The 115,111-nt window shown below is 59.8% G+C and carries 104 protein-coding genes and 1 tRNA gene (2 of these 105 only partly in view); 47 read left to right on the top strand and 58 right to left on the bottom strand.

The features are described 5' to 3' along the window. Together LRK71_RS05925 and pncA are read right to left on the bottom strand one after the other, a co-directional pair. Positions 1-928: the 5' end (the start) of a hybrid sensor histidine kinase/response regulator gene (locus LRK71_RS05925; protein WP_232401799.1), read on the bottom strand. It extends 1,349 nt beyond the left edge of the window; the window shows 928 of its 2,277 coding nt (coding positions 1-928); it begins with the start codon at positions 926-928; its stop codon lies beyond the left edge, outside the window. A gap of 90 nt (positions 929-1,018) precedes the next feature. Continuing rightward, a complete protein-coding gene (gene pncA / locus LRK71_RS05920) occupies positions 1,019-1,624 on the bottom strand; it encodes a bifunctional nicotinamidase/pyrazinamidase (RefSeq protein WP_232401797.1) in 606 nt (201 codons plus the stop codon). Between the two features lie 176 nt (positions 1,625-1,800). On the opposite strand from pncA, the gene trhO reads away from it, so the two are divergent. After that, positions 1,801-2,712 carry an oxygen-dependent tRNA uridine(34) hydroxylase TrhO gene (gene trhO / locus LRK71_RS05915; protein WP_232401795.1) on the top strand — a complete coding sequence of 304 codons (912 nt, stop codon included), beginning with the start codon at positions 1,801-1,803 and terminating at the stop codon, positions 2,710-2,712. Positions 2,713-2,793: 81 nt separating this feature from the next. Here the strand turns inward: trhO and LRK71_RS05910 are convergent, their stop codons facing one another. The 6 genes from LRK71_RS05910 to gcvT form a co-directional block, all read right to left on the bottom strand. Further along, positions 2,794-3,237, bottom strand: coding sequence for a MerR family transcriptional regulator (locus LRK71_RS05910; protein ID WP_232401793.1), 444 nt, complete (start codon positions 3,235-3,237; stop codon positions 2,794-2,796). A gap of 1 nt (position 3,238) precedes the next feature. Continuing rightward, a complete protein-coding gene (locus LRK71_RS05905) occupies positions 3,239-5,536 on the bottom strand; it encodes a heavy metal translocating P-type ATPase (RefSeq protein ID WP_408635976.1) in 2,298 nt (765 codons plus the stop codon). Between the two features lie 129 nt (positions 5,537-5,665). Next, a complete protein-coding gene (locus tag LRK71_RS05900; protein WP_232401791.1) occupies positions 5,666-6,652 on the bottom strand; it encodes a helix-turn-helix domain-containing protein in 987 nt (328 codons plus the stop codon). 111 nt (positions 6,653-6,763) lie between these two features. After that, positions 6,764-9,625: an aminomethyl-transferring glycine dehydrogenase gene (gene gcvP, locus LRK71_RS05895; RefSeq protein ID WP_232401789.1), complete on the bottom strand. Its 2,862-nt coding sequence runs from the start codon at positions 9,623-9,625 to the stop codon at positions 6,764-6,766. Between the two features lie 164 nt (positions 9,626-9,789). After that, positions 9,790-10,155, bottom strand: a complete 366-nt coding sequence (gcvH, locus tag LRK71_RS05890; RefSeq protein ID WP_232401787.1) for a glycine cleavage system protein GcvH — start codon at positions 10,153-10,155, stop codon at positions 9,790-9,792. A 35-nt stretch (positions 10,156-10,190) separates the two neighbouring features. Then, positions 10,191-11,288, bottom strand: a complete 1,098-nt coding sequence (gene gcvT / locus LRK71_RS05885) for a glycine cleavage system aminomethyltransferase GcvT (RefSeq protein ID WP_232401980.1) — start codon at positions 11,286-11,288, stop codon at positions 10,191-10,193. 283 nt (positions 11,289-11,571) lie between these two features. Here gcvT and LRK71_RS05880 point away from each other — a divergent pair, with 283 nt between their 5' ends. From LRK71_RS05880 to LRK71_RS05855, 6 genes are all read left to right on the top strand, one after another. Continuing rightward, positions 11,572-12,186, top strand: coding sequence for a helix-turn-helix domain-containing protein (locus tag LRK71_RS05880; RefSeq protein ID WP_232401785.1), 615 nt, complete (start codon positions 11,572-11,574; stop codon positions 12,184-12,186). A 69-nt stretch (positions 12,187-12,255) separates the two neighbouring features. Then, on the top strand, positions 12,256-12,954 hold the full coding sequence (locus tag LRK71_RS05875) for a fumarylacetoacetate hydrolase family protein (RefSeq protein ID WP_232401784.1): 699 nt from the start codon (positions 12,256-12,258) through the stop codon (positions 12,952-12,954). A gap of 587 nt (positions 12,955-13,541) precedes the next feature. Beyond that, the gene (locus LRK71_RS05870) at positions 13,542-14,588 is read left to right on the top strand and encodes a TRAP transporter substrate-binding protein (protein ID WP_232401782.1); all 1,047 of its coding nucleotides are present in this window, start codon (positions 13,542-13,544) and stop codon (positions 14,586-14,588) included. Positions 14,589-14,662: 74 nt separating this feature from the next. Continuing rightward, positions 14,663-15,244, top strand: a complete 582-nt coding sequence (locus LRK71_RS05865) for a TRAP transporter small permease (RefSeq protein ID WP_232401780.1) — start codon at positions 14,663-14,665, stop codon at positions 15,242-15,244. Then, positions 15,241-16,746, top strand: a complete 1,506-nt coding sequence (locus tag LRK71_RS05860; RefSeq protein WP_232401779.1) for a TRAP transporter large permease — start codon at positions 15,241-15,243, stop codon at positions 16,744-16,746. The genes LRK71_RS05865 and LRK71_RS05860 overlap by 4 nt, the downstream gene beginning before the upstream one ends. Positions 16,747-16,902: 156 nt before the next feature. Further along, positions 16,903-17,352 (top strand): acyl-CoA thioesterase, encoded by a 450-nt coding sequence (locus LRK71_RS05855; RefSeq protein ID WP_232401778.1) that lies wholly within the window; start codon positions 16,903-16,905, stop codon positions 17,350-17,352. Between the two features lie 14 nt (positions 17,353-17,366). Here LRK71_RS05855 and LRK71_RS05850 read toward each other — a convergent pair whose 3' ends face one another. After that, positions 17,367-18,581 (bottom strand): winged helix-turn-helix domain-containing protein, encoded by a 1,215-nt coding sequence (locus LRK71_RS05850; protein ID WP_232401777.1) that lies wholly within the window; start codon positions 18,579-18,581, stop codon positions 17,367-17,369. Continuing rightward, positions 18,581-19,606, bottom strand: coding sequence for a LacI family DNA-binding transcriptional regulator (locus LRK71_RS05845; RefSeq protein WP_278924091.1), 1,026 nt, complete (start codon positions 19,604-19,606; stop codon positions 18,581-18,583). The genes LRK71_RS05850 and LRK71_RS05845 overlap by 1 nt, the downstream gene beginning before the upstream one ends. A 178-nt stretch (positions 19,607-19,784) precedes the next feature. On the opposite strand from LRK71_RS05845, the gene LRK71_RS05840 reads away from it, so the two are divergent. Continuing rightward, a tRNA-Arg gene (locus LRK71_RS05840) sits at positions 19,785-19,861 on the top strand. Positions 19,862-19,908: 47 nt separating this feature from the next. Here LRK71_RS05840 and LRK71_RS05835 read toward each other — a convergent pair. From LRK71_RS05835 to LRK71_RS05820, 4 genes are all read right to left on the bottom strand, one after another. Further along, positions 19,909-20,340, bottom strand: coding sequence for a hypothetical protein (locus LRK71_RS05835; protein WP_232401775.1), 432 nt, complete (start codon positions 20,338-20,340; stop codon positions 19,909-19,911). A 162-nt stretch (positions 20,341-20,502) separates the two neighbouring features. Next, on the bottom strand, positions 20,503-21,918 hold the full coding sequence (locus LRK71_RS05830) for an FAD-binding oxidoreductase (RefSeq protein WP_232401774.1): 1,416 nt from the start codon (positions 21,916-21,918) through the stop codon (positions 20,503-20,505). Positions 21,919-22,042: 124 nt separating this feature from the next. After that, the gene (locus LRK71_RS05825; RefSeq protein ID WP_269751640.1) at positions 22,043-22,300 is read right to left on the bottom strand and encodes a DUF4242 domain-containing protein; all 258 of its coding nucleotides are present in this window, start codon (positions 22,298-22,300) and stop codon (positions 22,043-22,045) included. Between the two features lie 96 nt (positions 22,301-22,396). Next, the gene (locus LRK71_RS05820) at positions 22,397-25,996 is read right to left on the bottom strand and encodes an adenylate/guanylate cyclase domain-containing protein (RefSeq protein WP_232401772.1); all 3,600 of its coding nucleotides are present in this window, start codon (positions 25,994-25,996) and stop codon (positions 22,397-22,399) included. A 489-nt stretch (positions 25,997-26,485) separates the two neighbouring features. Here LRK71_RS05820 and LRK71_RS05815 point away from each other — a divergent pair, with 489 nt between their 5' ends. Continuing rightward, complete coding sequence (locus LRK71_RS05815; protein WP_232401771.1) at positions 26,486-27,217, top strand: class I SAM-dependent methyltransferase; 732 nt, start codon at positions 26,486-26,488, stop codon at positions 27,215-27,217. Positions 27,218-27,625: 408 nt separating this feature from the next. Next, positions 27,626-27,946, top strand: coding sequence for an SHOCT domain-containing protein (locus tag LRK71_RS05810; protein WP_232401769.1), 321 nt, complete (start codon positions 27,626-27,628; stop codon positions 27,944-27,946). 263 nt (positions 27,947-28,209) lie between these two features. Here LRK71_RS05810 and LRK71_RS05805 read toward each other — a convergent pair whose 3' ends face one another. The 3 genes from LRK71_RS05805 to ampC all read right to left on the bottom strand — a co-directional run bounded on the left by LRK71_RS05805 (position 28,210) and on the right by ampC (position 30,757). Next, positions 28,210-29,121, bottom strand: a complete 912-nt coding sequence (locus LRK71_RS05805; protein WP_232401767.1) for a LysR family transcriptional regulator — start codon at positions 29,119-29,121, stop codon at positions 28,210-28,212. A 93-nt stretch (positions 29,122-29,214) separates the two neighbouring features. Further along, positions 29,215-29,541 (bottom strand): hypothetical protein, encoded by a 327-nt coding sequence (locus LRK71_RS05800; protein WP_232401765.1) that lies wholly within the window; start codon positions 29,539-29,541, stop codon positions 29,215-29,217. A 61-nt stretch (positions 29,542-29,602) separates the two neighbouring features. Continuing rightward, the gene (gene ampC / locus LRK71_RS05795; RefSeq protein WP_232401763.1) at positions 29,603-30,757 is read right to left on the bottom strand and encodes a class C beta-lactamase; all 1,155 of its coding nucleotides are present in this window, start codon (positions 30,755-30,757) and stop codon (positions 29,603-29,605) included. A gap of 488 nt (positions 30,758-31,245) precedes the next feature. On the opposite strand from ampC, the gene LRK71_RS05790 reads away from it, so the two are divergent. The 10 genes from LRK71_RS05790 to cobA all read left to right on the top strand — a co-directional run bounded on the left by LRK71_RS05790 (position 31,246) and on the right by cobA (position 44,679). Beyond that, entirely contained in the window at positions 31,246-31,830 is a 585-nt protein-coding gene (locus tag LRK71_RS05790; RefSeq protein WP_232401761.1) for an ANTAR domain-containing response regulator, read from the top strand. Further along, positions 31,827-33,017, top strand: coding sequence for a CmpA/NrtA family ABC transporter substrate-binding protein (locus tag LRK71_RS05785; protein ID WP_232401759.1), 1,191 nt, complete (start codon positions 31,827-31,829; stop codon positions 33,015-33,017). The genes LRK71_RS05790 and LRK71_RS05785 overlap by 4 nt, the downstream gene beginning before the upstream one ends. Positions 33,018-33,234: 217 nt before the next feature. After that, the gene (locus LRK71_RS05780) at positions 33,235-34,602 is read left to right on the top strand and encodes a CmpA/NrtA family ABC transporter substrate-binding protein (RefSeq protein ID WP_232401758.1); all 1,368 of its coding nucleotides are present in this window, start codon (positions 33,235-33,237) and stop codon (positions 34,600-34,602) included. 92 nt (positions 34,603-34,694) lie between these two features. Next, on the top strand, positions 34,695-35,768 hold the full coding sequence (locus LRK71_RS05775) for an ABC transporter permease (protein WP_232401756.1): 1,074 nt from the start codon (positions 34,695-34,697) through the stop codon (positions 35,766-35,768). Between the two features lie 5 nt (positions 35,769-35,773). Further along, a complete protein-coding gene (locus LRK71_RS05770) occupies positions 35,774-37,450 on the top strand; it encodes an ABC transporter ATP-binding protein (protein WP_232401754.1) in 1,677 nt (558 codons plus the stop codon). Positions 37,451-37,453: 3 nt separating this feature from the next. Beyond that, on the top strand, positions 37,454-39,880 hold the full coding sequence (gene nirB, locus LRK71_RS05765; RefSeq protein WP_232401753.1) for a nitrite reductase large subunit NirB: 2,427 nt from the start codon (positions 37,454-37,456) through the stop codon (positions 39,878-39,880). After that, on the top strand, positions 39,877-40,212 hold the full coding sequence (gene nirD / locus LRK71_RS05760) for a nitrite reductase small subunit NirD (protein ID WP_232401751.1): 336 nt from the start codon (positions 39,877-39,879) through the stop codon (positions 40,210-40,212). The genes nirB and nirD overlap by 4 nt, the downstream gene beginning before the upstream one ends. Continuing rightward, positions 40,209-42,800, top strand: a complete 2,592-nt coding sequence (locus tag LRK71_RS05755; protein WP_232401750.1) for a nitrate reductase — start codon at positions 40,209-40,211, stop codon at positions 42,798-42,800. The genes nirD and LRK71_RS05755 overlap by 4 nt, the downstream gene beginning before the upstream one ends. Next, a complete protein-coding gene (locus LRK71_RS05750; protein ID WP_232401749.1) occupies positions 42,797-43,750 on the top strand; it encodes a glycosyl transferase family protein in 954 nt (317 codons plus the stop codon). Before LRK71_RS05755 ends, LRK71_RS05750 begins: the two co-directional genes overlap by 4 nt. Then, positions 43,747-44,679 carry a uroporphyrinogen-III C-methyltransferase gene (gene cobA, locus LRK71_RS05745; protein ID WP_232401748.1) on the top strand — a complete coding sequence of 311 codons (933 nt, stop codon included), beginning with the start codon at positions 43,747-43,749 and terminating at the stop codon, positions 44,677-44,679. The genes LRK71_RS05750 and cobA overlap by 4 nt, the downstream gene beginning before the upstream one ends. A gap of 71 nt (positions 44,680-44,750) precedes the next feature. Here the strand turns inward: cobA and LRK71_RS05740 are convergent, their stop codons facing one another. From LRK71_RS05740 to LRK71_RS05710, 7 genes are all read right to left on the bottom strand, one after another. After that, complete coding sequence (locus LRK71_RS05740; protein WP_232401747.1) at positions 44,751-47,201, bottom strand: GcvT family protein; 2,451 nt, start codon at positions 47,199-47,201, stop codon at positions 44,751-44,753. 99 nt (positions 47,202-47,300) lie between these two features. After that, a complete protein-coding gene (locus LRK71_RS05735; protein ID WP_232401746.1) occupies positions 47,301-48,293 on the bottom strand; it encodes a GlxA family transcriptional regulator in 993 nt (330 codons plus the stop codon). A gap of 26 nt (positions 48,294-48,319) precedes the next feature. Further along, entirely contained in the window at positions 48,320-49,213 is an 894-nt protein-coding gene (locus LRK71_RS05730) for a homocysteine S-methyltransferase family protein (RefSeq protein ID WP_232401745.1), read from the bottom strand. 152 nt (positions 49,214-49,365) lie between these two features. Further along, positions 49,366-51,834: a GcvT family protein gene (locus LRK71_RS05725; protein ID WP_232401744.1), complete on the bottom strand. Its 2,469-nt coding sequence runs from the start codon at positions 51,832-51,834 to the stop codon at positions 49,366-49,368. 16 nt (positions 51,835-51,850) lie between these two features. Continuing rightward, on the bottom strand, positions 51,851-52,222 hold the full coding sequence (locus LRK71_RS05720) for a GFA family protein (RefSeq protein WP_408635983.1): 372 nt from the start codon (positions 52,220-52,222) through the stop codon (positions 51,851-51,853). Positions 52,223-52,230: 8 nt separating this feature from the next. Then, positions 52,231-52,860 (bottom strand): LysE family translocator, encoded by a 630-nt coding sequence (locus LRK71_RS05715; protein ID WP_232401742.1) that lies wholly within the window; start codon positions 52,858-52,860, stop codon positions 52,231-52,233. A gap of 15 nt (positions 52,861-52,875) precedes the next feature. Then, on the bottom strand, positions 52,876-53,445 hold the full coding sequence (locus tag LRK71_RS05710; protein ID WP_232401741.1) for a helix-turn-helix domain-containing protein: 570 nt from the start codon (positions 53,443-53,445) through the stop codon (positions 52,876-52,878). A 184-nt stretch (positions 53,446-53,629) separates the two neighbouring features. Here LRK71_RS05710 and LRK71_RS05705 point away from each other — a divergent pair, with 184 nt between their 5' ends. Next, entirely contained in the window at positions 53,630-53,914 is a 285-nt protein-coding gene (locus LRK71_RS05705; RefSeq protein WP_232401740.1) for a DUF1294 domain-containing protein, read from the top strand. Between the two features lie 139 nt (positions 53,915-54,053). Here LRK71_RS05705 and LRK71_RS05700 read toward each other — a convergent pair whose 3' ends face one another. Next, on the bottom strand, positions 54,054-54,518 hold the full coding sequence (locus tag LRK71_RS05700) for a GAF domain-containing protein (protein WP_232401739.1): 465 nt from the start codon (positions 54,516-54,518) through the stop codon (positions 54,054-54,056). A gap of 94 nt (positions 54,519-54,612) precedes the next feature. Then, the gene (locus LRK71_RS05695) at positions 54,613-55,785 is read right to left on the bottom strand and encodes a thiolase family protein (RefSeq protein ID WP_232401738.1); all 1,173 of its coding nucleotides are present in this window, start codon (positions 55,783-55,785) and stop codon (positions 54,613-54,615) included. A gap of 98 nt (positions 55,786-55,883) precedes the next feature. Between LRK71_RS05695 and LRK71_RS05690 the strand changes: the two genes are divergently transcribed. From LRK71_RS05690 to LRK71_RS05680, 3 genes are all read left to right on the top strand, one after another. After that, entirely contained in the window at positions 55,884-56,222 is a 339-nt protein-coding gene (locus LRK71_RS05690) for an STAS domain-containing protein (RefSeq protein ID WP_232401737.1), read from the top strand. Positions 56,223-56,265: 43 nt separating this feature from the next. After that, positions 56,266-56,697: an ATP-binding protein gene (locus LRK71_RS05685; protein WP_232401736.1), complete on the top strand. Its 432-nt coding sequence runs from the start codon at positions 56,266-56,268 to the stop codon at positions 56,695-56,697. A gap of 326 nt (positions 56,698-57,023) precedes the next feature. Next, positions 57,024-58,601, top strand: coding sequence for a gamma-glutamyltransferase family protein (locus LRK71_RS05680; protein ID WP_232401733.1), 1,578 nt, complete (start codon positions 57,024-57,026; stop codon positions 58,599-58,601). A 160-nt stretch (positions 58,602-58,761) separates the two neighbouring features. Here LRK71_RS05680 and hspQ read toward each other — a convergent pair whose 3' ends face one another. Continuing rightward, positions 58,762-59,088, bottom strand: a complete 327-nt coding sequence (gene hspQ / locus LRK71_RS05675; protein WP_232401731.1) for a heat shock protein HspQ — start codon at positions 59,086-59,088, stop codon at positions 58,762-58,764. An 85-nt stretch (positions 59,089-59,173) separates the two neighbouring features. Here hspQ and LRK71_RS05670 point away from each other — a divergent pair, with 85 nt between their 5' ends. The 3 genes from LRK71_RS05670 to LRK71_RS05660 all read left to right on the top strand — a co-directional run bounded on the left by LRK71_RS05670 (position 59,174) and on the right by LRK71_RS05660 (position 61,596). Further along, positions 59,174-60,061, top strand: a complete 888-nt coding sequence (locus LRK71_RS05670) for an AEC family transporter (RefSeq protein ID WP_232401729.1) — start codon at positions 59,174-59,176, stop codon at positions 60,059-60,061. A 61-nt stretch (positions 60,062-60,122) separates the two neighbouring features. Beyond that, the gene (locus LRK71_RS05665; protein ID WP_232401727.1) at positions 60,123-60,710 is read left to right on the top strand and encodes a transglycosylase SLT domain-containing protein; all 588 of its coding nucleotides are present in this window, start codon (positions 60,123-60,125) and stop codon (positions 60,708-60,710) included. A gap of 103 nt (positions 60,711-60,813) precedes the next feature. Continuing rightward, entirely contained in the window at positions 60,814-61,596 is a 783-nt protein-coding gene (locus tag LRK71_RS05660; protein ID WP_232401726.1) for a formate/nitrite transporter family protein, read from the top strand. Positions 61,597-61,779: 183 nt separating this feature from the next. Here LRK71_RS05660 and LRK71_RS05655 read toward each other — a convergent pair whose 3' ends face one another. The 4 genes from LRK71_RS05655 to LRK71_RS05640 form a co-directional block, all read right to left on the bottom strand. Continuing rightward, the gene (locus tag LRK71_RS05655; RefSeq protein WP_232401724.1) at positions 61,780-63,162 is read right to left on the bottom strand and encodes a transposase; all 1,383 of its coding nucleotides are present in this window, start codon (positions 63,160-63,162) and stop codon (positions 61,780-61,782) included. Between the two features lie 285 nt (positions 63,163-63,447). Continuing rightward, complete coding sequence (locus LRK71_RS05650) at positions 63,448-63,804, bottom strand: zinc-binding dehydrogenase (protein ID WP_232401722.1); 357 nt, start codon at positions 63,802-63,804, stop codon at positions 63,448-63,450. Beyond that, positions 63,773-64,351, bottom strand: a complete 579-nt coding sequence (locus tag LRK71_RS05645) for an NADP-dependent oxidoreductase (protein WP_232401721.1) — start codon at positions 64,349-64,351, stop codon at positions 63,773-63,775. Before LRK71_RS05645 ends, LRK71_RS05650 begins: the two co-directional genes overlap by 32 nt. A 41-nt stretch (positions 64,352-64,392) precedes the next feature. Continuing rightward, positions 64,393-64,890 (bottom strand): lactoylglutathione lyase family protein, encoded by a 498-nt coding sequence (locus tag LRK71_RS05640; RefSeq protein WP_232401720.1) that lies wholly within the window; start codon positions 64,888-64,890, stop codon positions 64,393-64,395. 104 nt (positions 64,891-64,994) lie between these two features. On the opposite strand from LRK71_RS05640, the gene LRK71_RS05635 reads away from it, so the two are divergent. Then, positions 64,995-65,885: a LysR family transcriptional regulator gene (locus LRK71_RS05635; RefSeq protein WP_232401719.1), complete on the top strand. Its 891-nt coding sequence runs from the start codon at positions 64,995-64,997 to the stop codon at positions 65,883-65,885. 318 nt (positions 65,886-66,203) lie between these two features. On the opposite strand, the gene LRK71_RS05630 is transcribed toward LRK71_RS05635, so the two are convergent. Genes LRK71_RS05630 through LRK71_RS05610 form a run of 5 tightly spaced genes read right to left on the bottom strand, consistent with a single transcriptional unit; the run spans position 66,204 to position 70,163 of the window. Beyond that, positions 66,204-66,881 carry a type 1 glutamine amidotransferase domain-containing protein gene (locus LRK71_RS05630; RefSeq protein WP_232401718.1) on the bottom strand — a complete coding sequence of 226 codons (678 nt, stop codon included), beginning with the start codon at positions 66,879-66,881 and terminating at the stop codon, positions 66,204-66,206. Positions 66,882-66,891: 10 nt separating this feature from the next. Then, a complete protein-coding gene (locus tag LRK71_RS05625) occupies positions 66,892-67,926 on the bottom strand; it encodes an NADPH-dependent curcumin/dihydrocurcumin reductase (RefSeq protein WP_232401717.1) in 1,035 nt (344 codons plus the stop codon). A 12-nt stretch (positions 67,927-67,938) separates the two neighbouring features. Beyond that, on the bottom strand, positions 67,939-69,096 hold the full coding sequence (locus LRK71_RS05620) for an iron-containing alcohol dehydrogenase (protein ID WP_232401716.1): 1,158 nt from the start codon (positions 69,094-69,096) through the stop codon (positions 67,939-67,941). 4 nt (positions 69,097-69,100) lie between these two features. Next, on the bottom strand, positions 69,101-69,517 hold the full coding sequence (locus LRK71_RS05615; RefSeq protein ID WP_232401715.1) for an organic hydroperoxide resistance protein: 417 nt from the start codon (positions 69,515-69,517) through the stop codon (positions 69,101-69,103). A gap of 58 nt (positions 69,518-69,575) precedes the next feature. After that, positions 69,576-70,163: a TetR/AcrR family transcriptional regulator gene (locus LRK71_RS05610; RefSeq protein ID WP_232401714.1), complete on the bottom strand. Its 588-nt coding sequence runs from the start codon at positions 70,161-70,163 to the stop codon at positions 69,576-69,578. A gap of 251 nt (positions 70,164-70,414) precedes the next feature. Between LRK71_RS05610 and LRK71_RS05605 the strand changes: the two genes are divergently transcribed. Next, entirely contained in the window at positions 70,415-70,675 is a 261-nt protein-coding gene (locus tag LRK71_RS05605; RefSeq protein ID WP_232401712.1) for a hypothetical protein, read from the top strand. Between the two features lie 51 nt (positions 70,676-70,726). Here LRK71_RS05605 and LRK71_RS05600 read toward each other — a convergent pair whose 3' ends face one another. From LRK71_RS05600 to LRK71_RS05585, 4 genes are all read right to left on the bottom strand, one after another. Next, positions 70,727-71,326, bottom strand: coding sequence for a LolA family protein (locus tag LRK71_RS05600; protein WP_232401711.1), 600 nt, complete (start codon positions 71,324-71,326; stop codon positions 70,727-70,729). 102 nt (positions 71,327-71,428) lie between these two features. Then, positions 71,429-74,515, bottom strand: a complete 3,087-nt coding sequence (locus LRK71_RS05595; protein WP_232401708.1) for a DNA translocase FtsK — start codon at positions 74,513-74,515, stop codon at positions 71,429-71,431. 149 nt (positions 74,516-74,664) lie between these two features. Further along, the gene (locus LRK71_RS05590) at positions 74,665-75,849 is read right to left on the bottom strand and encodes an aminotransferase class I/II-fold pyridoxal phosphate-dependent enzyme (protein WP_232401707.1); all 1,185 of its coding nucleotides are present in this window, start codon (positions 75,847-75,849) and stop codon (positions 74,665-74,667) included. 186 nt (positions 75,850-76,035) lie between these two features. Beyond that, positions 76,036-77,373: an amidase gene (locus tag LRK71_RS05585; RefSeq protein ID WP_232401705.1), complete on the bottom strand. Its 1,338-nt coding sequence runs from the start codon at positions 77,371-77,373 to the stop codon at positions 76,036-76,038. Positions 77,374-77,547: 174 nt separating this feature from the next. On the opposite strand from LRK71_RS05585, the gene LRK71_RS05580 reads away from it, so the two are divergent. After that, entirely contained in the window at positions 77,548-78,774 is a 1,227-nt protein-coding gene (locus tag LRK71_RS05580) for a UbiH/UbiF/VisC/COQ6 family ubiquinone biosynthesis hydroxylase (RefSeq protein ID WP_232401703.1), read from the top strand. A 71-nt stretch (positions 78,775-78,845) separates the two neighbouring features. On the opposite strand, the gene LRK71_RS05575 is transcribed toward LRK71_RS05580, so the two are convergent. The 5 genes from LRK71_RS05575 to LRK71_RS05555 form a co-directional block, all read right to left on the bottom strand. Beyond that, entirely contained in the window at positions 78,846-79,034 is a 189-nt protein-coding gene (locus LRK71_RS05575) for a Trm112 family protein (protein WP_232401701.1), read from the bottom strand. Then, positions 79,031-79,726, bottom strand: coding sequence for an LON peptidase substrate-binding domain-containing protein (locus LRK71_RS05570; protein WP_232401699.1), 696 nt, complete (start codon positions 79,724-79,726; stop codon positions 79,031-79,033). The genes LRK71_RS05575 and LRK71_RS05570 overlap by 4 nt, the downstream gene beginning before the upstream one ends. Before the next feature lie 27 nt (positions 79,727-79,753). Next, positions 79,754-80,686, bottom strand: coding sequence for a tetratricopeptide repeat protein (locus LRK71_RS05565; RefSeq protein WP_232401697.1), 933 nt, complete (start codon positions 80,684-80,686; stop codon positions 79,754-79,756). A 261-nt stretch (positions 80,687-80,947) separates the two neighbouring features. Then, positions 80,948-81,736: an exodeoxyribonuclease III gene (locus tag LRK71_RS05560; RefSeq protein ID WP_232401695.1), complete on the bottom strand. Its 789-nt coding sequence runs from the start codon at positions 81,734-81,736 to the stop codon at positions 80,948-80,950. A 154-nt stretch (positions 81,737-81,890) separates the two neighbouring features. After that, positions 81,891-82,577, bottom strand: a complete 687-nt coding sequence (locus LRK71_RS05555; protein ID WP_232401693.1) for a response regulator transcription factor — start codon at positions 82,575-82,577, stop codon at positions 81,891-81,893. Between the two features lie 173 nt (positions 82,578-82,750). On the opposite strand from LRK71_RS05555, the gene ribA reads away from it, so the two are divergent. Further along, positions 82,751-83,839: a GTP cyclohydrolase II gene (ribA, locus tag LRK71_RS05550; protein ID WP_232401691.1), complete on the top strand. Its 1,089-nt coding sequence runs from the start codon at positions 82,751-82,753 to the stop codon at positions 83,837-83,839. Beyond that, on the top strand, positions 83,836-84,357 hold the full coding sequence (locus LRK71_RS05545) for a L,D-transpeptidase family protein (protein ID WP_232401690.1): 522 nt from the start codon (positions 83,836-83,838) through the stop codon (positions 84,355-84,357). Before ribA ends, LRK71_RS05545 begins: the two co-directional genes overlap by 4 nt. 123 nt (positions 84,358-84,480) lie before the next feature. On the opposite strand, the gene LRK71_RS05540 is transcribed toward LRK71_RS05545, so the two are convergent. Further along, positions 84,481-85,143, bottom strand: coding sequence for a YggS family pyridoxal phosphate-dependent enzyme (locus tag LRK71_RS05540; protein WP_232401688.1), 663 nt, complete (start codon positions 85,141-85,143; stop codon positions 84,481-84,483). A 122-nt stretch (positions 85,144-85,265) separates the two neighbouring features. Then, on the bottom strand, positions 85,266-86,384 hold the full coding sequence (locus LRK71_RS05535; RefSeq protein ID WP_232401686.1) for a porin: 1,119 nt from the start codon (positions 86,382-86,384) through the stop codon (positions 85,266-85,268). Positions 86,385-86,796: 412 nt separating this feature from the next. Between LRK71_RS05535 and LRK71_RS05530 the strand changes: the two genes are divergently transcribed. The 5 genes from LRK71_RS05530 to LRK71_RS05510 all read left to right on the top strand — a co-directional run bounded on the left by LRK71_RS05530 (position 86,797) and on the right by LRK71_RS05510 (position 92,229). Next, positions 86,797-87,276, top strand: coding sequence for a DUF3576 domain-containing protein (locus LRK71_RS05530; protein ID WP_232401684.1), 480 nt, complete (start codon positions 86,797-86,799; stop codon positions 87,274-87,276). Positions 87,277-87,371: 95 nt separating this feature from the next. Continuing rightward, entirely contained in the window at positions 87,372-89,939 is a 2,568-nt protein-coding gene (leuS, locus tag LRK71_RS05525) for a leucine--tRNA ligase (protein WP_232401682.1), read from the top strand. Next, entirely contained in the window at positions 89,926-90,477 is a 552-nt protein-coding gene (gene lptE / locus LRK71_RS05520; protein ID WP_232401680.1) for an LPS assembly lipoprotein LptE, read from the top strand. Before leuS ends, lptE begins: the two co-directional genes overlap by 14 nt. Positions 90,478-90,487: 10 nt before the next feature. Next, entirely contained in the window at positions 90,488-91,516 is a 1,029-nt protein-coding gene (holA, locus tag LRK71_RS05515; RefSeq protein ID WP_232401678.1) for a DNA polymerase III subunit delta, read from the top strand. 125 nt (positions 91,517-91,641) lie between these two features. Further along, a complete protein-coding gene (locus LRK71_RS05510) occupies positions 91,642-92,229 on the top strand; it encodes a glutathione S-transferase family protein (protein WP_232401677.1) in 588 nt (195 codons plus the stop codon). A 34-nt stretch (positions 92,230-92,263) separates the two neighbouring features. On the opposite strand, the gene LRK71_RS05505 is transcribed toward LRK71_RS05510, so the two are convergent. From LRK71_RS05505 to LRK71_RS05495, 3 genes are read right to left on the bottom strand one after another with little or no spacing between them, the layout of a single operon-like run. Continuing rightward, on the bottom strand, positions 92,264-93,466 hold the full coding sequence (locus LRK71_RS05505; RefSeq protein WP_232401676.1) for a TIGR03862 family flavoprotein: 1,203 nt from the start codon (positions 93,464-93,466) through the stop codon (positions 92,264-92,266). After that, positions 93,466-94,092 carry an enoyl-CoA hydratase/isomerase family protein gene (locus LRK71_RS05500; protein WP_232401675.1) on the bottom strand — a complete coding sequence of 209 codons (627 nt, stop codon included), beginning with the start codon at positions 94,090-94,092 and terminating at the stop codon, positions 93,466-93,468. Before LRK71_RS05500 ends, LRK71_RS05505 begins: the two co-directional genes overlap by 1 nt. Beyond that, positions 94,089-94,838 (bottom strand): SDR family oxidoreductase, encoded by a 750-nt coding sequence (locus tag LRK71_RS05495; protein ID WP_232401674.1) that lies wholly within the window; start codon positions 94,836-94,838, stop codon positions 94,089-94,091. The genes LRK71_RS05500 and LRK71_RS05495 overlap by 4 nt, the downstream gene beginning before the upstream one ends. 141 nt (positions 94,839-94,979) lie before the next feature. On the opposite strand from LRK71_RS05495, the gene LRK71_RS05490 reads away from it, so the two are divergent. From LRK71_RS05490 to lpxK, 5 genes are all read left to right on the top strand, one after another. Beyond that, a complete protein-coding gene (locus tag LRK71_RS05490) occupies positions 94,980-96,500 on the top strand; it encodes a DUF2125 domain-containing protein (RefSeq protein WP_232401673.1) in 1,521 nt (506 codons plus the stop codon). A gap of 124 nt (positions 96,501-96,624) precedes the next feature. Then, positions 96,625-97,971, top strand: coding sequence for a TldD/PmbA family protein (locus tag LRK71_RS05485; protein WP_232401672.1), 1,347 nt, complete (start codon positions 96,625-96,627; stop codon positions 97,969-97,971). Then, positions 97,958-98,764 carry an inositol monophosphatase family protein gene (locus tag LRK71_RS05480; protein ID WP_232401671.1) on the top strand — a complete coding sequence of 269 codons (807 nt, stop codon included), beginning with the start codon at positions 97,958-97,960 and terminating at the stop codon, positions 98,762-98,764. Before LRK71_RS05485 ends, LRK71_RS05480 begins: the two co-directional genes overlap by 14 nt. Before the next feature lie 25 nt (positions 98,765-98,789). Further along, on the top strand, positions 98,790-99,962 hold the full coding sequence (locus LRK71_RS05475; RefSeq protein ID WP_232401670.1) for a 3-deoxy-D-manno-octulosonic acid transferase: 1,173 nt from the start codon (positions 98,790-98,792) through the stop codon (positions 99,960-99,962). Further along, entirely contained in the window at positions 99,949-100,950 is a 1,002-nt protein-coding gene (lpxK, locus tag LRK71_RS05470; RefSeq protein WP_232401668.1) for a tetraacyldisaccharide 4'-kinase, read from the top strand. Before LRK71_RS05475 ends, lpxK begins: the two co-directional genes overlap by 14 nt. Positions 100,951-101,085: 135 nt before the next feature. Here lpxK and LRK71_RS05465 read toward each other — a convergent pair whose 3' ends face one another. Together LRK71_RS05465 and LRK71_RS05460 are read right to left on the bottom strand one after the other, a co-directional pair. After that, positions 101,086-101,757, bottom strand: coding sequence for a DsbA family protein (locus tag LRK71_RS05465; RefSeq protein WP_232401667.1), 672 nt, complete (start codon positions 101,755-101,757; stop codon positions 101,086-101,088). Next, entirely contained in the window at positions 101,754-102,281 is a 528-nt protein-coding gene (locus LRK71_RS05460; protein ID WP_232401666.1) for a DUF721 domain-containing protein, read from the bottom strand. Before LRK71_RS05460 ends, LRK71_RS05465 begins: the two co-directional genes overlap by 4 nt. Before the next feature lie 86 nt (positions 102,282-102,367). Here LRK71_RS05460 and mutY point away from each other — a divergent pair, with 86 nt between their 5' ends. Continuing rightward, complete coding sequence (mutY, locus tag LRK71_RS05455; protein ID WP_232401664.1) at positions 102,368-103,495, top strand: A/G-specific adenine glycosylase; 1,128 nt, start codon at positions 102,368-102,370, stop codon at positions 103,493-103,495. 115 nt (positions 103,496-103,610) lie between these two features. Continuing rightward, complete coding sequence (locus tag LRK71_RS05450; RefSeq protein ID WP_232401662.1) at positions 103,611-104,759, top strand: alkane 1-monooxygenase; 1,149 nt, start codon at positions 103,611-103,613, stop codon at positions 104,757-104,759. 337 nt (positions 104,760-105,096) lie between these two features. Here the strand turns inward: LRK71_RS05450 and LRK71_RS05445 are convergent, their stop codons facing one another. The 4 genes from LRK71_RS05445 to LRK71_RS05430 form a co-directional block, all read right to left on the bottom strand. After that, on the bottom strand, positions 105,097-106,485 hold the full coding sequence (locus LRK71_RS05445; RefSeq protein WP_232401660.1) for an adenylate/guanylate cyclase domain-containing protein: 1,389 nt from the start codon (positions 106,483-106,485) through the stop codon (positions 105,097-105,099). A 207-nt stretch (positions 106,486-106,692) separates the two neighbouring features. After that, positions 106,693-107,796 carry a site-specific DNA-methyltransferase gene (locus LRK71_RS05440; RefSeq protein WP_232401979.1) on the bottom strand — a complete coding sequence of 368 codons (1,104 nt, stop codon included), beginning with the start codon at positions 107,794-107,796 and terminating at the stop codon, positions 106,693-106,695. 112 nt (positions 107,797-107,908) lie between these two features. Beyond that, positions 107,909-108,526, bottom strand: a complete 618-nt coding sequence (rnhB, locus tag LRK71_RS05435) for a ribonuclease HII (protein WP_232401658.1) — start codon at positions 108,524-108,526, stop codon at positions 107,909-107,911. Between the two features lie 153 nt (positions 108,527-108,679). Further along, positions 108,680-109,156, bottom strand: a complete 477-nt coding sequence (locus LRK71_RS05430) for a hypothetical protein (protein WP_232401656.1) — start codon at positions 109,154-109,156, stop codon at positions 108,680-108,682. 187 nt (positions 109,157-109,343) lie between these two features. Between LRK71_RS05430 and LRK71_RS05425 the strand changes: the two genes are divergently transcribed. From LRK71_RS05425 to LRK71_RS05415, 3 genes are all read left to right on the top strand, one after another. Next, on the top strand, positions 109,344-109,637 hold the full coding sequence (locus LRK71_RS05425; RefSeq protein ID WP_232401653.1) for a hypothetical protein: 294 nt from the start codon (positions 109,344-109,346) through the stop codon (positions 109,635-109,637). Further along, positions 109,609-110,310: a winged helix-turn-helix domain-containing protein gene (locus tag LRK71_RS05420; RefSeq protein WP_232401651.1), complete on the top strand. Its 702-nt coding sequence runs from the start codon at positions 109,609-109,611 to the stop codon at positions 110,308-110,310. The genes LRK71_RS05425 and LRK71_RS05420 overlap by 29 nt, the downstream gene beginning before the upstream one ends. Positions 110,311-110,594: 284 nt before the next feature. Further along, a complete protein-coding gene (locus LRK71_RS05415) occupies positions 110,595-112,316 on the top strand; it encodes a DUF427 domain-containing protein (protein WP_232401649.1) in 1,722 nt (573 codons plus the stop codon). Positions 112,317-112,408: 92 nt separating this feature from the next. On the opposite strand, the gene LRK71_RS05410 is transcribed toward LRK71_RS05415, so the two are convergent. Together LRK71_RS05410 and LRK71_RS05405 are read right to left on the bottom strand one after the other, a co-directional pair. Continuing rightward, the gene (locus LRK71_RS05410) at positions 112,409-113,443 is read right to left on the bottom strand and encodes an ACP S-malonyltransferase (RefSeq protein WP_232401647.1); all 1,035 of its coding nucleotides are present in this window, start codon (positions 113,441-113,443) and stop codon (positions 112,409-112,411) included. After that, positions 113,440-115,111, bottom strand: partial view of a thiamine pyrophosphate-dependent enzyme gene (locus LRK71_RS05405; RefSeq protein ID WP_232401645.1) — the 3' portion only. Its footprint extends 518 nt past the window's final position; 1,672 of the gene's 2,190 nt are visible here — the last part of the coding sequence; the start codon falls outside the window, past its right edge; the stop codon is at positions 113,440-113,442. Before LRK71_RS05405 ends, LRK71_RS05410 begins: the two co-directional genes overlap by 4 nt.

Here is a 115,111-nt window from a genome sequence, read left to right as displayed (position 1 = left end):
GGCAGTCTTCGATCAACTGAATGGCGGCCGGATCGGTGTCAGGGTGGTTCAATAACGTCCCGAGGTTGCGGCCGACGGTTTCGCCAAAGCTATGGCCGGTAATACGGGTAAAGGCCTCATTCACCCATTGTGCCACGCCATTTCGATCCACAAGGATAACGCTGTCATTGGCATGACGGGCCACCAGGGCCAGTTTTTTGGCTTCGGCCTGCTGTTCAACCAGGCGTTCATAGGCCCCTTCCAGTTCCTGCTGTTGCAGCGCCTGGGTCAGCAGAATGCTCCGGCTTCGGGCAAAACTGCGGGTCACAAAAATCAAAAACCAGCCCAACCCAGCATAGAGAACCGCTAGGCCGGCTACCTGCAACTGTACCTGCTGGCGGCCGAAATCAACCATATCAACAACAAGCAGAACCACCGGCGTCAGCGAAAAGATAGTGAGCCGCGCAATCGCTGCCGGGCGGTGATAGGGAAACACCAATCCAACATTGATGGCGGTTCCCACCAACAGGCAGATGGTAAAAACAGAGGCAATCTCATCCGGATTGGCCTCTCTTCCCATCAGGGCGTTACCCCAAACGGGTGTTGTGGCGCAAAAGGCCAAGGCGCCCCCATGCAGCAGGGCCGTCCCGGTGGTGATCCGCCGCCAGACCAGCCCGGGCGCACCGGCGCTGACCCGTTTATAGGCCAGACCCAGGCACGCTCGTTCGATCGCTTCGGCCAGAAGGGCAATCGCCAGGGCGATCGCAGCAGCCTGCAGCGAGACACTGCCCCAGAGAATCAGGCCACCCAGGACATAAAAAGCGATACGCGACCAGAATATTCCGATTTGACCGCGGGCATACCGCAGGAATAGCCCATCAGGGCTATATCTCTTGTGGTGTAGGTCCAGTGGTCCTGTCACAGCCCCACCTTCCTGATCCCTAGTCATGCCAGCCTGCTGCCTCCGCGCAATGCCAAATTCATAGGCTTGTAATGTTTCAAATTCCCTAAAGCCCGCCTGCGTCGGCGCGTCGGGGCATCAGGCTGGGCCAGTCGGCAACTGCACCCCGGCCGCATGCATCTCTGCAAGAGCGCGATTCAGCGATCCGTCCAGATCAATGGCCCGGCAGGCTGCAAGCTCGACAGTGACATGAAACCCCAGTTTTGCAGCATCAAGCGCCGTGAAGGCGACACAGAAATCGGTCGCCAGGCCAACCAGCGTCAGCTCTTTGATGCCCCGCGTCCGCAAATAGCCCTCAAGCCCGGTTGGGGTCTGTTGGTCGTTTTCGAAAAAACCCGAATAGCTGTCAACGTTGCGGCGAAACCCCTTGCGCAGAATCAAATCTCCGCCAGTGTCCAGATCCGCATGAAAACTGGCGCCCCTGCTGCCCTGCACACAGTGATCCGGCCACAAGACCTGGGTGCCGTAATCCATTTCAACCAGATCGAACGGCACCCGCCCCGCATGTGAACTGGCAAAGGAGGAATGCCCCGCCGGGTGCCAATCCTGCGTCAGGATCACGGTTTCGAAATCTGCCATCATGGCATTAATCGGGGCCACCACCGCGTCGCCACCGGGCACGGCCAGCGCGCCACCGGGGCAAAAATCATTCTGTACATCAATGACGATCAGGGCCTGTGACATCTGTTTCACTCCTCACGTTAAAATCAGCTTTTACCCGGCTCCACCCCTTTTAGGAACTGTTTTGACGCCACACTGGACATCCCCCATCCGCCAGGCAGAGCGGGCATATTGCCGCAATATTCCCCTGCGGAATTGGTTTTCCTTGAAAAACCTGCCGCGTGGTTCTAAGGCGCGGTATGTATAGAATCACAGCGCTGTATCACTTCACCCGCTTCGCCGATCCTGCCGCCCTGAAACCGGCGCTGCTGGATCTTTGCCTGCAGAATCAGGTCACCGGTTCCTTACTGCTGGCGCAGGAAGGTATCAATGGCACCATCGCAGGCCCTGCCAGCGGGATAGAGGCGGTGCTGACCCACATCAAGGCGCTGCCCGGCTGCGCTGATCTGGAGTGGAAAGAAGCAACAAGCGATCACCCGCCCTTTGGCAAAATCAAGGTGCGTCTGAAAAACGAGATCGTCACCATGGGCCAGCCCGATGTCGATCCCAAGGCCAGCGTTGGCCACTATGTCGAACCAGAAGACTGGAACGATCTGATCCGGGCCGAGGATGTCGCGGTCATCGATACCCGCAACGACTATGAGGTCAAGATCGGCACCTTCGAGGGCGCCATTGACCCTGAAACCGCCAGTTTCCGTGAGTTCCCCGCCTGGTGGCAAGCCAATAAGGATCGCTTTCACAACAAGCGCGTGGCGATGTTCTGCACTGGCGGTATTCGCTGTGAAAAATCGACCAACTACCTGCTGAGTCAAGGGGTGGAGGACGTCTATCACCTTAAGGGTGGTATTCTGCGCTATCTGGAAGAGACCCCGCCCGAAGAGAGCAGCTGGCAGGGCGAATGCTTTGTCTTTGACAACCGGGTATCGGTTGGCCACGGGCTGGTCGAAGGCCCGCATGAGCTGTGCCACGGCTGTCGCCGCCCCATTGTGCCCGAAGACAAGGCCCACCCCAGCTTTGAGCTTGGTGTCTCTTGCCATCAGTGCATTGACGAGACCTCAGAGGCAGACAAGGCGCGCTTTCGTGAGCGGCAGAAACAGATGCACCTGGCCCGCGAACGCGGCGAAGCCCATCATGGCGGGCGCAGCGTCTAACGACAGCGACAAGACCCATCGCCCGCACAAGGCAACACTCTTGAATTTTCTTGAGTGTGCCACCCCCTGATGCTTCCTGCTCTAGCTGCCGATTGATCGGTCGCTGCCTGCCTCGTGATCGGTCAGGCATTCAGAATGGTTGCGCAGCACCTCCAGCACCCGGCATTGCGCCACAGAGTCCTGACCGCAGTCGCTGATCATCCGCTTCAGTTCAAGCTGCAGCGCCTGCAACCGCGCAATGCGGTCCTCCACCTGTTTCAGCTGCCGCTGCGCAATCGAATCCGCATCAGCGCAGGACTGGGCCGGATTATCGGCCAGATCCAGCAAATCGCGAATGGCCTCCAGCGAGAACCCCAATTGCCGCCCATGCCGGACAAAGGCCAGGCGATCCAGTTCTGCCTGGTCATAGCGCCGCTGCCCGCCCTCGCTGCGGGCGGGTTCAGGCATCAGGCCGATGGTCTCGTAGTAGCGGATCGTCTGCACCTTGGTGCCGGTGCGTTTGGCCAGTGCGCCAATAGTCAGCATATCAACTCTCCTTTGCGCGCAGCAGTCGCAGCGCATTGGCCACAACCAGAAGCGACACCCCGACATCCGCAGCAATCGCCCCCCACATGGAGGCCAGGCCAAAGACAGTTGCCAGGGCAAATAGCAATTTGGTCGCCAGCGAGACCGTGACGTTCTGCCGGATCACCGCCATGGTACGACGCGAGTGCTGCAGCAGCCAGGGCAGACGGCTGATGTCATCACTCATCAAGGCGATATCGGCGGTCTCGATGGCGGCATCAGATCCCACGGCCCCCATCGCCACGGCAAAATGCGCCCGCGCCATCGCCGGGGCGTCATTGACACCATCCCCCACCATGGCAACCATCTTGTACTCTTTGGTCAGGCGCTCGATCACCGCCAGTTTGTCGCCCGGCAGCAGCTCTGCGTGGATTTCGTCGATGCCGGTTTCAGCCGCGACGGCCCGGGCCGTGACCGCATTGTCACCGGTCAGCATCACCACCTTCTTGACGCCAAGCCGATGCAGCGCCGCCACCATCTCGCGGGCTTCGGGGCGCAGCCGGTCCCGCAGTGCGATCAGCCCCAACGGCCCGCTATCCGTACCCACAACAACCACGGTGGCACCTGCCGCCTCGATCTCGGCCATCTGCGCCGACGGCAGCGCTGCTTCGAAGCCTTTTTCGACCGCAAACCGCGGCGAGCCCAGCCAGAGCGAACGACCCTGAAACTGCCCCTCGACGCCGCGTCCCGGCACGGTCCGGGTGCCGCTGGCCGCCACAACGGCAGCGCCCTGCTGCTGCGCCTCGGCCAGAATTGCCTGCGCCAGAGGGTGCGAGGCCCGTGCCTCCAGTGCAGCGGCGGCCTGTAACAGATCCATCGCACCGCCATCCCCAAGAGGGTACAGGCCGCTCACTTCCGGGCGGCCCTCGGTCAGGGTACCGGTCTTGTCCAGGGCGATGGCGTCCAGTCGACCTGGTGCCTCTATATAGGCACCGCCCTTGATCAGAACCCCTGCCCGCGCCGAGGCAGCAAGGGCGGCAACAATCGACACCGGCGTAGAAATCACCAGCGCGCAGGGGCAGGCGATGACCAGCAGCACCAGCGCATTATAGACCCAGAATCCCCAATCGCCTCCCATCAGCACCGGCGGCAATACCGCCAGCGCCACGGCCAGCCCCATGACCACCGGGGTATAGATGCGGGCAAATTTGGTGACCCATTGTTCCACCGGGGCGCGCCGCGCGTGGGCCTCCCCCACCATGCGGGTGATCTTGGCCAGCACCGTGTCGCTTGCAGCCTTGCTGGCCGCCACCGTCAGGCTGCCCTCACCATTGATGGTGCCGGCATAGACCTCGTCCCCGGTCTCTTTGGGCACGGGTGCGCTCTCGCCGGTGATGGGGGCTTGATCGACCTCTCCGGCGCCGGCCACCACCTGTCCGTCCAGTGGGATCCGGTCACCGCCCCGCACGACAAAATACTGCCCGATCTGGACCTCGGCGGCGGGCATCTCTGTCTCACTTCCGTCAGCCGCGATCACCAGCGCCGTAGGGGGCGCCAGGTTGAGCAGGGTCGCCACCGCCGTGCGTGCCCGCCCGACGCTCCAGGATTCCAGCGTCAGCGACAGGGCAAAGAAAAAGGCGACTGTGGCAGCTTCGAAATATTCCCCAAGGGTCAGCGCGCCAGCCACCGCTACCACCATTAGCAGGTTCATATCGGGGGCAAGATTGCGCAGCGCATACCAAGCCTTGGGCAGCACCAGCCAGACCCCCAACAGGATCGCCACAAGAAACAGCGCCAGTTCCGGCAGTGGTACCGGCTGCGCGCCATGACTGGCAAAGAGCTGCCCCACCCCGCCTGCACCAGAGTGGCCAATATGCCAGGCCAGCCCCGCCGCCCAAAACCCGGCACTGGCGCCGGTGAACCGTTTTTGCCGGATCAGATGCGCCGCTTGGTCAGCCGTGGCACTGGCATCATCCCATGGCGTGGCCCGCATGCCCGTCTTTGCCACCAGGCGCAGCACTTCGGTGTCAGCAATCGGCTGGGCCGTGGCCAGCAGCGTCATCCGTCCGTTCAGCACATCAAAGCCGAGCTGCTCTGCCCCGCCCACCGCAGCCCCGAGTGCACGGTTCAAAATCGCCACTTCTTCGGCGCAATCGAGCCCATTCACCCGAAAACTGCGCCCTAACTTCATCTGGCCCGCATCTATCAGGGGCACCGCAGCCGCACTGCCACAGCAGCCTCCGGCTGCAGCAGCCTGATCGGAATCCTGAGCGGCAGGCGTGGTATCGGCAGCAAGGGGGGAACAGCAATTTTGGGACATGATCTGGCCTCGGAGTTTGTAAAGACCTCCCCTAGATAGACCCTTCAGCGACTAGAGGTTCAAGACCTATTTCAAAAAGCTTTGCCCCTGGCACTGCTCAGCCGCTTTCGCACCCGTTTCCGGCCGGTTTCAGGCCCGCAGCGCCGCCAGTGCGGCAGGGGGGCCGATCTCGCGATAGGCGCGGCGGCGCACCACCTGCGGGCTGACACCCAGCTGTTTGTGGAACCAGCGCGACAGGTTGGAGCGGGTGCCAAAGCCGGTTGCCGCAACAATTTCATAGAGATTGAGGTTGGTATGGGTCAGCAGCTGATGCGCCCGCTCGATCCGCAACAGGCGATAAGCGGTCTGTGGCCCGCCGCCGGTGCATTCGCGGAAGCGGCGCTGCAGTTTACGGGTCGATACCCCCTGTTCGCGCGCCAATTCACAGATCGACATGGGCTCTTCCATGTGCTGCTGCATCAGGGCCAGGCTTTGCTTGATCAGGCTATCGCCACCCGCCCGGTGCAAGATGTCCAGGGTGACCTTGCTTTGCAACCGGCTGTCACCTGCATCCAGCCCGACATATTCTCCCAGCGCATCGGCCATGAACGCGCCATAGCTGCGGCCGATCAGCTCTTGCAGCAAACGTAGCGCCGCCAGCGGGCTGACAGCGGAATGCACAGGATCGCCCAGGTGGTAGGACGCGCCAGTCTCGGCCGTTTGCAGGGCTTCCTCCTCGGCGGCGGCGGCAAAGTTCGAATGCACCGCCAGGGCCTGTTCGTCGAACAGGCCAGCCTCACGCAGCAGGAACACCGCACCGCCCACCAGAACCGGCTGGCCCGAGCGCTGCAACAGCACCTGCAGCGCGGCACGGTCCTGGCGGCTGACCCGCCAGCGGGCCCGGATATCGCCAAGAAAAATGCTCATGGCGCGCTGCAGGTTGCCTTGGCTAGGGTGTTGCACCTGCGACAGAGGCTGGATCGTCACCCGAAACTGCGCCTCTGGGATCACCTCATTTGCCGCCAGCAGCAGATCCGCCAGCACCTGCCCCGCGCCTGCGGGTGCCCCCTCTGGAAGCAGGATGGCCACCTGATCAGAGGGGGCGGCAGGATATGATAATGGGCTTTGGGCGGTCATTCTGGCCTCCTCCGATTGCTGGCGCGCCCTGCCAGTAGGGCGGCGCGCGATGTCAAAGGGGAGCGCCCGCCGCCCCAACATGGGCAGGGCGGCGGGCCTTGGTCGTCTTGGTTAGCTGGCGCCGTCTTCTGCGTAGTCCGACATCGGTGGGCAGGTGCAGACCAGGTTGCGGTCGCCATAGGCGTTGTCGACCCGGTTGACCGGTGACCAGTATTTATCCACCCCAAGCGAGCCGGGCGGGAAGCAGGCGGCTTCACGGCTATAGGGGCGATCCCAGTCGCCCACCAAATCGCGCACCGTGTGTGGGGCGTTTTTCAGCGGGTTGTTTTGAGGATCGATCTTGCCGTCGATGACATCCTGTGCCTCGCCCCGGATCGACAGCATGGCGTCGCAGAAGCGATCCAATTCGGCCTTGGGTTCAGACTCGGTTGGCTCCACCATCAAGGTGCCTGCCACCGGCCAGGACATGGTCGGCGCATGAAAACCCGAATCGACCAGACGCTTGGCCACGTCATCCACAGTGATGCCACCCTCGTCATTCAGCGACCGGGTATCAAGGATGCACTCATGCGCCACACGCCCGGTTGCCGAAGTATAAAGCACGCCGTAGGCATCCTTCAGGCGGGCCGCGATATAGTTGGCGTTAAGGATCGCAACCTTGGTCGCCTGGGTCAGCCCTGCGCCGCCCATCAACAGGATATAGGCCCAGGACACCGGCAAGATCGACGGAGAGCCAAAGGGCGCCGCCGAAACCGGCCCCACCGCAGTGCCATATTCCGGGTGGCCAGGCAGGTGTTCTGTCAGGTGTGATTTCACCCCGATGGGACCCATGCCGGGGCCGCCACCGCCATGCGGAATGCAGAAGGTCTTATGCAGGTTCAGGTGGCTGACATCGCCGCCAATATCACCCGGACGCGACAGGCCCACCATGGCGTTCATATTGGCGCCGTCGATATAGACCTGCCCGCCGTGATCGTGGGTGATCTGGCAGACCTCTTGCACGGTGGTCTCGAACACGCCGTGGGTGGACGGATAGGTGATCATGCAGGCGGCCAGGTTGGCACTGTGCTTGTCCGCCTTGGCGCGGAAATCCGCCACGTCGATATTGCCGTTCTCATCCGCGATGACCGGCACAACCTTGTAGCCAACCATCTGGGCAGTCGCCGGGTTGGTGCCATGGGCCGAGGTGGGGATCAGGCAGACATTGCGGTGCGCTTCGCCGCGTGCCGCATGAAAGTTACGAATGGTCAGAAGGCCGGCATATTCGCCCTGCGCCCCCGAATTGGGCTGCTGGGAAATCGCGTCATAACCGGTGATCTGGCACAATTTGTCATTCAAATCTTCGATCATCTGCTGATAGCCCTGCGCTTGATCCTGCGGGCAGAAGGGGTGCAGATTGCCAAATTCAGGCCAGGTGACCGGGATCATTTCAACCGTCGCATTCAGCTTCATGGTGCATGAACCCAGCGGGATCATGGACCGATCCAGCGCCAGATCGCGATCTGCAAGGCGACGCATGTAGCGGGTGATCTCTGCTTCAGCACGGTTCTTATGGAAGATCGGATGGGTCAGATATTCGCTTTCACGCAGGGCATAATCGGGCAGGCGATAGGCGCGGTTGGCCTGGCTGTCATCTTTCTTATCAATGCCGAAGGCACCCCAGACGGCCTCAATCGTTTCCTTGCGAGTCTGCTCATCCAGACTGACGCCAACCTTGGTGTCCCCCACCCTGCGCAGGTTGATGCCACGGGCCACCGCGGCCTCCATGACGGTTGTTTGCAGTGGGCCAACCTCAATCGTGATGGTATCAAAGAAGACCTCAGGTTCGACCTTGAAGCCGTGCTCTTCCAGCCCAGCCGCCAGACGCGAGGTCTTGCGGTGCACCGACTGGGCGATGGCCTTGATGCCGTCGGGACCGTGATAAACCGCATACATCGAGGCCATGACCGCCAAGAGCGCCTGCGCGGTGCAGACGTTGGAATTGGCTTTTTCGCGGCGAATGTGCTGTTCGCGGGTTTGCAGCGCCAGGCGATAGGCCTTGTTGCCATGGCTGTCGATCGACACACCAATGATACGACCGGGCATGGCGCGCTTCAGTTTGTCGGTGGTTGCCATATAGGCCGCATGCGGCCCGCCATAGCCCATGGGCACGCCAAAGCGCTGGGTCGAGCCGATGGCGATATCGGCCCCCATTTCACCCGGGCTTTTCAGCAGCGCCAGCGACAGGATGTCGGCGGCGACAACGGCAATGCCCTTGTGTTCATGCAGGGCCGCGATTTCATCGGTGAAATCACGCACATGGCCATAGGTGCCGGGATATTGGAAGATCGCGCCAAAGACGGCACCGGCATCCAGGTCATCCGGATCGGCAACCACCACGTCAATACCTAGTGGGGCGGCGCGTGTCTGGATCACGGCAATGGTCTGGGCGTGGCAGTTCTGGTCGACAAAAAAGGCGGCGTTATTGGCTTTGGAACGCGCACCACGGAAGGCCATGGCCATGGCCTCGGCGGCGGCGGTGGCCTCGTCCAGCAAGGAGGCATTGGCGATATCCATGCCGGTCAGGTCGCTGACCATGGTCTGGAAGTTCAGCAGCGCTTCAAGTCGCCCCTGCGAAATCTCGGGCTGGTAGGGCGTATAGGCGGTGTACCAGGCAGGGTTTTCCAGGATGTTGCGCAGAATCGGTGCAGGCGTGGTGGTGCCATAATAGCCCTGACCGATCAGCGAGGTCAGAACCTTGTTCTTGCTCGCCACCTCTTTCATGTGGAACAGCGCATCGCGTTCGGTCATCGCCGGGCCCCAGTCCAGCGGCTCTTGCTGGCGGATCGCTTCGGGCACAGTCGCGTTGATCAGCTCATCCAGGGTCTTGAAGCCAATCACCTTCAGCATCGCCGCCATCTCTGTGGGCGATGGGCCGATGTGGCGACGGTTGGCAAAGTCGTAGGCTTCGTAGTCGGTTAGTTTAAAGGCCATGGGTCTTGGTCCTTAGGTCAGAGCGTTTGAAAGAGGCCGGTGGGAAGCGGATTTCCACAAGGGCCGCAGAGAGGAGGAAGGCGCACAGACAGCTGGGCAGGGACGCGGCCTGGCGATGCCCCACGCCCCCGGCGACAACAGCCAGGGACGCAGCAGACAGTATCCTACCCGATAAAGGCTTTATAGCCGTCCAGATCCATCAGATCTTCCAGCTGGGCCGCATCGGTGAGCTTGATCTTGTAGATCCAGGCCTCACCTTCAGGGTTTTCGTTCAGGGCACCGGGGTTTTCTTCCAGCGCAGGGTTGGCCTCGATCACTTCGCCATCCAGCGGTGCGTAGATTTCCGAAGCGGCCTTGACCGATTCAATCACGCCGATCTCTTCCGCCTTGTCAAAGGTGTCGCCCACTTCTTTTTGCTCGCAAAAGACGATCTCGCCCAGCTGATCAGCCGCGTGCTGGGTGATACCAAGGGTGGCGGTCTCCCCTTCGACGGTGATCCATTCGTGCTCTTCGGAATAATAGGTGGTCATATGTGACGCTCCTCATAGTCTGTCGTGATCTGTATTCAGCGTTTGTAGTTCTGGGTGACAAAGGGCAGCGCGACGATTTCAGCCGGCTGGGCCTTGCCCCGGATAATCAGGTTCACCGCCTGGCCCGGCGCTGCCTGTTCTGTTGCGACATAGCCCATTGCAACCGGGCCACCAACCGTGGGGCCAAAGCCGCCCGATGTAATCATGCCGATCGTCTCGCCCTCTGGCGACTGCACCTCGACCCCTTGGCGGGCCGGGGCGCGCCCCGTGGGTTTGATGCCAACCAGCTTGCGGGCAGCGCCCTCGGCCAGTTCTTTTTGGATGCGCGCGGCGCCGGGAAAGCCCCCCTCTTCGCGGCGACGTTTCTGCATTGCCCAGGTCAGCGCGGCCTCAACCGGGGTGGTATCATTGTCGATGTCATTGCCATAGAGGCACAGGCCGGCCTCCAACCGCAGGCTGTCGCGCGCCCCCAGTCCAGCCGGTGCGCAATCCTCATGCGCCAGCAGGGCGCGGGTGATTTCGACGGCCTTGTCTTCTGGAATGGAGATCTCATAGCCGTCTTCGCCAGTATAACCGAGACGCGACAGGCGGCATTCCACCCCCATGATATCGGCGACAATGGTCTCCATGAATTTCATATCGCGCGCAGCGGGACAGAGATCACCAACAACGGCTTCGGCGGCAGGCCCCTGCACCGCCACCAGGGCGCGGTCAAAGATCTCTATCACCTCAACCCCATCAAGGTGTTTCGCCATATGCGGAATATCCTGGTGCCGCATCGAAGCATTGACCACCACAAAGAAATGATCCCCGGCGTTGGATACGATCAGGTCATCCATGATGCCGCCGGCGTCATTGGTAAAGAAGGTATAACGCGCCTTGCCTTCTTTCAGCGTGGTAAAGGCCGAGGGGGCAATGGTTTCCAGCTTGGCCGCGATATCGGCGCCCTTCAGAATAACCTGCCCCATGTGCGACACATCAAACAGTCCGGCCTTTTCGCGACACTGCTTGTGCTCTCCCATGATCCCCATGGGATACTGAACCGGCATTTCCCAACCGGCAAAATCAACCATCTTGCCGCCGAGCTCTACGTGCAGATCATACAGCGGGGTCCGTTTGGGTGCGTCAGTCATCATGTGAAGCCTTCTTGTCAAAGATCGGTTGCCAGGAACCATAACCATGCAATGCGCATCGCGAAGCAAAGGACCTCTGCGCGGCCCGCTTAGGGGCAGAATTGCATCCCCTCTCGGTCGCGCCGCAAGGCTCCGCGCTTCAAAAGGACAGGGCCTTCACGCACGCCACAATGTTCCTATAGGAAACTTTTCCCGATTTAACAACAAAAGATGTCGTATGGAAATTTTTGACGCCCAGAGACATCATCGCTAGAGTTTCCGGGCAACAGGAGAAAACACCCAGATGGAACCGGTTCAGTCAGAAGAAGCAGGGCTCGCGCCCGAGGCAAGCGAAGCCCCGGACGGGCAAGTTTTGGGTAAGATGATTCGCGACGCGCGCAAAGAAAAGGGCCTGACCCTGGAAGAAGCCGCCAAGGCTGCGGCCATTGGCCGGTCGACCCTATCAAAGATCGAGAACAACCAGACCCGCCCCAGCTTTGAAATCATCCGCCGCCTGATGCGAACGCTTGAGCTGGAAACGCCGCAGTTGTTTGTGCAATCCGCCCAAAGCTCCATCTCGGGGCGACGCGATTACACCCTGGCCGGGCGCGGCGAACACCAGGAAACCAAGACCTACGACCATGAACTGCTCTGCACCGAACTGACCAGCAAGCGGATGCTGCCCTATATCAGCACCATCAAGGCGCGCGACGTCACCGAATACGACAGCTGGGTGCGCCATCGTGGCGAGGAATTCATGTATGTGATCCGCGGCGATCTGGTGCTTTATACTGAACATTACCGCCCGCTGGCGATGAGCGCCGGTGATTCTGTCTATTATGACAGCGGCATGGGCCATGGCTGCGTGTCCACCAGCGATGAAGACGCCCAGGTGCTCTGGGTTTCTCTCGAAATCTAGCCCCCAAGGACTGCCCGCAAGGGCGCGACCTCTCCCAGATTCCAACCCTGCAATAGCCGGAGCTACACAATGACCAAGACCCTGTTTTCCCTGCCAGACCCGCTGGTCATTCCCGTCCGTGACGAAACGGCCGGCTACCCGGTTGGGCGGATTTTCTGCGTCGGGCGCAACTATGCCGCTCATGCCGCTGAAATGGGGGTAGAGGTCGACCGCGAGGCCCCCTTTTACTTTACCAAGTCCAGCGCCAATGCGGTGCTGAGCGGTGCCAGCAGCCCCTACCCGCCCGGCACCGACAACTTTCACTATGAAATGGAACTGGCCCTGGCGATCGGCGCGCCAGTGTTTCGCGCCACCCCGGCAGAGGCCCGCGCCGCCATCTATGGCTATGGATGTGCCCTGGATATGACCCGGCGCGACCTGCAGCTCCGCGAGCGCAAGAAACAGCGACCCTGGGATCTGGGCAAGGATCTGGAACGGGGCGCGGTCTTTGCGCCGTTGACCAAGGCGACCGACTGGTCACCACAGGGGGATAGCCGCATATGGCTTACTCTGGACGGGGAAACCAAACAGGATGCCACCCTGGCAGAGTTGATCTGGTCGGTGGAAGAAATCATCTGTCACCTGTCAGGCTTTTACCACCTGCGCCCTGGCGACCTGATCCTGACAGGCACCCCCGCTGGAGTTGGCCCTGCCCACGCGGGGCAGCAGATGCAGGGCGGCATCACCGGCCTAGAGCCTGTCAGCCTGTCCCTGACGGCAGCGCAATAAGAATGAGCGTCTCGCAGGGCACAAGGTGCGAAACAGACAAGATCATGTGCGCTCAATCCATTCGCATGGATCACTTTGCTTTGCATAGTGAGGGCGAGACAGCATAGGCTGCTCTGCGATACCCAATTTCGGATTATGGGGGGCGAGACGCAAAGAAACCCGGACCACCTGCGCCCTCGTGTCGCCCGGTAAAGTTTCTATGAGGGATTGAAACCTGCGCCGCGTAGTGCTGAAGTGTATCACACATCCGGAAGAAGGCAGGTTTTGGTAACATAATATTGCGAAGCCCCACCCCACCAGCTGAGCAGCACAGCACAGCCAAATCGGGCGAACCAAACCCGGTCATCACAATCTAGGCGGGTTGCCCCTAGCGGTCTGGTTCGGTGGCGGCTAATTTATGAGTGAAAAATGCATAATCCGGCATTGATAGTTACAAATGCACCCAATAGCAGGGTGCCCAGATCGTTCGTTTAATGAACTCGGCCCGGTGATTTGGGATCAAAATGAAAAGAAATGCGCCAGTTGTTGCAATATCGTTTTACCACCGCAACAACTGGCATTGAACGAAGGTCAAAGGGAGGAAACACATGACCACTCGCAGGAAGCTACTCGGAGCCGCAGGCGCAACCGCCATTGCAGCCCTATGCGCAACCCAGGCATTTGCCGACAACGTAACCCTGAAAATGCACCAGTTCCTACCAGCCCAGGCCAATGTGCCAAAGCTGATCTTGGATGTCTGGGCCGATAACGTCGAGGCCTCCTCTGGTGGCGAGATCACCATTGATCGCTATCCGTCAATGCAGCTGGGTGGCAAACCACCAGAGCTGATGGACCAGGCCATGGACGGCGTTGCAGATATCGTCTGGACGGTTGTGGGCTACACCCCTGGCCGCTTCCCTTCAACCGAAGTCTTTGAACTGCCCTTCATGATGACCAATGCCCGTGCCACCTCGCACGCCTATTGGGAAATGTTCGAAAAGCACATGAAAGACACCGAGTTCAAGGATGTGAAAATCCTGGGGACCTGGGTGCATGGCCCCGGCCTGATCCATACCGCAGATCCGGTGGAAACACCTGATGACCTACAGGGCATGAAGATCCGCGGCGGTGGCCGTTCGGTCAACTCTTTGCTGACACAGCTGGGCGCAACCCCGGTTGGCATGCCGGTTCCTGCGATCCCCGAAGGCCTGTCCAAAGGCGTGATCGACGGCACCACCATCCCATGGGAAGTCACCACCGCGCTAAAAGTGCCGGAACTGGTGGAAAACCACACCGAGTTCACTGGCAAGGCGCTCTATACATTGACCTTTGTTCTCGCGATGAACAAAGAGAAATACGAGAGCCTCTCGGATGCGCAGAAGCAGGCTATCGACGAAAACTCCGGTCTGGAATTTTCCGTCTTTGCTGGTGGCGTGCAGGAAGATTCCGACGCGCCAGCGCGTGAATTTGCCCTGGACAACGGCAACAATGTTATCACCCTGAATGCCGATCAGACCGCCGAATGGCGTGAACTGGCCCAGCCTGTCTATGACAAATGGCTGGCCGACATGGCGGAAAAAGGCATCGACGGTCAGGCCCTCTTGGAAGAGGCCAGCTACCTGATCGAAAAATACACGCCAGAATACGTGAAGTAAGATTGTAATACTGTCAAAGGGCCGCAGCAGCATATGGTGCCGCGGCCCTTTGCGCACAATAAAGGGTTTCAACCATGCACAAGCTCATGATGGGGCTGGCCAGATCCATGGCCATTTTAGGCGGTATGGTCCTCTCACTCCTGATCATTATGACCTGCCTGTCGATTGTTGGGCGCATGCTCAATACTCTGTTTCACGGCGACTTACTGCAGGCCATCGCGCCGGGCTTTTCCAAGTGGATGATCACCTGGGTTGGACCAATCAACGGGGATTTTGAACTGGTCGAGGCAGGTGTTGCCTTTGCCATCTTTGCCTTTCTCCCGCTTTGCCAGATCTCAGCCGGCCATGCCTCGGTCGATGTGGTCGCCAATTCTTTTCCGCGCGGCGTGAACCGGTTTTTGCGCATGGTAACCGAACTGCTGTTTGCCGCCGCCCTGGTGTTGATCGCCTGGCGTCTTGGCGCTGGCACGATCAGCAAGTTTGAGAATGGCGAGACCTCTTTCCTGCTGGAATTCCCGGTTTGGTGGGCCTTTGGCGCCAGCCTGTTTGCCGCCGTGATCTCCGCCATTGTGGGGGTCTATATGGGCGCTGTACGCAGTTATGAATTTTTTACCGGCCGCATCCAGATTTGGGACGGCGTGGAGGGTGAACAGTGACTACTCTTGAAATCGGCATTGCCTCCTTTCCCATCCTGATGGGACTGATCTTCATGCGGGTCCCGATTGGCCTGTCGATGTTCCTGGTTGGCCTGGGCGGGCTGATCCTGGTCACCGATGGCACGCAGGTGGCCTTTGGCCGTCTCAAAAGCGAGACCTACACCACCTTTTCCTCCTACTCGCTGACCATCGTGCCGATGTTTCTGCTGATGGGGCATTTCGCCACCTTGGGCGGCATGTCCTCGGCGCTGTTCAAAGCCGCCGAAGGCTTTCTAGGCCATAAAAAGGGCGGCGTTGCCATGGCCTCTATTGGTGCCTGCGCCGGCTTTGGCGCCATCTGTGGATCATCACTGGCCACAGCGGCCACAATGGGCCGGGTCGCCCTGCCCGAACTGAAGCAATACGGGTATGCCGGTGGCTTTTCCACCGCCACGCTGGCCGCAGGCGGCACCCTGGGCATCCTGATCCCGCCCTCGGTGGTGCTGGTGATCTATGCCATCCTGACGGAACAGAATATCGCCAAGCTGTTCCTCGCCGCCTTTATCCCCGGCCTGCTGGCGGCGATTGGCTATGTCATCGTGATCTCGATCTACGTGCGACTTTACCCCGAAGCCGCAGGCACCCGCCCGGCTGTGCCCTGGGCAGAACGCCTTGCCAATCTGGTCAAGGTCTGGCCGGTGCTGCTGGTGTTTGGCCTGGTTGTTGGCGGCATCTACGGCGGCTTGTTCACCCCCACAGAGGGGGCCGCGGTTGGTGCCTTTGGCACCGGGCTTATCGCTTGGATGAATGGCGGTCTGGACCGCGCCAATCTGATCGACAGCTTTATGGTAACGGCGCGCTCTACTGCGATGATCTTTTTCATCGTGCTGGGTGCGGGCTTTTACAATGGCTTCCTAGCCCTGACCAAGGTGCCGCAAGAGTTGGCCGATTTTGTTGTCAGCCAAGGGTTTAGCCCCTGGGTGGTGCTTGCTCTGATTCTGGCGTTTTATCTGGTCTTTGGTTGCCTGATGGACAGCCTCTCGATGATCCTGTTGACCATTCCAATCTTTTTCCCGGTGATTTCGGTGATGGATTTTGGCCTGTTGTCGCTGATTGACATGCAAGCAGACGCCGCGATGGAGGTGCTGCGCAACGGGGTGCCAGAAGGCATGGGAGCAGAGATGCTCGCCTCGATACAGGACGCCATTGCCACCGGAACCGAACTGACCCGCGAGCAGATGAAAGAACTGGGCATTCGCGTCACCGAGGGCCGCGTCAACCGGATCGAGGCCGAATATGTCGCCATCTGGTTTGGTATTCTGGTGCTCATCGTGGTCGAGGTCGGTCTGATTACACCACCGGTGGGGATGAACCTGTTCATCATCAATGCGATGGATCGCAAAACCCGCATGGTCGATACCTACAAGGCGGTGATGTTCTTTGTTGCCTCTGACATCATCCGGGTGATCATCCTGGTGGCCTTCCCGGTTATTACCCTGCTGCCGCTGCTGCTGTTTCTCTGACCCAGCCCGCGCAGCACAGACCACCAAAACCATTGGTCTGTCACAGAAATCCCCCTTCCAGCGCCGCTGGGAGGGTTTTTTTACACAAAGCCGTTTGTATGCCCCAGCGCCAATAGCTAGGGTGGCGCGGCAGGACAGATGACAAAGGACAGGCAGATGTCACACACGACAAACGATAGCAAAAACAGCCCCACCTTTGTGCATTCCATCCGCGTCGGTTGGGGCCACTGCGACCCGGCGCAGATCGCCTATACTGGGCACCTGCCCAGCTTTGCACTGGAAGCAATCGACGCCTGGTGGGAACATCAGCTAGACGGCGATGGCTGGTTCCAGATGGAACTGGATCGCGGCACCGGGACGCCCTTTGTCAGCATGAATTTGGAGTTCCGCTCCCCCGTGACCCCGCGGCATAGGCTGGAGTGTGAGGTCTGGCCTTCGGCGCTTGGCACCAAATCCGTGACCTTTCGGGTTGATGCGCGCCAGAATGGGGCCCTCTGTTTTGAGGGCCGCTTTATCTGCGTGTTCATTCAGCCCGATGTGTTCAAAGCCAAACCCGCCCCCGCCGATTATCGCGCGGTGATAGAGGCCAATCTGCGCCCCGAATAGCCCCCTCTGGGTGGTCAGACGGCGGCGCGCAGCCAATCATTGGCAAACACAACGCGGCCCACCCCGACAAAACGGGCAACCCGTGCCAGCTCTGCCTCCAGACGTTTGATACGGGGGGCGGTAAAGGTGACACCGCGCTCGGACCAGAGCGCCGTCACCGCCAGACAGTCGGCGCTGCGCTCGGCCTTCATGTCGATCCGCCCCACCAGTTTTTGCCCCTCAAGCAGGGGAAAGACATAATAGCCGTATTGCCGCTTGGGCGCGGGGGTAAAGACCTCGATGCGGTAGTGAAAGCCAAACAACCGTTCAGCCCGCTTGCGGTCGCGCAACATCGGATCAAAGGGACTGAGCAGCCGCAGCCGCCCCGGCGCAGGCCCCAGATCGGCTGCCTGCGACACCGTATCCGGACGAGCAAAGCTCTTGCGCAGGCTGCCATCGGCGGCCTCGATCTCGATCTCTTCGATTTCACCGCGCGCCTTGGCAGCCTGGCACCAGGCCCGTGCTTCGGCGGCGCTGGCGGTATCCCAAAAGGCGGCGAGCTCTCCCGACGTGGCAAAGCCAAGCCGATCCAGCGCGTTGTTGCACAGCCAATCCACAGTATCGGCGGGGTCCAGCGGATCGCTGGGCGCATGCAGGCCCGCGTCGATCACGCGTTCGGTCAGATCATAGCGTTTTTGAAACCCGGATCGGCCAACAACTGTCAGCGCGCCAGTCCGCCAGAGATACTCCAGCGCGGTTTTGGACGGGTGCCAGTCCCACCAACCGCCCGAGCCCTTTTTTTCATCCTTGCCCAGATCAGAAGAGCTGACCGGGCCGTGATCGCGAATATGGCTCAGCACGGTTTTAAACTGCTGCTCAAACCCGTCGCGCCGCCAGTTGCGCCAGCGTTTGCGCAGCAATTTCTCATCGCGCTGAAACCGAAGATGCCACTGCGGGTAAAACGCCATGGGGATCATCGCGGCATCATGGGTCCAGTGTTCAAACAGGGCGCCGCCATCATGATAAAGATCGCTCAGGTGCTGCGGGCGATAGCTGGCACGGCGCGAATACAGGATCACATCATGCGCCCGCGCCACGGTGTTGATGCTGTCAAGCTGGACAAAGCCCAGCCGGGTGAGCAGTTGCAACAGCTCTGCCCCCTTGGCACCACCACTTGGCGGCTCTAACAAGGCGTGGCGCTGCATGAACAGCCGCCGCGCCGCAGAATTGTCCAGTCGTGCCAGCGTCATCAGCGCCGTTTCAGGGTATCACCATAGGAAATGGTGGGGGTCAGCGTCACATGGCGCTCTGGCTCGGCCTCTGGGTCATCCAGCTGTGCCGCGATGATTTCAGCGGCCCTGCGACCAATGTCCAGACGGCAGGCATCCATGGTGGCCAATTGCCGGGGCAGCCCCTGCAGCAGCTCAACCCCGTTGAACCCGGCAAGACCAATCTGGCCAGGCACATCAATGCCCTGATCCATCAGATACAGCAGCCCCCCCGCCCCAATCATATCGTTGGAATAATACAGAAAATCCAGATCTGGCGAGCGCTCAAGCATCTCTTGCGTCATCTCGCGCCCCTTGGCCAGGGCCGAACCGCCTGAATAAAACGCCCGATCTTCGATCTCGACACCCTCTTTGGCCAGGGCCTCGGTGAAGCCTTCAAATCGTTTGCGGGCACGGTGATCCAACGGCATCTTAGTGCCCATAAAGCCGATATGGCGATAGCCGGCCTTCAGGATTGCCTTGGCCATCTCGCGGCCGGCGCGACGATGCGAGATCCCAACCATGGCATCCACCGGCTTACCATCAGTATCCATGATTTCCACCACCGGAATGCCGGAAGCATTCAGCATGGCGCGCGCCGCTTCGGTATGTTCAAGCCCGGCAATGATCACCCCCGAGGGCCGCCAGGACAGCATCTCATAGAGGACCTTTTCCTCTTTTTCCGGCTGATAATCCGTCACCCCGACCACCGGCTGCAGCACGGTATTTTCCAGCACCTGATTGATGCCAGTCAGCACCTCAGGGAACACCATATTGGACAGGGAGGGGATGATCACTGCCACCAGATTGACCCGTTTAGAGGCTAGCGCGCCTGCAATCTTGTTGGGCACGTAGCCCAGTTCCTTGGCGGCGGTCAGCACTTTGACGCGGGTTTTTTCCGACACATCGCCGCGGTTGCGCAACACCCGACTCACCGTCATTTCTGACACGCCTGTGGCCTCTGATACATCGCGAAGGGTAAGCGGGCGCTTGGGTTGCGTGGTCACGATTAAAGGCCTCATATCTTCTGTTGGTTTCAGGTTAGCCAGTGCGTGCCGTCAGTACAATGGGCGGCGCGCCAGGCAGCAGATTTAATATGCCGGTTGGAGGCGAATAAACTCTCCCCAACCGGCCAGTGCCGCATTGTGGTAACAGATATCATTTGCTATCGCCTTAATCAGGCCCGGCCCCGTGGCTCAACTGGATAGAGCAGCCCCCTCCTAAGGGGCAGGTTGTTGGTTCGAATCCAACCGGGGTCACCACAAAACCTTGAAAATCAAATAGGTTACGTTGAGAGTGAGAAGAGCGCTCAGTCTGACCAGCAGAACATGGCAGAAACAAATACCGCTGTGGCAGGCGTGTATTGCACAAATCCTGCACAGTCTGTTTGCAAGTGTTCGATTCGGGGAAATGGAAACACCGAGGCAGCGGCAACTGTACCCGGTGTAAATCTTGCTAAGAAACCTCTCGGCTCAACTTCCAGCTTTTCCAGAATGAAGTCTTTTGTTGAAGGTAGCACCTGTTTGGTCAGGTGAAAGTACGACGAATAGTCCAGAAGCCGCAGCACTTCATCAGACTCGACATAGTGAGCCGCAACACCTTTTTCCCAAATGTACGGTCTCATCTTTTCAATCAAAGCTTGATAGCGTTGCGGGTCGTCCAAAAGCTTTGGCGTCGCGCTACCAAGCCACACCCACTGCCACCACGCTTCAGTGCCAATGCTGTGGCGTCCTAATCTCATGTTTGCGATGTCATAGCGGAGTGAAGTGCCTCGCGAGTGCTTTTGTGAGCCAGAAAAGCCATGATCTGAAATTCATTGGCTCCCGCTTCAGCGTCGGCACGATCACCGACCGAGCCAGCATGATTGCCCGCAAGGGAACCTTGGGTGATCGGCAGAACCACCTTAGGCCGGTGCAATATTGTGGTTGATTCTGAACAGATTGCCCGGATCATAGTTACCTTTGATATGCGAAAGCTTCTGTGCATTTCCGCCATAGGCCCCACCCAACGGATCCGCTTCGTCTTCTGGCATGAAATTCACATAGGCACTGCCCGTCGCAAAGGGCTGCAGCTGTCCATGTAGATTGCGTGCCCAGGCGATACATTCGGCGTCCTTCTGTGGATCGTCCCAGCGGGTATGCACATTCATGATGAAATGCGCCGAACGTTGCGGATAAGCGGTTGCGTCCGGTGCAACGCGTGCCATCGCGCCGCCAACATGCGCGATGAAGACCTCGCAGGCTGGATCCGGAAGGCTGGAGATCCCCGCCAGCAACTTGCTCACCGCCTCGGTCGAAAGCGTATCAAAGTCATGACTTTTCCAATAGTTCCGTGCGCCCGGCGTCAGCAGCGGATCGAATGCGGCCTGCCAGTCGACAAAACTGTGCGGTGAGATGACATCTGCAATAGGGTCGCCAAGCCCGCGCAGTGCTGCCAATGCGGCTTCGCCTTCTTCCAGTGGGCCACAATAGCAAGCAGCAAAAATCAGCACCTCGCGCCCGTGCCACTCTTCCGGCAGGAACGGCAGCGGCGGCGCCTTTCGCATTACGCTCCAAACAGTCATCTCGTCCGGTGCAGCATCAGCGATGCTTACGAATTCAGACAGCAGTTCAGGCGCCGCCTCGATTGGATGGACCACAAGGCCGGACAGCACCTCGGGACCCAGATCGTGCAGCTGAAACAGAAACGAGGTCACAACGCCAAAATTTCCGCCGCCGCCGCGGATGGCCCAGAACAGATCCGGGTGGCTGTCGGGCGACGCGGTGACGATCGCGCCATCCGCTGTCACGACCTCGGCAGACAGCAGGTTGTCGATTGTCATGCCCAATTTCCGCGTGGTCCACCCAAAGCCCCCACCGAGGGTCAAACCCGCGGTGCCCGTGGTCGAGTTGATGCCCAGCGGCACAGCAAGCCCATGCGCCTGCGTTTCGCGATCCACATCCCCAAGCAGCGCCCCCGGCGCAACCCGTGCGGTTTTCCCTGCCGGGTCCACGTGAACCGAGCGCATATGCGACAGGTCCAGCATAACGGTGTCCTCGGCGACGGCGTGACCGGCAATCTGATGTCCACCGGATCTCACGGATATCGCCAGCCTCGCCTCGCGTACAAAATTCACCGCCTTCTGGACGTCGCTCGCCCCTAGGGCGCGGATGACAATTCCCGGGTGGCGATCAAACATGCTGTTCCACGTGGTCCGAGCGTCGTCATACTCCTGACTGCCGCGCTCGTAGACCGCACCGCGCATAGATGCATCCAGCGCGTCGAGTGCATCCTGACCTATTGTAACTGTGGTTCCATCGAGTGATTTGAGGGCGTACATGCATTGGCCTCCATGTTTCAGGTTCAGGCTTCCTGCACCGCTGCCTCAGAATACCAGCAAGGCCCTCATCTCACCTGTTCCCGGTGACAAGGGGTAGTGAATTGGGGTTTTGCCCGCTTCTACGTCAGGCAAAAATCTCCGGATCAACCCGATCGACCGGGGTGATAACATCGGCGGGGATATTCAGACGCTCCGCCGCCTTTCGCAGGCTTTCCTCATCGGGCGCTTCGTACAAACAGTAGGTCTTGCGCTTGTCGGCACTGAGGAAGGAAAAAATCCACTCGACCCCAGTTTCATCATTGATTTCTTTGATGTGCTTCTTGTCGCCATCGCTGATCATCAGCTGTTCAGCAAAATTTCGTTCAATTATATACCTCGGCATAACACACCCCCTGATCATAGTTTCCGGCCTCCAGAGCGATCCACAGTCCGGCGCAATCAGGAGGAGAGAACAAGTCCACCCTGTGCGCGACATGCTCTAGCTGGCGACACCTTCGAGAATTGACCTAAGGTAAAGCATACTCAATTTCCGCGCTGTTGCCAACGCATCTGCCTCCAGCGTAAAGGCCCGCTCAATGTCATTGAGACGGCCACGACGCCGCAGCGCTGCAGCATAGGCGGCTTTGCTATGTGCAATCCATGGCGGCGATTTCATGGATGTGTCGATCTCAATCGCCTTTTCAAACATCCTCTCTGCGGTTTTCCAGTCCTTTTGCATGGCAGCCAGACTGCCCAGCCGCCGCGCTGCTGCACCGGCGCACACGGTCGTTGCACCGGCGGTGATCGTCAGATCCTCATAGGGCGCCAGCATGTCGTAGATTGATCGCGCGTGGTCCTTATGGTCAACCGCGACACAGATATCCGCTAGATAGGACAGCGTCGTCGTGTACATGGCATCGGAAGGCAGATCGAACCCGTTTTCCGCGATCTCGTTCAGGATGCGCTCCGCCGCTTCCTTGTAACCCAATTCCGCGGCAATCAAGCCAAATCCCGGCTTCCAGGCAACGTCTCCCGGGCTTTCGTTCATCAACCTTTTGATTGCCGGAGCGATTTCATGCAGGCGGCCCTGCTCGCGCCGGATTGTGAACATCTGAACGCCAAAGACCCCCTCGACATGTTCTCCATGCGTCTTGCGGCCAATCTCCACCGCCTCGGTGGCGCGCTGCTCCGCCAGTTCAAAGTCACCTTCCATGATCGCAACCATTGCGCTTGCGTGCCGCTGGACCCAGTACAGTTGCAGGTGATTGTCCTTCTTCGAAATCTCAGTCAGCAGTTCCAGCGAATGGTCCATCAACTGACGGTCAGCCATTTCTGCACCGACAAACAGGCTGAGCGTCCGCTCCCGCCCCTGATCAATACTGCCCAACTTCTCGGCCACCTGGTGCATTGCTTCCAGGTTTTCACGCCAGTTGCGCGCCTCGCTGTCCTTGCGGGCAACAAACGGCGCGCCGAAGCGAACCATCATAACCGAGAACTGAGCCTTATAATCTCCCAGCTTGGCGGCCAGTTCCATTGATTGTTGGCCAAATCGCGCACTTTCTGCAGATTGGCCGATGAAACTATGGGCGCGGGCAAGCTGGCTCATCAGCCCGCACCGGCGCACCTCATCGTGATCCGGCAGGTCCGTCAGAGCAGCGCCACACAGCTTGATCGCATCGCGGTGTCGCAGGCCCGTCATCATCAAGGAGTCGGCAAAATAGAATGCAGCATCCGCCGCCAGCTCCGCATGGCCAGCTTTGCGTGCCGCCTCATAGGCGTCCTCCAAGGCCACGATGCCGTGCCGCAATTCGCCCAGACTGTCATGGCTTCGCCCGATCAGGATTTTGCCCCGAATCTCCTCGGCCACGGCCTCAGAACCCAGCCTCGCCGCGGCTCCAAGCGTTTCTCTTGCATGGCTCATCGCCTCCTTGCTTGCGGAACGCGCCAGCGCCATTTCCGTCGCGGACTGCCATTTATCATAGGCTGCCCGCCAATCCTCAGCCTCAGACAGGTGCCGCGCGACAAGTTCGGGCCGACGTTCGACCTCGGCAGCGCGCACCTGCATCAGCGCGCGGGCAACATTTGCATGCTGTTCCCTGCGGGTCGCGCTCAACATGGACTGATAGGCCGTGTCACGGATCAGGGCATGGCGAAAAATGAAGTGACCCCGATTGTGTCCGCTCTCAAAGATAATTCCGGTCCGCGACAACTCATCCAGACGGGCCCGAATGTCATCGTCTGCGGCCGCCATGGCTGCCTCCAGCACGCTCGGCTCAAATTCACGCCCGATGACCGAGCAGGTTAGCGCAACTTGTTTGGCCTCTGGCGAAACCGCATCCAGACGGGCCATCAACGCGCCGTTCAACGACGAGGGGACACGCACATTCCCCTGATCGCCTGCGGCAACCATCGCCCGTGTCAGTTCCTCGACAAACAATGGCACACCATCGGTCTTTTCGACAATCGTTGCAATCAGCGCCTCGTCAGGCGTGCTTCCGGTAATTTTCTGCACCAACGCCGCGACATCGGCAGGCTCGAACCGGCGTAACTGTACCGTCTGTACATGCGCATCGCCCTCTTCGCGCCCCAGTTCCCAGCCGGGTCGGTGCGTGATCAGGGTCATCAACGGCAAATCCGCGCAGATTGCCTTAAACCGTTCAAGCAATGCTTGCGTCGATGGATCGATCCAATGGGCGTCCTCAACGCATAGAATGACCGGGCACACCCCGGATCTCACCTTAACCGTGTGGATCAATGTCTGAATGGTGAGGTCGCGCTGCTCCTGCGGCGGCAGGTCGAGCACAGTGCGCGCGACGGTACTGCGCGGTGCGACCAATGCCGCGAACACCGGCAGAACCCGCTGCCAATCCAGCCCATCCCGGGCCTGCAGCAACCTGCGCACATGGCTCAGGATCTGCTCATCATCAAAATCGGGATCGACACCCGCATCTTGTGAAATCCGCTGTGTGACCGGATGGAACGGGCTGCTGGTGAGATAAGGAGAGCAATTCAGGCGAATAACATCAGCCTGACCGTTTGCCGTGACCTCGGCTAGGAAATCCTCCGTCAACCGTGACTTTCCGATCCCGGCCTCTCCGGTCAGCAGGACAACTTCTCCCCTGCCGGCTTGCGCGCGCTTCCACGATTGTAGCAAAAAGCCCTTATCGTAATCACGACCAATCATCACGCTGCCGCCGTCTTCCCCGTGAGAGGCCCGAAAGCGGCTCTCTGCGCTGCGCTCGGACTTCACCTGCAACAGGGTTCTAGGCTCATCGAACCCTTTCAGCGCAACCCGTCCCAGCGTTTCGAACTCAAAAATCTGGTGCAGAGTGGCCTCGCTTTCCTCGGCAGGCAGAACAACCGTATTGGGTTTGGCGTGCTCCTGGATTCTTGAGGCCAGATTGACGATCGGTCCCGTCATTGCACCTTCTTCGTAGGTATTTTCGCCAATCGTATCGCCAACCACAACATCACCACTCGCGATGCCCAACCGCGCCGACAAAGGCACGCCATCTGGTGTTTTCAGTTCCCCGACCCGACGAATGGCTTCCAGACTGGCCTTGATGGCCCGGATCGCGTGATCCTCATATGCTGTCGGCCAGCCAAAAAACACCAGCAGGCCATCGCCCAGATACTTGGCCACATAGCCACCGTATCGGCTGACTGCGCCTGCAATCGCATCCTGGTAGCTCTGCAACAAATCCCGCATATCCTCGGGATCAAGCCGGTTGGTGAGTTCAGTCGACCCCACCAGATCCGCAAATAGAACCGTCAGATGGCGCCGCTCTGCCATGCCCGACGACACGAACCGACCCGTCACCTCGCGGGCGCCTTGCGGATTTCCTGCGCCCGCACCCGGATCCGTGTGCTCCAATTGATTAGATATCGCCGAGGACGCACGCCCTTCCGGTTGGTCGTTGCGCAACTTATCGATCGCAGCCAGGATGATACGCCGATGTCCCAAACTGACCCCAAGTTCCTTGAGGTCGTCATGCGTCAGCAAGGGCAATACACTCGCGTCGACATCATTTTCCGCAAACGCCTCGTGATACTTGCCCATTCCGAGATTGGTCAGCCACTTATCCATTTCTACAGACATATATCGATCATGCGATGATCCCGGCCCCTAATCAAGAAATCAGGTTGCAAAAAGGTTCTGCAGTAGGCGAAGCGCACTGCAGGATCGAACTTCATAGTCCAAGCCCGGAAGCGGGCTGAAAGACCGAATTTGCAAAGTCACGGGATCCAGAGGCAGGACGGAAGACATATGCTGCATGCGCACTTGGGGAAGAGCCTTTTGCCGCAGGTCCAGCCGCCAGACATCATCGAATGGAAGAGATGCGGGACATTTCGGACGTTCAAATTGGAGGTGAAGTTGACATTTATAACATTCAGTTCGATGTAACTTAAATGGTTGAGAAGGACATCCACATAGTCGCCCGGTTGGCCGGTATCCCCTTGGCGGGATGCCGGGATGACGATCACGCGACCTGACCACGCCGATTGCCAGCCTCGGCCTCGCCCTTACGGACGAGGCGTCTTGGCGTGGAAAACCTGCCTCGTCCTCCCTTTTTCTCTGGAGATTAACATGGCACAGAATATCTACGACGACCCCAAATTCTTTTCTGGCTACAGCCAGTTGCCCCGGCAGGTGCAGGGCCTGGCTGGTGCGCCGGAATGGCCCGCCATCCGCGCGTTACTGCCGGACGTCGCAGACAAGCGTGTGGCCGATCTGGGCTGCGGCTTCGGTTGGGCATCCCGCTGGTTCCGTGAAAACGGTGCGGTCTCGGTCCTGGGGCTTGATCTGTCGCGGAACATGATCGACCGGGCACGGGCCGACACTAACGATGCCGCCATCGAATATCGCATTGCCGATCTCAACACGCTCGAACTGCCGGAAGCCGCCTTCGATTTGGTTTATAGCGCGCTGACATTCCATTATGTCCGAGATTTTGGGCGTCTGATGCGCATGAGCCACCGCGCGCTGACGCACGGCGGCGACTTGGTCTTCACCATCGAACACCCGATCTTCATGGCTGCGGCCCATCCGCATTGGATTGAGGACGAGGACGGGCGCAAGACTTGGCCGGTCAACGGCTATTCGACGGAGGGCGAGCGTCGTACTAACTGGTTCGCTGAGGGGGTGTTGAAGCATCATCGAACACTGGCGACTACGATCAACACTCTAATCGGCACGGGCTTCACCCTGCACCGGATTGAGGAGTTTGCACCGACGCCGGACCAGGTCGCGGCGATGCCGGAGCTGGTCGAAGAGATGGAACGGCCAATGATGTTGATGGTTTCGGCACACAAGAACTGATCTCATCGCCGCCCAGTCCTATAACTCGGGCGGCGAGTTTCCAATTTTCGCTAAAGGGTTCAAAGCTGCCATGCGGCGTTGCAGCGGAGTTTCCGTTGCCTGCGAGACGCTGCGCTCGCCGCCAGGTGACGGCAGCCCAGCCCAAAGTTACCTTTGGCGCAATGAAGGCGGAAGCACATGCCGCATGTGCGAGCAGAGTGTCTCGACTTCCGCAAAGCGGACCTTCAAGCTGCAAGAGCTCAATTTTGACAACCAATGTCTGCAATGAGCCCAAACAAGAGATTTACCGCTCAGCTAAATTCTGTGCAGGTTGATCAGGGTCAACGCGGCGAATAAGCGACAGAGTTAGTTTTCCAGTGATTTTATTGCAATCAAGAGCGGTTGCCGTATTCCAAAGGAGAACCGGGAATGAAACTACTAGGCATTTCGAACTTCGCATTGGCAGTGATACTCGCCACCCCCGCAGTCGCTGATGCGTCCGGCGGGTATAGCCACCCGCATATGTATGCGGAACATGGGTTTGGCATGTTCTTGGGGCCCGTATTCATGTTGGTTCTTTTGGCCGCGTTGGTCGTCGGGATCGTGGCCCTCATACGATGGATGGCGCCTAATGCCGGTTTCACTGAGGGGAAAAGCAATAGTGCGCTGGACGCCTTAAATCTCCGCTTTGCCAACGGCGAGATAGACGCCAAGGAATATGCCGAGCGCAAAAAGCTACTGGGTGAATAGTTCCATCTGCACAATCTAGCAATCTTCCAGGGGTCAACGGGTGCCCGTCATGCTTGATACTGCGCGTCGCTCAAAGGTCGGCAAAGCGCAAAAAGTGGACTTTGCAAAGTCGGGGCTTTCAATAGGTTCTATTGGGCTTCTTCGCCACAATCCCGACCTTCGTTGACCGGTTCAATGACGCGGTGCAACTTCTCAAAACCGGCACTATGCCGCAGGTCCGAGGTTAGCGCAGCAATTGGCTCCGGCAATTCGAAAAAATGGCCTTACTTAATAATGGGGCCCACCTTCGGTGCCGCCTGACTGGGATCATTGGGAAGACGGTCGAGAAGCCACTCCTTAAAGCTGATCATCGCCGGTGTAGGCGGCTTATAAGCAGGGTGTGTCAGCCAGTAGCGCCCGGTTTCTATCTGAGCGGAAAATGGCGCGGCTAAGCGCCCAGATTCCAATCGCTCACCAAACATTGCCGGGGAAAGCAGCGCAACCCCAGCCCCCGTTTCGGCAATGTCTGCCATGGCGATGGAACTGTCAAATATCGGGTCGCACAGGTTGGGGCAGACAGTACCAGCCTTATCAAACCAGGCGGGCCACTCATCCGCCCGATAGGAACGCAAGAGAACGTGTCCGTGCAGGTCGGCAGGCTTCTTCAGGTTTTCTGCAAGCCATGGAGAGCAAAGCGGCGTTAACGGTGCTTCCAAAAGAGGAACTGCCTCCAGTCCGCTCCAGCGCCCCGCGCCGAAACGGATTGCCATATGCAAGCCTTCCTTGGAAATATCCACACGGTTGTTGTTGGTCCAAATGCGTAGGTCGATCCCCGGATGGGCGATGCGAAAAGCTGCCAGTTGCGGTATCAGCCACCCGACGGCAAAGGTCGTGACAACCCCTACATGCAGCGTCTCTTGATACTGCCCGTCCAGAAAGCCATCGAGAACCCGCCCAACCCGGTCGAGGCTATCGTTGATCACGGGGAACAGTGCCATTGCCTCATCCGTCAGGAGCAGGCCCTTCGGCGTCCGGGTGAAAAGCTGCACTCCAAGCAGGTCTTCCAACCCTTTGATCTGATGGCTGACAGCTGCCTGGCTGACCCGCAGCTCAACAGCCGCCTGGGTAAAACTCCCCTGCCGTGCGGCGACCTCGAAGGCGCGCAGGGCGTTCAAGGGCAGATTGGGACGGTCCATGCGCTGGTGTTCCTGACTTTCGGATCAATTGTGCAGACGACATCAGCCTCGCCTTTTCGGTCCGCGACTGCAAGTTGAGAAGACGCAACGGCATCAACGGGCTTCTTGCGCAGGCCGACTACAGGAGAAGGGCAGGAATGAGCCCGGCGCCCCCTCGATGACCATGATCCAGCTGAGCTGATCTGCAACTTCGAATTCGGTATCATTTTCTGGACAAGCCGAAACCCGCGCCTGGCAGCCACTTGCGATGAACGCTTCGTTTGAAGCCCGAAATTCTGTGCCGAGCTCGGGGATCCCCGCATCATAGTTGCGCCAGGCCTTTGTGTAGATGCTGCATTTCTCCAAAGACCACGCATCGAGCGCAGCAAGCGGCGGGGCACAAGCCAACTGCAGGGCAAGCCCGAGAAACACTTTTTTCATTCACACACCCCTTTCAAAACCGGCGCCGCCGCTACTTGGTGAAGCGGCGGTACAGTTCACATCACCGCTGATCTGCAAGCACCCGCCCAATGAAGGCGTAGGTCGCCCGGATGCGTGCTTCGTTCGGGATATTCCGGTTTGCCAGAACAGCTACCCCCAGATCCTCTCCCGGCAAAAGGGCAACGTAGGCGCCAAAACCATTGGTCGATCCGGTCTTGTTGAGGATGACATTCTCTTGCGGCGGCAAAGGCGGATCGAGCTTCTGCATCGGCTGCGGCTTCAGGATATAGGCATAGCTGTTGCCCTTGATCATCTGTTCCATGCTGACCGGCCAAGGATACTGCTCCCAGATCATGTTCTGAACATAGGCGTCAGTCCGAGCCAGCCCCTGCCGGGTTCGCTCCAGAGCAGTGCTGAGGTCGCCGAAAGAATCAGCGTGCCCCAAATGAAGGTCCAGAAAACGCACCATGTCGCGCGCATTGGATTTCACGCCATAGGCTTCGTCGTCCAGAACCCCGGGATTGACGCGGATAGGAAGGTCCGTCTTACGATCGTAGCCATAGGCGTAGCGGTCCATAGCTTCTTCAGGAACATTCACCCAGGTGTTTTGCAGGCCCATTTCATGAAACAGATCCTGCTCCACCGTGTCCGCATATCCCATACACAAGACATTGGCTGTGATATGCCCCAAGAGACCGATGCTGATATTCGAGTAGCTTCGGGAGCCTGTGTCGCTTGGCTGCCAATCGGCCAGCCATTTCACGAGGCCTTCGGAGCTTGCCACGATTTCAGGCACCTGCAGCGGTAGCCCTCCGGAGTTGTGAGTTGCGAGATCCATCAGAGACAAGTTCCCGAAAGGGGTGCCTTCAAGGTCCGGCAACCGTTCGGAAACCTGCTCGTTCAGCTCCATATCGCCGCGCGCTTCAGCCAAGGCGGCTAGGCTGACGTTGAACAGTTTGCTCACCGATCCAAGCTCGAAAAGTGTATCCGGGGACGTCGCAATATTGTCCTCACGAGAGGCAAGGCCCGCCGCATAATAGTAGGTCTGCCCGCGGTGCGTCACACCGACAACCAGCCCGGGCACGTTGTATTCCTCGATAACGGTAGCAAAGCTGCGTTCAGCCAGCTCTTGCATTTGCGCGTCGGTCCAGGGCGCGGCGGCAAGCGCAGCTGGGAATGACAGCAGCGTGATTGCTGCGGCTGTAAGAAATTTCATGTCTGCCTCATTATTTGAGCCCTCACATGGGCAAGAGCGGCTCTACAGGCAGAGATCGCACCACTCAAACGAGAAATTATTGCTCGCGCCATTAGTTTTTCTAAACCCATGTTAGCGTTGCATCTGCATCCGAGAGTGATTTGCGGCAGCGCAGAGGGCAGCCAAGTATCGGGAAGGGACTTGAATGGCGGCTTCCGGTGTTGCGGAGTGATTGGCTCGCGCGCGGCGGGCTGCACCGCAACAGAAACCCTCGGCTGGTTGCGTCAAACGGCCGAGTTTGTGCAGGGCGTTCACTGAGGGGAGGGCGAGGACCAGCGCATTGGCGCGTCAGCACTCGTCAATTTAACTGTTCTCAAAGCGTCCAGTTTGCAGGCGTCCACCCCACAAACTGGCGCATTTTTGTGCAGTTCCTGCGGTTTCGTAGCCAAATACCAGCAACGGCCCCCGGCGGCTCGCTTTTGTGCCCTCCTTGCCGCTACCCAGTCAGGGTGCACAAGGATTTAAACATACTCGTGGTGGAAGCCGACCACGCCAAGGCGCAAGATATCCTGGAGGCGCTGAAGGAAGGCGGCTGGACCACAGCGACCGTCATTGCCTCGGCCGCGGCGCTGGAACGTACCCTCACTCAACAGGACCCCGATATCATCCTGATTGATCTGGCCAACCCTGATCGCGACACGCTGGAACATCTGTGCTTTGTCTCCAATGCGCGCAACCGGCCTGTTGCCATGTTTGTCGACCAGACGGACAATGCCATGACCCAGGCTGCCATTTCCGCCGGGCTTAGCGCCTATGTGGTGAACGGCTTGCAAAAGGATCGCATCAAACCCGTGCTGGAAACCGCCATTGCCCGGTTTTCCATGATTGCCAAAATGCAGTCGGAACTGGAGGCCGCCAAGCAGGCGCTGGCGGATCGCAAGACCATTGATCGGGCCAAGGGCCTGTTGATCAGCGCCCGCAACATATCCGAAGACGAGGCCTATAGCCTGCTGCGCAAGACGGCGATGGATCAGGGGCGCAAGGTAATCGATGTAGCCGCCGCCCTGGTCACCGCCGCAGATCTGTTGCAATGAAGAGCTCCCGAATACACTGCGGCTACCTGCCGCTGGTCGATTGCGCCCCCTTGATCATCGCCAAGGAATTGACCTTTGCCGCCGAAGAAGGCCTGGACCTGCAGCTGATGAAGCAGCCCTCCTGGTCGGCGCTACGCGATCGGCTGGCCTTTGGGCAGATCGACTTTGCCCATATGCTGTCCCCGATGCCGATTGCGATGTCGCTGGGCCTTGGCGGCGTGACGACACGGGTTGATGCGCTGATGGTGCTTTCGGTGAATGGCACGGTTATTGGCGTCTCTGCCGATCTGGAGCGCCGGATGCAGAGCACCGGCTGGCGCAATAATTTCAGCAGCCCAGAGGCCACATCCGAGGCGCTGTTCTGCGCCACAACGCAGCCACTGCGCATTGGCGTGCCCTTTCCCTTTTCCATGCACCGTATGCTGCTAGAGACCTGGCTGTCACAGGCCCCCCGCTATAGGCCAGAGCAGATCGAAATCGTAACCGTGCCTCCGCCAAGAATGGCCGATGCGGTACGCAGTGGCGCGCTGGACATATTCTGCGTGGGCGAACCCTGGGGCACCGTTGCCGTCCAACAAAGCGGCGCGGCGATGATCCTGCCAGGATCGCGCATATGGGAATTTGCGCCAGAAAAGGTGCTTGGCGTGCGCCACCAGTGGGCAGCAGAGAACAGCGCCACCTGCGCGGCGATGATCCGCGCCCTGTCAAAGGCGGCCCAGTGGCTGGATCAGCCAGAAAACACGCCGCTGGCGGTCAGCATCCTGGCGCGCAGCCAGCATCTGGACCTGCCTGAACATGCTATCGACCCCGCCCTGACGCAGCGGTTGACCACCCGGTTGGGACAATCGCCCCGGCAGACCGACCGGTTTTTGCAGTTCTATCAGGGCGCGGCCAATTTCCCCTGGCTGAGCCAGGCCAGCTGGATTGCCGCGTTTCTATCCAGATGGCATGGGCTTGACCACGCCGCCGCCAGGGCCACTGCGCGTGCCTGTTTCCGCACCGATCTGTACCGCGATGCCCTGGCACCGCTGGGGGTCAATCTGCCGCTGGCTTCGCAAAAACCCGAAGGCGCGATGCATCAACCCAGTGCCATTCCATCCACAACGGGGGAAATGATTCTCGGGCCGGATGGATTTTTTAGTGGCGCGGTATTCAACTTTCCGGCGGAAAATTCGCCCAAAAACTAGGCAGATGCTGCATCGCAGAAAAACCACAGCGGCGCAGCGTGGTTTTTGCTAGATCCGCGCTGCTCTGGCCCGCACAATCAAATCAAGGCAACGATGCCCCATCAGGTTGACGACGCTGTCGACCACGAAATTCAAGAGCAAAGCCGCTCGATTGTGCACGCCCCTCCTCCCGCGTGCAGCAATCGAGCGGCTTTTCTGTTTCAGAGGGACCAATGCAATGAAAACTCTTACATGGCTTATTGCCTCCACCGCGTTCTGCGCCAGCCCCGCCCTGGCCGATATGCTGGATCTGGAAAAAGACGAGCTCACCCTTGGGTTCATCAAGCTGACGGATATGGCGCCGCTGGCTGTGGCCTATGAAAACGGCTACTTTGAAGACGAAGGCCTGTTTGTCACCCTGGAAGCGCAGGCCAACTGGAAGGTGCTGCTGGATGGGGTGATCGACGGCCAACTGGACGGCGCCCATATGCTGGCGGGTCAGCCGCTGGCCGCGACCATCGGCTATGGCACCGAGGCCCATATCGTCACACCATTCTCAATGGATCTGAACGGCAATGGCATCACCGTGTCCAATGACATCTGGGAACAGATGAAACCCCATATTCCCCTGATGGAGGATGGCCGCCCGCAGCACCCAATCAGCGCCAGCGCCCTGACACCGGTGGTGGCAGATTACAAGGATCAGGGCATTCCCTTCAAAATGGGCATGGTCTTCCCGGTTTCGACCCACAACTATGAACTGCGTTACTGGCTTGCTGCGGGTGGCTTGCAGCCCGGCTACTACTCTCCCGAAGATGTCAGCGGCCAGATCGGTGCCGATGTCTTTCTCAGCGTGACACCCCCGCCGCAGATGCCCTCCACCATGGAAGCGGGCACCATCTTTGGCTACTGCGTTGGTGAACCTTGGAATCAGCAAGCGGTGTTCAAAGGCATCGGGGTTCCAGTGATCACCGATTATGAGCTGTGGAAAAACAACCCGGAAAAGGTCTTTGGGCTTTCGGCTGAATTTGTTGAAGAAAACCCCAATACCACCCTAGCCCTGACCAAGGCGCTGATCCGGGCGGCGATCTGGCTGGACGCAGATAATAACGCCAACCGCGCCGAAGCGGTCGGGATTCTGTCGCGGTCTGAATATGTTGGAGCCGATGAGGCGGTGATCGCCAATTCCATGACCGGCACCTTTGAATATGAAGAGGGTGACATCCGCGACGTGCCCGACTTCAACGTCTTCTTCCGCCACAACGCTACCTACCCCTATTATTCCGATGCCATCTGGTACCTGACGCAGATGCGCCGCTGGGGTCAGATCGCCACTGCGCAGACCGATGCCTGGTTCCACGACACCGCCAAATCGGTCTACCGCCCCGATATCTACCTGCAGGCCGCCCGCATGCTGGTGGATGACAACCAGGCAAATGAGGCAGATTTCCCCTGGGACAGCGATGGCTACAAGGCACCAACCCCGGCGGCAGATATCATCGATGGGATTGCCTACGACGGGCGCAGCCCGAACGCCTATCTCGACAGCCTGCCGATTGGCCTCAAAGGTGATCAGACGCTCTCGGGCTCTGACATCGTGAACTAATCCCCCGTCCGTCCCCGTTCCGCCGCCGGGCGCTTCAGTCACGGCGGCGGGCAATCGCTTTACATATTTCTCCAGATCATAGGCCCCCTGTCATGACCGCCATTGACCCAGATACCCTGAACGCCGAAGCCCGCCGGGCCCGTCTTTTCACCCGCATAAACAAGGCAGACACCTGGTTCAAAGTGCTCGGCCTGGCCTGGATTACGCCGATACTAAAGGCGGCTGCCGGGGATAATCCGCGCGCGCAGGTCGGGGAAATCTGGCGCCTGTTGGGGGTACCGCTGCTGGCGATTGCGATCTTCATCGTCGGCTGGGCCGCCTTGGCCCCCAAGGTGCAAACCTCGCTTGGTGCCATTCCCGGTCCGGCCCAGGTCTGGGAACAGGCCCGCAATCTGAACGCCGATGCCCAACGCGCCCGTGCCAAGGCCGATGCCTTTTATGAACGTCAGGATATGCGGAACGCCAAGCTGATCGCCGAGGGCAAGCCCGACAAGGTGCGTCAGCGCAGCTATACCGGCAAACCTACCTATTACCAGCAGATCTGGACCTCTATCAAAACCGTGTTCTTTGGCTTTTTGATTGGCTCTGTCATTGCCATTCCGCTGGGGATCATGGCCGGGCTGTCGCCCACTGCCAATGCCGCGATCAACCCGATCATCCAGATTTTCAAACCCGTCAGCCCGCTGGCCTGGCTGCCGATTGTGACCATGGTTGTTTCTGCGGTTTACGCCACCAATGACGGCATGTTCTCCAAGTCCTTTCTGGTCTCGGCGATCACCGTGACCTTGTGTTCGCTCTGGCCGACCCTGATCAACACAGCCCTTGGGGTTGCCTCTATCGACAAGGACCTGATCAGCGTTTCCAAGGTGCTGAAGATGGGGACCTATGCCAAGATCACCAAGCTGGTTCTACCCTCGGCCCTGCCGCTGATCTTTACCGGGCTGCGCCTGTCACTGGGGGTTGGCTGGATGGTGCTGATCGCGGCTGAAATGCTGGCGCAGAACCCCGGTCTTGGCAAATTTGTCTGGGATGAATTCCAGAACGGTTCCTCGCAATCACTGGCCAAGATCATGGTTGCCGTCTTTACCATCGGTATCATTGGTTTCCTGCTGGATCGGGTGATGTTCGCGCTGCAATCCATGTTCACCTTTACAGAAAATCGGTGAGTTTCATGAGCATTCTCAAGTTTGAAAACGTCTGCAAGAGCTTTGGCCAGGGCACCCACCGTGCCGAGGTGCTGAAGAATATCAACCTAGAGGTCAACGAGGGCGAATTTGTCGCCATCCTCGGATTTTCCGGCACCGGGAAATCGACGCTGATGAACCTGATTGCCGGGCTGGAGATGCCCGATGCAGGCAACGTCACCTTCAAAGGCGCGCCCATCACCGCCCCCGGTCCCGAACGCGGGCTGGTGTTCCAAAGCTATTCGCTGATGCCCTGGCTTACCGTGGGCGGCAATATCGGCCTGGCGGTCGATGCGGTCTTTCCCAACCTGTCCAAAGCCGAACGTCAGGCCAAGATTGACCACTATGTCGGCATGGTTGGCCTGTCCCATGCCACGGCGCGCCGTCCGGCGGAATTGTCCGGCGGCATGCGCCAACGCGTGTCAGTCGCCCGCGCCCTGGCGATGAACCCGGAAATGTTGCTGCTGGATGAGCCGCTAAGTGCGCTGGATGCCCTGACTCGCGCCAATCTGGCGGATGAGATCCTCGACATCTGGGAACAGGAAAAAAAGACCTGCATCCTGATCACCAATGACGTGGACGAGGCGATCCTGCTGGCGGATCGCATTATCCCACTGAACCCGGATGGCACCCTGGCCGACCCGGTGCCCGTCACCATCCCGCGCCCGCGCGATCGCAGCGCGATGAACGATGATGCCAGTTTCAAGGCGCTGCGGGCCCAGGTCACCAAATATCTGATGGATGTGGGCATTGCCGCAAAGATCGAAGGCACCCGCCTGCTGCCCGATGCCACCCCCATTCACGGGGTGCCCAGCGCCGTCTCCAAGGCGCAAAAAGGTGCACTGGAAGAACGCTACCTGGTCTTTTCGCAGCTGCATAAGGTCTATCCCACCCCCAAGGGCCCGCTCACCGTCGTTGAAGACTTTGACCTCAAGGTGAACAAGGGGGAATTCATCAGCCTGATTGGCCATTCCGGCTGTGGTAAATCGACGGTTCTTACTATGGCGGCGGGGCTGAACCCGATCTCCAGGGGCGGTATCCGGCTGGATGGCAAACATATCGAAGGCGCCAACCCCGAACGCGCTGTGGTGTTTCAGTCGCCGAACCTCTTCCCCTGGCTCACCGCGAAGGAAAACGTCTCTATTGGGGTAGATAGAGTCTATCCAAATGCGTCGCAGGCCGAACGTCAGGACGTGGTGGAATACTATCTGGAACGGGTTGGCCTGGCCGATAGCATGGATAAGCAAGCCTCGGGTCTGTCCAACGGGATGCGCCAACGGGTCGGCATTGCCCGCGCCTTTGCGCTCTCGCCCAAACTGCTGTTGCTGGATGAACCCTTTGGCATGCTTGACAGCCTGACGCGCTGGGAATTGCAAGAGGTGCTGATGGAGGTCTGGTCCCGCACCAAGGTCACCGCGATCTGCGTCACCCATGATGTGGATGAAGCAATCCTGCTGGCTGACCGGGTGGTGATGATGACCAACGGACCGCAGGCCACCATCGGCAAGATCACCGATGTGAACCTACCCCGCCCACGCACCCGCAAGGCCCTGCTGGAACATCCAGATTATTACACCTACCGCGCCGAGGTTCTCGACTTCCTGGAAGAATACGAACACGGCGCCAAACCCAAACCGAAACCCACAAACATCGCGGCGGAGTAAGACATGACCCAGAAACTTGTTGTGATTGGTGCGGGCATGGCATCTGGCCGTGTTCTGGAACATCTTTTCGAGGCAGAGGCTGATTTTGATGTGACGCTTTATAACGCCGAAGCGCGCGGCAACTATAACCGCATCATGCTGTCGCCGGTCCTGTCGGGCGAAAAAACCTACGAAGATATCGTTACCCATGATGCCGACTGGTACGATGCCAACACTGTGACCTGCCACTTTGGCACCCATGTCACCGCAATCGACCGCGCCGCCAAAACCGTAACCAGCACCCAGGGCACCCAGTCCTATGACAAGCTGCTGATCGCCACCGGCTCGGCACCCTTTATCATTCCGGTGCAGGGCAAGGATCTGCCCGGCGTCATCAGCTACCGCGACCTGGATGATACCAATGCCATGATCCAAGCCGCCAAGACCGGCGGCAAGGCCGTGGTGATCGGCGGCGGCCTGCTGGGGCTGGAAGCGGCAGCGGGTCTAGCCGAACGCGGTATGGATGTGACCGTGCTGCACCTGATGGGCCACCTGATGGAGCGCCAGCTGGACGAAGCCGCCGGCTATCTGCTGCGCCGCGATCTGGAAAAGCGCGGCATCACGGTGAAATGCCGCGCCTCGACCAAGGCGATTCTGGGCGAGGACAAGGTCGAAGCTGTGCTGCTGGAAGGCGACGAAACCCTAGCGGCAGATCTGGTGGTGATGGCCGTTGGCATCCGCCCCGAAACCCGCCTGGCCACCGATGCCGGGCTGACAGTGGGCCGCGGTGTCGAGGTCAATACCCAGCTGCAAACCTCGGACCCGGATATCTTTGCCGTTGGCGAATGTGTCGAATTTGACGGTCAGCTCTTTGGCCTGGTGGCGCCGCTTTATGATCAGGCAAAGGTACTGGCCAAGACCCTGATGGATGAACCCGCCGTCTTTACCCCCAAGGAGTTGTCGACCAAGCTGAAGGTCACCGGTTGTGATCTGTTCAGTGCCGGTGATTTTGCCGAAGGTGAGGGCCGCGAAGACATCGTGTTCCGCGATCCTGCCCGCGGGGTCTATCGCCGCCTAGTGATCGAAGATGACTGCGTCATCGGCGCGGTGATGTATGGCGATACGGCCGACAGCAACTGGTTCTTTGGCCTGATCCGCGACAAGGCCGATATCTCCGAGATGCGCGACACGCTGATCTTTGGCCCCGCCTATCAGGGAGGCACCCCCTCGGACCCGCTCTTGGCCGTTGCAGCCTTACCGCGTGATGCGGAAATCTGTGGCTGCAACGGCATTTGCAAAGGCCTGATCGAAGATGCCATTGCCGCTGGCGCCACCGATCTTGCCACCCTGCGCAGCCAGACCAAGGCCTCGGCCTCTTGCGGGACATGCACCGGATTGGTGGAACAGGTACTTGCCGTCACCCTCGGCGATGATTTTGTCATGCCTGCGGCGCAGCCCCTGTGCACCTGCACCGAAATGACCCACGAAGATGTGCGCCGGATGATCAAAAGCCAGGCGCTGAAATCCATGCCAGCGGTCTGGCAGGCCTGCGGCTGGAACACCCCCTGCGGCTGCCATGTCTGCCGCCCGGCACTAAACTTCTACCTGCTTGCAGACTGGCCGCTGGACTATCGCGACGATCCGCAGTCGCGTTTTGTCAACGAACGCAAGCACGCCAACATCCAGAAGGATGGCACCTTTAGCGTGGTGCCGCGTATGTGGGGCGGTATCACCACCCCGGATGAGCTTCGCGCCATAGCTGATGCGGCGGATAAATTTGCCGTGCCCACCGTCAAGGTCACCGGCGGTCAGCGCATTGATCTGCTAGGCGTAAAAGGCGAAGATCTGCCCGCCATCTGGGATGATCTGAACAAGGCTGGCATGGTCTCGGGTCATGCCTATTCCAAAGGGCTGCGCACGGTGAAAACCTGCGTTGGCAGTGATCACTGCCGCTTTGGCACCCAGGACAGCACCGGGCTGGGCATCCAGCTGGAAAAGGCGCTTTGGGGGGCCTGGACGCCACATAAGCTCAAACTTGGGGTATCCGGTTGCCCGCGCAACTGCGCCGAGGCCACCTGCAAGGATATCGGCATCGTCTGCGTCGACAGCGGCTATCAGATCAGCATCGGCGGTGCCGCCGGCATGGATGTGCGCGAGACCGAATTGCTCTGCCAGGTCACCAGCGAGCAAGAGGTGATGGCGGTGGTGAAAGCCGTCACTCAGGCGTATCGCGAAAATGCCAAATACCTGGACCGTCTGTATAAATGGATGGCCAAGGTCGGGCTTGACTGGATCCAGGACCAAATCGCCGACCTGGACAACCGCGCGGACCTCGCCGCCCGTTTCGACCTGTCTCAGACCATCTATCGCAAGGATCCATGGGCCCAGCATGTTGCCGAACCCGCCCCCTATCAGCCCCTTGCCAACCTCAGCCTGGAGGCCGCAGAATGAGCACTTGGATTGATATCGCCGCCCTGGACGCCATCCCGCAACGGGGGGCGCGTCTGGTGAAAACCATACATGGCTGCGTCGCGGTTTTTCGCACCGCCACGGATGACGTCTTTGCACTCGACAATGCCTGCCCACATAAAAAGGGGCCGCTGGCCGATGGCATCGTGCACGACAAGGCGGTGACCTGTCCGCTGCACAATTGGGTGATTTCGCTGGAAACCGGTGCCGCCCAGGGGGACGATGAAGGCCAGGTCGCCACCTATCCGGCCAAGGTCAGCGATGGGCGCATCCTGCTGGATGCTGATTTCCTGCAACACAGAGCCGTCGCATGAGCCTGCACCAGACCCTGACACGCACCGCCTGCCCCTATTGTGGCGTTGGCTGTGGTGTCCTGGCCGGGGCTGATGGCACCATCAAAGGCGACCCGGATCACCCCTCGAACTTTGGCCGACTTTGTTCCAAGGGGGCGGCGCTGGGGGAAACCATCGACCTTGCCGGGCGGCTGTTAACGCCGCAGATCGACGGGCGCGAGGCCTCTTGGGATGCGGCGCTGGGGCTGATGGCGGAAAAATTCAGCACCGCCATCCGCGACCATGGTCCCGACAGCGTTGCCTTTTATGTCTCGGGGCAATTGCTAACCGAAGACTACTATGTTGCCAACAAACTGATGAAGGGCTTTATCGGCTCGGCCAATATCGACACCAATTCCCGGCTTTGCATGGCGTCTTCGGTGGCGGGGCATAAACGCGCCTTTGGCAGCGATACCGTTCCCGGCAGCTACCGCGATCTGGAAGAGGCCGATCTGATCGTGCTGGTTGGATCAAACCTGGCCTGGTGCCATCCGGTGCTGCACCAGCGCATCAGTGCCGCCAAGGCGGCACGGCCTGGCATGAAACTGGTCAATATCGATCCGCGCAAGACCGCCACCACGGCGCTGGCGGATCATCACCTGCGGATTGCGCCAGATGGTGACACCGCCCTGTTCAACGGCTTGCTGGCGTATCTGGCTGACACCGGCCAGCTGAACCAGGATTACCTGCAGGCGCATGTTTCCGGCTTTGCGCCCGCCCTGGCCCAGGCCCGTCTGGACGATCCGCTGGACAGCGGCCTGACGCAGGCGGAACTGGCGCAATTTTACCAGCTTTGGGCCGGAACCCAGAAGGTGGTCACTGTGTATTCGCAGGGGGTCAACCAATCCCGCTGTGGCACCGACAAGGTCAATGCGATCCTCAATTGCCACCTGGCCACCGGGCGCATTGGTCGCCCCGGTTCTGGCCCCTTTTCCGTCACTGGCCAGCCCAATGCCATGGGTGGGCGCGAAGTGGGCGGCCTCGCCAATATGCTGGCCAACCATCTGGATATCGAAAACCCTGCTCACCGTGCCCGTGTGCAGGCGTTCTGGCAAAGCCCCAGTATCTGCAGCCATCCCGGCCTCAAGGCTGTCGATCTGTTTCAGGCCTGTGCCAGTGGCAAGATCAAGGCGCTCTGGGTGATTTCCACCAACCCCGCCGTCAGCCTGCCCGATGCCGAAGGTGTCGCCGAGGCCATCGCGCAGGTGCCCTTTGTCGTGGTTTCCGACATCATGGCGCGCACCGACACTGGCGATCTCGCTGATGTTTTGTTGCCCGCCACAGGCTGGGGCGAAAAGGATGGCACTGTCACCAATTCCGAACGCCGCATATCGCGTCAGCGTGCCTTTCTGCCCGCCCCCGGCGCAACGCGGCCTGACTGGCAGATCATTTGCGATCTCGCCAGTCGCATGGGCTGGGGCAAGGCCTTCGACTACGCTGGCCCGGCGGAAATTTTTGCCGAATATGTCGCCCTTGGTTCTGCCACTGCGGATTTTGGCCGCGATCTTGATCTCAGCGTCTTTGCTGATGTTGAGTACGCCAATCTGCTGCCCACCCAATGGCCGCAAAACAACAAACGCTTCTTTGCCGATGGCGGGTTTTACCACCCCGACGGCAAGGCCCGCATGGTGACGGTTCGCGCCCCGGCCCGCAGGCAGGGATCTGGTCTGACACTCAATACCGGGCGCAACCGTGACCAGTGGCATACCATGACCCGCAGCGGCAAGGCACCGCGTCTGGGCGCGCATCTGGCCGAACCCTATGTAGAAATCCACCCCGGTGATGCCGCAGATCTGGCCCTGCAGGCAGGTGATCTGGTACATTTGAAAACCGGCTATGGCCAGGCAGTCCTACGGGCGCTGGTTACAGATCGCGGTCCACAGGGGCAGCTTTTTGCACCGATGCACTGGACCCGCCAGAACAGCACGGCCGGCTGCATCAATGCGCTTGTGCCGTCGATCACCGACCCGATATCGGGGCAGCCTGCCTCCAAGCTCACCGCAGTTGCGGCGCAGAAATTCACTGCCGTCTGGTATGGGTTTGCCGCCTCGGCCTCGCCGCTTCAGCCTGGCGGCACCTATGGTGCCATCGCCCGATCGCTGACCGGGTGGCAGGGCGAATTTGCGGGGCAAAACACCCCATCAAGCTGGCAGGGCCTGGCGCAGGATTTGCTGAACATGGCCGACTGCGAGGTGACTGAAGTGAGCGATCCGCATCAGCGCCAGACCCGGCTGGCCTTTTATCAAGGCGACACCCTGGCAGGTCTGTTCTTTGCCGGGCCCGAACCGGTGTCGCTGGCCCGTGCCTTTGCCATCTCGCTGATTGGCAGTGAAACACCGCCGTTGCAGGCGCTGGCCGGGCGCAGCGGCGGCGATCAGCCCGACCCGGGGGCCAGCGTCTGCGCCTGCATGAATGTGGGCGTCAACACCCTGCGCGCCGCAATCACTGCCGGGGCCACGACGGTTCAGGCCCTGGGCGAGGCAACCTGCGCCGGCACCAGCTGCGGGTCCTGCAAACCCGAGTTGGCCAGCCTGATCGCGCAGCACAGTGTTGCGATGGCCGCCGAATGACCCTGGCCCCCTTTGTCCGCATCGTGGCCCAGGGCAAGGGTCGCGCCCGCCCCCTGACCCAGGCCGAGGCCCATGCGGCCATGGCCCTGATACTGGAAGGCAAAGCCGCCCCGGAGGCCCTCGGCGCCCTGCTGATGGTGCTGCGCCTGCGTGGCGAAACCGACAGCGAAATCGCGGGTTTCACCGCCGCGCTGCGCGCCGCCCCCCGGCTGCCAGATACCACAACAGGAGCAGATCTCGACTGGCCCTGCTATGCCGCCGGGCGCACCCGCGGCGCGCCGCTGTTTCTACTGGCAGCCAAGCTGGTGGCGCAGGCGGGCTACCGGGTGGTGCTGCATGGTTGGAATACGCATCAAGGCAGCGCCGCTGATCTGCGCCGCGCCCTGCAAGAACTGCCGCTAGAAGGTGGCGGTCTGAGCTACATCCCGCTGGAACAGCTGAACCCTGCGGCCTTTGACCTGCTGCAACTGCGCGATACCTTTGGCCTGCGCAGCTGCATCAACACGGTGCTGCGCATGTGGAACCCGCTGGCCGCGCCGGTTTCGGTACAGGGGGTGTTTCATCCCACCTATCGCGGGCTTCAATCGCGGGCAGCCGCACTGCTGGGGGATCAGAATCTGCTGGTTATCAAGGGTGGAGGCGGCGAGTTTGAACGTCACCCCGGCAAGGAAATCGCCATCTTTGGGCGCCGCAAGGGGGCCGAGCTGGATGCTCGCGCCGCGCCCCTGATGCACGAAGAGGCCCGCCGCCTGCATGAACCGGATCACCCGCTGGACCTGGGGGCCATCTGGTCCGGCGCACAGGATGATGCCTTTGCCCGGACCACCGTGACCGGCACCGCTGCCCTCGCACTCTGGAGCCTGCAAGCCGCCCCCACACTTCCCGCAGCGGCAACGCTGGCAACCAACCTTTGGCAGCAGCGCCACAACCAAAATCGGAGTTCGCTATGAAGACCCTTCCCCTGCCGCCCGCCTCCAGCCGCCCGCGTCCTGGGCAGAAACTGGCCGGGATCTGGTCCAAGATCACCGATTTTTGCGGCCCGCTGTTGCCGCGCCTGCCGCAATCAACACCCCCGCTTTGGCCGCGCAGTGCAAATCCTCTGGGCCGGTTGCTTGGCTGGCCGGATAAGCCAGCGCGGCGGCGCCACCGCAAAGGGAGGCAACAGGTCGGGACCGTGGCGCTGGTTGGGGCGGGGCCGGGGGCCTGCGATCTTATCACCCTGCGGGGGCTGCGCCGCCTGCAGGCCGCCGATGTGATCTTTTATGACCGTCTGGTCGACCCCGAAGTGCTGGCGCTTGCCCCGACGCGGGCAAAGCGCATCTATGTCGGCAAGGCCCCCGGCCAGCACCACTGGACACAGGACAAGATTTGCGCCGCGCTGGTGGCCGTTGCCGAGCAGGGCAAGCGGGTTGTACGGCTGAAATGCGGCGATCCCGGCGTCTTTGCCCGCGGCACCGAAGAAGTCGATGCCCTGAGCGCCGCCAATATCCCCTATGAAATCGTGCCCGGTGTGACCGCCGCCAGTGCCGCCTCGGCCGCGCTTGGCGGATTTCTGACAGAACGCGGCACCTGCGACACCCTGGTGCTGGCCACCGGTCAGACGCAGAAGGCCGCCGGGAATGCCAATTGGATTTCCCAGCTGCAACCCGGCACCCGCATAGCCATCTACATGGGCGTCGGCGCGGCAGCCGAGATCGCAAAGGCACTGACACAGGCCGGGCTGGCGCAGGAGGTTTCCATCGACATCGTGTCGCGGGCCGAACACAGCGACCAGGTGGTGGCCCATTGCCACGCTGCAACCCTGCAAGAAACGATCCGCACCAGTGGCGTTTCAAATCCGGCAATCATGTTTCTGACCCGTCCGCATCTGCCCACCTAGCGCATTCTACGCCACGGTGGTTCCCTGCACTGCGCAACCAGAACATGCTTAATCAAATGGGTAGAGCGTATTCAGCGCTTCACCCGCTCCGATTTGGGATCATACATCGGTTTCAGTGACGCCGTGGCAGGGACCCGTGTCCCCATGACGTCAATTTCATAGGTCGAGGCCAGCACCTCTGCCGCGCTCTCGCCTTCGCAGGGCACATAGCCCAGGCCAATCGCGCCGCCCAGCGTATGACCATAGTTGCCCGATGCGATGTAACCGACGATTTCACCATCCCGCAGCACCGGTTCATTATGATAGAGCAGCGGTTCCGGATCGGTGAGCATGAATTGCACCATCCGCGCCTTTGGTCCGCTTTCCTTGCGCGCCAGCACCGCGGCGCGGCCAATGAAATCTGGCTTGTCGGTCTTTACCGCAAAGCCGAGGCCCGCGTCTATCACATGGTCTTCGCAGGTAATGTCATGGCCAAAATGGCGAAAGCCTTTTTCGATCCGACAGCTGTCCATCATATGCATACCGCAGAGCTTTAGCCCCAGATCCTGCCCCGCCGCATGCAGCGTTTCAAAAGCATGGCCCGCCATATCGGCGCTGACGTAGATTTCCCAGCCCAGTTCCCCCACATAGGTCACCCGATGGGCACGGGCCAGGCCCATGCCCAGCTCGATCTCTTGCGCGGTACCAAAGGGGTTCACCGCGTTGGAAAAATCATTGGGAGAGACCCGTTGCAGCAGTTTGCGGGCATTGGGGCCCATCACGGCCAGCACCCCTTCGCCCGGCGTCACATCGGTAATCACCACGCCGTAATCGCCAAGGTGTCGCCGCATCCAGGTTTCATCCGCCAACCGCGTGGCCGCCGGGGTGACCACCAGATAGATGGTCTCGCTCAGCCGGGTGACGGTGACATCGGCCTCGATGCCGCCACGGGTGTTGAGGAACTGGGTATAGGTGATCTTGCCCACAGGCACCGACAGGTTGGCCCCGCAGACATGGTTCAAGAACGCCTCGGCATCGGGGCCTTCAACCCGGATCTTGCCAAAGGAGGACATGTCGTACATGCCGACATTTTCCCGCACCGCACGGTGTTCGGCAGCGGTATTGGGAAACCAGTTCTGCCGCTTCCAACTGTACTGATAGTCACGTGTCTGGCCTTCGTTGGCAAACCAGTTGGCACGTTCCCAGCCGGCCAATTCGCCCATGACCGCACCCTGCTGCAGCAGCTGATGATGGAAGGGCGTGCGCCGCACCCCGCGCGCTGTGGCCTTTTGCCGATAGGGAAAATGATCCGCATAGAGCAGCCCCAGCGTTTCTTTGGAGCGCTCAAACAGGTAGTGCTTGTTGCCCTGAAAGGGCTGCATGCGGCTGATGTCGACATCGCCCAGATCAAAGGGTTTCTGCCCCGCATCCATCCACTGCGCCAGCGCCATGCCCGCACCGCCCGCCGATTGAATACCGATGGAATTAAAGCCCGCCGCGACCCAGAAATTATCCATCTCGGGCGCAAGACCCAAATGATAGGCATCATCGGGGGTAAAGCTCTCAGGCCCGTTAAAGAAGGTATGGATCCCGGCCTCGGCCAGCATCGGCATCCGGTTGCAGGCGTTTTCCAAGATGGGCTCAAAATGGTCAAAATCCTCCGGCAGCTGGTCAAATTCAAAACTGTCGGGGATGCCTGTCATCGCCCAGGGTTTGGCATTGGGTTCAAAAGCGCCCAGCAGCATCTTGCCCGCATCTTCCTTGTAGTAGGCGCATTCATCCGGCACCCGCAGCACCGGCATCTGGGTCAGGCCTTTGATGGCTTCGGTGACAATATAGAAGTGTTCGCAGGCATGCAGCGGAACGTTGACGTCGGCCATGCGGCCAACTTCGTGGCCCCACATGCCGGCACAGTTCACCACCATATCAGCAGCGATATGGCCCTGGGCTGCGCCATCATCGCTGACCCAGTCAACGCCCGTCACCCGGCGGCCGGATTTGGTCACGCCAGTGACCTTGGTACGCTCCTTCACCAAGGCGCCGCGCTGACGCGCCCCCTTGGCCAGGGCCAGGGCAATATTGGCAGGATCGCCCTGGCCATCCTTGGGCAACCAGACGCCGCCGGTAACGTCGCGCGTGTTCAGATGCGCATAGCGGGCCTTGACCTCTTGCGCAGAGATTTCTTCGACATCCACACCAAAGGCCCGCGCCATGGCCGCCTGGCGAAAGATCTCTTCGCGGCGCTCCTGCGTTAGGGCCACCGTGATCGACCCGCAACGCTTGAACCCGGTGGCGACGCCAGTCTCCTCCTCCAGCGCACCGTAGAGCTCTTGGCTGTATTTCGCCAGTTTGGTCATATTAGCAGTGGCGCGCAGCTGGGCGATCAGGCCAGCGGCATGCCAGGTGGTGCCAGAGGTCAGCTGCTTGCGTTCCAGCAGCACCACATCCTGCCAACCGAGCTTGGCCAGATGATAAGCAACCGAGCAGCCAATGACGCCGCCCCCGATGATGACCACACGGGCCTGGGCTGGAAGATCCTGCATGTCATGCCTCCGATAAAACCGACTGGCACCAGATTACCACCGCCTAGCGCCAGAAAAGGCATCAAAAACGTCAGCTATTCCGCAAGTTTCCCGGTGACCTCATATTTCCTTATGGCCATTGCCGCCATTGCGGCGCTGTTTACGCAGGGCATGGGGCGTGATGCCAAAGACGGATTTGTAGAGCGAGGAAAACCCGTTGGGGAACCCACAGGCGAGGCCAATCTCGCGCAGGCTCAGGCTGGTGTTGAGCAACAGGTTATTGGCCTTGTTCAGCCGCATTTCACGGTAGAACCCATTTGGCGTGGTACCAAGGCTGGTCTTGAACTTGCGCTCCAGCGACCGGGGGGAAACGCCCAGCTCGGCGACAATGCTGCGGATGGGCAGCGGATCCTCGATATTGGCCTGCATCAGGCGCATGCAGTGATCCAGATCGCGGTCGCCAGTCAGGCTGGATTGCGCCCCCGAATAGGGCTGCAAAGAGGCCGGGTCGCGCACCTGTTCATGCAGCATGATATTGGCCACGCTCATCTGCACCGCCGCCGAGGTCAGCCGACCGATCAGCGCCAACACGATATCGGTGGTCGCGCCCATGCCGGCACAGGTGATCACCGGGCCATCGGCGCTGGCTAGGGCCTGGCTTGCTTCAAACAGGCCAAGGCGTTCGCGCAGCAGGGCGGCGTTTTCCCAATGGGTGGCGCCAGAACCGCCACGATCATGCAGGTGCCGCGCCGCCGCCTCTGCCAATAGATAAACCTGCGCACCCCGGTTGGTATAGCTTTTTATCACCGACGCCAGTGACAGGTCGGGATGATCGGGATCGGTGTTTCCCAGAACAAAGGCAAAATCCGCCTCGGGACGATCCGCAAAGCCCTGCGTATCAACCAACAGCCCGGCCCGGCAGGACTGCTGCCCGCCACGGACAGAGCGCATGCAGATCCGAAAAGGCGGCTGGGCCAGAACCCGATTTGCGATGCGCAGCGTATCGGCCACAGCGGCCATCTCTGTCAGCACAAACCCATCGGCCAGCAGAATATCCACGCACCAGACCCGAGACGCGCTGACAGGCTGCTGTTTCTCCGCTTGCTTGCCCATGAATGCCGCCTTTCTTGCGCTGGGGCTCAGACGATCTGATGCCCCGCCTTGCGCAGTTGCCGCGCTATTTCGGCAATATGCGCCGGACCAACCTCGCAGCAGCCGCCAACAATTGTTGCGCCCTGCGCCACCCAGGCCATGACAAAGGAGGCATATTCGACGGGTCCCATATCATGGCGTTGCTCCAGCGCCTCTACCGTGGGGGCCTCTTGCAAGAAACCTTCGGTAATGCGGGTAAAGCCATTGGCAAAGGCCCCAAAGGGCCTACCAAAGGTCTTGATGATTTCCAGCCCCGCGGCAATCACCTCGGGGGGCGAGCAATTGATCAGCACCGCAGCGGGTTGGAAGGTCTCGACCAAATCGGCGAGTTCCTGCACCGGCTCACCAGAGCGCAGAAGGGTGCCATCCTCATCCATGACCGAAACCGCCAGCCAGACCGATTTATCGGTTGCCCGGCACGCCATCAGGGCACCACGGGCGTGATCCAACGAGGAAACGGTTTCCAGCAAGAACAGATCCGCCCTGGCCTCCAGCAGGTGCACCTGTTCGGCAAAGAGCCTTTGCACCTCGGCCAGCGGCGGCAGAAGATCCGGGCGATAAGAAGCCCCGAGCGGTCCCAGGGCAGCCGCGATGCGCCCCGTGCCATGGGCATCGCGGGCGGCTTCAGCTTGGGTCATCGCCATGGCCAGCAGCGCTTCATACTGGTCTTCAAGCCCTGCGCGCACCAGACGGTCGCGGTGCACCGCATAGGTATTGGCGGTGGCCACCGTCGCCCCGGCGGCAAAATAGTCGCGATGGACCGCCCCCACCACATCTGGCTTGTGCAGCATCACAGATGTAGACCAAAGCGGCGTTGGACGGTCCCCGGAACGTTTGACAATTTCCTGGCCAATCGAGCCGTCCAACAGGGTTATTTCCATCTGTTTCGTCCTTTCACAAATCCGGGCCAATGCCCGCTAAACCCATAAAAAGAGACGCAAAAATTCGTACTCTTCTGGTGCCTGCAATGCGGTCATAGGCAGGGTCCAAAGGCGGCCTCCATGACGATACCGGCCCTGCTATCAAAGCCCGTTCAGGCCCGCAAACGGTCGTTTCCGGGATCCCAAAGCGGCCTGTCTTCCTGCACCACGGCACGGCATTTCGTGCCGTAGATCTCCACCTCCAGCGCGGTGCCAGGAACCGCCAGATCGGCACGTACCATCCCCAGCGCGATCGAGGCATTGACCCGGTAGCCCCAGCCCCCCGATGTGGTCTCCCCCACGATAGCACCATCTTTCCAGATGCAGGACATATAGGGCGCATCCGCATCTTCCGCGTCGACCAGCAGCGTGACAAAGGCCTTCTGCCGCCCATACTGCTGTTCGTTCTGGATCGCCGCCTTGCCGGGAAAATCCTGTGGCTTGTCGAGTTTGACAAACCGGCCCAGACCGCCTTCCAACAGCGAATAGTCAGTGGAAAGGTCACCCTTCCAGCTGCGATAGCCCTTTTCAATCCGCAGAGAGTTCAGCGCATACATGCCAAAGGGTTTGGCACCCGCCTGCAGAATGGCGGCATAGATCGCAGGCTGGTCCGCATTGGCGCAGTGCACCTCCCAGCCCAGTTCCCCCGCAAAGGAGACCCGCGCCAAAAAGGCTGGCCTTTCGGCGACAGTCGCCTGTTGATGGGTCAACCACCCGAGGGTGAGATCCGCATCCGACAGGCCAGCGAACAGCTCGCGGGCCTTGGGGCCAGTGACGATCATGGTGCCAAATTCAGCGGTATGATCCGTCAGGTTGATCCCCGCAGGCAGCGCTTTGCGCAGGATGTCATAGTCATGCCACTGGGCACTGCCCGCCGTGATCATGGTAAAGTGGTCTTCGGCGTGGCGGATGCAGGACATCTCGGTCAGGATCCGGCCCCGGCTATCGGCAAAATACACCAGGTTCATCCGGCCGACCCTAGGCAGGCCACCGGTCACTAGCCCACGCAGAAACTCGGCAGCCCCGGTGCCCGCAAGATTGAAGCGGGAAAAGCCCGGCAGATCCAGCACGCCTACGTGATCGCGCACCGCTTCGCATTCTTCGCGGATACGCTGCTGCCAGGGACCAGAGCGCCCCCAGGTCTGGGTGGCCGCCTCGGATGTGTCGTCGCCCGGCTTGGCAAACCAATTTGCGCGCTCCCAACCGTTATAGGCCCCCATGACACCGCCCAGAGCCGTAACACGATCATGCACAGGGCTGAGTTTCTTATCCCGGCCCGCAGGCCATTCGTGATGCGGGAAATGCATGGCATATTCATTGCCATAGACCTCCATCCCCTTTTGCACGCAGTAATCGGGGTCGGTGTAATCGGTGTAGCGGCGCGGATCGACGGCCCACATATCCCATTCGGTCTGGCCATCGACGATCCATTCCGCCAGACATTTGCCAGCCCCGCCGCCCTGGGCGATGCCAAAGGTAAAAACGCAGGCCTCAAAGGCATTATCGACGCCGGGCATCGGCCCCAGCAACGGCAGCCCATCAGGCGCATAGGGGATCGGGCCATTGATCACCCGCGCCACGCCGGACTCCGCCATCAGTGGCACCCGCTCCATCGCGTCAGTGACGATATCCTCGATACGGTCCAGATCATCGTTCCACAGCTGAAATGAGAAATCCTCTGGCATCGGATCAGCCTCGCTCAGCCAATGGGCGCGGCAATTGGGTTCATAGGGGCCAAGGTTGAAACCGTGTTTTTCCTGCCGCAGGTAGTAGGAGACATCAACATCGCGCAAGAGCGGCAGCTTTTTGCCTCCATTGGCCTTTGTCCAGGCCTCGACCTCTGGCACCTCTTCCGACAGAAGATATTGATGGCTCATCACCATCATCGGCACCTGTCGCCCACCATAGGGGAGGAACCATTCGCCCACGCGCTGCGCATAGTACCCCGCCGCATTGACCACATAGTCACAGGAAATATCCCCCTGATCCGTATGAACAATCCAGGTTTTATCCGAATTCTGCGTCACCCCGGTCGCAGGACAGAATCGGAAGATTCTTGCGCCCATGTCCCGCGCCCCCTTGGCCAGAGCCTGGGTAAGCTGCGCCGGATCGATATCGCCATCCGACGGGTCAAACAGCACAGCTTTCAGATCATGGGTTTCCAGAAAGGGGTAGCGTTCCTTGGCCTGCTCTGGCGTCCAGATTTCCATCGCGATGCCCTGATACCGCCCCATGGATCGAGCACGCTCGAACTCCTGCACCCGCTCTTTGCTATGGGCCAACCGGATAGAGCCGGACTGGTGATAGTTCATCGGATAGTCGACCTCTTCGCCCAATCGGGCATAGAGTTCGGTCGAGTAGCGCTGCATGTTCATGATCGACCAGGAGGTCGAAAAGGTCGGCACATTCCCCGCCGCATGCCAGGTCGATCCGGCCGTCAGCTCGTTCTTTTCCAACAAGACGCAATCGCCCCAGCCCTTTTTGGCCAGATGATACAGCGATGACGCCCCGACCACACCGCCGCCAATGATTACCACGCGGGCCTTACTTGGCAGGCGGGCCTTGTCTGTGCTCTCGGACATGTTTGCTCTCTCCCGGTTAGTCTTGTTGCGCAACGCCATCAGCGATGTCGTAGAAATCACCCTTGTCACCAACAAAGATGTGCTTTTCGATCTTCAGCCCGCTGGGGCTCTCAATGGCGCCAAGGGAAAAACTCGTGGTGTCCTCGTTGTGGGCCTTCCAGAACAGATAGGACCCGCACCGGGCGCAGAAGCCGCGTTTGGCCTGAGGACTGGCCTCAAACCAACTGACCGGGCCGGAAATGGTCAGATCATCGTCTTTGACATAGGCCGAGGACCAGATGCCGCCGGACTGCTTGCGACACTGGCCGCAATGGCACATTGAAGCCCCCTGCGGCCTGGCCCCGGTTGCAAAGGTGATATCGCCACAGAGACAGGCGCCTTTGGTTATGCCTGTTGTCATCGAAAATCCTCCAGTTGTGGTGCACTACTGGCCCCCAACAACACACCGTAGACAATGAAACACAGCGCCAACCCCCGGCGGATCCAGGTGTTGAACACCGCCTTCAGCGCCGCCCGGCCCATGACAAATCCCAGCAGGGTAAAGCCGGTATAGCTCAGCGCGGTCAGCCCCAGGGCGGTGGGCATTATGACCCCCATCTGCTGCCAAATCGGGACATCAGGCTGCACAAACTGGGAAAAGGCGGCCAGGTATCCAGCGACGCTTTTGGGGTTGATCGTGGCAACTGTCAGAGCGTGAAAATAGATGTGGCGCGCCGGGCGCTCTACCGCCGGGGTTGGTTTGGTCGCATTGCGCCAGCCGCGCAGCCCGATGAAGATCAGAAATCCGGTGCCAATGATCTTGGCCACAAAGAACCACAGCGGCGCGGCCGCGATCAGCGCCGTAACCCCCAGCGCCGAGAGCAGCAGAAACAGTGTCGCCTGGGTCAGGATCGCCAGTACCCCCAGCATTGCCTTGGGCAGGCTGAGCATCATGCCGTTGCTGATACAATTCACCGCATTTGGTCCCGGCGTGGTGACAAAAACCACCCAGAACAGGGAAAATATGGTCCATGCTTCAAAATTCATCCGCGAGACTCCGCCCTAATACACTGGCGGCGCGATGACCCAGACCGCGACGGCCGCATCATCATAGGGGTTGGCCCATTGATAGGGCTGGTGCTTGATGCGGAAACTGTCGCCCGGTCCCACGGTAAAGCCATTGCCGTCAATCACCAGATCCAGCTGCCCCGAGATCATATAGCCCACCTCTTGCGTGGGACGATCGGCAGGCTGTTGCATCTTTGAATGGGGCTGAAAAGTGGAATGCACCATTTCAAAATCATCCGTCAGATCTGGTGACAGCAACTCTTCAATCAGACCTTCTTCTCCTGATCCCATGGGGCGACGCGATCCCGCCCGAACGATATAGCCATGTTCCCGCACCGGCGCATCGGAATGGGCAAAGAGCATCGACATCGGCACGCCAAGGCATTTGGCCAGCAGACGCAGATCAGAGATCGAAGGATCCGACAGATCCCGCTCTACCTGGCTGAGCCAGCCCACCGATTTCTCCAGCTGCCCTGCTACCTCTGTCAGGGTTAGCCCACGCGCCTTGCGCAGGGCGCGAATATCAGCGCCCAGGGTTGCGGCATGGGGGGCTTGGCTGGTCACGGTGGACGTCTCCTGCGGTATGGATGAAATTTGGCGGTAAAGTTTCACCGCTCTCGGTACCCTGCCTCCCTCGAATGAAATTTCCAAGGTTTTTTTCACCAAACCCACCAAAAGATTGCTCTTGCCTCTGCGGTTTCCTTGGGCAAAACCCCGCAGATATAGACGATATACAAAAGAGAAATCGATGCAGTCAGAGTTCTGGGCCTGGGCGCTGCCCTGCCTCCTTGCCATAAATGGGCTGAGCTTTATCGCCTTTGGTCTGGATAAATTCTGCGCCAAATACGGGTTCTGGCGGGTACCAGAGGCACGGCTGCTGCTTCTGGCCGCGCTTGGCGGCAGCCCGGCCGCCTATCTGGCGCGGTGGCTGTTTCGTCACAAGACCCGCAAACAGCCCTTTTGTCGCCGTCTGAACATGATCGCCGGGGCGCAGCTGCTGCTGCCCCTCATATGGGTGCTTGGCTTCACCTGATATCGAGATACAGATCAGACTGTCGGCCAAAGCCTCGCGTCTTGAACCTGAAGCCGCAGAAAGGTGGGGCGCGGCAGGGCCTCTCAATGGTGGCGGCGTTCTGCCACGAAGCCGTATTTCAGCTTTATGGCAGAACGCTTTAGGTTGGCCCTGCCCCGCCAAAGACCTGGGTCAGAATCGCCGCCAACTGTTCCGCATCTTGCTGGCTAAAGGCTGCGGGTTGGTCACTGTCGATATCCAGCACCGCGATCAGATCGCCGGCCCGGTTCCAGACCGGCAGCACCACTTCGGAGCGGGTTGAAGAGGCACAGGCGATATGCCCGGGGAAATCCTCGACATCCGCCACCAGCTGCACCGTGCCGCTGCGCGCTGCCGCACCGCAAACGCCGCGCGAGAACGGAATTTGCAAACAGCCATGCCCGCCCTGATAGGGACCGATCTTTAACAGATCAGGCGCAACCACCCGGTAAAACCCTGTCCAGTCAAAGCGGTCATCGCTATGGTGCAATTCACAGCAAACCGTTGCCATCAGGGCGATTTCGTCGTTCTCATTTTCGGTCAAGGCCCGAATGGTCTTGGCCAATCTCTGGTAATCTGCGCGCATCCCTGTCTTCCTTCCGGCAGTGTGAGGGGGCTGTCTGCCCCCTCTTGACCCGAGGGTCAATTCACCCCCGAAGGTATTTGTCGCAAGATGAAGATCAAGCCCGTTCGATTGCGATGGCGGTGCCTTCGCCACCACCGATGCAGATCGCTGCCACCCCGCGTTTGAGACCACGTTTTTCCAGCGCATTGAGCAGGGTTACCATGATGCGTGCGCCCGAAGCGCCAATGGGATGGCCCAGCGCACAGGCGCCACCGTTCACATTGACCTTATCGCGGCTGATGCCCATCTCATGCATGAAGGCCATCGGCACCACCGCGAAGGCCTCGTTCACCTCCCAGAGGTCGACGTCTTCGGTGCTCCAGCCGATCTTATCCAACAGTTTCTTGGCCGCTGGAACTGGCGCAGTGGTGAACAGGCCTGGCGCCTGGGCATGGCTGGCATGGCCAAGAATGCGGGCGCGCACTGTCAGCCCCTGCGCTGCGGCGGCCTCTTGCGAGGCCAGTACCAGGGCGGCCGCCCCATCGGAGATTGACGAGGCATTGGCTGCGGTCACCGTGCCATCCTTGCGGAAGGCGGGTTTCAGCGTCGGGATTTTTTCCGGGCGGGCATTGCCGGGCTGTTCATCTACCGCCTGAATGGTTTCACCCTTGCGCGTTTTCAGCGTGACGGCAGCGATTTCGCCGTCAAAAGCGCCGGTTTCCTGTGCTTCCAGTGCATTGGACAGGGATTTCAGCGCATACTCATCCTGGGCTTCGCGGCTGAACTGATACTGGGTAGCGCAGTCTTCGGCAAAGGTGCCCATCAGACGGCCCTTGTCATATGCATCTTCCAAGCCATCAAGGAACATATGGTCGATCACCTGACCATGGCCGATTCGGGCGCCACCTCGTTGATTGGGCAGCAGGTAGGGCGCATTGGTCATGCTTTCCATGCCGCCTGCAACAACGCTGTCCACCTGGCCCAGGGCGATCTGATCATAGGCGATCATCGCCGCCTTCATGCCAGACCCGCACATCTTGTTCAGGGTGGTTGCTGGCACCTCTTCGCCCAGCCCCGCCGCGAATCCTGCCTGGCGAGCCGGGGCCTGACCCTGCCCTGCGGGCAACACACAGCCCATCAGGACCTCGTCTACTGTTTTGGCACCTGCGCCCTCTAGGGCCGCCTTGATAGCGACACCGCCCAGGGCAGAGGCCGAGAGCCCGGAAAACGCCCCCTGAAATCCGCCCATAGGGGTCCGAGCTGCACCTGCAATCACAACATTTTTCATCACATATTCCTCCAATCGTCGCCATTATGAATACCGAATGCTAAGCTTTGAGGTCTAGACTGGTATAAATACGTTGAGACAACACCTGGGGGATCCCTATGAGCCTGACAAGTACACGGGCAGATGGCGCGCAGATCGTAACTGTAAACGCAGAACGCATTGATGCCGCCATGGCCATTCAATTCAAAGAAGACATGCGGGCCGAAACCGAAGACGGCAGCGAACGTGTCATTCTGGACCTGTCCTTGGTGCAATTCATCGATTCCAGCGGCCTGGGGGCCATCGTCGCCGCCATGAAACAGCTGGGTCGTGATCGCCGCCTTGATCTGGCCGGCCCAACCCCCATGGTGGAGAAGGTCTTTCGCCTGACCCGCATGGATACAATTTTCAACCTCTATAGCACGCTGAACGAAGCCGTCACCGCTAACAAGACCTGAACTTCGCCCACGAAATGATCCCAGGGTAGGAAGTGAGAGATGAATGGCTGAAATTTTTGCATGCTCGTTCACCGCAACAGAGTTGGATGCCAGAAGCGGCATCGCGGCGGTTATGGAACGACTGCGAGAGATAGATTTGCCCGATGAGCGGGCCGAAGACGTCCAAATTGCTTTGGCCGAGGCGGTGAATAATGTTGTCGAACACGCCTATGCCGGCACTGCTAAAGGGGATGTACGTATCAAGTGCAATCTGGATTCGCAGGAACTGCAAATCCAGATTTGCGATGTAGGGTTCCCACTGACCGATTGCGCACTGCCCCCAGGCGAACCCGCCGATTTATCTGGCCCGATTGAGACCCTCCCCGAGGGTGGCTTTGGCTGGTTTCTGATCCGCGAGCTAACCAGTCGGCTGCACTACGAACGGCTGGGGCGCAACAATCGGCTCTCGCTGTATTTTCAGGTACCACTTAGTTAACCGTGACCGAAGGCGCCCAAAATGCGCCACAATACGGACCCACTTTCGTCACGGGTCTGATCTATGAATTAACCTGTAGCTGACCTAGGCTTCCCCTGGCGCTGGACACCTAAGCCCCCACCAACCGTGCAACGTCAGGGATACCTCCCCCCATGAATGCAAGCGCGTGGTATCCCAGCCCCCAGATGGCAGGGATGCTGCCGCTGTCAAATCGCTGCACCAAAGAGCGCCTATGCGAATGGCACCGCAGGCCGCTTGCGGTTTGAATTTTCATTGCCATTCCTGGCCCAGGAACTACCCTGCCGACGACCAAACAGGAGTGGTAAATGCGCGATTTTCAATCCCCCGGACGCTCTGCCGTCTTTGCCCAGAACGGCCTCTGCGCCACCTCGCATCCGCTGGCTGCCGGTGCGGCGATTGATGTGCTGAAACGCGGCGGAAATGCTATGGACGCAGCCATCGCCGGTGCCGTTCTGCTGGGCATTTGTGAACCGCAGATGACCGGGATCGGTGGCGATTGCTTTGTGCTCTTTTCCCGTGGCGGCAGCAGCGACATTCACGCGGTGAATGGATCCGGGCGCGCCGCCGCCGGTGCCAGCGCTGCAGAGTTGCGGAACCAAGGCAAGACCACCGTGCCGCTGCGCAGCGCCCATGCCGTTACAGTGCCCACCGCGATCGAAACCTTCTGCACCCTGGCCGAAACCGAGGGCAAACTGGGCTTGGATGCCCTGCTGGCCCCTGCGATCCACTACGCTGAGACCGGCGTTCCAGTTGCACCGCGCGTGGCCTTTGACTGGGCCAATGACGCCGACGCCCTACAGGGGCCGGCCCGCGACGCCTATCTGTTTGGCGGCAAGCCACCAAAGACCGGCCAGGTGTTCCGCGCCCCAGGCCAGGCCGAAGTCCTGCGCCGAATAGCCCGCGATGGTCGCGATGCCTTTTACACCGGCGAAGTCGCCGACGATATGCTGGCGACGCTGCAGGCCGCTGGCGGGCATCACAACGCCGCAGATTTTGCTGCCGCACAATGCGACCGGGTCATCCCGGTTTCGGCCCACTACAAGGGGGTCGATCTGGTCGAGCATCCACCCAATGGCCAGGGGGCAACTGCGCTGCTGCTGCTCAACATCCTGTCGCATTTTGACATTGCGGCGATGGATCCGCTGGGGGCCGAGCGGGCCCATATCGAAGCCGAGGCGGCCAAACTGGCCTATGATGCCCGCAACCGCTTTCTGGCCGATGCCGATTATACCACGCGGCTGGATCATCTGCTGGCACCCGAAACCGCAGCGCGGCTAGCGGCATTGATCGACCACAAGCACGCGATGGCGGCACCCGCAGCGCTGAGCGAGGCGGTCCACAAGGATACGATCTATATCACCGTGGTCGACAAAGATCGCATGGCCGTCTCGCTGATCTATTCGATCTTTCATGGCTTTGGCTCTGGCCTTGCTTCGGAGAAATTCGGCATCCTGCTACAGAACCGAGGCGCCGGCTTTACCCTGCAAGAAGGCCATCCAAACGCGCTGGCAGGCGGCAAGCGCCCGATGCATACCATCATTCCAGGCATGCTGCGGCAAGAGGGGCGTGTGTTGATGCCCTTTGGGGTGATGGGTGGGGCCTATCAGCCCAATGGCCATGCGCGGTTTGTCTCCAACCTGCAGGATTTTGGCATGGAGCCACAGCAGGCTATCGACGCCCCGCGCAGCTACAGCGATGCCAATATCCTTAAGGTTGAACGCGGCTATAGCGATGACACCCGACAGGCACTACGCGACATGGGCCATCACGTTGAAACCCCGAAGACCGCCATCGGCGGTGCCCAGGCGATCACCCTGCGGGCAGATGGTATCCTGGAAGGCGCCAGCGATCCGCGCAAGGACGGCTGCGCGCTCGGCTATTGAGAAGGGCAATTTTCTTTGGTCACGCGCCGGGCCACAGGCTCGGCGTCAGCAGCCGCACGGCAAGCAAACGCGCCCTCTGCAAGGGAATAAGGTAGAAGGAAACCCGAAGGCGGAAAGCAGCAGGGCACAGCAGGCCAGTGCACTGGCCAGCGTAGCGAGATCAGTTCAGCTGATACTGCAAAGAGTAGGCCGCACCATCGAACCGATCAAACATCTCTGGCAGGTCCGGGTGGCTGATCGGTTCGCCCGAATAATCGGCAACCAGATTCTGCTCCGAAACATAGGCGACATAGTAGGTTTGATCATTCTCTGCCAGCAGATGATAAAATGGCTGATTCTTCATTGGTCTGCTGGCTTCAGGAATGGAGTCATACCACTCTTGCGTATTCTCGAACTCTGGGTCCACGTCAAAAACCACGCCGCGAAACGGGTGTTTGCGGTGCCGGACAACCTGCCCCAAGTTATATTTCGCGCGCGTTCTAAGCATTTCTAGAGTGTCTCCATCCCTTGTTACTAACGCGAAACACTGGCAAATGTCCAACTCTTGAGGTAAATTTTAAAGGAAACAGTCTGTGAACCTGGCCTTGACAGTGCTTGAAATCACCGCCCCCGTTTTTCTGCTAGCCGGGGTTGGATTCACCTGGGTTCGGCTGGGGTTTGAATACCGCATTCAGTTTGTTACCCGGCTGGCGATGACCCTTGCGGTACCGGCGCTGATCTTCACCGCCTTGATGAAAACCGACCTCGACAAAGGGGCCCTTGGGGTCTTTGTGATTGCCGCCCTTCTGGGGCATCTGCTGCTGGCTCTGGTTGGGGCAGTGCTGGTCAAGCTTGGCCATTTGAACCGGCAAACCTATCTGGCACCATTCATTTTTGGCAATACTGGCAACCTGGGCATCCCGCTGGCGCTGTTTGCCTTTGGCGAGGCCGGGCTGGGCTATGCGGTGGTGATGCTGGCGGTTTCTGCGGTCCTGTCCTTTACCCTGGGCCTGACGCTGGTGGCGGGCAAGGGCGGCGGCGGCAAGGCGCTGAAAGAACCCATGGTCTGGGCCACCCTTCTGGGGGCGCTGTTCCTCTGGCAGGATTGGCAGACGCCGCAGTTCTTGACCAATACGCTGGATCTGATCGGGCAGATGGCCATCCCGATGATGCTGATTACCCTGGGCGTGGCCATCGCCCGGCTGTCACCTGGCAAAACTGGGCTCGCCGTGTTGCTGTCGCTGGCAAAGCTGTGCACCAGCGTCGCCATTGGCTGGGGGCTGGGGCTGGCCTTTGGTCTTGATGACATCGCCTTTGGCGTGTTGGTTCTGCAACTGGCCACCCCGGTTGCCGTCACCTCTTATCTCTTGGCCGAAAAATTCGGCGCCGAGGCCGAAGCCGTTGCCGGGCTCGTGGTGGTTTCAACCCTAATGGCCATCGCCGCATTGCCGCTGGTCCTGTCAGTATTGATTGATTTGTGATTTTCTCTTCTGCGTAAATTCGCTAGAATGGCAAAAAAAGATAACAATTTAGGCAGAGACAATGAGCAGAATCATCGTCGCGCTCGCACTTCTTTTGGTCGTCGCATCCTGCGGAGGCGGTCACAACCAGCCGCCGCGCAATCTGGACAATGCATGCGCCATCATCAAAGAGCGCCCCAAATACCTCAAGGCCTTTCGCGCGACAGAGCGGCGCTGGGGGGTGCCCATGCATGTGCAGATGGCCACGATCCACCAGGAAAGCAGATTTCGCGGCAAGGCCCGTACGCCGCACCAGTATCTTTTGGGGGTGATCCCCATGGGGCGGCAGTCCAGCGCCTTTGGCTATGGTCAGGCCCTGGATGGCACCTGGGAAGACTATAAACGCGACACCGGGCGGCGCCGGGCCAAGCGCGACCGGATCGAGGACGCCACCGATTTCATGGGCTGGTACATGAGCACCAGCAAGGAAAGAAACGGCATCCCTCTGTATGATGCGCGCAACCAATATCTGGCCTATCACGATGGCCAAACCGGCTATGCCCGCGGCACCTATAAATCCAAACCCTGGTTGATGCGCGTCGCCAGCCAAGTCGAGGCCCGCTCGCAGATGTACCAGACGCAACTGGCCACCTGCCGCCGCGCCCGCTGACCCGACCAGGCACGCAAAGCTGTCGTTTTCCGCACCGCAGAGAACGACAGCTTCGAACCAAAACAACCTTTTGTTCTCTTCCCGATACTCTATCATCGGTAACATGACTGACGAAGAAAACTTTGATGCTTACAAACCCGCAAAGATCGCAATTCTGGTAGAGGGTGTTGGTGTCACCAAGGCACAGCTTCCGGTGCTTCAGATGTTTGTGCTCGCCATCCTTGCAGGGGCCTTTATCGGATTCGGCGGGGCAGCTTACACAGCGGTAATGACCGGAGTTGACCCGGCATTCGGACCCGCAAGGTTTCTTGGGGGCGTGGTGTTTTCACTGGGTCTTATTCTTGTCGTTGTCGGCGGTGCGGAGTTGTTCACCGGAAATGCTCTGATGGTCATGGCAGCTGTTGACCGAAAAATATCTGCACGCCAATTGCTGCGAAGCTGGGCAATTGTGTATCTTGGAAACTTAGCAGGCGCGGCGGGACTTGCCGTGGCCTTTGGTTTTTCTGGCATTTTGCATGGGCCTTTAGGCGACACGGCAGTGTCAATCGTGCAAGGCAAAGCCACGTTGGACCCAATGGAAGCATTCGTTCGAGGCGCATTGTGCAACGCGCTTGTGTGTCTCGCAATTTGGCTAACTTTTGCCGCTCGAACTGTTGTGGGAAAAGTGCTGGCGATACTTTGGCCGATTAGCGGTTTCGTGCTGCTTGGGCTCGAGCATTCCGTCGCAAACATGTATTTCTTTCCTCAAGGATGGTTTGCTGGGTCCGATGTGACCGTCGGAAAGGCCGTGACTAATTTGGTCTGGGTCACATTGGGAAACGTTGTGGGTGGAGCCGGCGGCGTCGCATTGGCATATCGCTATGCCTTTCTCAGTCCCGCCCGCTAACATCAAGACGTCCGCTTTGTCCCGCCGAGCTGCCGTTGACCTGCCGGTTTCGCGCCGATCTTGCTTGCAAACGCGGCGAAGGTCGTCTCTGAGCCGATGTTGTTGAAAAACTCGTTGGTTTTGGCGGCGTGCCCGCGACTAATGGTCTGATTATTCGCGTCAAACTGTGACCATACCGCCTTTCTACGGTAAGGCTGGCACCATCGGCTTGAGCTTGGCCAGTTTCCGGAGGTTTTGGGCGGTGGCTGCGAAGGTGAACTCATCTTGGACGCCGCATGGCCCTCGTAATCGGAGGCGGGCTAACCCTAGGATGCGTTTGAGATGGGCAAACAGCATCTCGACCTTTTTTCGTCGCCTCTGCGCCGTTGGATTGAAGTCGGAGGCCGTGCACATCCGCGCGAAGTCTCTCACGATCTCGTATTCCTCTCGATTGACGCTGCGCGTCGCGGTGTTTGGGCAGCATGTTGGTTTCGATGGGCATGCCTGGCAATCGAGCTTCAGGCTGCGATACTGGCGGCGGCCAGCCTTGGGTTTGTGTCTCTTGGGGTCGGAGTAGTTTCGCCGGGTATGACGAAGCTCTTTTCCTTCCGGGAAAATGTATCGATCATTGTCTTCGTCCCAGGTGAAGTCGGACCGCGACCAAGTGCCATCCTTGCGCTTTGAATGGTCAAAGACAGGGATGAACGGGAGGATTTTCCGTTTGAGCGTCAACCAGACGAGATTGTCAGACGAACCGTAAGCCGTATCCGCCGCCACCCAATCAGGCTTCAAACCAAAGCGCTCCTCGGTGCGGTCAATCATCTTGCGCATGGCGCCGACCTCTGCCTGCCGGATCGACCGGCTGGCGTCCACATCCATGATGATCCCGTGATCTGTGTAGATCAGGTAATTGTCTGAATACGCAAAGACTGCAGGCCCTTTGCGAGCTGCGGTCCATTGACTGGCTGGGTCAGCATGGGCGGTGAACTTAGGCTTCACCTCGCTAGCCGAACCAAAGGCTGCGTCGTCAAGAACGTCGAGGTATTCACGCACCGCCCTTGGCGCATCTGCTGCTTTGACCGCGCGATCCTCCCAGTCTTTAGGGTTGCTGGAGTTCTGCTTCTGGACATCCGCGAAGATCAAACTGGCGTCGACGGCGAAGCCTTCGCCACCAACAAGGCCCTCTTCTACGCAGCGCGTAACGGTTGTCTCGAAAACATGGCGCAGCAGGTCACTCTCGCGGAAACGGCTATGGCGGTTCTTTGAAAAAGTAGAATGATCTGGAATGCGGTCACTCAGATCGAGGCGGCAAAACCAGCGATACGCCAGGTTCAGATGCACTTCTTCACAAAGGCGGCGTTCGGACCGGATGCCGAAGCAATAGCCGACCAATAACATCCGGATCAGCAGTTCGGGATCAATCGACGGACGGCCTGTGTGGCTATAGAAATCTGCCAAATGCCCTCGGATGCTGCTTAGATCGAGATGCCTTTCAATCGACCGCAGCAGATGGTTTTGCGGGATATGATCTTCCAGCGAGAATTCGTAGAACAGCGCCGCTTGCGCTTCCTGCTTCGGTCCCATCATCGCTAATCCTCCCGCTCAATACAGGAATTGAATCAGCCACTTGCCTACGGATCAAGGAATAGTTTTTCAACAAAATCAGCCCACTTTTACCGTGTTTCTGTGACGCAGCGAATGTCTGGTTTTAAGAAACTGATGGAATGACGTCGCATTTTGACTCATGCAGCATTCACTCTGGTCTCATGAGCCGGATAATGTCGAGATTGACATTGCCGCCCGCCAAGGCTTTCAGCTTGGGCGGGCGTATGCGTTTCTCTAGCTCATCTTGGACGGGCCGGGACACTGGTCTCATGACACTGCGATCACGATCTTTCCCACGGCGTGACCATCCTTGAGAACTTCGTAAGCTTTCGCCGTCTCATTCATGGGGTAAACGCTGTCAATCACCGGTTTTACGGCCCGCTCTTTGATCAGCGCGCCAAGATCTGCCAGCATTGTGCCATCGGGCTCCATGAAGAACCATTCGAACCGAACCCCATATTCAGATGCCAGGTTTTCTGTGTCCTGCCCCTTGATTGAGACCAGTGTACCACCCTTCTTCAAGACCTTGAATGACCGGTTCAGCGTCTCTCCACCCATCATATCAAAGACGATATCGTAATCCGAAAGCACCTCATCGAACGCCTCTGTCTTGTAGCCAATCACGACATCTGCCCCAAGATCGCGGACTGCACGTGGTGGCGACATGGGCACCGAAATGTTTCGCGATCTGGATTGCCAGGGTGCCGACACCGCCCGATCCGGCATGGATCAACACCTTGTCTCCCGATTTCAGATTCGCCTTCGAAATCAGTGCCTGCCACGCCGTCAGGCCCGCAAGAGGGACCGATGCTGCTTCCTGATGGCTGATGTTTTCGGGTTTCAGGGCCATTCCGGTCGCCTTGAGACGCGCGGTCTGGGCAATCGCGCCCGCATCCTGCTGGTTGGCGCGAGCGAAAACCGTGTCGCCGACTTTGAAGCCCGTGACCGCCTTGCCGACCTCTGTTATTTCACCAGATACGTCGAACCCCATAATGTGTGGGAATTCCAGTGGTATCATTTCCTTCATCACACCAGATTGCAGGATGTAATCGATAGGGTTCAGGCTGGCCGCATGGACTGCGATCAATACGGACTCATCCTTCGGTTCGGGCGGATCGATGTCGGCGATTTCGATCTCGGTGTCGTAGTCGCGAATGATGGCAGCTTTCATGGTGCAGGCTCCTTTGTTGAGTGGATCGGGCGATGGCCGTCTTAGGAATAGGCACCTGCCGAATAGGTCAGCTCGTAGCTGTGGCTATAGAGCTCGAAAACGACGCCGAACGGGTCCTCGACATACACCATGCGGAACGGCTTTTCGTCGGGGAAGTATGCGCGGACAGGCATACGCTGCTTGCCGCCAGCGGCAAGGATCTTTTCCAGCAGGTCCTCGAGGTTCGGGTCCTGAACCGCGAAGTGAAATGTCCCGTGTCGGCGATAGGCGAAATTATCGTCTGGCTCTTCGTTGCCCTTGAACTCGAACAGCTCGAAGCCGATGCCATCGGCAGTCGAGAGATGAGCGATCCGCAGGCGGTCCCAACCAGGGCCAAAGACGTCGGTACACATCACGCCGATGGCGCTGTCGTCCTCGGTCACCTCACTGGGCTGCATGATCACGTAAAAGCCCATGACCTCCGAGTAGAATTTGACAGCGGCGTCCAGGTCGGGGACGGAGATGCCGATATGAGAGAATGTGCGTGGTGTTGGGGTCATTGGGGCTGTCCTTTGTTTGCTGAGTTACAGAAGGGATAGACAAGGCCGTTTCGAATGTGAATTTATCATAGCTGATAGTTTTGATAATTTAGTGTAATCTAAATATGCTCAACGCGACATGGCTCGAAACATATGTCACCCTGACCGAGACCGGGCATTTCACCCGCGCGGCGGAAAAGTTGAACATGACCCAGCCGGGCGTATCACAGCATTTGCGCAAGCTTGAGGAGCAAGTGGGACAAAGCCTGATCGCGCAAGAGGGCAAGAGCTTTACCCTTACGCCAGCAGGCGAGGCGGTGCGCGACCTTGGACTGTCACGCCGGACCGAGGAGCGGCTACTCCACAATACCATCACGGCCGATGATCCCAACGTGGGAGAGGTGCGGATTGCTTGTTCAGGTAGTTTTGCCCAGCTGCTCTACCCGCGGCTTCTTGCGCGCATTGAGGACGCTCCTCAGCTTCTGATCCATTTGGAAGCTGCCCCGCAAGATGCCATTGTCTCAGGTGTTTTGGATGGGCGCTTTGATCTGGGTATTGCAGGGCAAGACACAGGTCACCCGCGCCTCAACGCCCAGTCTATTGGGCGCGAAGAGCTATGTCTGGTCCTACCCGCTGATGACGCTGATGAAACGGTCACGTTTGAGTCCCTGGAAGATCGAGGCTTCGTCGCACACCCAGACGGTTTCGCCTATGCTGACGATCTTCTGTCTTTGAATTTTCCCGATGAGTTCGCCGGGGCCGATCGGATGAAGGTGCGGACTTTTGTAAACCAGATCGGGCAAATCCCGTCGCCGGTGGCCGAGGGCATCGGCTACACTTTGCTGCCACGCAGCGGGATCGAGGCGTTCTCCGGACGCAATCGGCTGAAGATCGTCTCTCTGCCACATCGCCGTTACCACGATCTTTGGTCAATCACCCGCCGCGGGACCGAGCCAACCGCGCGGCTCCGTGCGATTTTGAGGATCGCCCACGATGTGGCCGGAGAGATCGGATGACGATTGAAGTCGCTGGCAGTGCTTTTGCACTGAGCTGTGGATGAACTAAATCGACCCTTTGGTGCTTCTAGCTGCAAGCGAAACTAACGAATGCGGTCATATGTGGCAGCGCAGCAAAAGCTCACTGAGTCCGCATACCGTTGAAAAGTCGATTGATTGGTTGACGCTGTCCTGAACGACTTCTTTTAAGAGTGGTGGTCAGTCTCACGGGCGATGAGGGCGGACTCGCGATATAAATCCGCCCTGATCTGAAGCACCCGACTGTCGCCCCCGTAAAGGGAAGCGGATCAGGCTTTATCGTGGTGCAGGGCTAGGCCCCTACGTCAGCAGCGCAAGGATCTCTTGCGCGGCGGCGCCGGATGAGGCGGGGTTCTGGCCAGTGACGAGATTGGCATCACGCAGGACAAAGCTGCTCCAGTCTGCCCCTTTTTCATACTTACCACCATTTGCCTTTAGCATGTCTTCAACCAGGAAAGGCACAACGTCGGTGAGTTGCACGGCGTCTTCTTCGGTGTTGGTAAAGCCTGTCACACGGCGACCTGACACCAATGGTTTGCCGTCCGCCCCTTGGGTGTGGCGGAACACGGCGGGGGCATGGCAGACCGCACCAACGGGCATGTCGGCGGCGTTAAAGGCTTCGATCAAGCGTTTGCTGTCCGCGTCTTCGGCAAGATCCCACAAGGGGCCATGGCCGCCCGGATAGAAGATGGCGTCAAACCCATCTTCGGTCACGTCCGAAAGTGTCAGCGTGTTCGCAAGATGCTTCTGCGCTTCGCTGTCGTCCTTGAAGCGACGGGTGTCATCTGTCTGCGCATCCGCGCTGTCGCTGGAAGGATCAATTGGCGGTTGCCCCCCTTTGGGCGAGGCCAATGTGATATCGGCGCCTGCGTCTTTGAAGACGTAATAGGGGGCCGCGAATTCCTCCAGCCAGAAGCCGGTTTTCGCGCCAGTATCCCCGAGTTGGTCGTGGGATGTCAGTACCATCAAAATTTTCATGTTCTTACTTTCAGTTGCGGCCAACGCGGATTACGCGCTTGCCAAAGTTTTCGCCGTTCAACAGACCGATGAATGCTTCGGGTGCATTTTCCAGCCCGTCGATTATTTCTTCGCGGTATTTGATTTTGCCGCTTTCAATCCACGCTCCCATTTCTTTGGCGAACTCCGGATAGAGATGGTCGAAATCGTCAAAGATGATGAAGCCCTGCATTTTGATCTTCTTGCGCAGGATCTGCCCCATGAGCCAGTTCATCCGGTCCGGTCCATCGGGCAGGCTCGTCGCGTTGTATTGCGATACTATTCCGCAAACCGGCACCCGAGCGTTCGGGTTCAACAGCGGGATGACGCCATCAAGAACCTTGCCGCCGACATTCTCGAAGTAGACATCGATGCCATCGGGGCTGGCCTTGGCAAGCTGTTCGGCAAAATCATCTGCCTTGTGGTCGATACAGGCGTCAAAACCCAATTCGTCGACAGCGTAGCTGCATTTATCCGGTCCGCCCGCGATGCCGACAACACGGCAACCCAAGATCTTGCCGATCTGACCAACGGTGGCCCCGACCGGGCCAGTCGCCGCCGCCACGGCGATGGTCTCACCGGGTTTGGGCGCGCCAATTTGGGTCAGACCGGCCCAGGCGGTAAAGCCGGGCATCCCCATGATCCCAAGTGCCCAAGACGGATGCGCAGGCGATTTGCCGAGATTGGTGACGCCCGCACCGTCGCTGAGCGCATAGTCCTGCCAGCCATTGAAGCTGAGCACATAATCGCCCGGCGTGAACCCATCGACGTTCGAGGTCACGACCTGCGCGACTGTTCCGCCCACCATAACGTCGTCGATTTCCACTGGGGCCGCGTAGGACTTCGCATCGCTCATACGTCCCCGCATATACGGGTCCAGCGACAGGAATTCCGTGCGCAAAAGCATCTGATCGGCACCCGCAGAGGGAATCTCCCCCTCGACCAGGCGGAGTGTGTCCTTGGTCGGCGCGCCTTTGGGGCGTTCCGCCAGGACAAGCTGGCGGTTGACTGTTTCGGTCTGTGTCATGTTCACTATTTCCTACAGGGCCGCTTCAAGAATGCGGCGGGCGTCGTCGGGGGCGATGGCGGCATGTTCGCCAATCGCGGTCATGCCGTGGTCCTTCAGGGCGGTGATGATGCATTCAATATCGGGCGCGGCGATGTCGTAGTCACCCAGCCGTGTTTTGATCCCCATCGCCTCAAAAAATCCACGCGTGGCCGCAATGACTGCATCGATCCGCGCTTCGTCGGACCCTTCGCGGATATCCCAGACATTGGCGGCATATTGCAGCAGTTTTTCGCGTTTCGGGCCGCGCTGGTCATTCATCAGCGATGGCAGCACAACAGCCAGAGTCCGCGCATGATCGGTATCGTTCAGCGCAGTAATCTCATGCCCAATCATATGGCTTGCCCAGTCGTGCGGAACACCCGCGCCGATCAGACCGTTCAGGGCCAGCGTTGCCGTCCACATCAGGTTGGCACGGATATCGTAGTCGTCCGGCGTTTCAAGCGCTTTGGGCCCAAGCTCTATCAGGGTACGCAGCAGGGTTTCGGCAAATCCGTCCTGAACGCGTGCAGCAGACGGATATGTCAGATACTGTTCGATGATATGAACAAAGGCATCCGCAACACCGTTCGCGATCTGGCGTGGTGGCAGCGAGTAGGTGACCTCCGGGTCCAGCACCGAAAAGACTGGATAGCAGTGTGCGCTCATGAATGGGAGCTTTGCGCCCTTTTCAGAGTTGGTGATCACAGAGGCAGGATTCATCTCTGACCCTGTCGCGGGCAGTGTCAGCACGGTGCCGAACGACATGGCATTTGTCACGACCGACCCGCGCGATGTCAGGATGTCCCAAGCGTCGCCGTCATAAAAAGCGGCCGCCGCGATGAATTTAGTCGCGTCGATGACCGACCCACCGCCGACGGCAAGCAGGAAAGTAATATCTTCCTGACCGATTAGCTCAACCGCCTTGAGTGCAGTGTCAAAGCGTGGGTTCGGCTCAACCCCACCAAATTCGACCAAAGTGCGGCCTGCAAGCGCTTCGCGCACCTGAGCAAGAACACCGGTCCGTTCAGCGCTGCCCCCGCCATAGACGATAAGTACCTTTGCGCCAGTCGGAACCTGTTTCTTCAGATCCGCGATACGGCCCTTACCAAACAGGATCTGTGTTGGATTGTGAAAATCAAAGTTGTTCATTGGTTCAGGCCTCTTCAGTTTCAATGTGCAGACGCACGTCGATATTGCCGCGTGTGGCGTTGGAATAGGGGCAGACCTGATGCGTCGCTTCGACAAGACGCTGTGCGTCGTCGCGGGCCATGCCCAGTAAATGAACGGTGATGTCCAGATCAAGCCCGTATCCCCCCTCGGCGCGTTGGCCAATGCCGACGTCGACGGAGGTTTTAGACCCCGTGGAGTCCAGCTTGAGCTGCTTGGCCGTCAGGTCCATCGCGCTGTCGAAACACGCAGCATAGCCAAGGGCGAACAGCTGTTCCGGGTTAACCCCCGCATCGCCGCTGTCCGGGCGGACCATCTGGACCGAAAAGCTGCCGTCGTTAAGGGCAGAGGTACCCGAGCGCCCCCCGGTTGCCGTTGCGGTGGTTTTGTAGAAGATTTTCACAGATTTTCCTTTCGTGAATAGACCGGTCGTCTAGTCCAGAGGTAAAAATTTTTGAGAGTTAGGGCGCTGGAACAAGCGCCTTTGTTGCATCCATTGCGGAATTGAGGGGGGCATCACTGTGCGAGATGCTCGCGATTAGGCTCGCCCCAAGCCACATATGATAGATCATTTCCGCAGAGGCTTTTGAGTTTTCAAGCGGTACGATTGTCCCATCCTCTGCCCCTTGTTCAAGGGTGAGTGCCAAGCGCGCGATGATGTCGGACACACCTTTTTGCAGGATACTGCTCATGTCCTCAGACAGGTCCGCGACCTCTGCCGACAGTTTGACGATCAGGCACCGGTCCTGAGGGTCCGGGCTAAGTTGCTTCGTGCGCCACCTTTCGAAATAGGTGAAAATCCGAGACCGCGCATCCATATCGGGATGCGCAAGTGACGTATTCAGGCGAACGCCATACTCTGTCATAAACTCATTCAACAGCGCACAGCCATAAGCCTCCTTGGAGGCGAAGTAGTGATAGAACGACCCCTTCGGAACCCCGGCCTCTTTCAAAAGTGCACTCAGGCCAACACCTGTGTAGCCCTGAGCGGCTGTCAGGCGGCGTCCTGTGGTCAATATCTGTGAACGGGTGTCGTTTTGCTGTTCCATGAATAGCCAGATAAGCTTTATTAGACCAGTCGTCTAGTGGTTTCGCGCCAGTTTTTTATCACTGATGTGTGACCTCCCTGAAGAAGACGGATTGGTCGGACTGTCAATGGGGAAATGCTTAGAGAATGACGGTGTTAGCCACGTGGCACCCAAAAGCCACTTCGGGAACATGGCCGGGCTCTGAACGGCGGTCGTCTTGGCTACGTCACCTTTGCTGAGCGCAACGCCTCGCTATACGAGCTGATTTTCTCGTGTGGGCGTTTGCAAACGACGATGCTTATCTTCCGCGCGAGATCAGGGCCTGTTTTTCCAGACTTGCTGACGGCTCAGTGGATCTTGGATGGCATACTGGCGATGAGGAAGAAAAAAACGGAAAGGCTCAGGTTGCCCTGTGGAGCATCGTTCATGGCTATTCGCAACTGGTCACAGCAGGACGGTTCAAGAAGGACAACATGAAGGCACTGTCCATTCTCGATATCCTGCCAAAGATTGAGAGTGAAAGCGGACGTTAAACACGCTGAGGCAAACGGCAGCAAAGTCCGCTTTGCAGACTTTCCTCGCTGTTATGGTGAATTGCCTCCACCCGCGCTGAACAGGCTCGACGGCAAGCGCATACCGGTTTCAAGCGCGCCAAGGATCACGGTTGTCTTTCCCCCGGCCCCGTCATGCACCACCCATTTTCGCAGCTCTACCGGATCTGCGGTGAACATCAGTTCAATACTGCCATAATCCGGGTTTTCCGGGTCCTGCGCCTGCACCACGGTCGAGGTGCCGTCAAAGCCATGGCCAACAACCATATTCGCCTGGCCAAGATTGACCCGCTTGGCCAGGATGATCGACAGCGGCGTGCGGCGCAGCGGAAAGGTTTCGGGCGGCTGGTTGGATTTGGGATCATGGATCCGCACAGCCCCGGCACCCGCCACCACCGTGCCGGCCACATCACCATCATATTCAAACCGCATCCGCCCTGGGCGATGCAGGTACAGCTTACCGGTAGACAGAGAACCATCATCATTGATCTGGGTGAAACCCGCCGTCGCGGTCTTCATATCATTCAGATAGGCCGAGATCTCAGCCAGGCTCAGCTTTTCGCTGGCCCAAGCCGCAGAGGTGCTGAGCACAGCAGTGACGCCCAGCGCCAAGACATAGAGAAGCTTTTTCATAAGAGTTAGATAAGCCTTGCGGCGCAAAAGAAAAGAGGCCGATCCATTTCCGGACCGGCCCCGCGATTTATTGCTGAAAGATCCTGCGGCAGAGTTCCGCTGTCATTGCTCTGGCACCAGAATTTCCCGTTTGCCCACATGGTTGGCAGGCGAGACCAGGCCTTCTTCCTCCATCTGTTCAACCAGCCGTGCCGCCTTGTTGTAACCGATGGCCAGCTTGCGCTGGATGTAAGAGGTGGAGCACTTGCGGTCCTTGATCACGATCTGCACCGCAGAATCATAGAGCGCATCTTCGCCGTTGGTATTGCCACCGGTCGACAAGCCCAGAACCGCGTCGATGTTGTCGGCCTTTTCGTCATCCGGCCCATCAACCACACCGCCCATATATGCAGGCGGGCCAAATTGCTTCAGATGATTGACCACCTCTTCAACCTCTTCATCCGACACAAACGGCCCGTGGCAGCGGGTGATCTTGGCGCCGCCCGCCATATAAAGCATATCGCCCATCCCCAAGAGCTGCTCTGCCCCCATTTCGCCCAGGATGGTACGGCTGTCGATTTTCGAGGTCACCTGGAAAGAAATCCGGGTGGGGAAGTTGGCCTTGATGGTGCCGGTGATCACATCCACCGAGGGCCGCTGGGTCGCCATGATCAGGTGAATACCGCTGGCCCGTGCCATCTGCGCCAGACGCTGGATGCAGGCTTCGATCTCTTTGCCTGCAACCATCATCAGATCGGCCATCTCATCTACGATAACCACGATATAGGGCAGCGCTTCGGGGGCGAATTCTTCGCTCTCGAACACTGGCTCTCCGGTGTCATCGTCAAAGCCGGTCTGCACCGTACGGCTAAACATTTCGCCCTTGGCCAGCGCCTCTTTCACCCGGCCATTGTAGCCAGAGATGTTGCGCACACCCATCTTGGACATCTTGCGGTAGCGGTCTTCCATTTCGCCCACCACCCATTTCAAGGCGACAACCGCCTTTTTGGGATCGGTGACAACCGGCGACAGCAGATGCGGGATACCGTCATAGACCGACAGTTCCAGCATCTTGGGGTCAATCATGATCAGGCGACATTCCTCTGGCGTCAGCTTGTACAGCAGCGACAGGATCATGGTGTTGATCGCAACCGATTTACCCGACCCAGTGGTCCCCGCAATCAGCAAATGCGGCATCTTGGCCAGATCGGCAACCATGGCTGACCCGCCAATATCCTTGCCCAGCGCCAAAGGCAGATGCTGGGTGCCATCGCCATAATCACGCGAAGACAGGATTTCGCGGAAATTGACCATCTCGCGCTTTTCGTTCGGCAGTTCGATACCAATCACCGTACGGCCCGGCACGGTGGAAACCCGCGCCGAGAGCGCCGACATGGACCGCGCAATATCATCCGACAGGCCAATCACCCGCGAGGCCTTGAGGCCCGGCGCAGGCTCCAGTTCATACATGGTGACAACGGGGCCGGGCCGCACCGAGACGATTTCACCCTTCACCCCATAGTCATCCAGGACCACTTCCAGCATCCGGGCGTTTTCTTCTAGGGCTTCGTCACTCAGATGATGGCGTTGCACCTGGCTGGGATGACCCAGCAACGACAAGGGGGGCAGTTCAAAATCACTGTCCGCCTCTTCAAAGGCCAGATCGGGCTGGGCCTCGGCCTTGGCCCGCGTCGAAGGCTGCACCGCCTTGCGCGGCGGCTGTTCCACCACAGCTTTGCGCGGCTCTGCCACCGGCAGTTCAAAACTGCCAGCTGCCGCTACCATTGGGGCCGCAGCTGCCGGGGCAGCTGTTTCGGGTGTCGCTGCAGCCTTGGGCGTAGTGTCAAAGTCACGGCTGATTACCCGCCCAGCCGGCAGGTCCTCGCTCACCACCCGATCCGGCGTCAGCCCATTGGGGATCTGTACATCTGCCTGCGGTGCGTCCGCCGAAACCGGCGCACCGACCTGCGGGATACTGGGCTGCGATGCGAATCCGGGGTTGGCAATGTGATCTACCGGTGCCGTGGGGACAAAGGTCGGGGCCACACTGGCCTGCTCGGCTGCTGCCACATCAGGGGCTGGCGGAACAGACTGGCTGGCGGTTAGCGGCGGCTCTGGTGGCAGCCCATCTGCGGCATTCGGGTTGAACAGAAAAGGCTCTGCCCGCCGTCCATGCCCCTTGGTCAGGGGCAGGTTGGGGTCGTGATCCGGCATCTGCGCGGCCGCACGGCGAATACGCACGGCGCTGGCAATCTTTTCCGAGATCCGCGCATCCCCCGACAGCAGCTCTTCGCCGCCAGCGGCAGTGTCCACCAGCTCGGGCTCGGGCATCTGCATCGGCTCAGGCTCGCTGCGCCACATCAGGGTGGGCACGCGGGAAAACAAACCGGTCTTTTCCGGCCGTTCTGCCACCAGTGGCGCTGGCGCGTCCTCCTGCGGATAGCTTTCAAACACCTGGGCACCGTCGTCATCAGCGAGCCAGGCGTCTTCCTCCGCCTGCAATTTGGCAGCCCGCCGTTCGTTGCGCAGGGCCATGGCGGCCTGAAACCCGCGAGTGGCACCGCGCCCCAGCAGGCTGGCAATAGCCCCATAGATCAACACAAAGCCCAGCATCAGGTAGTTACCGGCACGTGACAGCTCGGCGCGGCTGAACCCGGCGACAAAGACGCCAAGACCCAGCATCGCCGCCGCCATCACAAGCGACATCAATTTCACCGCAAAATGCGAACTCACCGGCAAGAGTGTCAGCAAGGCCCCCATGACGGTATCGCCAAACAGTCCGCCAAGGCCAAAGCTGTGCGTTGCCTTCCAATCCGCCTCTGGCACCAGCGTCGCCGCATAGATCGCCGCCACCGCCAGCAGAACCGGGGCAAAGATCATCCGGCCCAGCACCCGCTCTTCACCTTTGTGCAGCAGGAAACGCACACCCCAGGCAAGCGGCGTCAGTGCCAGGGTCCAGGCCGCCCAGCCCACAACCATGAACAAAGGCGCGGCAATAGAGGCCCCGGGCCGACCCAGCCAATTTTGCACCGGCGCATCAGTCGAGACCATCCAATTGGGATCATCAGGCGTGTAGGACCCCACCATCGCAGCCACGGCAAGGCCAAGCGCGATAAGGAAAATCCCAATCAACTCTTTGCCACGTTTTTCGATCGCCGCCTGCATTGTGCTGTCAAGCAGGGGGTCCCTGCTACGGGTTTGAAATGCCATGCCAACCTCGGTTCATTAGTGCCAATGCCCCCGGTGTTTGCCCCAGGATCGTGTCATCAGCCGGTGTTTATCTTGGTCCAATATCTGCCTTGGACCAATGCTATCTCTTGGCGCACCGGGACCACGTCACAGTCCCCGCGCGCAGCCTTTCACGTATCGTACAAACAGTGCCGCAAAGCCGTCAATGCAGCCCGCGTTTCCTCTGCCGGCGCCACAAGCGCTACCCGGATGTAGCCGCTTGCCGGGTTTCCCCCGGCCACGCCCTGGGCCAGATAGGCCCCCGGCAGCACCCGCACCCCGGTTTCACACCAGAGCTTCAGCGCCGCTGCTTCGCCATCCGGCACAGGCAACCACAGGAAAAAACCGGCCTTAGGCGGCATGTAGCCATCCAGCCCGGCAAAAATCTCATCCGCCAGCGCGTATTTTTCCCGGTAGAGCGCCCGGTTTTCTTCTACATGTGCCTCATCCGCCCAGACCTTGGCGGCGGCCGCCTGCAACGGCCCCGGAATAGGTGCCCCGGCATAGGCGCGCAACTGCTTCAGCCGCTTGATGTTTTCCGGCCCGCTGGCAACCAACCCGGCGCGCAGCCCCGGCAGGTTCGACCGTTTGGAGAGCGAGTTGAACAGGACCACCCGTTCGGGGTCGGCCCCCATCTCTTGCGCTACGGTCAGCGCGCCCACGGGCGCGTCATCGCGGTAGATTTCACTGTAGCATTCATCGGCAAAGATGCAAAAATCATGCTTTTCCGCCAGTGCGATCAGCCGCTGCCAATAGCTGCGATCCGCCACCGCGCCCTGCGGATTGGCCGGAGAGCAGATATAGGCAATGGCGGTGCGATCAAGCAGATCTGGCGGCAGGCTATCATAATCGGGCAGATGGCCACTGGCCTCGGTGGCGGGCAGAAACACCGGCTCTGCTGCAACCGACAGGCTGGCCACCATATAGACCTGATAAAACGGGTTGGGGATCAACACCGCAGGTTTCCCCCCATTCTTCACCTCAGGGCAGAGCGCCATGGCCGCATTATACAGCCCCTCGCGGGTGCCATTCAGCGCCATGACCTGGGTGTCAGGATCCATCGTCACACCATAGCGCCGGGCGATCCAATCGCTCATGGCACCGCGCAGTGCGTCCGATCCGTCATTGGCCGGGTAGCTGTTAAACCCGGCTGCATTTTCAGCGATGACATCGCTGACCCAAGGCGGAAAGGGATGTTTGGGTTCGCCAATGGTCATATGCACCACATCACCGCCAGGGCTGTGGTGGTCCAATAGCGCCCGCAAACGCGGAAACGCATAGGCCGGCAGGTTCGAAAACCGCTCAGGGAAAGTCATAGCTGTGCCTCAAATTCGGGATCATTCACGCCCCGTTTGGGGATAAATTACAGAGCAAGCACCATCGCGTCCAGCCGCTGCCTGCCCCGCAGGCAATATTTGTGACTTTCCCGCCAGCATCACCCCAACTGCGCATTGGTGGGCAGTCGGGTTTGCGGGCGCGCAGCCTGCGGCCCCGCCAGCACATCACCCGGCCGCCAGCGCTGCTTCTACCGATGCGCCAAGCCGCAACAGAGCCTCTTCGCAATCGGGCTGACCAAGGATCTGCAAACCGCAACTGGGGGTGCCACTGGGCAAACTAAGGGCACAGAGCCCCATCAGGTTACCAATCCGGGTATTGCGCAGCGTCAGCAGGTTGGCCTGCACGTAATAGGCCTGATCCTGCTGCAACCGTTCCAGATTGGGGGGCAGGATCGGGCAGCTTGGCGTTAGGATCGCGTCAAATCCCGCAGCCGCCTCGTCCCAGGCGCCGCGGGCCTGTTCCAGCTTGGCCCAAGCCGCAACATAATCCGCCCCAGAAAATTCGGCCCCCGACCGGAACCGCTCAAGGATTTTGTCAAACATCACCTCGGGCCGCGCTTCGATCACCTCTTTCCACAGCCCGTAGGCCTCGGTGGTGAACAGGATCGCGCTTAGCCCCATCGCCGCCTCCAGCTCTGGCACCTGCAGCGGCACAATCTCGGCGCCGACCTGCTCCAGACGGCGCAGGCTTTCAGCGTAGCTCTCGGCGACTTTGGGGTCCAGATCCGCCTGCGCAATGCCGCGCAGATCGCCAAAGCGCCGCCCCTTCAGGCTGGCCGGGTGGCGCATATCCGGGCCAGTTGTACCCTCAAGCAGCCCCAGGAACAGGGCCGCATCCTCAACCGAGCGCACCAGCGGGCCAACCGTATCGAACTTCAAGCACAGCGGCACCACCCCTTCCAGGCTGACCCGTCCGGCGGTGGTTTTCAGGCCCACCAGATCATTCCAGGCCGCCGGAATACGCACCGAACCACCGGTATCAGAACCAATAGCCGCCGCCGCCAACCCAAAGGCAACCGAGGCCGCCGCGCCAGAGGAAGAGCCCCCAGGCACCGCCGTATCATCGTTGATACAAGGCGGGGTCTGCGTCACCGGGTTGAGACCAAGACCGGAAAATGCCAGCTCGCTCATATGGGTTTTACCCAGGCAGACGCTGCCCATGGCGGTGGCAGTTTCCAGCACCAGCGCATCCTGATCCGGCACCCGCCCCTGCAACAGGGCCGAGCCAGACTCGGTGGCCGTGCCCGCAGAATCAAACAGGTCCTTCCAGCTGATCGGCACCCCATCCAGCGGCGACAGGCGCAGGCCCTGCTGTGCCCGCTGAGCTGCAGCGCGGGCTTCGGCCATGGCGCGATCATGGGTCACTTGCGTATAGATCCGATCCCGGTGCGGGTGGGCATCAATGGCAGCCAGATAGGTCTGGGTCAGGTCAACCGGATCGATCTCTTTGTCGGCAATGCCGCGCCCCAGCTCTGCTGCGCTCATCTTCAACCACGTCTGCATTTTTCCCGTCTCCTGTCCGTTCTACGGCCTATCTGTTTTGCAGAGACGGTAGCCCCGTGGCGGCGGCGGTACAATCCCGAAGCTCCAGCGTCAGCGCCCTGCCCCGGTCCCCCGACGCAAAAAGCGACACAACCGCCCATGGACAAATCAAACAATCAGCGCATATTGCCAGCTATGAAAAACACATCCGATATCCTGATCGTTGGCGGCGGCCTGAATGGTCCAGCTCTCGCCCTGGCCCTGGCGCAAACCGGCCATAGCGTCACGGTGATTGACGCCCTGCCCCGCGCCGACTTTGAAGCAGAAACCTTCGATGGGCGCGGCTATGCACTGGCGCTGGCCTCCCAACGCCTGCTGGACCAGATCGGTGTCTGGTCGCGAGTGGCAGATCACGCCCAACCAATGCTGGAAATCAAGGCCAGCGACGGCCATGTCGGCCAAGGGGCCGCGCCCTTCTTTGTGCATTTTGATCAGGCCGAGTTGGAAGAAGGCCCGATGGGCTATATGCTGGAAGATCGCTACCTGCGCCGCGCCATCCTGCAGGCGCTGGACAACGCCCCCGGCATCACGCTGATAAACCAGGCCCGCGTTGTGGCGCAGGCCAGCGATCCAACCGGCGTGACCCTGACACTGGAAAATGGCGACAGCCTGCGCGGGCATATGCTGGTGGGGGCAGATGGACGCCGCAGCGGCACCGCCACCCGCGCCAACATCAAGCGCACTGGCTGGGACTATGGGCAAACGGCGCTGGTCTGCGCCATTGACCACGCCAAACCGCATCACGGAATTGCCCATCAGTTCTTTATGCCCGCCGGGCCTTTGGCGATCCTGCCGCTGCCGGGCAACCGGTCTTCCATTGTCTGGAGCGAAAAAACAGAGCTGGCGGCGGCTATTCATGCGCTCGGCGACAGCGACTACCTCGCGGCGCTAAAACCCCGGTTTGGCGATTTTCTGGGCGATATTTCCCTGGCGGGCAAGCGGTTCACCTATCCGCTGAACCTGACCATCGCCAATAGTTTCATTGCCGACCGCATGGCGCTGGTGGGCGATGCCGCCCATGGCATGCACCCGATTGCGGGCCAGGGGTTGAACGCCGGCCTGCGCGACATCGCCGCCTTGGCCGAGGTGCTGACCAAAGCAACCCGGCGCGGTGAAGACATCGGGTCAGAGCTGGTTTTGGCCCGCTACCAGCAATGGCGCCGCTTTGATACTGCCACGTTGGCAGCCAGCACGGACATGGTCAATCGGCTGTTTTCCAACGACAATCCATTGCTGCGGCTGGGACGCGATCTTGGTATGGGGATGGTCAACGCCCTGCCCGGCCTGCGCCGTGGTTTCATGCGTGAAGCGGCAGGTCTGACCGGGGATATGCCGCGCCTGCTGAAAGGCGAAGCGATCTAAGGCCTGCAGCAGTCCCCCTCCCCCTGCCGCGACTCTGTTGCGTCTTCCTGGCCCGGCGCCTGTGCGCGCCCTTAATCGAGGGTGCGGGCCTCGTCCACCAGCATGACAGGGATACCGTTGCGGATTGGAAAGGCCAGATTGGCGGCTTTTGACACCAGTTCCTGGGCTTCGGCATCATATTCCAGCGTCGCCTGGGTCTGCGGGCAGACCAGCGCTTCCAACATCCGGCGGTCAAAGCTGACGGGGGCTGTTTCACTCATTGCAAGATATCCTCATGGGCGCCACCGCGCAGGGCAAATTCGATCAATGTGACAAGGGTTTCGCGTCTTGTGACAAGACAAGGCGCCTCTAGCAAGGCCTGTTTGTCCTCTGCATCGAACTCTAGCAGCATCGACAGCGAGTTGATCAGCAGCTCATCCTCTGCGTCCTGCAAGGACTCCCAATCTGTTGACAGGCCCTGCGCACTGAAGAACCGCTCTAGCAGCGCCAGAAAATCGGCGCGGTCGAACTGGGTGTCGGCCTCTCCCACGCCAAGATCGCGTTCAAAGCCGTCCCAGGTCACATCGCAGCGCCGATAGGGGCAAAAGCCAGCGACCTCTCCCTGAATGCGAAAGCGCGACAGGCCCGCCAGCGTGACCAGATAGCGGCCATCTTCGGTTTCGGAAAACTGCGTCACCCGTCCGGCACAGCCAATCCTGTGCAGAGGCTCGCCGCCCGCCGCGCTGCTGCAGGACGCATCTGCCTGCCGCAAAACTGACTGGTGCGCACTGGCAGGCTGCGGACAGGGCTGGACCATGCCAATCAATCGTTCGGGTGTTTTCAATGCATCTTCAAACATCTGTAAATAGCGCGGCTCAAAGATATGCAACGGCAGGCGGGCCCGGGGCAATAAAATCGCCCGGGGCAAAGGAAACACCGCAAGGGTGTCCGGCAGATCGGCAGGGTGCATCATATCTACTACTGTAGAGCGCAGACCCGATTAGGCAAATATCATCGAGCTCAGCCTGCGCCTCCCGTTCAGCACCACCGGATCATTGGGCTGCAGCGCATCAAAGATGGTAAAGAGTTGCGCCTTCGCGGCACCGTCATTCCACTCTCGGTCGCGGCGGAAAATTTCCAGCAGCTCGGCCACTGCGGCCTCGGCATCGCCAGCCGCGTGCTGCGCTTTGGCCAGCTCGAAACGGGCTTCCAGATCCTCGGGGTTGGCAGTGACTTTCGCCGCCAGCTCGGCAACTGGTCCGGCATTTTCAGCCTGGCGGGCCAATTCGATCTGGGCCCGCGCGGCCTCAATCTCGGCAGCTTCGGAAATCTCGGCTGGGGCGCCGTTCAACACTGCCTCTGCCTGGTCCAGATCATCCAGCGCGATATGCGCCCGCGCCAAGCCACCATAGGCCGCAGCGCTTTTGTCATCTTCGCCAATGATGGCGGCGAAGGTCTGGGCCGCATCGGCATGATCGCCATCAGCCAGCATCTGCTCTGCCACTTCCAGTGCCTCTGCCAGCCCGCCATCAGCGCTGCCGCCAGCGGCCTCGATGGTCTTTTTCACAAAAGCGTCAATCTCGCTGGGGGGCAGGGCGCCCTGGAACATATCAACGGGGCGGCCCTCTACAAAGGCCACAACGGTCGGGATCGACTGCAACGGCAATCCCTGCTGCGCCAGAGCCTGGGCCAGGCGCTGATTTTCATCAACGTTGATCTTGGCCATGGTCACGGCCCCCTTGGCCTTGGCAACGGCAGCCTCCAGCGCCGGGCCCAGCGTTTTGCAGGGGCCGCACCATGGCGCCCAGAAATCAACGATGACCGGCACCTGCATCGAGGCCTCGACCACATCCTGCATAAAGGTCGCCTCATCAACGTCCTTGACCAAATCACCTACGGGGGCTGCGTCGCCCGCTCCGCCAATAATATCCATGTCTCAACCTTCTCCGTTTGAAGCTTGGCCTCTATATGGAATCCCGTAGCAAAGAAACCAAGAGAGGAGTTCACCAAGGTCGCTCCCCGTCCGAATTTCCCCAAGCCAAATGCCCTGCCTAGCCGGGATCACGCGGATCAGCACGCCAAATACGCAACCGCGCCGCGCGACAGCGCGGCGCCGGGCCCAACTGTGAAGGGGTATCTCATGCCCCGCAACAGGCGGGAGCCCCCCTTCGGCCTTCCGCCGCTGCCAGGCAACCTAGAGATCGAAAGTGGCAAAGACCGGCGCGTGATCGCTGGGTTTTTCCCAGCCGCGCGCAGAGCGCAGAACCCGGCTGGAATGCGCCGCTTGCCGGATATCGCCGGTGGCCCAGACATGATCCAGCCGACGCCCCTTATCCGCCGCATCCCAGTCCTTGGCCCGATAGCTCCACCAGCTGTACAGCAGGCCTTCGGGAATATCGGCGCGGGTGACATCAGCCCAGCCGCCAGCCTCTTGCACGGCAGCCAGTAAATCGACCTCAACGGGCGTGTGGCTGACAATCTTCAGCATTTTCTTGTGATCCCAGACATCATCTTCACGCGGGGCAATGTTCAGATCACCCACCAGAATGGATTTCTCGAGCATCTCTGCCTTGAACCAATCGCGCATCTCGGCAAGGTAATCCAGCTTCTGGCCGAATTTCTCGTTCACCGCCCGGTCGGGCTTATCGCCGCCTGCAGGCACATAGAAATTCTGGATGGTGACCCCGTTTTCCAGCCGTCCGGCGATGTGGCGGGCATGGCCCAGATCGGCAAAATCCATAGAGCCCACCTCTTCGATGGGCAGGCGCGACAGGATGGCAACGCCATTATATCCCTTTTGGCCGCGCGCCACCATGTGGGGATAGCCAAGATCGGCAAAGCCATCAGTTGGAATCAACTCTACCGGGCTTTTGCATTCCTGCAGGCACAGCACATCCGGGGCTTCTTCGCGCAGCAGCTTTTGCACCAGCCCTTCACGCAGACGAACCGAGTTGATGTTCCAAGTGGCAAGAGTAAAGGCCATGAGGTGCTCCGTTTGGCAGGGGTATCATTCGCTACCATAGGCAAGTTGCCCAGAGAAGAGCAGCCCTGAAAGGAATGTTATGCCCCAGCCGTCGCGTCGGTATTTTGCGGCTGGGAACCTGTCGCGCGACAAACCCCAGGACTGGCCTGGGCCCTTAACAGATCAGCCGATAGCCACCGGATTCGGTCACCAGAATGCGGGCATTGGAGGGATCGGGTTCAATCTTTTGCCGCAGCCGGTAAATATGGGTTTCCAGCGTATGGGTTGTAACCCCAGCGTTATAGCCCCAGACCTCGTGCAGCAGCACATCACGCGCAACAACGCCATCCGTCGACCTATAGAGAAACTTCAGAATGTTGGTCTCTTTCTCGGTCAGGCGGATCTTGCGGTCTTCATCGGTCACAAGCAGCTTCATCGCCGGCTTGAAAGTATAAGGCCCTAGCACAAAAACCGCGTCTTCGGATTGTTCATGCTGGCGCAACTGCGCCCGGATACGGGCCAGAAGTACCGGGAATTTGAACGGTTTGGTGACATAATCATTGGCACCAGCGTCCAGCCCCAGAATAGTATCCGAATCGCTATCATGACCGGTCAACATCAGGATCGGCGCCTTGACGCCCTGCTTGCGCATCAAGCGGCACAGCTCTCGGCCGTCGGTATCGGGCAGGCCCACATCGAGGATCACCAGATCATAGAGCGCCTCCTTGGCGCGCTCCATGGCGCTCTGGCCGCTATCGGCTTCAAAGACGTCAAAGTCCTCTGTCATCACCAGCTGTTCGCTCAGGGCCTCGCGCAGGTCCTCATCATCATCGACCAGCAGGATCTTCTTCAATTGCGCCATTGCTCTACTCTCCGGGTTGCCTTTGTCACAAATGCGCTGCCCGCAGGCAAACAACAAGATATGCTGCACAACATTCACGCCGTCGTGTCCCTGCCAAAGGATTTGTTTCACTTCTGCAAGAATTGAGCCTAGGAAAGGCTGGCATTTATGTCACCAAGCCCTGGATCTGCCGCATGAGCCTGATACCCACTCTGATCGAACTCTTGGCCCGCGCGCGGGTGGATCTGCGCATGGGGCTGCCTGTCGTTCTGACCGATGGCGATCAAGCCGCTCTGGCCATCGCCGCCGAGAGCCTCTCGCCCCGGCGGTTGCAGGATATGCAGGCACTGGGAGAGGTCACCCTGGCCCTGACCGCGCGCCGCGCCGAAACTCTGAAGGCGCGCGCTTATGATGGCGACACCGCCCGCATCTGCCTGCCAGCCGCCGCCGACCTCGGCTGGATCCAGGCCCTGGCCGATCCCGCCGATGATCTGAGCCAGCCGATGAAGGGCCCGCTGACCAGTGCCCGCGAGGGCAGCGCAACGCTGCACCGGCTGGCCATCGCCCTGGTCAAATCGGCCCGGCTGCTGCCCGCCGCGCTGCTGGTCCCGCTGGATGGCGGTGCCGCCTTTGCCACCCAGCATGGCCTGACCCTATTGCCGCAGGCCGCCGCCGAACCACTGATGAGCCAAAGCTCGCCACTGCATGCCGTGGCCGCCGCCCGCCTGCCGATACAAGCCGCCGAGGCTGGCCGGTTGCATGTCTTCCGCCCCGAAGATGGTGCCGAAGAACACTATGCCATCGAAATCGGGCGGCCAGATCGCAGCCAGCCGGTCTTGGCGCGGTTGCATTCCGCTTGTTTCACCGGGGATGTGCTGGGTTCGCTGAAATGCGACTGCGGCCCACAGCTGAATGCAGCGCTGGCGCAGATGGGGGCAGAAGGCAGCGGCGTCTTACTTTACCTCAACCAGGAAGGGCGCGGCATTGGGTTGGCCAATAAAATGCGCGCCTATTCCCTGCAGGATCAGGGCTTTGACACGGTTGAGGCCAACCATCGCCTGGGCTTTGAAGACGACGAACGCGATTTTCGACTGGGCGCAGCCATCCTCAAGGAGCTGGGATTTGACCAGGTGCGGCTGCTGACCAATAACCCCAACAAGATCGCCATGATGGAAAAAACCGGCATCACAGTGGCGGAACGCGTGGCACTTCAGGTGGGAAAGAACGCCTTCAACAGCCAGTATCTGGCCACCAAGGCTGCCAAATCCGGTCATATGCTGTGACAGTGCCGCGCCCATGTCATCCCGCTGATCTGGTGCTGACCAAGCGCGGGCTGCGCTTTGCCGGGCGGCTGCTGCCCTGCAGCATCGGCAGGGGAGGGCTGAGCAGTGACAAGCGCGAAGGGGACGGCGCCACCCCGATCGGGGTGCATCACGTTGTCGGCCTGTATTATCGCCCCGACCGCATGACACGCCCCGCCCCCTGGGCGCGGGCGATTGGCCCTGGCGATCTGTGGTCTGATGACGGCAGTGATTCGCACTACAATACCCATGTCACCGCGCCCTACCACCATAGCCACGAACACCTGCGCCGCGCCGATCCGCTTTATGATCTGGTGCTGGTGCTGGATTGGAACTGGCCAGTGGCAACCCCGGGCCGGGGATCAGCCATTTTCATCCACCAGTGGCGGCGACCGGGCTACCCGACCGAGGGCTGCATCGCCTTTTCACGCGCCAACCTGCACTGGCTGGCGGCCCGGGTACAGCCGGGCAGCCGGGTGGTTGTGCCCGATCTGACCTGATATTCTGACCAAGAGATTGTCGCGTTCACTTGCAGTCACGCGACGGGCTCTCCTTGGTTGGTTTCGCATGTTTTAGCTGCGCAATAGCGGTACCCGCTTTTGCGCAACATGCGCTAAGGCGCGCTAGACCTCACCGGCAGCGCTGCGCGCGCCAAAGATGGCGGATCCAACCCGGACATGGGTGGCCCCCTGGGCAATGGCCTGCTCAAAATCGCTGCTCATCCCCATCGACAACCCCATCAAGCCGTTGCGGTCGGCCATTTCAGCCAGCTGGGCAAAATGTGCCTCTGCGGGTTCGGTAACCGGTGGGATGCACATCAGCCCCCAGATCGGCAGGTCCAGCACACGACACTGGGCGACAAATGCGTCGGTATCTGCGGGCAGGATGCCCGCCTTTTGCGGCTCTGCCCCGGTGTTGACCTGGATGAACAGATCCGGGCAGTGCCCCAGCTCTTGCGCCAGCCGCGCCAGAACCTTGGCCAGTTTCGGCCGATCCAGGGTGTGAATGCTATTGAACAGCGCCATGGCCTGACGTGCCTTGTTTGTCTGCAAGGGGCCGATCAGATGCAGATCGAGATCGCTGTAGGTCTGGGCGAAATCAGGCCATTTGCCCTGCGCTTCCTGCACCCGATTTTCACCAAAGCAGCGCTGGCCCTGATCCAGCACCGCAGCAACCCGGTCGTTGGGCTGCACCTTGGACACGGCGATCAGCTTGACAGATCCTGCGGCACGGCCTGCGGCAGCTTCAGCGGCCTGAACACGGGTTTTGATTTCTTGCAGCGACATCTGGCTCTCTCCGGCTTTTGCGCCAGAACAACACATTTTGGGGGTAAATGTTAAGGGCCAAACGGAAAAGGGCGAGCTCTGTTAAGAGCCCGCCCCCAATTCACGCTAAGCGTAAGTTCAGCTTAGAAGCTGAAGTATACACCAGCCTGGAACTGGTCGTCGTTCTCGTCAGCAGCGCTGTTCACGTAACCAGCAACAAAGGTAGCACCGCCACCCAGGTCGTACTGGTAGTTCACGCCGAAGGAGGTGCCGTCGCCGTTACGAGCACCAGCAGCAACAGCTGCGTTGGTGTCGTTGATCAGAGCGTCAGCAACGTCAGCGGAGTTGACCCAAACCAGCAGGTTGGAGGCTGCGCCGATGTCCATGTTACCTTCAAGAGTAACCGAGTCTACGGAGTCTGTGGAACCGTAAGCAAGACGGGCACCAAATGCACCGAAGTCACCGCCAGCTGCAACCATGTACAGGCCGTCGTTGTCTTCAAAACGCTGACCGTTCGAAGCGATTACAACAGGACCGTTGTCGGAACCCTGGTACGATGCCGAAACATAGTAGTCAGAGAACGAGTATGTCAGCATTGCTGCGACACGATCTTCACCAAGCGAACCGGTGGTTGCGGCGGTGATGATGTCACCCGCGCTGTCGGTAACGGCTGCGGTTGCCAAGGTGTCGTTATCGGCAGAGTACGACAGGTGACCAGTGAAGCCGCCCATGGAGTACAGAGCTTCGATACCGTTGGCGCCTGCGCCTGCGGAAGAATATGCATCCCAGTTAAAGGTGCTAACCGCAGAACCGGTGAAGGTTTTGATCGCCAGCGAGTGGAAACCCATACCGTCGATGCCGGTGCCGGCGGAACGTGTACCGGTTGCGTACAGGCCAGGTGTGTTTTCGATCGCACCGATGATGTTGCCAACGTTGACGGTCAGGCCGCCATAGGTCACGCCAAAGCGTGCGCCGTTGAATACTGCGGTGCCGGCAACGCCGTCACGGCTTTCGGCCTGGGCGCGGAAGCGAGCGTTGAAGCCTACGCCACCGTCGGTTTCGGTCGACATGTCGAACTGCAGACGCAGACGGCTGGTGATGTTTGTGGAAGAAACACCATTGTAGTTGGCGTCTGCAACATTGCTTTCGTTTGCGGAGTTGTAGTCCAGACCAAAGCGGCCGTAACCGGACATACGAACGTCAGCTGCTGCTACGGAAGCAGTGGCGATCAGCGCGGTAGTCGCGAAGAGAACCTTTTTCATCGATTTTTCCCTCGGTTTTAATTCTGATGCCCAAACCGGGGAATCCGGTGTGGGTATGACAAGGGGTTTCGCTTTTTCACCCCCGTTTTGGCAAGAGCGGCCCAACCACCGGGCAGTATTGGCCTTTGGGATGGTGCAGCTTTGCCACAGTCTGGTGCCCACCCCCGCCATTTGCGCCCTGTTTGCCCTGTGTTTCTGCCACTTTTGTTCCGGATAGAGGAATTTAGCCGGTAGAGCCGAGCAGCCTGCAACGACAGGATTTTCCCGCGCAGGGGCGGTGCAATGGCATGTATCCTATATATAACTGTCCGTCCCTTCGATTCGCCGGAACTGCCCTGCCGCGCTAAAGCGCTTGCTCCGCAGGGCGCCGATACGATAGGAGTGCGGCAAGATACTGGCTCCGGGAGCGACGATGACACTGCATAAGATGATGACAAGAACCCTCGCAGGGCTTTTGTGCTTTGGTTTGGCAGCCTGTGGTGGTGGCAAGGCCCCCAGGGGGCAAACTCCACAAGAATTCAACAACGATGTTAAGGCTGCCGAAAGCTCCAGCTCTTCGATTTGGGATCTGTTTGGCGGCACGCCCGATCAAAAGGTACAGGTAAACCGCTATCTGTGGAACGCCAGCCTGGATGTGCTTGAATTCCTGCCAGTACAATCAGTTGACCCATTTACCGGGGTAATCGTGACAGGCTACGGTACCCCGCCCGGCAGCGGCAGGTCTTATCGTGCCACCGTGCACATCAAAGACCCGGCACTGGATGCGCGGTCTTTGAATGTGTCGCTGCAGACCAAGGGGGGGCGCCCGGTTGATGCCGCCACCACCCGCGCCGTTGAAGACGCGATTCTGTCGCGCGCGCGCCAACTGCGCATCGCCGACAAGAACCTCTGAACACCGCGACGAAGCGCTGGCACAGCGATCAAAACAACAGTATTACAGGCGCCGGGTCACAACCCGGCGTTTTCATTCTTAAAGGACCTCTCGTAATGTCGCGCTACGCTGCCACCGAAATCGAAGAAAAATGGCAAAAGGCCTGGAATGAGGCCGGTATTTTTGAGGCCCGGGCCACGCCTGGCAAAGAAAAATACTATGTGCTCGAGATGTTCCCCTACCCATCGGGCAAGCTGCACATGGGGCATGTGCGCAACTATACCATGGGCGACGTGGTGGCGCGCTACAAGATGTCGACCGGGCATAATGTGCTACACCCCATGGGCTGGGATGCCTTTGGGATGCCAGCAGAAAACGCCGCCATGGCCTCGGGCGGCCACCCCAAGGACTGGACCTATGCCAATATCGAGGCGATGAAGGAACAGATGAAACCCCTGGGGCTTTCGCTGGATTGGTCACGCGAATTTGCCACCTGCGACGAAGATTACTACGGCCAGCAACAGGCACTGTTCCTGGATTTCCTCGACAAGGGGTTGGTTTACCGCAAAAACGCCGTGGTGAACTGGGATCCGGTTGATATGACCGTTCTGGCCAACGAACAGGTCGAAGGCGGCCGTGGCTGGCGTTCGGGCGCGCTTGTGGAACGGCGCGAGCTGACTCAGTGGTTCTTCAAGATCTCTGACTATTCCGAAGAGCTGCTCTCGGCGCTGGACGGGCTGGACAACTGGCCCGCCAAGGTGCGCCTGATGCAGGAGAACTGGATCGGAAAATCCCGCGGTCTGCAGTTTGGCTTTGAGCGCACAGATGGCGGTGACCCGATTGACGTCTACACCACTCGCCCCGACACCCTGATGGGCGCCAGCTTTGTTGGTATCTCGCCCGATCACCCTGTTGCCAAAGAGCTCGAAGCGAAATCTCCTGAAGTGGCTGAATTTGTTGCGGAATGCCGCAAGGGTGGCACCACGGAAGAGGCCATTGAGACGGCCGAAAAGCTGGGCTATGACACCGGCATTCGGGTGAAGCACCCGCTGAACCCGGATTGGGAGCTGCCGGTCTGGATCGCCAATTTCATCCTGATGGATTACGGCACCGGCGCAGTCTTTGCCTGCCCCGCACATGACCAGCGCGATCTCGACTTCTGCCGCAAATATGACCTGCCGGTGGTGGAAACTTTTGAAGCACTGGAAAACCACAACCCTGTCACCGATCAGGCCTTTGTGCCGCTGAAGTCTGAAAAGGTGAAGTGGATCAACCACTTTGCCGGGTTGGACATTGCCACTGGCGAACAGGCTATCGACACAACCATCGACAAGGCCGAACGCGAAGGCTGGGGCGAGGGCGTCACCAAGTTCCGCCTGCGCGACTGGGGCCTGTCGCGTCAGCGCTATTGGGGCTGCCCGATCCCGGTAGTGCATTGCGCCGATTGCGGTGTGGTGCCGGAAAAGAAAGAAAACCTGCCTATCGCCCTGCCCTACGACGAAGACGGCAAGGCGATTGATTTCTCGGTGCCCGGCAACCCGCTGGATCGCCACCCCAGCTGGCGCGACTGCGCCTGCCCCACCTGTGGCAAACCGGCCCAGCGGGAAACCGACACCATGGATACCTTTGTCGATTCCAGCTGGTATTTCGCCCGCTTTACCGCACCAAGGGCCGCAACGCCGACCAATCTGGAAGAGGCCTCCTATTGGATGAACGTCGATCAGTATATCGGCGGCGTCGAACATGCGATTTTGCACCTGCTCTATTCGCGGTTCTTTGCCCGCGCGATGCATATCTGCGGCCACCTGCCCGAGAGCGCCAAGGAACCCTTTGACGCGCTGTTCACACAGGGCATGGTAACGCATGCGATTTACCAAACCGCCGGGGATGCCGGCCGCCCGGTCTATCACTACCCCGAGGAGGTCGAGCTGCGCGACGGCAAGGCTTTCCTCAAGAAGACCGGCGCAGAGGTCACCGTGATTCCCTCAGCCAAGATGTCAAAATCCAAAAACAACGTGGTCAACCCGCTGTCGATCATCTCGGCCTTTGGTGCCGATACCGCGCGCTGGTTTGTGCTCTCTGATTCGCCCCCCGAACGGGATGTGGAATGGACGGCTGCGGGTGCCGAGGCCGCCTACAAGCACCTCAACCGGGTCTGGAACCTCTGCGACAAGATCGCCCAGATGGACCCCGGTGCCCCCGGTCAGGGCGACGAAGATCTGCTGCGCGAGATGCATAAGACCATCCGCGATGTGACCCTCGGGGTGGAAAGCTTTGGCTTCAACGCCTCCATCGCGCGGCTCTATGGCTTTACCAATACCCTGGCAAAATCCAAGGCAGGCCAAGCGGCGCAGAAACAGGCCATCATGGTGCTGGCGCAGCTGATGTCGCCGATGGTGCCACACCTGGCCGAAGACATCTGGGCTCATCAGGGCGGTGAGGGACTGATCACCACAGCCCCCTGGCCGGTGGCGGATGAGGCCATGCTGGTCGAGGACAGCGTCACCCTGCCGATCCAGATCAATGGCAAACGCCGTGGTGAAATCACCGTGGCTGCCGATCTCGACAAGGCAGAGGTTGAAAAAATCGCCCTGGCACACGAAGCTGTGCAAAAGGCGCTGAATGGCGGCGCCCCGAAAAAGGTCATCGTGGTGCCGGGTCGTATCGTCAATGTCGTTGCTTAAACTGCCCCTGCTGGGCCTGTCGCTGGCCGCCGCCCTGATGGTCGGTGCCTGTGGTTTCACCCCGGTCAATGCGCCGGGGGGCACCGGCGCGGCGCTTTATGGGCGGGTAGAAGTAGAACCCCTGGATCAGCCCGATTCTCGGGGGGATGCCAATGCCTATTTCCTGGTGCGCGATCTGGAACAGCGCCTGGGGCGTACCACCAGTGGCGACTATCGGCTTGCCCTAAAGCTGTCGACCCGGACCGAAGGCCAGGCGATCACCGCCGACAGTTCGATCACCCGCTACTCTATCATCGGCGCGGCGGGCTACAGCCTGACACGGCTATCGGATGGCGCGGTGATTTCCAGCGGTAGCGAGACCAATTTCACCGGCTACTCCGCCACCGGGTCAACAGTGGAAACCCTGGCTGGCGAACGCGACGCTTATGAGCGGCTGATGCGCATCCTGGCCGATCAGATTGCAACGCGCATCCTGGCCACTGCCGATGTGACCTCACCTGCGCCAGAATCCGCACCGACACCCGACCCTGCCGAATGAAGCCCACCACATGAAACTGTCCCCGCGCGACACCGATGCCTATTGCCAGCGGCCCGACCCAAAGAAAACCGGCTTGTTGATCTATGGTGCGGATGCCATGCGGGTGGCCCTGAAACGTCAGCAAATGCTGGCGGCGCTTCTGGGTCCCGGTGCCGAAGAGGAAATGCGCCTGTCGCGGATGTCCGCCAGTGCGCTGCGCAAGGATCCGGCCCAGCTGTTGGATGCGGTCAAGGCGGTGGGATTTTTCCCCGGTGCCCGCGCCGTCTTTGTCGAAGAGGCCAACGATACCGCTGCCCCAGCCATTCTTGCGGCGCTCGAAGAATGGCAGCCTGGCGATGCCCAGATCGTGGTCACGGCAGGCCAGCTCAAGGCGACATCGAAGCTGCGCAAAGGGTTTGAGAGCCACCCAGCAACCTATGCCGCCGGTCTGTATGACGATCCGCCCTCGCGGGCAGAAATCGAACGGATCCTGGCGGCGGCCCAGATTCGCGATGTCCCCAGTGACAGCATGTCTGCGCTCACCGATATTGCCAATGACATCGGCCCCGGTGATTTCTCCCGAATGATTGAAAAGCTGTCGCTGTATAAACACGGCGATGCCGCGCCGCTGTCGCTAGAGGATATTCAGGCGATTGCGCCGCAATCCACCGAAGCCGCCCTGGATGATGTGCTGAATGTGGTGGCCGAGGGACGCACCCCGGAAATTGGTCCACTGATCAACCGGTTGCAATCCCAGGGCACCAATGCGGTGACGCTGTGCATTGGCGCGACCCGGCATTTTCGCACGCTCTACACCGTTGCCGCCGATCCCGGTGGCCCGGCCCAGGGTATTGGCCGACTGCGCCCACCGCTATATGGCAAACGCCGCGACAGGGTGCAGCGCCAGGCGCAGGCTTGGGGGGCGGACAGGCTGCAACGCGCCCTGACCCTGCTGACCGACACCGACCTGCAGCTGCGCTCTGCCGGACAAACCGCCCCGGCGCTGGCGCTGATGGAACGCGCGCTGATCCGGCTGGCGATGCTGGGGCGGGCGCGCTAGGCTCTGGGTCGATTTGCGCAACATGCTCTAACGCTGCGTGCTTTTGTCAGGCCCTCCCGATGCGGACTTGACCTATTTCTGCCCGGCTTCATGCTGGCGCAACCTGCACAACCGGAGAACCCACAATGTATACCCTTATTGGCCTGCCCAAAACCCGGAGCTTCCGCGTACTTTGGGCGCTGGAAGAACTGGGGCTGGAGTATGATCTGAACCCAGCCCAGCCCCATAGCCCGGATGTGCTGGCGCTCAATGCCTCGGGCAAGGTGCCAGTGCTGCAAGAGGGCGACGCTGTGCTGACCGATTCAACCGCAATTCTGACCTATCTGGCGGATAAACATGGTCAGCTGACTGCCCCGGCCGGAACGCTGCAGCGCGGCCAGCAGGATGCCATGACCCAGCGCTACCTGGATGAGCTGGATTCGGTGCTCTGGACCGCAGCGCGGCATAGTTTCATCCTGCCGGAAGACCAGCGCGTGGCCGAGATCAAGCCAAGCCTGAAGCTAGAATTTTCCAACAACCTCAACCGAATAGCACAGCAAATCAAAGGCCCCTTTGTCATGGGGGATACCTTTACCATCGCGGATATCATCCTGACCCATTGCCTGACCTGGGCCCTTAGCGCCAAGTTCAACATCGAAAGCCAGGTGATGCTGGACTATTGCAAGGCAATGCAGGAACGGCCCGCCTACCAGCGCGCCGCCGCCTTGGCCTGACAACAGCGGGCCTGGGGCAAGCTGCGGTGGCGGCTCAGCCCTGGGCCAGATAGGCTGCCGCTCCACGGCCGGCCCAGCGCCCGGTGGCAAAGCAACCGGTCAGAAGGTAGCCACCTGTGGGGGCCTCCCAATCCAGCATTTCACCGGCGCAAAAGATGCCGGGGCGTTTGGTCAACATCAGATCCCCATCCAGTTCGCACCAGTCAATGCCCCCGGCGGTCGAGATCGCCTCGTCCAGCGGGCGCAGGCCCGCATGCTTGACCGGCAGCGCCTTGATCCGCACCGCCAGTGCCGCCGGATCCTGCGGCAGCGGACGGCCAAATTCCTGTAACAGCGCTGTGCGTGCCGCCCCCAGTTTCAGGCAACGCCGCAGATGATTGGCCAGGCTGGCCTTGCCCCGGGGACGCGCCAGGCGCTCGGTGATCTGGGCCAGTGACAGGTCCGGCAACAAATCGACGCGAAGATCTGCGCCATCGCGGACCGCAGCGCTGACCGAATAGATGCCGCCCCCCTCTAATCCGTGCTGCGAAATAATCGCCTCGCCCCGCGACATGCGAGGTCCGGCCTGCCAGGTGACACCCTTGACCGGCTGACCAAACTGCGCCTGCATATGCGCCGACCAGTCACAGAGCAGACCTGCGTTTGCCGGCTGGAACGGCTGCAGCGTCACCCCCTGCGCCGCCAGCGGCTGCACCCAGCCGCCGTCCGATCCAAGCCGCGCCCAGCTTGCGCCGCCCAGCGCCAGCACCGTCGCACCCGCCTTGATCTGTACAGCGCCCTCGGGGGTGTCAAAGCACAGCATATCCCCCTGCCAGCCAGTCCAGCGCCAGCGACGGCGCCAGGTCACACCCTGCTGTTCCAAGCGGCCCAGCCAGGCCCGCAACAGCGGCGAGGCCTTCATTGTTTCTGGAAAAACCCGCCCGGTAGAGCCGGTAAACAGCTTTTGCCCTAGAGCCCGCGCCCAATCCTGCACAGCCGTCGCATCAAAGGCGGTAATCATCGGCGTCAAAGCTTTGGCCGCGCTGCCATAGTGCTGCAGCAACTGCACCAGATCTTCGTCTTTGGTGAGGTTCAGACCGGATTTCCCCGCCATCAGGAACTTGCGCCCCAAGGATGGTTTGGCTTCGGCCAGCAAAACGCGGTGCCCGGCAGCGGCAAGTTCCCCTGCCGCCATCAAGCCGGCAGGCCCGCCGCCAATCACCACCGCATCCCAGATCTGATCCTGCAGCTGATTCATCACCGTTTAGTTCCCCTGCGGCACATATCCAGGATCCCCTCGGCGATCTGCGGTGTGGCAGCCAAGGCATCGCCCATCAGGGCCTGCGCCTGATCCATCAGGTCTTCAGGGGCAACCAGCCGGTCCACCAGGCCCCAGGCGCAGGCCTCTGCCGCATCGATCTTTTGCCCAGCCGCCAAGATCATCTTGCAGCGTGCCGGCCCAATCAGCTCCGTCATGCGCCCCACATCCGAGGGCTGCGGCAGATAGCCAAGCTTCATTACCGGGTAAAACACCTTGGCCGTTGGCACCGCAAGGCGGATGTCACAGGCCAGCGCCATGCCATTTGCGCCGCCCGCCAAAGTCCCGTTCAGGGCTGCGATCTTCAGGCAGGGCAGCTGGGCCAGCGCCGCCGATAGCTGCTCCCATAGGGGAGAGGTGGCAAGGCCCGCGCGGGCCTCTTCCAGATCGGCGCCGGCGCTAAAGACCTTGCCAGCTCCGGTGAGAATCAGCCCACGCGCCGCCTGCGCGCGGGTAGCGATATCCAACAGCTCTTCCAGCATCTGCCCTGTCAGCGAATTGGCCTTTTCCGGACGGTTGAGGGTGACGGTCCAAAGCCCCGCCTCTGAGATCTCGAGGTCAATCATATCAGGCCGACACGCTTGCGGATGTCTTCCAGACGCAACGAGACCTCATCGCCGAGGAATTCATCGGCATCCGTCCCGCACATCCACAACAACGTCTTGGCAGGCCATGCAGCGGGCACGTGATCCGCCCAATCGATTTGGCTAACCGGGTTGATGCCACTGGATTTGATCTTGCGCTGCATTTCAGTGGCCACCGTCCCCGGTGACAGGCTGAGCACGCGAATGCCATTGCTGCCCTCTTCCAGATGCAGCGCACGGGTCAACATCAAGACGCCCGCCTTGGAGGTGCAATAGGCGCTCCAGCCTTCCAGCGCATTATAGGCCGCACCGGAACCAATGTTGATGATGGTGCCGCCATTCCCGGATTTCATCAGGGGCAAAGCCGCGTGAATACCGTTGAAGACGCCCTTGATGTTGATATCCATCAGCTTGCCCCAGTCCGCCGGGTTGGCCTCTTGGATCCGGGCAATCGGGTCGATGACGCCGGCATTGTTGATCAGCACATCCAGGCTACCAAAATCGGCATGTGCCTTTTGCAGGGCGGCAGCCACGGCGGCCGGGTCCGAGACGTCACAGGCAAAGGCCAGCGTGTTTCCGCCGATCTCTTCCGCCAGGGTCGTCAGGCTCTCTGTGCTTCTTGCCAGCAAGGCCAGATTGGCCCCTGCGGCTGCAAAGACACGGGCCGCATCGGCCCCGATACCGCGGCTTGCGCCGGTGATCACAACTGTTTTTCCCTTGATATCCATTTGATTAATCTCCAAATCCGCAGTTCCAAATGTGGTAAACTGCTTAGGGGGAACGGTCCAGCCCCAGGCCCCTTGACGCAACCAACCTTGCAGTTGACCATATGGACCATTGTATTTGCCTATATGCAGAAAGGTTATCCTATGACAGTTTCCCTCGCGCGCGGCACGGGCGCAGCTGCGGTTTTGATTATCTCAGCCCAAGGGGCATTTGCTGACGTCAGCGCCCAGGATGTATGGGCCGACTGGAAAGCCTATATGACAGGCACAGGCTATACCGTGACGGGCACCGAAGCCCAGTCCGGCAATGTGCTGACAGTCAGTGATTTTGCCCTGAACATGCCAATGCCAGAGGGCGAGGGCACCATGGACATGACCCTGCCCGCCCTTGAATTTGTTGAAAACGGCGATGGCACCGTCAATGTGGTGCTGCCGGAAAACTTCCCGATGACCTTTAACGGCGATATCGAGGGCGACAATTTCTTGATTGAAGTTCTTTATGCCCATGACGGCGCACCGCTGGTGGTGTCGGGCGACACATCTGAAATGACCTACGACTATGCCTCTTCCGAGGGTACGATCACCCTGGGCAAAGTCAACGTCGACGGGGAAGACATCCCTGCTGATCTGTTCAAAGTCAGCGTGATGCTGAAGGATATCACCTCTAAAACCATCATGCAGATCGCCGATCTGCGCAGCTATACCCAGAACCAGTCGATTGCCAAGATCACCTATGACCTGGCATTCAAGGACCCTGATTCTGACGACAGTGGCAGCATCAAAGGCAACTTTGACAATGTGACCGGCGCGATCAGCAGCATCATCCCCACCGATGCCGCCAGCGCCATGCTGCCTGACCTGATCAAGGCTGGCCTGAACGTCAATGCCAATCTCGCCTATACTGGCGGCGCCAGCACCATCGCGGTGACAGGTAGCGACAGTTTCGACATGCAGAGCAGCTCTGCCGGTGGCAACTTTGGCGTCATCTTGAGCGGCGAAGGTCTGTCGTATGACATCAGCCAGAACGACATCAAACTGGATGTATCCGGGTCGGATATTCCCTTCCCACTGGCACTCACCATGGCGGAAACCGGTTTCAAGCTGAAGATGCCGATCGCCAAATCCGAAGACGAGCAGGATTTTGGCCTTGGCGTCACCCTGCGTGATTTTGTGGTGCCAGACATGCTCTGGGGCATGGTTGACCCGGAAGGCACCCTGCCACATGACCCGGCTACCATTGTGCTGGACCTGGCCGGCAAGGGCAAACTGCTGTTTGACATGTTCGACCCCGCAGCGTTTGAAGCGCTTGAGGATGGCGAGCAGGAGCCTGGCGAAGTCAACGCGCTGAGCATCAAACAACTGCTGATCTCTGCCGCTGGTGCCAAACTGACAGGCACTGGCGATTTCACCTTCAACAATGCCGATCTGGAAACATTTGACGGTATGCCTGCCCCCGACGGGGTAGCCAATGTCGAACTCGAAGGTGCCAATGGCCTGATCGACAACCTGATCAAGATGGGCCTGCTCAGCGACAACGATGCCATGGGCGCACGGATGATGATGGGCATGTTTGGTGTCCCCGGTGAAGGAGAAGACACCCTCACCTCGGAAATCAAGGTCTCTGAGGATGGCCAGATCCACGCCAATGGCCAGCGCATCAAATAAGCGCCATTCACAGCCGAAAAAAAATCATAAGGGCCGCTCCATGCGGCCCTTTTTTGTGCCACACCCTTGCAGCGGGTCGCGGGTCTGGCTAGCTCTGGTAGCAACCAAAAATCAGTAGGTGCCCATGACCCAGTCTCCACAAGCGCTATGCCACGCCCTGATCGACGCCGCCAAACGCGCCGGGGCCGATGCCGTTGATACCATGGTCGCGACAGGCAGCTCTCTCAGCATCGAGGTGCGCGAGGGCAAGCTGGAACAGGCAGAACGGTCGGAAGGCATTGATCTGGGGCTGCGCGTCTTTGTTGGCCAACGACAGGCGCAGGTCTCCTCCTCTGACAGCCGGGCAGAAACCCTAACCACCATGGCGGAACGTGCCGTGGCGATGGCGCGCGAAGCACCCGAAGATCCCCATGTCGGCCTGGCCAGTGCCGACCAGCTGGCCCAGGACTGGGATATCGACGCGCTTGAACTTTACGATCCAAGCCCAGAACCGGCGCCACAGACCCTGCAAGAGGACGCCCTGCAAGCCGAAGCAGCCTGCGCCGCAATTCCGGGCATCAGCCAGGTGCAGGGTGCCGCCGCAGGCTATGGCCAGCAATCGTTTCACCTCGCCACCTCCAACGGGTTTTCCGGCGGCTACCAGCGCAGCGGGCGCTCTCTCTCCTGCACCGGGATCGCTGGAACCGGCGCCGGGATGGAACGCGACCATGATGGCGATTCCCGCACCTTTCAGGCTGATCTGCGCAGCGCCGCAGATATTGGCCGCACCGCAGGCGAACGTGCCGTGGCGCGGCTTGATGCGCGCCGCCCCAAGACCGGCAGCTATCCGGTGCTGTTCGACGAACGGGTGTCCTCTTCGCTGATTGGACATTTGCTGGCGGCGGCCAATGGTGCAGCGATTGCCCGCGGGTCTTCCTGGTTGCAGGGGGCCCTGGGGGAACAGATCCTGCCCAAGGGGCTGTCACTGATCGAAGACCCGCACCGGCCGCGCATTTCCGGCTCACGCCCCTTCGATGGTGAAGGCCTCCCCACGCAACGCCGGGCGATCATTGATCAGGGTCTACTGACTGGCTGGACCCTGGATCTGGCCTCAGCCCGCAAACTGGGACTGCAAAGCACCGGCAATGCGGCACGCGGCGTTGGCTCTGTGCCTGCGCCCGCCAATTGGAACGTCACCCTGACGCAGGGCGAGCAGAGCCGCGATGACCTGATTGCGGCAATGGGCACCGGGCTTCTGGTCACTTCTTTGATCGGTTCTACCATCAATCCCAACACCGGCGATTATTCACGCGGCGCATCGGGATATTGGGTTGAGAATGGCCTGATCGCCTATCCGGTCAATGAATGCACCATCGCAGGAAATCTCCGCGATATGCTGGCGCGGATACTGTCGGCCAATGATGCCCGCCCCCATCTGTCGCGGGTGGTGCCCTCGCTTCTGGTTGAAGGAATGACCCTTGCAGGCAGCTGACGACCTTGCCCTGCTGATCCGTGCTGCGCAGGCGGCTGGCGATATTGCGCTGCAATATTCCGGTCCCACGGCGCGGCGCTGGGAAAAATCCGGCGGTCAGGGCCCGGTGACAGAGGCCGACCTGGCGGTCAATACCATGCTAGAGACCATGCTGCCGGCAGCGCGGCCCGGTTACGGCTGGCTATCTGAGGAAAGCGAAGACAGTGCCGCCCGGCTAAACAAGGAACGGGTTTTCATCATTGATCCCATTGATGGCACCCGCAGCTTTGCCGAGGGCTCTGCCACCTGGGCCCACTCGCTGGCGGTGGCGCATCACGGCAATGTCACGGCGGCGGTGATCTTTCTGCCCCAGCGGGATCTGCTCTATACCGCCGCCAAAGGATCTGGCGCCTTTTGCAACGGCCAGCCCATTTCGGTTGCCCCGCCCAGCACTCTGGCCATGGCAAAGATATTGACCGCGACACCCAATCTGATTGGCCACCACTGGCGCGGCGGCGCAGCCCCCGATCTGCTGCGCAGCTATCGCCCGTCCCTGGCCTATCGGCTGGCACGGGTGGCCGAGGGGCGCTATAACGCTATGCTGACACTGCGCCAGAGCTGGGAATGGGATATCGCGGCGGGCGATCTGATCCTGCGCGAAGCCGGCGGGCTGACCACCAACCGTTTGGGCGCGCCCCTGCGGTTCAACAACGCGGTACCGCTGTTGGATGGGGTGGTGGCGGCAACGCCTGGCACCCATCACGACCTGTTACAGGCGCTGGACCCGGCGGGGCCGGGCATTGCAGGGCATTGAGTGGCTGTGGCCGGGCGGAATACACATGACAAAGCTTAAGACCCAGCCTCGCCCCGAGGGCGAAATCCTGTGGCTTCATGCCACCACGATCCAGCGGTATCTGGCGCTTTGCGATATTGCCCATCGGCTCAAATCAATGCGGCCGGGTCTTTTTGTTCTCACCACTTGGGAGGCGGGTATGGGCCAGATGCCCGACACCGAGGGCTGCGATCGCGCCCTGGGAGCGCTGGCCACTGACCAATCCTCCGAAAGCAGGGGCTTCCTGAACCACTGGCGCCCGGATCTATGCCTCTGGGCCGGTGGCAACCTGCGGCGGGGGCTGATGCGCCAGATGCGCGAGCTGGGCATCTCTGCCCTGCTGGTTGATATCGAAGAGCAGGAACTGCCCACCCGCAAACTGCGCTGGCTCCCGGATCAACGGCGACGTCTCTTTGGTGGCTTTAATGCGGTCCTTACCCCTGCCAAGGCGGTGCAGAGGCAACTGATCAAGGCGGGGATGCCGCCCGATCAGATCCACCTGACCAGCCCCCTGCGGCTCTCGGCGGTGCCACCGGGTTGCGACCAGCAGGTGCTGGGAAACCTGCAACAACGCCTGGGCAGTCGCCCTGTCTGGCTGGCCTCGCGAGTGCAACTGACGGAACTGCCCCCGCTGCTAGATTCCCATCGCACCGCCCTGCGCATGCTGCACCGAATGCTGCTGGTAATTGCCCTTGATGACCCAGAAAGCTGCACCCACGCCCGCAACCTGATACAGGCCAGCGGGTTAAACTGCACCGATTGGAATTCCGACGAAGAGATCAACGACTACACCCAGATCCTGATCACCGACAGCGCCACTCTGGGGCTGTGGTATCGGCTGGCCCCGATCACCCTGCTTGCCTCTAGCCTGCAGCCCCAGATGCCCGGCCAAAGCCCGCTAGAAGCGCTGGCCCTGGGGACGGTGGTGTTGCATGGTCCTGGCTGCGGCCATCATCAACCGGTCTACGACCAACTGGCCCCCCTGAAGGCGACCAAACAGATCCGCACCGCCCAAGAACTGGCAGAGGCGGTGATCTACCTCTCGGCACCGGATGTGGCGGCACGCTGGGCCCTGGCCGGCTGGACCGCCGTCACCGAAGGCGCCGCGATGACCGATCAACTGTTAGAACAGGCGCAGGATATCCTGGACCTGCGCGAGGAAACACATGCGGCCCCCTGAGTTCTGGAACAAATCCCCCCATGTCTTTGACCTGCGCCGCCTTGCCCTGGCGCCGCTGGGCTGGATCTATGGTGCCGCCACCGCCCGGCGGCTGCGGGCCGGTCCCGGCCATCGCGCCGGGGTACCGGTGGTCTGCGTTGGCAACCTCAACGCAGGCGGCACCGGCAAAACCCCAACGGTGATCTGGCTGATGGAAACCCTGCGCAATATGGGCCATGATCCGCATGTGGTCAGCCGCGGCTATGGCGGCAGCCTTACCGGCCCGGTAGCGGTGGATCCCGGTCTGCACCGCGCCGATGCCTGCGGCGACGAACCACTGCTGCTGGCAGCTTTTGGCGAGGTCTGGGTGGCACGGGACCGCGCCGCCGGCTGCCGCGCCGCCGAGGCCGCAGGGGCCACGGTGATCCTGCTGGATGATGGGTTTCAAAACCCCAGCGTGGTCAAAGACCTGTCACTGGTGGTGGTGGATGCGTTGCGCGGCTTTGGCAATGGGTGCTGCCTGCCCGCCGGCCCCCTGCGCGAAACCGTGCCGCAGGGGTTGGCACGGGCAGATCTGGTGCTCTCGATCGGGTCGGATGCAGCACAAGAGCAGTTTGCCCACCTCTGGGGGGATCAGCTACAGGGCCTGCCCCACTGCCGGGCAGAGCTGGCGCCCCTGCAAACCGGAATGCCCTGGCAAGATACCCCCGTTCTGGCCTTTGCCGGCATTGGCCATCCTGAAAAATTCTTTGCCACCCTGCGCAGCCTTGGGGCCAAGGTTCTGCGCAGCGAAGCGCTAGAGGATCACCAGCCGCTGTCCGCCACCTTGATGAACCGGCTGCAGGCCGAAGCCCAGATGCAGGGCGCACAACTGGTCACCACCGAAAAAGACGCCGTACGTCTGCCCGAGAGCTTTCGCCACAGGGTGATCACCCTCCCGGTGCGGCTGCAGATTGCCCACGCTGATGAGCTGATCGCCCGGCTGGAAACCATTGCACCACCGCCCTGACTGCCCTGCCACCCCCGCCCGACCTGCCTCTGGTACCAGGGCAACTGCAACAGAGCACCAGAAACAGAACAGCCCGAGGCGCAGTGCCCCGGGCTGTTCGTGTTTGGATCGCTCAGAAGTTCAGCGTGGCAGGGCTTAGCCCTCCAGCTCTGCGTCAATCAGTTCTTTGAACTTTGGATAGGACTGATTGCCGATCTTGGTGCCATTCAGGATAAAGGAGGGCGTCGATTCGATATCGTCCTCTTTGGCGTTTTCCTGATACCAGGCGACCAGGGTCTGGGCCTTGGCACCGTCCTGCAGGCAGGCTTCCAGGGTCTCTTTCTCCAACCCTGCGACGGCACCGATCTTGCGCAGTGCGTCGGTGATTTCGCTGGTTCCGCCGGCACGGGTCCAGTCGGACTGGCCCTTGTAGATCAGATTGCTGATGCCAAAGAACTTTTCAGGCCCACCGCAGCGCGCAATCAACGAGGCCCAAAGGCCATAGCGATCAAAATAGACCTCGCGGTAGATCAGCTTTACCTTGCCGGTGTCGATATAATCTTCTTTCAGCTGCGGAAGGACACCAGTGTGGAAATTGGCGCAATGCGGGCAGGTGTACGAAGCATATTCGATCAAGGTCACCGGCGCATCTTCGGCACCGATCACCATTTCGGTAATGGTCGAGGTATCAACCTCGGCCTCTTGTGCCGAAGCGGCGCCGACCAGCGGCAGTTCAGGCAGGCGCGTTTGGCTATTGTACCCTGTAAGCGCATAGGCGCCGACGGTAAGCGCCACCGCAGCAAAAACACCAGACATAAGACGGGTCATTCATACCCCTTTCGTTCAGTTTTCTTTTTTGTCAGCACATTGCGCCCCAACCGCTCTAGCGCGGCGCGCAAATCTTCGTTTTCGACCCCCTCGGCCGCCGCGGCAGCATCAACCTGCGCCTGCGGATCAACCGGCAGTGGCTTTTTCACCTTGGGGGCGTATTTGAATTCAACCTGGCCATCCGAAAACCCAGTGGGGGCTGTCTGAGTTATCCAGACCTTGGAAATGGCGTTATAGCCATAAACCGCATTCACCTTCTCGCGCAGACGCTCTTTTTGCATCTCTAGAATGGGGGCATTGGCACCATTGGTCAGCACAGTCAGCGTTGCCCCAAAGGCACTGCGCCCGTATCCCACCTTGACCGGGCGGGCGATGGAGGCAATGTCTGGCCCGGCGATCTCTTCCCAGTGGGTCAACAGTCGAGACACCGCAAAGCCACGGCTTTCGCCCGCTTTGCGGATTTGCTCATTCAAGAGCCGGGAGGTCCGTGCGAACCCGCGTGTGCTGCTGCGCCTAAATGCCATACCGATGGTTTTGCGTGACTGGACGCCCTATTGTAAAGGGTCCTCATGGCGAGGCCTGCAAAACCACCACTTCAAAGGGGTAAATAATGCGTGATTTGGATGGATCCCCAAAGAAAATAGAGCAGCCGACCGCAGAACAGACGGATGTACAACAGGCGGTTTTGGCCCCAGAGATCCTGCACTGGTATGACCATAACGCCCGTGCCATGCCCTGGCGTGTCCCCCCCCGTGATCGCGTCGAGGGCATTTGCCCCGATCCTTATCGCGTCTGGCTCAGCGAAGTCATGCTGCAGCAAACCACCGTGGCCGCTGTAACAGAGTATTTTCAACGCTTCACCCGGCGCTGGCCTCGAGTGCAGGATCTTGCCGCTGCCAAAGACGCCGACGTCATGGGTGAATGGGCCGGGCTTGGCTATTACGCCCGTGCCCGCAACCTGCTGAAATGTGCCCGCGTCGTCACCACTGATCTGGGCGGCCTGTTCCCCGACAGCTATGAAGCGCTGCTGAAACTGCCGGGCATTGGCCCCTACACGGCGGCGGCAGTGGCCTCAATCGCCTTTGATCGCGCCGAAACCGTGCTGGACGGCAATGTGGAACGGGTGATGGCACGGCTCTATAATATCGATGATCCGCTCCCCGGATCAAAACCGGTGCTGAAATCCCGCGCCGCAGCGCTTACACCAATCACGCGCCCCGGTGACTATGCCCAGGCGGTGATGGATCTGGGCGCCACCATCTGCACACCAAAAAACCCAGCCTGCGGGATCTGCCCCTGGCGCGCGCCCTGTCTGGCACGGGCTGCCGGAACCGCCGCCGAACTGCCTAAGAAGACGCCAAAGCAGCCCAAACCCACCCGACGTGGCACTGCCTACCTGGCCCGTAGCGCCACAGGCACCTGGCTGCTGGAACGCCGCCCCGAGAAGGGGTTGCTCGGCGGCATGTTGGGCTGGCCTGGCACCGAATGGAACGAGGCCCCCGAACCGCGCCCGCCCTTTGATGCCGATTGGCAGGATCTGGGTGCAGAGGTGCGCCATACCTTCACCCATTTCCACCTGATCCTAGAGGTGAAGTTGGCCGAACTGCCCGCAGGCTACAACGGCGCGCCAGACCAGGAACTGCTGTCACGCCACGCCTTTCGCCCCACTGATCTGCCCACGGTGATGCGCAAGGCCTTTGATCTTTGGGCCGGATCAGACTTTAAACTAGGTGCCTAGGCCCTAGTGGCCTTGGGGATGCGCGGTTCTGGCCTCTTGGGTTTCGCAGGCAATCGGCCTAGGCTTTATCCTGGCTGCCAAGCCTTTGGACGCTACCCAATCCGGAGACCCCTTGATGATCGCTGCTAACCGCCTGACACGCTGGCAATCCGCCTTGCCTTTCTGGCTCTCCATGCTGTTGCTGCCGCTGATATGGCTGGCAGCGCTGTTTGGCGGCTGGACGATCCTGCTGCCACCGCTGGTCACATGGTATCTCTTTGCTGTGCTGGATGGTTTTTTTGGCCTGAATCTCGAAAACGCCGACCCGATGACGGACGAAGACGATCTGCGCTGGTATCGCTGGCTCACCACAGCATGGGTCCCGCTACAATTTGCCTGCCTCTTTGGGCTGATCTGGTATGTCACCCACAGCAGCCACCTGTCGGGGCTGGAGAAGTTTGGCGTCTTCTTTGGCGTCGGGGTTGTCACCGGCACCATTGGCATCAACTACAGCCACGAGCTGATGCACCAACGCAGCCGACTGGAGCGCATTCTGGCGGATCTCTTGTTGGCCATGGTGCTTTACTCACATTTCCGGTCAGAACACCTGCTGGTTCATCATCGCTATGTCGGCACCCCACGTGATCCGGTCACTGCGCGCTATAACGAAGGGTTTCATCGCTATTTTCCGCGCGTCTTGCGGCAATGCTGGCGCTCTGCCTTTCGGGCAGAACGGGAAAAACTGGCCAGAAAAGACCGTCCCTGGAGCGATGCCAGGAACCCCTTCTTTCGCTACTGGGCGCTGCAACTGGCGATGCTGCTGCTGGCCGCGCTGCTGGGCGGGGGCGGTGGGGTCCTGCTGTTCCTGGTGCAGGCGGGCATCGCCATCTGGCAGCTGGAGCTGGTGAACTATGTGGAACACTACGGGCTGACCCGCAAACATCTGGGCGACGGGAAATATGAACATGTGCGACCGCATCATTCCTGGAATGCGGCGCATCGGGCCTCAAACTGGTTGCTGATCAACCTGCAGCGCCACTCCGATCACCACTATCGCCCGGATCGCCGCTTTCCCCTGTTGCAGAATTATACCCAGGCCGAGGCCCCGCAATTGCCCTTTGGCTATCCGGTGATGACAGTATTGGCGATGTGTCCACCGCTGTGGCGCCGGATCATGAATCCCAAGGTGCGGCGCTGGCGCCAGATGTATTACCCCGAAATCACCGAGTGGAGCGCCTATAACAAGGCAAAAACGCCCATGCCGCGCGCAGGGACGAGAGCGTAATTCAAGCGTGCAATATGAAAAAATACAAAAAGCGCTGACTGCCCCTAATAGCTGTCAGCGCTTTTTGGGCGAGACCTGGCAAGATCTCTCACGAGGCGCGGATAGGGGAATCTTGGACGGACGACCCCAAAACCGCGTAGCAACATGGACACTCTCTCACCTGAGACTTTTCAAAAGCTTAACAAGACAGGCACAATCCAGGGTTATTTCCACAAATACCTGAATTAATGTCGATATTCTTCAATTCCCCCATATCATCAAGGGGTACTTCACATAACATGCATCCTAAGGATGTGTAAGAATCATACCATCCCGAGCGTCGATTCAGGCTAGGGTCTTAGCGCTTGGCCCAGACTTTTATCGGTGCATCCAGACCGCGCACTTCCTGCTCCGGGTAACAGGCAAAGCCCTCGCTCAGTTCGCGGCCCGGCGTTTCCTGTTCGGCCTGCAAACGCAGATCTTCGCTCATGACAATCGGGGTCTGCAGGCGGCGGGTCATCTCTTCAAGGCGGGCGGCGACATTCACAGCCGTGCCGATCACCGCATATTCCAGCCGGTTCAGCCCGATATCCCCCAGCAGGGTTTCGCCAAAATGGATGCCAATCCCAGCCGTGATTTCCGGCTCGCCCAAACGTCGGCGTTCGCGGTTCCACTGGGCCAGAGAGTCTTGCATGGCAAGCGCGCAATCCAGCGCATTGCTGGCATCACGCTTACCGGCAGAGGGGGTGCCAAAAGTCGCCATCAGACCGTCGCCCAGGTATTTGTCCAGGGTACCATTGTGGCGAAAGACTTCGCGCTCCATCCGGGCATGGAACTCCCGCAGCAGCACAATCACCTGATGCGGGTCACGCCCGGCGGCAAGCCGGGTGAAACCGACAATATCAATGAACAAAACCGCCACATTTTGAATGCGCTCCTGCTTCAACGGCTCATCGTTCTGCGACAACTCTTCCACCACATTCGGCGAGAAATAACGCGAAAGGTTGGCACGCTCGCGCTCTAGCCCGGCGTTGCTCAGCAAAAGCGTATTGGTCCGGCGGGCAGAAATGGCCAACGTGATGGCAACGATTAGAAAGACGATGACCTCTTGGGCCCGTATCGGCACCGCATAGCTGTTGGGATCAAGGGTCTCAGCCAATGAGCTGCCCTCTCCAAAGGCGGCGGCGGCGGCCTCGCTCAGGCCGGGAACCGGGCTGGCAAACCACCAGGCCAGGGCCAGGGCAGACATCCACATCACCAGTGTCCAGATGCCAATGGCAATCACCGTACGCCAAGAATAGGCCATGGTGCCCAGCGCCAGAATGACAAAGAAGTAGATGAAATTGTCAAACCTGTACTGCATCGCCAGCGGCAGCATATCCATGTTCAACGGATTGGGGCCAACCATGCCAAGGGTCATCAGAAACAGATCAATAAAGATCAGGAGCAGCTCCATCCGAGAGCGACCAACCCGACCGATACGCCGTATGAACCAGCCGTTGACGCAGAGCAGCGCCAAGATCCCAATATAGTAGATGACCTCAAAGTGCGGATGTACCCAGAGCAAAAAGACCGCAAAGATGGCCATGGCGATCCAACGCGCTTTGACTGCCAGTTCCAGCCCCTCTCGCTTGTGCTTTTCCAGGGCCGCCAGGGTATATTGCGACTCGGCGGCCTGGCTGCTCTCTTCTTCCTGCACAATATTGCGAAGTTTCGGCGCAGGCGGAGTCATGGTAGCATCAGTCATCAGGCGGTCCCTATTTCTGCATCCTAAATAGGCACTCTGCCCATGGCATACACCCCCTTTTACTGCTTCGGCCCCGGAAACCAAAAAAGCCCCGCCAGAGGGCGGGGCAAGGTGCGGCACCTGTGTCACAGCACAGGGACCGTTGGTTAACTTGATAATGTCGTGAAAGCCTGCGCCGGAACTGGCCAGAGCCCTGAAGGCCGAGGTCTAGTTCTGCATTTCAGCCCGGATTTGCTGGCGCAGCACGTCGATAGGCACAGTTTGGCCATCACGTTTAAAACACCAATAGGTCCAGCCATTGCAGGAGGGCGCGTTTTCCAGATGAGCACCAACCTGATGGATCGAGCCTTTGACATTGTCGCCAATCAGTGTGCCATCGGCACGCACCTTGGCCTTGTGGCGTCGGTTCATCGAATAAAGCTCATCTCCGGGGCGCAGCATGCCACGTTCCACCAGCTGGCCAAAAGGCACCCGCGGCTCGGCGCGTTTGCTGGTCGAAACCTGCAGTGCCTCGCGGTCGAATTTGCGCACCGATGCGATGCGTGCTTCGGCCACCTTGCGATAGGAATCCTCTTGCTCGATACCGATGAATTCACGTCCCAGCATCTTGGCCACGGCGCCGGTTGTACCTGTGCCAAAGAAGGGGTCCAACACCACATCACCGGGGTTAGTAGATCCCACCAGGATACGATGCAGCAGCGATTCGGGTTTTTGCGTAGGATGCGCCTTTTCGCCGTTCTCATCCTTCAGCCGCTCATGACCGGTACAGATCGGCAGCACCCAATCCGAGCGCATCTGAATGCCCTCGTTCAGGGACTTCAAGGCCTCATAATTAAAGGTATATTTGCCGCCTTCGGCCTTTGACGCCCAGATCATCGTCTCATGCGCGTTGGTGTAGCGTTTGCCACGGAAGTTCGGCATCGGGTTGGATTTACGCCAGACGACATCGTTCAGAATCCAGAACCCTTCATCCTGCATCGCTGTGCCGACGCGGAAGATGTTGTGGTAGGATCCGATCACCCAAATAGAGCCGTTTGGCTTCAGAAGCCGACGGGCTTCATGCAGCCAGCGGCTGGTGAAATCATCATAGGCTGCAAAGCTGGAAAACTGGTCCCAGTGGTCATCCACCGCGTCGACCTTGCTGTTGTCGGGGCGGTGCAGCTGGTTTTTCAGTTGAAGATTATAGGGGGGATCCGCAAAAATAAGATCCACCGAATTGGACGGAAGCCCTGCCATCACGTCGATGCAGTCACCATCCAGAATCGTGTTTAGAGGGAGCGTCGCGGCGCCCTTCGTCATGGTTTTGTTCATTTGCTCTGCCTCAATAACCATCCGGCGCATTTTTGCGCTCATTTTGGTTATCCACAGGATGAGTTATCCGGGATTCGAGGTCAATTTGTTTTTTAGATCAGCGCAATACGGTTCACTCTTGATACAATATCTTGTGTACTGGTTTGAAAGATCGACGATGATGTGGTGTTACGCCCAATTCAACCAGGGCGTCACGGTGTTGCTTTGATGGATATCCGGCATTCTTCTCCCAGCCATATCCCGGAAACTGTTGCGCCAAATCCACCATGAGCAAATCGCGAGCCTCTTTGGCCACAATAGAGGCCGCCGCAATCGAGACTGATTTGCCATCGCCCTTGACCACTGCTTCGGCTGGAATTTCCAGATCTTTGGGGATCAGATTGCCGTCGATCAGCAGATAATCCGGCGCAGGCGACAGGCCTGCCACGGCCCGTTCCATCGCCAGATGCGAGGCGCGCAAAATGTTCAGCTGGTCTATCTCTTCAACGCTGGCCTCGGCCACCGAAACCTCGGCGCAGTCCACCAGCAGCGCGGCTAGGGCGGCGCGTTTTTTGGCGCTTAACTTCTTGGAATCATTCAGACCCGGCGGCAGGCAGGTCATATCCAAAACAACGGCGGCTGCGGTGACCGGCCCGGCCAGTGGCCCCCGGCCAACTTCGTCCACACCGGCGATTCTGACATAGCCCTTGCTCTGGGCGGCACTCTCTAGGCTGGTATCTGGCTGTTCCATGCCGCTGTCAGACCCAAGTCCAGACAGATTCGCAAGCCAGGGACGCGTTTTTTGCCGCTTCTCAGGCTGGCGTCGCAAACTTGTCGCAAAAAAGAGGGGGCAAAACCCCCTCCGGTCTGCGCTGGTCTGTCAGCCGGGCCGAGGCGATTACCCTTAGCGATTGACCAGGCGATAGCCATGCTGTTTCAGGCAGCGCGGCTTATAGGCAGAACGGTTCTTGCGGCCATTCCAGAAGGTAACTTTGCAAGAGCGCGGCAGGGATTTCACCCGACCATAGTTCCGGCGCAGGCAGTTCTGCGCCACCAGCGAGCGACCGTTCTTGAACCGGGGGAAATACTTTACGCATTGCGCGGGCAGATCATAGCGGCCCACACGCGGCGGCAGCGGCCGGGTCACGGGGTCCCGATGGGGGCGATGGGGGCGGGTCACCGTCTCGCGGCGGCGATCACGGGTGTTATGATCGTGCAGGGCGGCGCCAAGAATGCCCAGAACCGCCAGGCCGGCCACCACTTTGCCAACGTCATTGCCCGCCTGAACCGGAGTCGAAGATATCCCGGTGATCGCCAGGGACGCCGCCAGAATCAGGGCGATAAATTTACGGTGCTGTTTGGGCTGCATGCGCTGTGTCATCGGATCATATCCTCTTAGAGCTATTGGGGTCACTGTTGAACGCGGCTGTCTTGCGCTCAAAATCCTATGAACCCAGCCTCCCCCCAGGGCGTCAGACAGGCAATAACACCCCCCTGCTATCCGATAACCATAGCCCCAAACGCTTGTTGTTATTGAATGTCGGCAGGGTTCGGCGCAGGGTGAGGACATGAAACATTCCCTTGCTATACCGCTGATAAGCATGGCCATCTTGGCGCTTTCCACGCCAGTCTTGGCCGCCGATTGCTACGCCGATTACAAGGCCAAGCAGAACAATCCGCTGAAACTGCATTACGGTGTGATCCAGATCCAGGGCACCTGTCGCAAAGCCGATGCAAAGGACGAAATTCAGGCCCGCATCGCGCCTGCCGGCTGGACCCTGTTGAATGTGATGACGGTCTTTGGCCCCGAAGGACTGCAGCAAAGGAAGGCCAATGCCGGACCCTATTTTCTCCGTTTCTGAGGCCCGCATGGCGGGCAGCCGCATTATCGCCTTTGGTATCGCGTTGATTGCCGCATTGCTGGCGCTTGCCGGCACGGTCCTGTTGCTGACGCTGCCCGATGGCAATGCCTTTAACGCGCGGGTTGAACAGCTCTTTGTAGAAAACGACCTGACCAGCCAGGCCGAAATCAAGCTGCTTGAAATCCTCGCTCAGTCAGGCACCGCCTTTGCCGATACGCTGGCCAGCTACCGGATGGTGATCTTTGTGCTGCTGCTCTTTGCCACCGCGATGATGATCGTGGCCCTGGTGGTACTCGCCATGCTGGTGCTGCTGAACCGCCGCATGGCCCAGATCGAACGCTCTGGCATTCAGGTTACCGAACTGCTGATCAGCCGCGAAGAGCATACCGTCTACCTCAACAGCATGGGCTTCAAACTGACCCCCGCCGCGATGGAGACCCTCTCGGCCCTGGCCGAGGCCCGCATGGATGACGATGTGCTGTCAGGTGCCGAGATAGAGGCGGTGATTTCCGGCCGCCACAGCAGCGAGTGCGAAGAAGCGGCCGGCGCCACCCGGATCAAGCGGTTACGCGACACTCTGGGCAATCAGATGGTCAGTGAGCTTTTGGTCAAGAATATCGCCAAACGCGGCTATGTGCTGGCGATCAGCAAGGATGTCATTCGCATGGTCTGATCCCCCGCAGCCCTGTTCCAAACCACGACCCCCAGGGGCGAGACACAGCCTCGCCACGCCAGCAGGTGATTAAAGCTGCTCGAAGGGAAAGAAGTTTTTCGCAGAAAAACAATGCCCTGCAAGGCTCACACATGCGCTGTGCAGGGATGCTCTGTTTCGGCACTGGATATTCCACCCGGAAATCCCACATAGAAGGCTACTTCCGTTCTGGAAGCGGCCTTGGCGGCTTTCATACGCCTATGGCCCAAAAGGCCCCCGCCGGTCGGGGCAAAAGGACAGATCTAATGAACGCGCACATCCCCCCTCAGCCCCCGGCTTCCGGCCCCCACAACTCTGGCTCTGGCCCGCAACGTCGCAGCCTGCAAAACCGTGGATACGGAATTCTGGTCGAACCCCTGCGTGGAGAAGTCCAGGTGCGGCGCAATGGCTGTCTCTTGGCCAAGAGCACCCGCGCACGGGTGATGTATGAAACCCGGCTGCCGCCCACAATCTATATTCCGCGGGATGATCTGACCGTGGATCTATCCAACAAGGTGGGGCTTCAAACCTTTTGTCCATTCAAGGGGACGGCCTTTTACCATGACCTGAAGCTGGAAGACGGCCGGGTCGACAATGCGGTTTGGATCTATGAAAATACCCTGCCAGAGGCGGCGCAGATCGAAGGCCATGTCGGCTTTGTTTCAGATCCCTGCACCAAAATCGACCTGGGCGAAAATCTTATTGCACCGCCAGAATATGGCAATATCTCTGGCCCGCTGATTGACTGGCTCCTGCGCGAGGCAGCGTTTCTGCCAACCCCTGCCGAGTTCACCCAGGCCTTTTCGGAAAAACTGCTGGAGCAGGGGGTGCATCTGTCGCGGCTCTCGGTGCTGGCCTGGTCGCTGCATCCGCAGATCGCGGGCAAGAACTTCATCTGGCAGCGCGCCACCAATGAGGTGACGACCTATGCACCCAGTTATGAAATTTATGAACACCCCTCTTATCACGCGAGCCCGCTGCGCCATGTCTCGCGGGGCCGGGGCGGCGTGCGTCACCGCATCGACCGCCAAGACTCGCAGGATGCCTTCCCGATCCTCAGCGATCTGCGCGCCGCCGGGGCCACCGACTATGTCGCCATGCCGCTGCCCTTCTCCGATGGTCGGATCAATGTGCTCACCGTTGCCTCGGATCACCCGGACGGGTTTTCCACTGCGAACCTTGGCCTGATATTTGAATGCTCGGCAGTGGTGGCCCGCTATTACGAGGTCTTCATGCAGCGCGAAAACGCCCAGAGCCTCTTGGAAACCTATGTCGGCAAGCGCACCGGCGCACGGGTTCTGGGCGGCCAAATTCGCCGCGGCGAAGGCGATGAGATCGACGCTGCCATTATGTTTTGCGATCTGCGCGGCTCTACCCTGCTAGAAGAACAGCTGGGGCGGCGCGACTATATCAAACTGCTGAACGGGTTCTTTGAAACCGCCTCGACCATTGTGCATGACAACGGCGGCGAGGTGCTGAAGTTCATCGGCGACGCGGTGCTGGCGGTGTTTCCTGCCGAAGCGGATGGCGAAGAGGCCCGCGCCCAGGCACTCTGCTCCGCCCGCAGCATTACCCCGGCAATTGCCGAACTGGCCGCCGAACATGGCTTGCCTCGGCTTGACTGCGCCAGCGGCATTGCCTTTGGTACCGTAACCTATGGCAATGTCGGCTCGAGAGAGCGACTGGATTTCACCGTCATAGGTCAGGCCGCCAATATCGCCGCCCGCCTGGGTAATCATGGCAAAAGTCTGGGGCATCAGATCGTGGTCAGCCAGAACTCTCTGCCCCGCGCCTGCCAGAACGCCACGCCCCTGGGCCCGCTACAGCTGCACAATGTCAGTACCCCGGTCGAGAGCTACGCTGTGGCCCCGCTGCGCAAAGCCCCCACCGCCAAGCCGCAAGACACTCTCCAGGCAGGCCCACCGCCGGTCCCCGTCACGGTCATTACCCCGAACAGCGCCGACAACACGGCCAGCCCGGTCAAATAGATCCGGTGCAGATCTGCGGTTTGACAGTGGTCCTAGCCTGCCAAAATACTCCCGGTGCGCGGGAGCCCCACGCTGACCGGGCGCAACAAATGCTAGGGCGTGACCCGCGCACGCTGCGCCGCATCGCCCATTGAAATCAACAGCGGCTCACCGTCCTGATGCGCCTTGAACGCCGCCTTGTCCTGCATCCCGCGCCAGCCCTGATGCACCAGCGACTGCGCCACCGCGCCGCCTAGGGTGGTGCCGGGGCCTGTCACAATGAACAGATCCGGGGCAAATTCCAGCGCCGCAGTCTGCACAGCCCGGGTGAAGTCATAGGGTTCGACCACCTGATGCCCCAGCGTATAGTCCCACAGCGCCGCCAGGTCGGTGGATCCCGGCTGCCAAATCGCACCGCGCCCATCCACCAGCGGCACTGCGGGCTGCGTCAGTATTCCCCCGTCCAGCTGTTTGCGCCCCTCGGCGGCCACTGGCACCTGTAGCGCGGTATGAAAACCGGCGTGATTGGCCAGTCGCATCGGGAAGCGATCTGCGATCTGCGGCACGGCAGCCTCAAAGGCAGCCAGGCCCGCGTCATCTCCGGCCAGCACCAACATCCCCCCCAGATCAATCGACAGCGCCAGCACATGATTCCTGCGGGCGTTGATCTGCGCCACCAGCGCCAATAGCTCTGCCTTGCGCTGCGGATCTGGTCGCCAGTCATCGCCGGTAAAGGGATAGACCAACTGACCACCAATCAGATGCTCCTGCATCAGGGTCCCCATGGTGTTCACCAGCGCGAATCCGTCCTGCGGCGACAGCGCGCCAGCAACGGCCAATGCGATATACCAGCCCATGGAGTTGCCGGTGACCGCAACCACCTCGATATCTTCAGCCAGCGCCTGCGCATCCGCCACAGCGCTGGCATAGATCAGCGGTGAAGCGATATCACCGCGCGAGTATTTCCCCACCGAAAACCGTGTCGCCCCATCCAGGGCGGTGACCTCTTCCTGGCCCAATGCGGTTCGCGCTGCATCAAAGCCCGCAAACAGAGCCGCCTTATCGGCGTGATGGCGGTGCAGATAACCCAACTCGGGCTTGTTATAGGTGCCCCGGCCAGGGCAGATCAAAACGGCGGTACGGGTCATTGCTTTGCTCCTACCAGATCCAGCGCGGCGGCAAGGATGCTGTCTTTGGACGGCAGCGTGGCGGCATAGGCCGGTCCGGTTGCGATAAAGCAATCCGCCGCCGCGATGCGCGCAGCCGGGCGATCGCCTTGCTCGCAAAACAGGGCCATCAGCCCCTCGGACTGGCTGCCGGTGCTGCGGCATTCATCGACGATCAGCACATGTTTGCAACCTTTGGTGGCTGCGATCAGCGCCTGTGTCGGCAGCGGGGCCAGCCAGCGCAGATCGATGATGCGGGTCTTGATGCCGCGTGCCTCCAGCTCGGCCTGGGCCTGCGCCGACAGATAGCGGCCATTGCCATAGGTGACGATGGCAAGATCCGTGCCCTCGCCATGCTGGCCGACATCGCCCAGGGCGATGCGCTGATCCGGTGCCGGATAGGTCCGCATCCATTCCCCATCCTTGGCCACCTGCAGATCCCGCATAGGATAAAGCGCGATTGGTTCAACAAAGACCACCACCCGCTGTTCCTCACGCGCCAGACGCACAGATTCGCGCAGCATCTTCGCTGCATCTTCCCCATCCGAAGGGCAGGCAATCACGATCCCCGGAATATCACGCAACACCGCCAGCGAGTTGTCGTTGTGGAAATGGCCACCAAATCCCTTTTGATAGCCAAGGCCGGCAATGCGCAGCACCATGGGGTTGCTGAACTGCCCGTTAGAGAAAAACGGCAGGGTTGCCGCTTCGCCGCGCAGCTGATCCTCGGCATTGTGCAGATAGGCCAGGAACTGAATTTCCGGCATCGGCACAAAACCATTGTGCCCCATGCCAATGGCCAACCCCAGAATCGACTGTTCGTCCAGCAGCGTGTCGATCATCCGATCCGGGCCAAAGCGCTGATGCAGTTTCTGCGTCACCCCGTAGACGCCGCCCTTGCGGCCGACGTCTTCGCCCATCATCACGATTTCACCATGTTCAAGCATCAGATCGGTCAGCGCCCAGTTGATCAGCCGTGACATCGGCTGGGGGTCATCCATCGCCCGCATATCACTGCCAAAGACCTTGGCGCGGACCTCCTCGCTGGGGCCATTGCTGGCGGCGCAGGCCCGCGCAGGCGGGATAAGACTGGCTGCGACATCCGCACCGGTTTTCAGATGTGGACGTGTCACCACCTCGGCGCGGATGCGCTCCACCCGCGCGCAGGTATCAGTGTAGATCTCCAACGCCTTGGCGCGGCCCAGGGCACCGGACTGTTCCAACAGGCGCACCGAATGCAGCAGCGGATCATTGGCCTCATCCGCCTCCACCTCGGCCTTGGGCAAATAGGTCGTCGGCACATCTGCCCCTGCATGGCCATAAAGCCGCACAGTCCGCAGATGCAGAAAAGCGGGTTTCTTGCGGCGGCGCACATAGTCGGCGGCCTCTTGTGCCACGGCATGGGCCGCGTAGATATCCAGCCCGTCCGCCTTGAAGTATTTGATACCTGGGCGGGCCCGCATTGAGGTCTCGATCCAGCCCCGGGGTGTCTTGGTCGAAATGCCGATACCGTTGTCCTCGCAGACAAACAACAGCGGCAGCGGCGTTGATTGCACCGAAGTCCAACCCGCCGTGTTGATCGCCCCCTGCGCAGTGGAGTGATTGGCCGAGGCATCGCCAAAGGAGCACATGACAATGCTGTCGTCGCGC

The organism is Pseudophaeobacter flagellatus (genome assembly GCF_021228235.1).
Lineage (GTDB): Bacteria > Pseudomonadota > Alphaproteobacteria > Rhodobacterales > Rhodobacteraceae > Pseudophaeobacter > Pseudophaeobacter flagellatus.
Note: the sequence above shows the minus strand (reverse complement) of the source record. Positions and strands in the feature narration are given on the sequence as shown.

What these genes read in the sequence shown, in the direction of transcription:
- LRK71_RS05475 (WP_232401670.1), top strand. Translation starts at nt 98,790, where the DNA reads ATGACAAAGCTTAAGACCCAGCCTCGCCCCGAGGGCGAAATCCTGTGG.
- LRK71_RS05870 (WP_232401782.1), top strand. Translation starts at nt 13,542, where the DNA reads ATGACCACTCGCAGGAAGCTACTCGGAGCCGCAGGCGCAACCGCCATT.
- LRK71_RS05430 (WP_232401656.1), bottom strand. Translation starts at nt 109,156, where the DNA reads ATGACACAGCGCATGCAGCCCAAACAGCACCGTAAATTTATCGCCCTG.
- LRK71_RS05690 (WP_232401737.1), top strand. Translation starts at nt 55,884, where the DNA reads ATGAGCCTGACAAGTACACGGGCAGATGGCGCGCAGATCGTAACTGTA.
- LRK71_RS05420 (WP_232401651.1), top strand. Translation starts at nt 109,609, where the DNA reads ATGCCGGACCCTATTTTCTCCGTTTCTGAGGCCCGCATGGCGGGCAGC.
- LRK71_RS05500 (WP_232401675.1), bottom strand. Translation starts at nt 94,092, where the DNA reads ATGATTGACCTCGAGATCTCAGAGGCGGGGCTTTGGACCGTCACCCTC.
- LRK71_RS05715 (WP_232401742.1), bottom strand. Translation starts at nt 52,860, where the DNA reads ATGAATTTTGAAGCATGGACCATATTTTCCCTGTTCTGGGTGGTTTTT.
- LRK71_RS05850 (WP_232401777.1), bottom strand. Translation starts at nt 18,581, where the DNA reads ATGACGCTGGCACGACTGGACAATTCTGCGGCGCGGCGGCTGTTCATG.
- LRK71_RS05815 (WP_232401771.1), top strand. Translation starts at nt 26,486, where the DNA reads ATGGCACAGAATATCTACGACGACCCCAAATTCTTTTCTGGCTACAGC.
- LRK71_RS05805 (WP_232401767.1), bottom strand. Translation starts at nt 29,121, where the DNA reads ATGGACCGTCCCAATCTGCCCTTGAACGCCCTGCGCGCCTTCGAGGTC.
- LRK71_RS05535 (WP_232401686.1), bottom strand. Translation starts at nt 86,384, where the DNA reads ATGAAAAAGGTTCTCTTCGCGACTACCGCGCTGATCGCCACTGCTTCC.
- hspQ (WP_232401731.1), bottom strand. Translation starts at nt 59,088, where the DNA reads ATGCTTAGAACGCGCGCGAAATATAACTTGGGGCAGGTTGTCCGGCAC.
- LRK71_RS05460 (WP_232401666.1), bottom strand. Translation starts at nt 102,281, where the DNA reads ATGGCATTTAGGCGCAGCAGCACACGCGGGTTCGCACGGACCTCCCGG.
- LRK71_RS05740 (WP_232401747.1), bottom strand. Translation starts at nt 47,201, where the DNA reads ATGCAGGATCTTCCAGCCCAGGCCCGTGTGGTCATCATCGGGGGCGGC.
- LRK71_RS05695 (WP_232401738.1), bottom strand. Translation starts at nt 55,785, where the DNA reads ATGAAAAATGTTGTGATTGCAGGTGCAGCTCGGACCCCTATGGGCGGA.
- LRK71_RS05865 (WP_232401780.1), top strand. Translation starts at nt 14,663, where the DNA reads ATGCACAAGCTCATGATGGGGCTGGCCAGATCCATGGCCATTTTAGGC.
- lpxK (WP_232401668.1), top strand. Translation starts at nt 99,949, where the DNA reads ATGCGGCCCCCTGAGTTCTGGAACAAATCCCCCCATGTCTTTGACCTG.
- LRK71_RS05730 (WP_232401745.1), bottom strand. Translation starts at nt 49,213, where the DNA reads ATGGAAATAACCCTGTTGGACGGCTCGATTGGCCAGGAAATTGTCAAA.
- nirD (WP_232401751.1), top strand. Translation starts at nt 39,877, where the DNA reads ATGAGCACTTGGATTGATATCGCCGCCCTGGACGCCATCCCGCAACGG.
- LRK71_RS05565 (WP_232401697.1), bottom strand. Translation starts at nt 80,686, where the DNA reads ATGGATATTATTGGCGGAGCGGGCGACGCAGCCCCCGTAGGTGATTTG.
- LRK71_RS05620 (WP_232401716.1), bottom strand. Translation starts at nt 69,096, where the DNA reads ATGAACAACTTTGATTTTCACAATCCAACACAGATCCTGTTTGGTAAG.
- LRK71_RS05755 (WP_232401750.1), top strand. Translation starts at nt 40,209, where the DNA reads ATGAGCCTGCACCAGACCCTGACACGCACCGCCTGCCCCTATTGTGGC.
- LRK71_RS05570 (WP_232401699.1), bottom strand. Translation starts at nt 79,726, where the DNA reads ATGATGCACCCTGCCGATCTGCCGGACACCCTTGCGGTGTTTCCTTTG.
- LRK71_RS05655 (WP_232401724.1), bottom strand. Translation starts at nt 63,162, where the DNA reads ATGATGGGACCGAAGCAGGAAGCGCAAGCGGCGCTGTTCTACGAATTC.
- LRK71_RS05580 (WP_232401703.1), top strand. Translation starts at nt 77,548, where the DNA reads ATGAAAAACACATCCGATATCCTGATCGTTGGCGGCGGCCTGAATGGT.
- LRK71_RS05505 (WP_232401676.1), bottom strand. Translation starts at nt 93,466, where the DNA reads ATGAATCAGCTGCAGGATCAGATCTGGGATGCGGTGGTGATTGGCGGC.
- ampC (WP_232401763.1), bottom strand. Translation starts at nt 30,757, where the DNA reads ATGAAATTTCTTACAGCCGCAGCAATCACGCTGCTGTCATTCCCAGCT.
- LRK71_RS05410 (WP_232401647.1), bottom strand. Translation starts at nt 113,443, where the DNA reads ATGACCCGTACCGCCGTTTTGATCTGCCCTGGCCGGGGCACCTATAAC.
- LRK71_RS05700 (WP_232401739.1), bottom strand. Translation starts at nt 54,518, where the DNA reads ATGCGCGCAGATTACCAGAGATTGGCCAAGACCATTCGGGCCTTGACC.
- LRK71_RS05900 (WP_232401791.1), bottom strand. Translation starts at nt 6,652, where the DNA reads ATGACCGCCCAAAGCCCATTATCATATCCTGCCGCCCCCTCTGATCAG.
- pncA (WP_232401797.1), bottom strand. Translation starts at nt 1,624, where the DNA reads ATGTCACAGGCCCTGATCGTCATTGATGTACAGAATGATTTTTGCCCC.
- LRK71_RS05415 (WP_232401649.1), top strand. Translation starts at nt 110,595, where the DNA reads ATGAACGCGCACATCCCCCCTCAGCCCCCGGCTTCCGGCCCCCACAAC.
- LRK71_RS05510 (WP_232401677.1), top strand. Translation starts at nt 91,642, where the DNA reads ATGTATACCCTTATTGGCCTGCCCAAAACCCGGAGCTTCCGCGTACTT.
- gcvT (WP_232401980.1), bottom strand. Translation starts at nt 11,288, where the DNA reads ATGACTGACGCACCCAAACGGACCCCGCTGTATGATCTGCACGTAGAG.
- LRK71_RS05775 (WP_232401756.1), top strand. Translation starts at nt 34,695, where the DNA reads ATGACCGCCATTGACCCAGATACCCTGAACGCCGAAGCCCGCCGGGCC.
- LRK71_RS05855 (WP_232401778.1), top strand. Translation starts at nt 16,903, where the DNA reads ATGTCACACACGACAAACGATAGCAAAAACAGCCCCACCTTTGTGCAT.
- LRK71_RS05590 (WP_232401707.1), bottom strand. Translation starts at nt 75,849, where the DNA reads ATGACTTTCCCTGAGCGGTTTTCGAACCTGCCGGCCTATGCGTTTCCG.
- LRK71_RS05490 (WP_232401673.1), top strand. Translation starts at nt 94,980, where the DNA reads ATGACAGTTTCCCTCGCGCGCGGCACGGGCGCAGCTGCGGTTTTGATT.
- LRK71_RS05910 (WP_232401793.1), bottom strand. Translation starts at nt 3,237, where the DNA reads ATGCTGACTATTGGCGCACTGGCCAAACGCACCGGCACCAAGGTGCAG.
- leuS (WP_232401682.1), top strand. Translation starts at nt 87,372, where the DNA reads ATGTCGCGCTACGCTGCCACCGAAATCGAAGAAAAATGGCAAAAGGCC.
- LRK71_RS05830 (WP_232401774.1), bottom strand. Translation starts at nt 21,918, where the DNA reads ATGTACGCCCTCAAATCACTCGATGGAACCACAGTTACAATAGGTCAG.
- LRK71_RS05560 (WP_232401695.1), bottom strand. Translation starts at nt 81,736, where the DNA reads ATGGCCTTTACTCTTGCCACTTGGAACATCAACTCGGTTCGTCTGCGT.
- holA (WP_232401678.1), top strand. Translation starts at nt 90,488, where the DNA reads ATGAAACTGTCCCCGCGCGACACCGATGCCTATTGCCAGCGGCCCGAC.
- LRK71_RS05530 (WP_232401684.1), top strand. Translation starts at nt 86,797, where the DNA reads ATGACACTGCATAAGATGATGACAAGAACCCTCGCAGGGCTTTTGTGC.
- LRK71_RS05905 (WP_408635976.1), bottom strand. Translation starts at nt 5,536, where the DNA reads ATGTCCCAAAATTGCTGTTCCCCCCTTGCTGCCGATACCACGCCTGCC.
- LRK71_RS05880 (WP_232401785.1), top strand. Translation starts at nt 11,572, where the DNA reads ATGGAACCGGTTCAGTCAGAAGAAGCAGGGCTCGCGCCCGAGGCAAGC.
- LRK71_RS05440 (WP_232401979.1), bottom strand. Translation starts at nt 107,796, where the DNA reads ATGAACAAAACCATGACGAAGGGCGCCGCGACGCTCCCTCTAAACACG.
- LRK71_RS05610 (WP_232401714.1), bottom strand. Translation starts at nt 70,163, where the DNA reads ATGGAACAGCAAAACGACACCCGTTCACAGATATTGACCACAGGACGC.
- nirB (WP_232401753.1), top strand. Translation starts at nt 37,454, where the DNA reads ATGACCCAGAAACTTGTTGTGATTGGTGCGGGCATGGCATCTGGCCGT.
- LRK71_RS05705 (WP_232401740.1), top strand. Translation starts at nt 53,630, where the DNA reads ATGCAGTCAGAGTTCTGGGCCTGGGCGCTGCCCTGCCTCCTTGCCATA.
- LRK71_RS05625 (WP_232401717.1), bottom strand. Translation starts at nt 67,926, where the DNA reads ATGACACAGACCGAAACAGTCAACCGCCAGCTTGTCCTGGCGGAACGC.
- LRK71_RS05820 (WP_232401772.1), bottom strand. Translation starts at nt 25,996, where the DNA reads ATGTCTGTAGAAATGGATAAGTGGCTGACCAATCTCGGAATGGGCAAG.
- LRK71_RS05445 (WP_232401660.1), bottom strand. Translation starts at nt 106,485, where the DNA reads ATGACTGATGCTACCATGACTCCGCCTGCGCCGAAACTTCGCAATATT.
- rnhB (WP_232401658.1), bottom strand. Translation starts at nt 108,526, where the DNA reads ATGGAACAGCCAGATACCAGCCTAGAGAGTGCCGCCCAGAGCAAGGGC.
- gcvH (WP_232401787.1), bottom strand. Translation starts at nt 10,155, where the DNA reads ATGACCACCTATTATTCCGAAGAGCACGAATGGATCACCGTCGAAGGG.
- LRK71_RS05665 (WP_232401727.1), top strand. Translation starts at nt 60,123, where the DNA reads ATGAGCAGAATCATCGTCGCGCTCGCACTTCTTTTGGTCGTCGCATCC.
- LRK71_RS05810 (WP_232401769.1), top strand. Translation starts at nt 27,626, where the DNA reads ATGAAACTACTAGGCATTTCGAACTTCGCATTGGCAGTGATACTCGCC.
- LRK71_RS05555 (WP_232401693.1), bottom strand. Translation starts at nt 82,577, where the DNA reads ATGGCGCAATTGAAGAAGATCCTGCTGGTCGATGATGATGAGGACCTG.
- LRK71_RS05835 (WP_232401775.1), bottom strand. Translation starts at nt 20,340, where the DNA reads ATGAGATTAGGACGCCACAGCATTGGCACTGAAGCGTGGTGGCAGTGG.
- LRK71_RS05585 (WP_232401705.1), bottom strand. Translation starts at nt 77,373, where the DNA reads ATGCAGACGTGGTTGAAGATGAGCGCAGCAGAGCTGGGGCGCGGCATT.
- LRK71_RS05465 (WP_232401667.1), bottom strand. Translation starts at nt 101,757, where the DNA reads ATGACCCGTCTTATGTCTGGTGTTTTTGCTGCGGTGGCGCTTACCGTC.
- cobA (WP_232401748.1), top strand. Translation starts at nt 43,747, where the DNA reads ATGAAGACCCTTCCCCTGCCGCCCGCCTCCAGCCGCCCGCGTCCTGGG.
- LRK71_RS05425 (WP_232401653.1), top strand. Translation starts at nt 109,344, where the DNA reads ATGAAACATTCCCTTGCTATACCGCTGATAAGCATGGCCATCTTGGCG.
- LRK71_RS05780 (WP_232401758.1), top strand. Translation starts at nt 33,235, where the DNA reads ATGAAAACTCTTACATGGCTTATTGCCTCCACCGCGTTCTGCGCCAGC.
- LRK71_RS05875 (WP_232401784.1), top strand. Translation starts at nt 12,256, where the DNA reads ATGACCAAGACCCTGTTTTCCCTGCCAGACCCGCTGGTCATTCCCGTC.
- LRK71_RS05735 (WP_232401746.1), bottom strand. Translation starts at nt 48,293, where the DNA reads ATGGGCAAGCAAGCGGAGAAACAGCAGCCTGTCAGCGCGTCTCGGGTC.
- LRK71_RS05645 (WP_232401721.1), bottom strand. Translation starts at nt 64,351, where the DNA reads ATGAAAGCTGCCATCATTCGCGACTACGACACCGAGATCGAAATCGCC.
- LRK71_RS05495 (WP_232401674.1), bottom strand. Translation starts at nt 94,838, where the DNA reads ATGGATATCAAGGGAAAAACAGTTGTGATCACCGGCGCAAGCCGCGGT.
- LRK71_RS05750 (WP_232401749.1), top strand. Translation starts at nt 42,797, where the DNA reads ATGACCCTGGCCCCCTTTGTCCGCATCGTGGCCCAGGGCAAGGGTCGC.
- LRK71_RS05600 (WP_232401711.1), bottom strand. Translation starts at nt 71,326, where the DNA reads ATGAAAAAGCTTCTCTATGTCTTGGCGCTGGGCGTCACTGCTGTGCTC.
- LRK71_RS05640 (WP_232401720.1), bottom strand. Translation starts at nt 64,890, where the DNA reads ATGACCCCAACACCACGCACATTCTCTCATATCGGCATCTCCGTCCCC.
- trhO (WP_232401795.1), top strand. Translation starts at nt 1,801, where the DNA reads ATGTATAGAATCACAGCGCTGTATCACTTCACCCGCTTCGCCGATCCT.
- mutY (WP_232401664.1), top strand. Translation starts at nt 102,368, where the DNA reads ATGCGTGATTTGGATGGATCCCCAAAGAAAATAGAGCAGCCGACCGCA.
- gcvP (WP_232401789.1), bottom strand. Translation starts at nt 9,625, where the DNA reads ATGGCCTTTAAACTAACCGACTACGAAGCCTACGACTTTGCCAACCGT.
- LRK71_RS05800 (WP_232401765.1), bottom strand. Translation starts at nt 29,541, where the DNA reads ATGAAAAAAGTGTTTCTCGGGCTTGCCCTGCAGTTGGCTTGTGCCCCG.
- LRK71_RS05630 (WP_232401718.1), bottom strand. Translation starts at nt 66,881, where the DNA reads ATGAAAATTTTGATGGTACTGACATCCCACGACCAACTCGGGGATACT.
- LRK71_RS05540 (WP_232401688.1), bottom strand. Translation starts at nt 85,143, where the DNA reads ATGTCGCTGCAAGAAATCAAAACCCGTGTTCAGGCCGCTGAAGCTGCC.
- LRK71_RS05770 (WP_232401754.1), top strand. Translation starts at nt 35,774, where the DNA reads ATGAGCATTCTCAAGTTTGAAAACGTCTGCAAGAGCTTTGGCCAGGGC.
- LRK71_RS05575 (WP_232401701.1), bottom strand. Translation starts at nt 79,034, where the DNA reads ATGAGTGAAACAGCCCCCGTCAGCTTTGACCGCCGGATGTTGGAAGCG.
- LRK71_RS05680 (WP_232401733.1), top strand. Translation starts at nt 57,024, where the DNA reads ATGCGCGATTTTCAATCCCCCGGACGCTCTGCCGTCTTTGCCCAGAAC.
- LRK71_RS05825 (WP_269751640.1), bottom strand. Translation starts at nt 22,300, where the DNA reads ATGCCGAGGTATATAATTGAACGAAATTTTGCTGAACAGCTGATGATC.
- LRK71_RS05595 (WP_232401708.1), bottom strand. Translation starts at nt 74,515, where the DNA reads ATGGCATTTCAAACCCGTAGCAGGGACCCCCTGCTTGACAGCACAATG.
- LRK71_RS05685 (WP_232401736.1), top strand. Translation starts at nt 56,266, where the DNA reads ATGGCTGAAATTTTTGCATGCTCGTTCACCGCAACAGAGTTGGATGCC.
- LRK71_RS05660 (WP_232401726.1), top strand. Translation starts at nt 60,814, where the DNA reads ATGACTGACGAAGAAAACTTTGATGCTTACAAACCCGCAAAGATCGCA.
- LRK71_RS05725 (WP_232401744.1), bottom strand. Translation starts at nt 51,834, where the DNA reads ATGTCCGAGAGCACAGACAAGGCCCGCCTGCCAAGTAAGGCCCGCGTG.
- LRK71_RS05450 (WP_232401662.1), top strand. Translation starts at nt 103,611, where the DNA reads ATGATCGCTGCTAACCGCCTGACACGCTGGCAATCCGCCTTGCCTTTC.
- ribA (WP_232401691.1), top strand. Translation starts at nt 82,751, where the DNA reads ATGAGCCTGATACCCACTCTGATCGAACTCTTGGCCCGCGCGCGGGTG.
- LRK71_RS05485 (WP_232401672.1), top strand. Translation starts at nt 96,625, where the DNA reads ATGACCCAGTCTCCACAAGCGCTATGCCACGCCCTGATCGACGCCGCC.
- lptE (WP_232401680.1), top strand. Translation starts at nt 89,926, where the DNA reads ATGTCGTTGCTTAAACTGCCCCTGCTGGGCCTGTCGCTGGCCGCCGCC.
- LRK71_RS05785 (WP_232401759.1), top strand. Translation starts at nt 31,827, where the DNA reads ATGAAGAGCTCCCGAATACACTGCGGCTACCTGCCGCTGGTCGATTGC.
- LRK71_RS05635 (WP_232401719.1), top strand. Translation starts at nt 64,995, where the DNA reads ATGCTCAACGCGACATGGCTCGAAACATATGTCACCCTGACCGAGACC.